This is a genomic window from Bradyrhizobium yuanmingense, assembly GCF_029167105.1.
Lineage (GTDB): Bacteria > Pseudomonadota > Alphaproteobacteria > Rhizobiales > Xanthobacteraceae > Bradyrhizobium > Bradyrhizobium yuanmingense_A.
This window is the reverse complement of record NZ_JARFML010000015.1, coordinates 54,264-165,893: the sequence shown is the minus strand read 5'-3', so window position 1 is coordinate 165,893 and position 111,630 is coordinate 54,264. Positions and strand designations below refer to the sequence as shown.

Below are 111,630 nucleotides of genomic sequence, written 5' to 3'. Positions count from 1 at the left end.
GCATGAACAGGCCGACATAGTAGAGCACTGCGGGAATGATCGCGGCGACCGCGACGTCGGCGTAGCTGACGTTGAGGAATTGCGCGATGACGAAGGCGGTCGCGCCCATCACCGGTGGCGCCAGCACCGCGCCGGTCGAGGCGCAGGCCTCGATCGCGGCGGCATAGGACGCGCGGAAGCCGCTCTTTTTCATCACGGGGATGGTCATGGTTCCCGCGGTGAGCACGTTGGAGATGATCGAGCCGGACATCATGCCGAGCAGGCCGCTGGCAAAGATGCAGACTTTTGCCGCGCCGCCGCGGAAGGTGCCGCACAGCGCGAAGGCGAGATTGATGAAGAATTTTCCCGCCCCCGTCATCATCAGCGCGGTGCCGAATACCAAAAAGCCGATCACGGTGTCGGCGAAGGCCTGGATGGGAATGCCGAGCAGGCTCTCGCCCGAGAGCACATGATAGGCGGTGGCCTGCTCCAGCGTCGACTGTGTGCCGCGGAACGGCCCGAGCCAGCCGGCCTCGGCGAACAGCGGATAGACGGTGAAGGGCAGCACGCTGAGGAGCAGGCTCCAGCCGCCGGTGCGGCGCAACGCTTCCATCAGCATCACCCACATCACGAGGCCTGCGGCGATCACCGTGTTGGGCGCGCCGCCGAATTCCCAGCCGGCCTCCGCCGCCTTGCGGACATTCGACATCAGCATGAGGGATGCCGCGAAGGTCGCGACGAACAAGACGAGGTCATACCAGGGAACGCGGTCGAGCGGCGCGCGTCCGGTGCCCGGAAAGATCAGGAACGTGAACGGCAGCATCAATGCGATCAGGAGATAGAAATACTCCGTGTTGAGCTGGGTGTATCCGACGAAGAAGCGCAGCGAGAATTGCTGGTTGATGCAGAGCAGGATCGTCGCGGCGGTCGCAACAATCAGCGTCCAGCGCCACGCGCCGCGCAACGTGCGCACCCGCGTCACCTCCGCCTCCTGCATGTTGCCGGCCGCGCCATGCGGATCGTCGAACACGACCCGCTTGGCCGAGGCGGTGGAGGTGGAAGAAGGCATCATCGATCCCGCGCGTGGGCTGGTAACTAAACTAGGCGAATGGGTGTTGGTTGGCTCGATAGGGCCGCGGGCTCCTTAACCTCTCCCGCTTGCGGGAGAGGTCGCCGCAACGCGGCGGGTGAGGGCTCTCTCCTCTGGGGGACTCCCACTGCAGAGACACCCTCTCCCCAACCCTCTCCCGCAAGTGGGAGAGGGAGCGCCTCTCGTACCTGGTAACGGAAGAGCTCATCCCGCTCTATTCCTCGAACCCGTTCGGCATGCCCGCTTTCGCCAGCGCCGCGGCACGCGCCTTCGTCCAGCCTTCGAGGAACGCCTTGTCGTCCGACGGCGGATTGGACTTGCCGTAATCGGCCCAGGCGGCCGCCAGCACCTCCTGCCGCTTGATCAGCTGGTTGTTGTGTGCCTCCTGAGCGTCGCTCCATTGGCCGGCCTCTTTCAACGCCTTCACCGCGCCGGGATGCACCGGCACCACCCAGTTCTTGGTCTGGCGGTTGGCCGCGAGTCCGCCGGCGCCGGGCGCGGAGTCCTTATAAGCGTCGTAGTTGACGATCATCGCCTTGGTGATCGCATAGACCTGGTCGGCCGGTTGCGAGGCGTAGGCGACGAAGATCGGGTAGGGATAATTGCCGAGCTCGATCGGCTTCTCCGGCGAGATGCCGGCGCCGCAGGTCGCAAGCTGCGGGAAGAAGAACGAGCCGACCTTCTGCATCCGCGCCCAACCCTCCTTGTCCTTGGCGGGCAGCGGCGGCCAGATCAACCCGCGCGGCGAAGCCTCGGCCTCCTTGGCGGGACCGGTGATGGTGGTGCCGAAGGCGGCATCGACGTCGTTGTTGATCAGCCCTTTCCACATCGCGCCGTAGCTGGCGAACTCGACGGCCTTGACGTCCTTTTGCGTCAGCCCGGCGAAGGCGAGCACCGCGAGCGAGTTCTGGTTCAGCGCGGGCGAGCCGACCACGAAGCCGACGCGCTTGCCCTTGAGGTCCTTCAGCTCCTTCACGCCGGTGTCGGCGGCCACCGCAAGCGAGGCGCAATTGCAGTCGACGGTCGAGAGCAGGGTCTGCAGCGGCTGCGGACCCCATTCCTTCGAGCCGAACTCGAACACGCCTTCCTGCGCGAAGTAGGTGCCCGACCCCATTGCCGCGGAAACCGCGCGCTTGGCGCGCAGCGGCGCGAGGCGCGCGACGTCGTTGCCTGCGGGGAGCACGCGCACGTCGGTGCCGTACTTGTCCTTCATCATCTTGCCGACGCCGACCGCGATGTTGAAGCCGGCGGTGCCGGTGTCATAGGCGGTGAACGTCAATGTCGCCGGCAGCTTGATGTCTTCGGCGAACGAATAGCGTGTAGACGCAAAAGAAATGCCCGCCACCAGAGCAGGCGCGAGCACGAGCAGCCCACGAAGCATGTTTCCCTCCAATGATCCTCGCTTTGGCGCGAAGATTTTCATTCTTTGTTTGAAACAACGTTTGTTTGAAACCGATCATGTCACCGCGATGAAGCGATGGCAACGCCGTAACGAGCATGCACGAACGCGGCTGACAGATTGTCGCGGAAAAGACCGGATAAGACGCTCAACTCGCAACGATCGCGATCGCCTGTCCCTCTGCAACGACGTCATCGACCTTCACGAGAAGCGATGTAATCGTGCCGGTTGCGGGCGAGGGCACCGGGATCTCCATCTTCATCGCTTCGACCACCACAACGTCATCGCCATCCGCGACGGTTCCTCCAACTTGCACGGGAGTTGCGCAGATGCGTCCCGCGACCTCCGTGACGATCTTAATTTCTGGCATGCCATCGCCTTTTTGTTGTCGTCGCAAAATGCCTGAGGTAGCGTCGTCTGCAAGTGGAATTTAATTCCGCACAGCGGAACACAACGGTAGGGATCATGGGACGACGTTCGGAGCGGTTGAGCAGGCAAGGTGCGCTCGCTGGCGAAGCCGGTGAGGGTGATGTGATCCAGGTGGTGTCGCGCGCGTTCGACGTGTTGCGATGCTTCGAGGGCCACGAGGCGCGACTCGGCAATCTCGAGATTTCAAATCGCTGCGGTCTGCCGCGCTCGACGGTGTCGCGGCTCACGCATACGCTGACCCGCATGGGCCAGCTCGTGTATCTCCCGCGCGATCAGAAGTATCGCATCGGCCCGAGCGCGGTCGCGATGAGCGCCTCGATGATGAAGGGCGCGCAGCTGCGCAGCATGATTCGCCAACGGCTGCAGGAAGTCGCCGAACAGCTGCCGGGCACCGTCGGGTTCGTCGTCCCCGACCGCTTCCATCTCGTCTATCTCCAGTTCGCGCGCTCGCCGAACGCGCTCGGTTTGCACGAGGGCACCGGCAGCCGCATCTCGATGGCCTCGACCGCTGCGGGTGCGGCCTACACCGCGGCGCTCGCGCCGGAAATCGGAGACGCCTTCGTCGCAGACATGGAGCGCGAAGCCCCCGAGGCTGCGAAGATTCTCAAGCCCCGCATCGAGGCCAACCGGCAGATGCTGCGCGAGCGCGGCTATGTCGTCGCCTGCGGCCTCTGGAGCCCGCACATCAACGGCCTCGCGGTGCCGATCTGGTCGCCGCAGTACCAGACCTTCGTCGTCATCACGATCGGTCTTCTGTCGGCGATGTATGACGAGCAGCGTCTGCACGACGAAGTCGCACCGCGGATGCTCCAGCTTGGCCGCTCGCTCGGAAGCCTGATGGAAGGCGCGGAAGGCGACGCCTTCAACAACCGTATCTCGCGTAAGCCGGTCGCCATGGCCGTGCACAACAATAACAAGCCGATCCATTCGGAGGGAGTGAATGAACTGGAAGCCGGAACTCGACGAGCTCGCCCGGCGCGAAGCCTTCGCGCGGGAGATGGGCGGCGTTGACAAGGTCAAGCGACAGCATGACCAGGGCCGGCTGACTGTTCGGGAGCGTATCGACAAGCTGATCGACAAGGGCAGCTTTCACGAGATCGGTGCCGTCTCCGGCATCGGTGAGTACGATTCCAGCGGCGATCTGAAGAAGCTCACGCCGGCCAATTGCGTGTTCGGCCGCGCGCGCGTCGACGGCCGCACATTGGTCGTGGTCGGTGATGATTTCACCGTGCGCGGCGGCTCGGCGGATGCGTCGATCTCGGCCAAGCCGCTGATGGCGGAGGAGATGGCGCACGATTTCCGGCTGCCCATCGTCCGCATCATCGAAGGCTCCGGCGGCGGCGGCTCGGTCAAGACCATCGAGACCAAGGGCGCGGCCAATCTGCCCGGCGGCATCGGCGGCACGCGCTGGTATCGCTTCACGACGGAGAACCTGTCGCGCGTGCCGGTGGTCGCGCTCGGCCTCGGCTCGGTGGCCGGCCTGGGCGCCGCGCGTCTTGCCGCCAGCCACTATTCCATCATGACGCGGAAGTCCGCGATGTTCGTCGCGGGTCCGCCGGTGGTGAAGGCGCTGGGGCAGGATCTTACCAAGGAGGAGCTTGGCGGCGCCGACATCCAGACCCGCGCCGGGGCGGTCGATCACGCCGTCGACACCGAGGAGGAGGCGTTAGCCTGCGCGCGGCGCTTCCTCTCCTACCTGCCGTCATCGGTCTACGAGCTGCCGCCGACCTTGCCCTGCACGGACAGCCCGGAGCGCAGCGACGAAGCGCTGATGAACGCGGTGCCGCGCAACCGCAAGCAGGTCTACAAGATGCGGCCCATCATCGAGTCCGTCGTCGACAAGGGCTCGTTCTTCGAGGTCGCCAAGAATTTCGGCAAGCCGATCATTGTCGGTCTCGCGCGGCTCGAGGGCAGGGCGGTGCTGCTGCTCGCCAGCGACAGCTTCCACTATGGCGGATCCTGGACCGCGGATGCCTGCCAGAAGGTGGTGCGCTGGGTCGACTTCGCCGAGACCTTCCACCTGCCGGTCGTCTATCTCATGGATTGCCCCGGCTTCATGATCGGCCTCGATGCGGAGAAGGCCGCCACCATCCGCCACGGCGTGCGCGCCATGGCGGCGGTGAACCAGACCACCGTGCCGTGGTGCACGGTGATCCTGCGCAATGCGTTCGGCGTCGCCGGTGTCGTGCACCAGCCGGCCGACCGCTTCTCGATTCGCTATGCCTGGCCCTCGGCCTATTGGGGCTCGCTGCCGCTCGAAGGCGGCATCGAAGCCGCCTACCGCGCCGACATCGACGCGGCGGAAGACAAGGCGGCGAAGCTGAAGGAGATCGAGGAGCGGCTCAACAAGCTCCGCTCGCCGTTCCGCTCGGCCGAAAAGTTCTGGGTCGAGGAGATCATCGATCCCAGGAAGACGCGCTCGCTCCTGTGCGAGTTTGCCCGGCTCGCGGAGCCGCTGCGAAAGCCGGGGCCGCCGGAGAACATGACGATCAGGCCGTAGCATTGTGCCAAGTCATGACGCTCGTGCCCCGGACGCAGCGCAGCGCTGCCGAAGATGCGAAGCATCGTCCGGCGGTGGTGCGCTGCAGAGCGTCCGGGACACTCAAAGCCCTTCCAGCAGAAAACAATAACGCGCTAAGCTCCCCCAACAAGAACAAGAGGAAGCGCCAATCGTGTACGACTTCATCATCGTGGGTGGCGGCTCGGCGGGCTCCGTGCTGGCCCACCGGCTCTCCGCCAGGAGTGCCAACAAGGTCCTGCTGTGCGAAGCCGGTCAGGACACCCCGCCCGGCAACGAGCCGGCCGAGATCAGGGACAGCTATCCCGGCACAGCCTATTTCGATCCGCGCTTTCACTGGACCGAGCTCAAGGTCACGACGCAGGTCGTCAGCCACAACAATCCGAACGAAGCGCGTCCGCCTCTGCGCAAATACGAGCAGGCACGCGTGCTGGGCGGCGGCTCGTCGATCAACGGGCAGATGGCCAACCGCGGCGCCCCAACCGACTACGACGAATGGGAGGCGCGCGGCGCCGAAGGGTGGTCGTGGGCCGACGTGCTGCCGTTCTTCAAGAAGGTGGAGCGCGACCTCGATTTCGACGGACCCTATCACGGCAAGGACGGCCGGATCCCGGTCCGCCGCATCCCGCGTGAGCACTGGACGCGGCATTCGGAGGCGTTCGCGCAGGCCTTCCAGCAGGCCGGCCATCAATTCCTGCCGGACCAGAATGGCGAATTCGTCGACGGCTTTTTCCCGGTGACGCATTCCAACCAGGCCGAGCAGCGCGTCTCGGCCGCGATGGGTTATCTCGATCGCGACACCCGCGCGCGTTCGAACCTTGCGATCTCGACCAACACGGTCGTCCGCGAGCTGCTGTTCGAAGGCACGCGCTGCGTCGGCGTGAAGGCGATGGTCGACGGACGCGAGCAGGAATTCCGCGGACGCGAGATCATCCTCTCCAGCGGCGCCATCCATTCGCCGGCGCATCTGCTCCGCGCCGGCATCGGCCCCATCGGCCACCTCAAGGACCTGGGCATTCCCGTGCTGGCGGCCTTGCCGGGGGTCGGCCAGCGCCTGATGGATCATCCGTCGATCTCGCTGTCGTCCTTTGTCCGCCGCGGCGCGCGCATGAACGAGCACACCAGGCGTCACATGCAGCTCGGCCTGCGTTACTCCTCCGGGCTGCCTGATGTGCCCAAGGGCGACATGTTCGTCGTCGTCATCAGCAAATCGGCATGGCACGCCGTCGGCGCGCAGATCGGCTCGCTCCTGACCTTCGTCAACAAGACCTATTCCGAGACCGGACAGGTCAAGCTCGCCTCGCGCGATCCCTCGGCAGAGCCGATCGTCGAGTTCAACCTGCTGTCCGACCGCCGCGATCTCGATCGCCTGATGAGCGGTTTCCGCAAGATGGCGGCGATCCAGATGAGCGAGGCGGTCAGGAAGGTGACGGACAAGCCGTTTCCGGCCGCCTATACCGATCGCGTCCGCAAGATCGGCGTGGTCAACACCAGGAACAAAATTCTCACCACGATCGCCGCGACCCTGATGGACGGGCCGGCGGCGCTGCGTCACTACATGATCGACAATTTCGTCGTCGAAGGCTTCACCTTCGATCAGGTGATGAACGACGACGAGGCGCTGGAAGCCTTCGTGCGCAAGGCGACGATCGGCGTCTGGCACGCCTCGTGCTCATGCCGAATGGGCCGCACTGAGGATCCAATGACGGTGGTCGACAATCAGGGCCGCGTCAAAGGCGTGCAGGGCCTGCGCGTCGTCGATGCCTCGATCTTCCCGGTGGTGCCATGTGCCAACACCAACTTTCCCGCGTTGATGTCGGCGGAGAAGATCGCGGCCGCGATCATGCAATGAGCGGCAACGAGTTCTGGCGATCCGGGCAGTGCGGGGAGGAGGAGCGCTGATGGATACTTGCCTCGCCGGTCCGACTTGGTTGCATGCCGCGAGCTTGACGCGCTGATCGAGCATTCGAGCGCTGCGAGTTAATCGTCTCAGGCGCTACGTGTAGGCTATGAGACCGTGCAGTCGTGGCGCACGATCGCAGCCATTTTCAGCCGCGCTTTAGGCCCATTTCAGCCAAACTGTTATTGGTCTGTTTGCCCGGGGCAGGGTCTCTCATTTGGAGTCCTGCAATGTTCAAGCGAGTATTTTCTGCGTGCGTCCTCGTTATCCTGGGTTCTATCGCTTCGGAAGCGCGCCCTTATCGCCTTCATCAAGCTCCTGAATGCAACGTCACCATGCCCTGCGACTTCTCGTATTCGCAGACGCGACGCGAGCGGGTTTCCAGGCCCTCACTGGCCTCAAGATCTTCGCTGATCTCCAGGCCCACACTGCAAGCATACCGCTCGACACAACTGACAGTGACTGATGCTGGGAGCACGACAACGCCGGCTGCTGGGAGCACGGCAACGCCGGCGACCGTCTCCGGTGCCCACGGCACTCGCATTGTCGGTGGCCGTCCGGCCGGTTGCCCTTCGTCGTTCTGCGGCTGCGGAGCGGCTCTGCGCGTGTTCGGCCGTATCGTGCCGGAATTGAATCTTGCGTCCAATTGGCTCCGCTTTCCGCGGACGTCACCCGCACCGGGAATGGTTGCCGCGCGACGAGGACACGTTTTTGTCCTTGAGCAGCACCTCGGAGGCGACGTCTGGATGGCCTATGACGCCAACTCGGGTGGGCGCGCGACGCGAATCCACGCGCGTTCGCTGCGAGGGTATACGATTGTCAACCCGCGCGGCGGCTCGGTGGCTTGAGGACAGCGCACTCTAAGAACCGCGGACGGGTCGCAACATCTTTGCGGCCCGCCAACGCTGAATAAATTATTGGCGTCGGCGCCCAGCCGATCACAGCCGGAGCACCTTGCCGGGATTCATGATGTTCTGCGGATCGAGCGCGCGTTTGATGGTGCGCATGATGTCGAGCTCGGTCTTCGAGCGGTAGTGGCTGAGCTCGTCGAGCTTGTCGATGCCGATGCCGTGCTCCGCCGAGATCGAGCCGCCCATCGAGGTGACGAGATCGTTCACGGCGCGCGTGATGGCGGCCGTGTACTGGTTCAGCGTCTGCTGGTCCATGCCCTTCGGCCCCATGAACGAAAAGTGCAGATTGCCGTCGCCGATGTGCCCGAGCGGATAGGGCCGGATGGTCGGGAGAATGTCGAGCACGGCCTTGAGGCCCTTGTCGATGAACTCCGGAATCCCCGAGATCGCCACCGACACGTCGAAGCTGATCCCCGGTCCCTCGGCGCGGGAGGCTTCCGCCATGGCTTCGCGGATGCGCCACATGTTGCGCGATTGACCGAATGTGTGCGCGATCGCCGCATCCAGCACGCGGCCGGCTTCGAGTTGATCGGCGAGAAACTGCTCCATCTTGCCGGACATGCCCTCGGTTCCGTCCTGGCGCGCCCGCGCCGACGACCATTCCAGCAGCAGATACCAGGGCGTGTCCGCCTTCAGCGGATCCTGCGTGCCGGGAATGTGGCGCAGGGAAAGGTCGATTGCCGCCCGGCTGAGCAGCTCGCAGGAGCTGACATTGTCCTCGGACGCCGCGTGCGCCTCGGACAGGATTTCCAGCGCCGCGCGGGGATCGCGGACCGCCAGCCACGCCGTACAGACGTCTTTCGGCGCCGGCCACAGCTTGAGCACGGCCTTGGTGATGATGCCCAGCGTCCCCTCGGCGCCCATGAACAAATGCTTGAGGTCGTAGCCGGTGTTGTCCTTCTTGAGCGCGCGCAATCCGTTCCAGATCTCGCCATTCGGCAGCACGACCTCGAGCCCCAGCACGAGATTGCGCGCATTGCCGTAGCGCAGCACCTGCACGCCGCCGGCGTTGGTGGAGAGATTGCCGCCGATCATGCAGGAGCCCTGGGCACCGAGGCTGAGCGGCAGGAAGCGGTCGTGCTCGCTTGCGGTCTCCTGAAGCGTCTGCAACACGCATCCGGCCTCGACCGTCATCGAATAGCCGACGGGATCGACATCCAGCACGCGGTTCATGCGGCCGAGCGACAGCACGATGCCGGTGTGGGCAGGCCAGGGCGTCGCCCCGCCCATCAGGCCGGTGTTGCCGCCCTGCGGCACGATCGCGACGCCCTGCTCATGGCAGAGCCGGACCACTTTCGAGACCTCCTCGGTGCTCCCAGGGCGAATGACCGCGCCGGCGCTGCCGACCAGCAATCCGCGCCAATCCGTCACGAACGGCTGCTTGCCGTGCTCGTCCTCGATCAGGCCTTTCTCGCCGACGATCGCGCGCAACGCATCGCGCATCTCGGCGGTCACGGGGGCGGTTGGGATGATGGGCGGGGACGATGGGAAGGCAGCCGGCATTGTTTCCTCTGGCGCATCTTGGTGTGCACTGCGCACGATGACGTGCGGAGGGCATTGTCCACGTTTGGCGCGAGGAGTCTAATGGGAATGTGGCCGAGCGCGACTTGCGGATGGTGACGCCGCCGGGTCCGGCGTCACCATTGCGATCGGGTCGTAAGCCGGCTTCAGGCCGCCGCCGGCTGCAGTTTCGGCTGCCGCGACAGCGCCAGCACGATCAAGGCCGCGAACATGCAGAGCGCGCCGGCGATGAAGAAGGCGGGCAGATAGCTCTGGTAGACCGTCCGCGAGAACCCGGCGCCGAACGCCGCGGCACCAGCGCCGAGCTGGTGGCCGGCGAAGATCCAGCCGAACACCAGATTGGCGCGCTCGGGTCCGAACTTTTGCGCGGTGAGCCGTACCGTCGGCGGCACCGTCGCGATCCAGTCGAGGCCATAGAACATCGCGAACAACGAGAGCCCGTAGAACGAGAAATCGCTGAAGGGGAGGAAGATCAGCGAGAGCCCGCGCAAACCGTAGTACCAGAACAGCAGCCAGCGATTGTCGTAGCGGTCCGACAGCCAGCCCGACATGATCGTGCCGAAGAAGTCGAAGATGCCCATCGCCGCGAGCAGGCTCGCCGCCTGCACCTGCGGGATGCCGAAATCCAGGCACATCGGGATCAGGTGCACCTGCACGAGCCCGTTGGTGGAGGCGCCGCAGACGAAGAAGGTCGCGAACAGGATCCAGAACGCCATCGACGTCGAGGCGTCGCGTAGCGTCCCAAGCGCAACGCCCGTGATCGAGCCGTGGCTGACTGGCGGCGCGGGCAGGGGCTCGGTGCCCTCGTCACCGAACGGCCGCAGGCCGACATCGCTCGGCCGGTCGCGCATCGCGAGCAGCACCGCGAGCGACGAAATAACGAGCATGATGCAGACCAGGCCGAGCGCGAGACGCCAGCCGTAGCGTTCGGTGAGGCTCGCCAGCAGCGGCAGGAACACGAGCTGCCCGGTGGCAACGCTTGCGGTCATGATGCCGACGACGAGGCCGCGCCTTGCCGCGAACCAGCGCGTGGCGATGGTCGCGCCGAGCACCAAGGCAGTCATGCCGGTTCCGATCCCGATCACCACGCCCCAGAGGGCGATGAGCTGCCAGACCTCCGTCATGCCGAGCGAGAGCACGAGCGCCGAGACCACGATCAGCTGTGCTGCCAGCGTGACGTTGCGCAGGCCATAGCGGTTGAGCAGGGCGGCCGCGAACGGCGCCATCAGCCCGAACAGGATGAAGCGGATCGACAGCGCGGACGAAATCTCCGCCGTGCTCCAGCCAAATTCCTTCTGAAGGGGCACGATGAACACGCCGGGCGCGCCGACCGTGCCGGCGCTGATCAGCGCGGTGAGGAAGGTCACGCCGACCATCACCCAGCCGTAGTGGATGTTGCGGCGGGAGAGTGCTGCCGCGAGCCAGTTCGAGATCATCGGGCCTCAACGTGGATGGGCAGGCCGCAACAGACCTGCGTCAGTGTAGAGAATGACACGGGATGTGTCTGTCGCAAATGACAGAGTTCCCTCGTTTTCGGACGTCTGCGTCAGCGGGCGCGGCGCTCCACCGCAATCGCGGTCGCTTCTCCGCCGCCGATGCAGAGCGACGCAACCCCGCGCTTGAGGTTGTTCGCCTCGAGCGCATGCAGCAGCGTCACGATCAGCCGCGCACCTGTGGCGCCGATGGGATGGCCCAGCGCGCAGGCGCCGCCGTGGATGTTCAGCTTCTCCCTGGGAATGCCGAGATCGCGCTGCGCGGCCATCGCCACCACCGCGAAGGCCTCGTTGATCTCGAACAGGTCGACGTCGGAGGCAGCCCAGCCGACTTTGTCCAGCAGCTTGCGGATCGCCGGGATCGGCGCCGTGGTGAACCATTGCGGCTCCTGGCTGTGGGTGGCGTGGCCCTTGATCTCGGCGAGGATTGGCAATCCGCTCCGATCGGCCAGCGAGCGCTTCGTCAGCACCAGCGCAGCGGCGCCGTCGGCATTGGCGGAGGAGGCCGCGGGCGTGATGGTGCCGTTAGCGCGGAACGCTGGCTTCAATCCGGGAATCTTGGCCGGATCGACTTTCAGCGGATGCTCGTCATTGGCGATGATGCGGGGACCTGCTTTCTCGGTCAGCGTGATCGGCGCGATCTCGGCCTTGAACGCGCCGCCTTCGACCGCCTTGCGCGCGCGACTGAGCGTCTCCATCGCATAGGCGTCCTGGTCCTTGCGGGTGAATTGATAGGCTTCCGCGGTCGCTTCGCCGAAATCGCCCATGGAACGGCCGGTCTCATAGGCGTCCTCCAGCCCGTCCATCATCATGTGGTCGATGATGCGGTCATGGCCGGCGCGATAGCCGCCGCGCGCCTTGGCGAGCAGATAGGGCGCGTTGCTCATGCTCTCCATGCCGCCGGAGACGACGATCTCGGCCGAGCCGGCGCGGATGATGTCGTGCGCCAGCATGGTCGCCTTCATGCCGGAACCGCAGACCTTGTTGACGGTGGTGGCACCGGTCGCATCGGGCAGACCGGCGCTCCGCGCTGCCTGCCGCGCCGGCGCCTGGCCTGCCGGCAGCACGCAGCCCATCAAGACCTCGTCGACCTTCTCGGGCGCGAGCTTGGCGCGCTCCAGCGCCGCCCCGATCACGTGCGAGCCGAGCTTGTGCGCAGCAAGCGGCGACAATTCGCCCATGAAGCGGCCGAGCGGAGTGCGGGCGGCGGAGACGATGACGACGGGATCGGCGGCTTCGGCCATGACGGGACTCCCTGGCGATGGCTTGTAGGATTATGATCATCATATGATGCGGCGCAAAAAATGCAACGGCGGCAGGGATGAGAAAATGTCGTGGGTCGGATGAGATTTGGTCGTGCGATTGGGGGGAGGTTGTGCGGGATGGGATCAAGCGCTGGTCGTTCCACACACACCGTTGTCATCGCCCGGCTTGACCGGGCGATCCAGTATTCCAGAGGCGGCTATGACTGAGCCGAGAGGCTGCGGCGTACTGGATGCCCCGGTCAAGCCGGGGCATGACACCTTTGAAATGGAAAGAGTCTAACCCATCACAGCGCGCCTATCGCTTCCGGTTCACAAACGCGCCCATCAGCCGCGTCGGCTCGTCCGTCAGGAACGACTCGCCGAACACTTTCACGCTGAGGTTCACCGACTCCGTCAGCGGAAGTTCCTCCCATTGCCGCAGCAGTGCCTTCTGCGATCGCAGCGCCTCAGGGCCGCAATCGAGCAGCGCCTTCACTAGATGCTCGACCTCGGCATCCAGCTCGCCGGGCGTGGCGACCTTGTCGACCAGCCCCCACGCCAGCGCCGTGGGGGCGTCGATGTTCTCCGCCGTCATCACCAGCCAGCGCGCGCGGGCCCAGCCGATCAGACGCGGCAGCAGCGCGGCGTGAATCACCGAGGGGATGCCGACGCGTACCTCGGGCATGCCGAAATGGGCATCGTGCGCGGCGATGCGGAAGTCGCAGGCCGCCGCCACTTCGAGCCCGCCGCCGAGGCACCAGCCCGGCATGCGTGCGATGACCGGGGCAGGGAAGGCGCGCACCGCCTCGCAGAGATCGCGCAGGCGGCTGATGAAGGCCTCCGCGGATTTTTGGTCGAGCCCGGCCATCTCCTTGATGTCGGCCCCGCCGATCAGGCTCTTCTCGCTCTGTCCGCGCAGCACCACGACGCGGATGCTGCGGTCGGATGCGAGCTGCTGCAGGCCTTCGCGCACGGCGTCGGTCACGGGCGAGCCGAGAATGTTGAGCGGGCCGGCGTTGCAGATCGCGACGTGAACGACGCCGCGAGCATCCCGCGTCACGCCGCAATGATTGTTGAGCATTTCCATCGTGAGATCTCGAGAGGTTTCGTGGACCTGCGCGAGGCGCGCCGGTCGGGATCACTTCCGGGCCGAAACGCTTTCCTTGTCAAGCGGCCAGGGCAGCGGAGTTGCAAGCGTGAAGTCCGTGGCATAGTATGATATATATCATTTAAAGAGGCTGCCATGACCGATAACGATCAACCCGACCTGTTCTCGCCCATGCAACGGCGCGAGCGCGTGGTGGACTGGCAGGCGCCTGCGCCGGTCGCGCGGGCGGCGATGGGCCTGTCGGGCATGGATGCCATGCTTGGCATCCGCGACGGCCGGCTGCCGCCGCCGCCCTTCGCCAAGCTCATCGGGTTCATCATGGCGGTGGTCGAGCCCGGCCGGATCGTCATGGAACTGGAGCCGCGCGAGGATCTCGAAAACACCATCGGTCTTCTCCACGGCGCGACCGCCGCGGCGCTGCTCGATACGGCCATGGGATGTGCCATCTCGACGCGGCTCGAGGCCGGGCAAGGCGCGGTGACCCTCGATCTGAAGCTGACCTATCTCCGCCCGCTGTCGGTCCGCTCGGGGCTGATCTCGGCCGAGGGCAAGGTGATCAAGCTGGGGCGTCAGACCAGCTACACCGAAGGCTTCGTCCGGGACGGGAAGGGGTCCCTCGCGGTGCACGCAACTGCAACGTTTTCCATGATCGGAAGCAACTTAACATGAATTAATGCACCCATTTCGTCATTTGCGTGTTATGAGATGATCTCCGACATCCAATGAGCTCCGCATGCGCTATTCCCGGGAACACAAGCAGGAAACCCACGATCGCATCGTGAAGAAGGCCTCGGTGCGGCTGCGGGAGAAGGGTGCCCACGGTATCGGCGTCGCCGACCTCATGAAGGAGGCCGGCCTGACCCACGGCGGCTTTTACGCGCATTTCGATTCCCGCGAGGCGCTGGTGATCGAGGCCTTTGCCTACGCCATGGATCGTTCGATGGAACACTGGCGCAAGCTCACCGGCGAGGCCGCTCCCGAAAAACGGCTGGCGCTGATCGCGGAAAGCTATTTGTCCACGCTGCATCGCGACAATCCCGGTCACGGCTGCTCGATTCCCGCGCTGGGAGCCGAGATCGCGCGCGAGAGCCCGAAGACACGCAAGGCCTTTGCCGGCAAGCTGGACGAGATGATCGAGGCCCTGACCGACACCATCCCGAACATGCCGCGCAAGGCGGCACGCAAGCAGGCGATCGCGACGCTGGCGACGATGGCGGGCACCATGCTGCTCGCGCGCATCGCCGGCTCGAGCGAATTGTCCGACGAGATGCTGAAGGCGGGCCGGGACCACGCGCTCGAGGGAGCGAAGCGTGAGCCGAAGGTTGCCGTCGCGAAGAAGGCGAAGAACTAGACGCTAGCGCCCTGCAAACAACGCCCGCTCGCGCTCCACGATCTCGCTGATGTAATCCGCCACGGCCCTGATCCGCGCCAGGTCCTTGCTGTCGGCGTGCATCAGCATCCAGAATGTCCGCGTGATCGAGATCTCGTTGGGCAGCACGGCCACGAGCTGCGGATAGTCGCTCGCCATGAAATGCGGCAGCACCGCGATGCCGAAGCCTGAAAGCGTGGCGTTGAGCTGGGCGATCAGATTGGCGCTGCGGAAGCGCGCCGAGATCCGCGGCGACACCTGCGGCAGATAGTCGAGCTCCGGCGTGAACAGGAGTTCCTCGATGTAGCCGACGAAGCGGTGCTGCGTCAGGTCCTGCCGCGCGGTGATCTCAGGGAAGCGGTCGAGATAGGTGGGGGCTGCGTAGAGCCCGAGGCGGTAGTCGAGCAGCTTGCGGCCGACGATGCGGCCTTCCTTGGGCATGGTCAGGCTGATGGCGATGTCGGCCTCGCGCTTGGAGAGGCTGAACAGCCGCGCGGTGGCCACAAGTTGCAAATCGAGATCGGGATAGCGATCCGCGAACGGCGCCAGCCGCGGCGCCAGGAAGGCGGTACCGAAGCCGTCAGGGGCACCGATCCGCACCGTCCCGGTCAGCCGCGCCACGGAGCCGCCGACCTGCTCCTGATTGGCGACGATGGTCGATTCCATGGTTTCGGCGCTGTCGGCGACGCGCTGGCCGGCCTCGGTGAGGAGGTAGCCGGTCTTGCGCCGGTCGAACAGCTTGGCCGAGAGGTGCTTCTCCAGCCGGTCCACGCGGCGGATCACGGTGGCATGGTCGACCCCCAGCTGTTTTGCCGCAGCCGACACCGAGCCGCCCCGCACGATGGCCAGCACGAAGCGAAAGTCGTCCCAATCGATAGCGCCTTGATCCAGCATTTTCGCACATCTATGGTGCATTATCTCAGACTTGAATCCTATAAAATGCAGGTCAATAGGTTTTGTCAAAGCGACCACGCTCGGCCTGAAGGAGACCATTCCATGCGTTCAATCGGACATTTCATCGGTGGCAAGGAGGTCAAGGGCACCTCTGGCCGCACCGCCGACGTTTTCGAGCCGATGACCGGTGACGTTCAGGCCAAGGTGGCGCTGGCGTCCAAGGCCGAGGTCCGCGCCGCCGTCGAGAACGCGCGCGCCGCACAGCCCGAATGGGCCGCGACCAACCCGCAGCGCCGCGCCCGCGTCATGATGAAATTCTTGGAGCTGATCCAGCGCGATTACGACAAGCTCGCCGAGCTGCTCGCGCGCGAGCACGGCAAGACCGTGCCCGATGCCAAGGGCGACATCCAGCGCGGCCTCGAGGTCGTCGAGTTCGCCTGCGGCATCCCGCATCTGATGAAGGGCGAGTACACCGAAGGCGCCGGCCCCGGCATCGACATCTATTCGATGCGCCAGCCGCTCGGTGTCGTCGCCGGCATCACGCCGTTCAATTTCCCGGCGATGATCCCGATGTGGAAGTTCGCGCCCGCGATCGCCTGCGGCAACGCTTTCATCCTCAAGCCCTCCGAGCGCGATCCCGGCGTGCCGATGAAGCTCGCCGAATTGATGATGGAGGCCGGGCTGCCGGCCGGCATCCTCAACGTCGTCAACGGCGACAAGGAAGCCGTGGACGCCATCCTCGACGATCCCGATATCAAGGCCATCGGTTTCGTCGGCTCGACGCCGATCGCGCAGTACATCTATGAGCGCGCCGCCCAGACCGGCAAGCGCTGCCAGTGCTTCGGCGGCGCCAAGAACCACGCCATCGTCATGCCCGACGCCGACATGGACCAGGCCGTCGACGCGCTGATCGGCGCCGGCTACGGCTCCGCCGGTGAGCGCTGCATGGCCGTCTCCGTCGCGGTCCCCGTCGGCAAGTCCACCGCCGACCGCCTGATGGAAAAGCTGATCCCGCGCGTCGAATCCTTGAAGATCGGCACGTCGATCGATCCGTCCGCCGATTACGGTCCGCTGGTCACGCGCGAGGCCGTCGAGAAGGTCAAGAACTACATCGATATCGGCATCAAGGAAGGTGCGACGCTGGCAGTCGACGGCCGCGGCTTCAAGATGCAGGGCTACGAGAACGGCTTCTATCTCGGCGGTTCGCTGTTCGACAACGTCACCAAGGACATGCGGATCTACAAGGAAGAGATCTTCGGCCCCGTGCTCTCGGTCGTGCGTGCGCACGACTACAAGGAGGCGCTGGCGCTACCGTCCGAGCACGACTACGGCAACGGCGTTGCCATCTTCACCCGCGACGGCGATGCCGCGCGCGACTTCGCGGCCAGGGTCAACGTCGGTATGGTCGGCATCAACGTTCCGATCCCGGTGCCGATCGCTTATTACACCTTCGGCGGCTGGAAGAAGTCGGGCTTCGGCGATCTCAACCAGCACGGCCCCGACTCGATCCGCTTCTACACCAAGACCAAGACGGTGACCTCGCGCTGGCCGTCGGGCGTCAAGGAAGGCGCGGAGTTCTCGATCCCGCTGATGAAGTAAGGCTGTAGCCCAGCCCGTCCTTGCGAGCGCAGCGAAGCAATCCAGACTTTCTCCGGACATACTGGATTGCTTCGTCGCTTCGCTCCTCGCAATGACGAGAACAGTGAGCAGCCGGCATGCAGTTCGCTCTGAACGAGGATCAGGTCGTCCTTCGCGATATGGCGCTGGCGTTTGCGGCGGAAAAGATCGCGCCGCACGCGCTGCGCTGGGACGAGGAGAAGCATTTCCCCGTCGACGTCATGCGCGAAGCCGCAGCGCTCGGCATGGGCGGCATCTACATTCGCGAGGATGTTGGCGGCTCCGCCATGACGCGGTTCGACGCGGCGCTGATCTTCGAGGCGCTGGCGACGGGCTGCCCGACGACCTCGGCCTTCATCTCGATCCACAACATGGCGAGCTGGATGATCGATGCCTTCGGCAGCGACACCCAGCGCCACCAATGGCTGCCGAAGCTCTGCACCATGGAGCTGATCGCGAGCTACTGCCTGACCGAGCCGGGTGCCGGCTCGGATGCGGCAGCGCTCCGCACCCGCGCGGTGCGCGACGGCGATCATTATGTGCTCAACGGCCAGAAGCAGTTCATCTCCGGCGCCGGCGGCACCGACGTTCTGGTCGCGATGGTGCGTACCGGTGGCGACGGGCCGAGCGGCATCTCGACCCTTGTCATCGACGGCAAGACACCCGGCGTCTCCTTTGGCGCCAATGAGCGCAAGATGGGCTGGAACGCACAGCCGACCCGCGCTGTGATGTTCGAGAACGCCCGCGTGCCTGTGGCCAATCGCCTGAGCGAGGAGGGCACAGGCTTCAAGATCGCGATGGCGGGTCTCGACGGCGGCCGCCTCAACATCACGGCATGCTCGCTCGGCGGTGCTCAGACCGCGCTCGACAAGGCGCGCGCCTACATGAAGGAGCGCAAGGCGTTCGGCAAACGTCTCGACGAATTCCAGGCCCTGCAATTCCGCCTCGCCGACATGGCGATCGAGCTCGAGGCCGCGCGCACCTTCCTGTGGCGTGCCGCGGCAGCGCTGGACCGCAAGGACCCCGACGCCACCATGCTGTGCGCGATGGCCAAGCGTTTCGGCACCGATGTCGGCTTCGAGGTCGCCAACCACGCGCTGCAGCTTCACGGCGGCTACGGTTACCTCAGTGAATATGGCATCGAGAAGATCGTGCGCGACTTGCGCGTGCATCAGATCCTCGAAGGCACCAATGAAATCATGCGGCTCATCGTGGCGCGCAAACTGATCGAGGGCGCACGATGAGCGGAGTGGAAGCGGGCGATCTCGTCGCCCGTGTCGAGGGCGCGGCCGGCATCATCAGGCTCAATCGTCCCAAGGCGATCAATGCGGTGACGCTCGAGATGTTTCGCGACATCGAGAAGGCGCTCGACCGGTTCGAGGCCGATCCCGCCGTCGCCGTGATCCTGCTCGAAGGCGCCGGCGAGCGCGGCCTCTGCGCCGGTGGCGACATCCGCACGCTCTGGGAAAGCTCGAAGGTCAAGGGCGACCTCGGCAAGATCCTGTGGCGCGAGGAATATATCCTCAATGCCCGGATCAAGAAGTTTCCAAAACCCTATGTGGCCTTCATGGACGGCATCGTGATGGGCGGCGGCGTCGGTTTGTCGGCCCATGCCAGCCATCGTGTCGTCACGGATCGCACCAAGCTTGCGATGCCCGAAGTCGGCCTCGGCTTCTTCCCCGATGTCGGCGGCACCTATCTGCTATCGCATTCACCTGGCGAGATCGGCACCTATTTCGGGCTGACCGGCCAGACCATGAACGGGCCGGATGCGATCCATGCGAAGTTTGCCGATTGGGTCGTGCCGTCGGCAAGATTGCCGGAGCTGCGCGAGGCGCTGATGAAGGTGCGCTCGGGTGCGACCGCTGCCGATGTCAGCAAGCTCATCGAAGGCTTCGCCACCGGCGAGACTGCGGGGCCGGTCGCCGCCAGGGAACCCGTCATCGACGTGTTGTTCGGCTTCGACCGCATGGAGGACATCTTCGCTGCGCTGAAGCGCGATGGTTCCGAGTTCGCGCTGGCCACGCTGAAGACGCTGAACGAAAAATCGCCGCGCGGCATGGTGGTGACGCTCAAGCTGCTGCGGCTGGCGCGCGGATCGAGCCTGGAAGAGTGCCTGGTGCGCGAATACCGCGCCGCGCTGGAAGTGTTTCGCAGCGACGATTTCCGCGAGGGCGTGCGCGCCGCCGTGATCGACAAGGACCGCAACCCCACCTGGTCGCCGCCGCGGATCGAGGATGTGACGCCGAACATGCTTGCGCCGTATCTCGCCGAGATCGGCGCGGACGAGCTGAAGTTCAACTAACAACGCGACAGCGGAGGAAACGACAATGGCCACGATCGCATTCATCGGTCTCGGCAACATGGGCGGCCCGATGGCTGCCAACCTCGTCAAGGCCGGCCACAAGGTGGTGGCGTTCGATCTCGTCGAAGCCTCGCGCAATCAGGCCAAGGCCGATGGCGCCAGCATCGCCGACAGCGCCCCCGCCGCGGTGAAGGGCGCCGATGTCGTCGTCACCATGCTGCCCGCAGGCAAGCATGTGCTCGGCGTCTGGAACGAGGTCGTGCCCGCCATGACCAAGGGTGCGCTGATCATCGACAGCTCCACCATCGACGTTGAAAGCGCGCGGGCCGCGCACGCGCTCGCCGCCAAGCACGGTGTGCTCTCGGTCGATGCGCCGGTCTCCGGCGGCACGGGCGGTGCCAAGGGCGCGACGCTCACCTTCATGTGCGGCGGCGAGGAAAAGGCATTTGCCGCGGCAAAGCCCGTGCTCGAGAACATGGGCAAGAAGATCGTGCATTGCGGCGGCGGCGGAGCGGGCCAGGCCGCAAAGATCTGCAACAACATGATCCTCGGCATTTCCATGATCGCGGTGAGCGAAGCCTTCGCGCTCGGTGAGAAGCTCGGGCTCTCGCATCAGGCGCTGTTCGATGTCGCTTCGACCTCGTCCGGCCAGTGCTGGTCGCTCACGACCTATTGCCCGGTGCCGGGCCCGGTGCCGACCTCGCCGGCCAACAACGATTACAAGCCGGGCTTTGCCTCGGCGCTGATGGTGAAGGACCTCACCCTGGCGCAGGATGCGGCCAAGGCCGCGGGGGCGGCGACGCCGCTCGGCAAGCATGCGCAGGAGATCTATCAGTCTTTCGACGCAGCCGGCCAGGGCGGGGTGGATTTTTCCGGAATTATCCAGCACGTTAGGAGTTTAGCCGGGAAAGCTTGATGACCACATTCCAGGAAGCACGCGCGTTCCTTCTGCAACACCGTACGGACTACGAGGCAGCGGTCAAAGGTTTCCGCTGGCCGGATCCGGTTCATTTCAACTGGGCGCTCGACTGGTTCGACGCCGAGCTCGCGGCCGATGCGGACAGCAAGGATCGGCCCGCGCTCTGGATCGTCGATGCCGCGCAGGACAAGCAGACGAAGCTGTCCTTCGCGGCGCTGTCGCGCCGCTCCAACCAGGTCGCGAACTTCCTCCGCGCGCAGGGCCTCCGGCGCGGCGATCATCTCCTGCTGCTGCTCGGCAATGTGGTTCCGCTGTGGGAGACGATGCTTGCGGCGATGAAGCTCGGCGTGGTCGTCATTCCCGCCACGACGCTGCTCACCGCCGACGAGTTGCGCGACCGGCTCGAGCGCGGCAAGGCGAGGGCGGTGGTCGCCGCGCAGGACCAGGTCGCGAAATTCACGAGCCTAGGCGCCGAGAATGTCGTTCGCATCGTCGTCGGCGCGGGCTCCGACGGTTGGCTTGCATATGACGAAGCAGCAAAAGCTTCCGAAAGCTTCGCGCCCGACGGTCCGACCAATGCCGACGATCCGATGCTGCTGTATTTTACCTCGGGCACCACGGCAAAACCAAAGCTCGTTCGGCACAGCCAGCGCAGCTATCCGGTCGGCCATCTCTCGACGATGTACTGGATCGGGCTGAAGCCCGGCGACGTCCATCTCAACATCTCCTCGCCCGGCTGGGCCAAGCACGCCTGGAGCTGCTTCTTCGCGCCGTGGAATGCCGGTGCGACCGTGTTCGTGGTGAACCAGCCGCGCTTCGACGCCAAGGCGCTGCTCGCCACCATCGGCCGCTGCGGCGTCACTACGCTGTGCGCGCCGCCAACGGTGTGGCGGCTGTTCATCCAGGAGAACCTGGCCTCCTTCAAGGTGGCGCTTCGCGAGGTCTGCGGCGCCGGCGAGCCGCTCAATCCCGAAGTGATCGACCAGGTGCAGGCCGCCTGGGGCATCACCATCCGCGACGGCTACGGCCAGACCGAAACCACTGCGCTCGCCGGCAATTCGCCGGGGCAGCCGATCAAGATCGGCTCGATGGGCCGGCCACTGCCGGGCTATCGCGTGCAGATCAGCGATGCCGACGGCCATCCCGCAAAGGAGGGCGAGGTGACGCTGGTGCTCGGCGCCGACCGCCCCGCGGGCCTGATGCAGGGCTATCAGGGCGACGACGGCAAATTGTCCGGCGCCGCAGGCGCGCTCTATCGCAGTGGCGACGTCGTTTTCGCGGACGAGGACGGCTACTTGACCTTCGTCGGCCGCTCCGACGACGTCTTCAAATCCTCCGACTATCGCATCAGCCCGTTCGAGCTGGAGAGCGTGTTGCTCGAGCACGAGCTCGTCGCGGAAGCTGCGGTGGTGCCGAGCCCGGATCCAATCCGGCTCGCGATCCCCAAGGCGTTCGTGCTGCTGACCGCGGGTGCAGAACGCTCGCCGGAAACCGCGCTGTCAATCTTCAGGCACCTGCACGCGCGCCTGGCGCCGTTCAAGCGCATCCGCCGCCTCGAAATCGTCACCGAGCTGCCGAAGACCATCTCTGGCAAGATCCGCCGCGTCCAGCTACGACGGCTCGAACGCGACGATGATCGGGGCGATCCCTTGCGCGGCCGGGAATTCCGCGAGGAGGATTTTCCGGAGCTGGCGAAGACACGGAGTGAGACCTAAGTGAACGAAGTCTGGAAGAAGCCGCCTGTTACGCTCGAGGCCTATCAGGCCATGGTCGGCAAGGAGATCGGCGTATCGTCGTGGCATCTGATCGACCAGCCGCGGATCGACAGCTATGCCGACGTGATCGAGGATCACCAGTTCATCCACGTCGATCCGGACCGCGCGAAGAAGGAGACCGCCTTCGGCACCACCATCGCGCACGGTTTTCTCACGATGTCGCTGCTGTCGATCATGTCCTACGAGGTGATGCCCGTGATCGCGGGCACCACGATGGGCGTGAATTACGGCTTCGACAGGCTGCGCTTCATCTCGCCGGTGCGCTCAGGCAAGCGCGTGCGCGGCCGCTTCGTGCTGGCGGAAGCCAAGCTCCGCAAGCCGAACGAATTGCAGTCCCGCACCAACGTCACGGTCGAGATCGAGGGCGAGGACAAGCCGGCGCTGGTCGCCGACTGGCTTGGGTTGATCTATTTCGCTTGATCTGAGGCGTCGTTGCCGGGCTTGACCCGGCAACCCATCGCTGCTCAAAAGCCTGACGAATTTACGCGAATATCACCCTCTCCCCCTGTGGGAGAGGGTGGCCTCGCGGAACGCGAAGCCGGGTGAGGGGTCTCTCTCCGCGGACTCGCCTGCCGAAGCAACCCCTCATCCGGCGCTTCGCGCCACCTTCTCCCACAAGGGGAGAAGGAAGGAAGAACAAGGACTTTACTCATGGCAATCAGGTTCGACGGACGCGTCGCCATCGTCACCGGCGCGGGCAATGGTCTCGGCAAGGCGCATGCGCTGGGGCTGGCGAGCCGCGGCGCCAAGGTCGTGGTCAACGATTTCGGCGGCGCGCGCGACGGCAGCGGCGGCTCGCTGTCGCCGGCCGAGGCCGTGGTCGAGGAGATCCGCAAAGCCGGCGGCACCGCGATGGCCGACGGCGCCGACGTCTCCAATTTCGAGCAGGTTACCGCCATGGTCGAGCGCGCCACCAAGGAGTGGGGCAGCGTCGACCTCTTGTGCGCCAATGCCGGCATCCTGCGCGACAAGTCGTTCGGCAAGATGGAGGTGGCCGATTTCCAGAAGGTGCTCGACGTGCATCTCGTCGGCACCTTCTATTGCTGCAAGGCAGCCTGGGCCGGCATGCGCGACCGCAATTACGGCCGCATCGTGCTGACGACGTCGTCCTCCGGTCTCTACGGCAATTTCGGCCAGGCCAATTACGGCGCCGCGAAATCCGGCATGGTCGGCCTGATGAACGTGCTCGCCGAGGAGGGCCGCAAGAACGACATCCGCGTCAACATCATCTCACCGACCGCGGCGACGCGCATGACCGAGGAGCTGCTGCCGCCGCAGGCGCTGCAACTGATGAAGCCGAACGCGATCACGCCCGCGGTCGAGTACATGCTGAGCGAGGATGCGCCGACCCGCACCATCATGGGCGCCGGCGCCGGCTCGTTTGCGGTGATCAAGATCCTGGAGAGCGAAGGCATCAACTTGCCGGAGAGCGAGTGGACGCCGGATGCGATCGCCGCCCATTTCGCCGAGATCAGCGACATGTCGAAGGCCAGGGCGCTGGCGGGCGCATTCGAGCAGACGCAGAAATACGTCGCGCAGGCCGCGGCGCGGGCGGGGATCAAGCTCTGACCGACGTCGCCGTCATCGGTGCCGGCCCCGCCGGGCTGATGGCGGCGGAGGTGCTGGCGCAAGGCGGCGCCCGCGTCACCGTCTACGATGCGATGCCGTCCGCGGGACGCAAATTCCTGATGGCCGGCCGAGGCGGGCTCAATCTCACCCACAGCGAGCCGCTGCCGCAGTTCATGACGCGATACCGCGAGGCCGCACCGAAGCTGCAAGCGGCGGTCGAGGCATTTTCGCCGGATGCGCTGCGCGCCTGGAGCGAGGCGCTGGGCGAGCCGACCTTTGTCGGCAGCAGCGGACGCGTGTTTCCCAAGGCGTTCAAGGCCTCGCCCTTGTTGCGCGCCTGGCTGCGGCGGCTCGACGCCGCCGGCGTCCGCTTTGCGTTTCGCCATCGCTGGATCGGCTGGGATGGCGAAGGCCGGCTGGTCTTTCGGACGCCGGAAGGTGTCTCCGCGATCGAAGCGAACTCCACTCTGCTCGCCCTCGGCGGCGCGAGCTGGCCGCGGCTCGGCTCGGACGGACGCTGGGTCGACATTCTCGCCGCAAAGGGCATTGCCATCTCGAAGCTGCGGCCGGCCAATTCCGGCTTCACGGCCGCTTGGTCCAAACTGTTCCGCGACCGTTTCGAAGGCCAGCCGCTGAAGGGCGTGGCGCTGACGATTGGCGCGCACACGGTGCGCGGAGAGGCGATGATCACCCGCAGCGGCATCGAAGGCGGCGCGATCTACGCGTTGTCGGCGGAACTGCGCGAGGCCGTGCTGAATCTCGGGCAGGCGACGCTGATGATCGCGTTGCGGCCCGATCTCGACGCCGCTGCGCTGACCACGCGGCTGTCAGGCGTGCGCGGCAAGCAATCGCTGGCGAACTTCCTGCGCAAGGCGGCGCAATTGTCGCCGGTCGGCATCGGCCTGATGCAGGAAGCCGCCATTGCCGCCGGCCGCCCGCTGGCCGCGTTCTCGCCGGCGGAGCTCGCAGATCTGGTCAACGCCGTTCCGGTTCAGCTCACCGGCGTAGCGCCGATCGATCGCGCGATCTCGACGGCAGGCGGAATCTCGTTCGACGAGCTCGACGAGCACTTCATGCTGCGCAAGCTGCCGGGCGTGTTTGTCGCCGGCGAGATGCTGGATTGGGAGGCGCCAACCGGCGGCTATCTCTTGCAGGCGTCGTTCGCGACCGGGGCTGCGGCGGGCAGAGGCGTGCTGGAGTGGGTCAAACGCTAAACCCTCGTCATTGCGAGCGCAGCGAAGCAATCCAGAAACCCTCCTCGGAGCTCGTCTGGATTGCTTCGTCGCAAGAGCTCCTCGCAAAGACGGCCGTGGGAACGGCGCGCGAACCGCCTACCGCAGCTTGCCCCGCGCCGCCACCGGCAGCGTGCCGATGATCTCCTCGCCGCGCACCATCACCACCTCGTCCATCATGTTGACGACGACGCAGACATGGTTCGGCACGATGCGGACGACGTCGCCGACATTGGGCCTTGTGTTGCTGCGGGAGAGATCGAGGAAGCCGTGCTCCTCAGCGAACTTCGCGATCCTCGCCTCGGGATGCTCCAGGATCAGGCCGTGGCCGTCGAGCCCGCCGGTGTCGGTGGTCAGCGTCTTCGAGCCGGCGTCCAGAATGCCGCGCTCGGGCGCGGCGCGGCTCACCACCGTCGAATAGATGTGCAGTGCGCAATCATCCCAGGTCGCCGAACCTGCGGCGACCTGCATGCGATCGTTGTAGATGTAGGTGCCGAAGCGGTGCTCGGTACCGCCCTTAAGCTTGCCGATGTTGACGAGGTTCGGCGTGCCGCCGGTCGAGACGATCTTGGCGTCGAGCCCGTGCGCGCGCACGCCGGCCAGCGCCTCGTCGTAGAATTTCTGCGCCTCAGCCCAGCCGGTCTCGGTCGGATACAGCATGAAGCCGGCGAACGCGAGTCCCTTGGAGGCCGCGATCTCGCGCGCCAGCGCAATGGCCTCGGCCGGGGTCTCGACGCCTGCGCGCTTGCGCCCGGTATCGCACTCGACCACGACCGAGAGCGGGCGGCCTGACGCCGCAGCCGCCTTGGGCAGGCCGGCGACGACGGTTGAATTGTCGGCAGCCACCGTCATGTTGGCCTTCGCCTGCAACGCGCCGAGGCGCGCCATCTTCTCGTCGCCCAGCAGATTGTAGCTGATCAGGATGTCGTCGATGCCGGCATTGGCCATGATCTCGGCTTCGCCCAGTTTCTGGCAGGTGATGCCCTTGGCGCCGGCCGCGACCTGCATCTTGGCGATGGTCGGGTTCTTGTGCGTCTTGATGTGGGGGCGATTGGCGATCCCGGCATCGTCGCAGGCCTTCTGGATCCGCGCGATGTTGCGCTCGACCCTGTCCATGTCGATGACGGCACAGGGCGTGCCGTATTCGCGGGCGATTTTGGCGGCGAGGGGAGTAGTCATGTGATCTCTCTATTTTCGGTCCTGTAGGATGGGTAGAGCGAAGCGAAACCCATCAGAACCATTTCTCGTTACGCGATGGGTTTCGCTGCGCTCTACCCATCCTACAAGTCAAGCCTGTTCAATTTCTTCACGGAGCATTTCGAGTTCGAGCCAGCGCTCTTCGGCGGCAGACAGTTCTTCGTGCGCCCTGGCGATCGCGGCCGACGTGTCGTCGAACTTTTTGCGATCTTTCGCATAGAGATTGGGATCGTCGAGCACGCGCTGCAATCTTGCAATATCGGCGTGGAGCGTTTCCATTTTCTTCGGCAGCGTTTCCAGCGCGTGCTTCTCGTTGAAGCTCAGCTTCCGCTTGGGCGCGGAGGAGGGAGCGGCGGCGCGCTCCTCTTTCTTCTCCACGGGAGCTTGCGCCTTCGCCGCCTCGCGCTTGAGGTCCGCACCGCGCTGGCTCAGCATGTCGCTGTAGCCGCCGGCATATTCGATCCACTTGCCGCTCCCCTCCGGCGCAATCACCGAGGTGACGACGCGGTCGAGGAAGTCGCGGTCGTGGCTGATGAGGATCACCGTGCCTTCGTAGTCGCCGAGCATCTCCTCGAGCACGTCGAGCGTCTCGAGATCGAGGTCGTTGGTCGGCTCGTCCAGCACCAGGAGGTTCGACGGCTTTGCCAGCGCGCGCGCCAGCATCAGCCGGCCGCGCTCGCCACCCGAGAGCACTTCCACCGGGGTGCCGCGCTGCTCCTGCGCGAACAGGAAGTCCTTCATGTAACCGACGACGTGCTTCGGCTTGCCGCCGACCATGATCTGGTCGCCGCGGCCGCCGGTGAGTGCTTCGGCCAGCGTCGATTTAGGATCGAGGCTTTCGCGGTGCTGATCGAGCGTCGCTATCTCCAAATTGGCCCCGAGGCGCACCGTTCCGGAATCCGGCTCTGCGCCGCCGGTTAGAAGATTGACCAGCGTGGTCTTGCCGGCGCCGTTGGGCCCGATGATGCCAAGCCGGTCGCTGCGCTGAATGCGGGTCGAGAAATTCTCAACGATCTTGCGCTCGCCGAAGGCCTTGGTGATGCCCTTGGCCTCGATCACCAGCTTGCCGGACTGCTCGGCTTCGCTGGCTGCGAGGTTGGCGCTGCCGGCCGTGCCGCGATAGTTGCGGCGCTGGGCGCGCAGCGCATGTAGATTGGCGAGCCGCTTGACGTTGCGCTTGCGGCGGCCGGAGACGCCGTGGCGCAGCCAGTGCTCCTCGTCGACGATCTTGCGGTCGAGCTTGTGCTGGTCGCGCTCCTCTTCCGCGAGCACCTCGTCGCGCCAGGCCTCGAACGAGGCAAAGCCGCGGTCGATCTGCTTGATCCGGCCGCGGTCGAGCCAGGCGGTGGAGCGCGACAGATTGGTGAGGAAGCGGCGGTCATGGCTGATGATGACGAGCGCGCTGCGGCGGCCGTCGAGCTCCTGCTCGAGCCACTCGATGGTGGCGAGATCGAGATGGTTGGTCGGCTCGTCCAGCAGCAGAATGTCGGGCGAGGGCGCCAGCACGAAGGCCAGCGCGGCGCGGCGCGCCTCGCCACCGGAGAGGTCGTGCGGGTTCTCCTCGCCGGTGAGGCTGAGCTGCTCCAGGAGATAGCGCGCCTGGTGCTGGTCGTCCCCCGGCGCGAGCCCGGACTCGACATAGGCCAGCGTGGTCTTGTGCGCGCCGAAATCCGGCTCCTGCGGCAGGTAGCGCACCGTTGCGCCCGGCTGCACGAACCGCGTGCCGGAGTCCGGCTCGACAATGCCGGCCGCGATCTTCAGCAGCGTCGACTTGCCGGAGCCGTTGCGGCCGATCAGGCAGACCCGTTCGGATGGCGCGACGTTGAGCTCGACGCCCGACAGCAGCGGCGTGCCGCCGAAGGTCAGCCTGATATCTTTGAGTTGGATCAGCGGCGGGGCCATGGCTAACCTTGGCCCGTTGCGGCCTGATCTGCGCGGCGGCGCTGGATCCGGCGCAGCGTCTGGTCGAGCGCCGAGAGGAACGCGGAGCGGTCTCGCGGCGAGAACGAGCGCGGGCCGCCGGTGACTTCGCCCGCCGAACGCAGATCCGTCATCAGATTGCGCACCGCCAGCGTCATGCCGATCGACTCCTCGGTGAAAGGCTTGCCGTTCGGGGCGATCACGTCGGCGCCCGCCTTGACGCAGCGGCTGGCCAGCGGAATGTCCGACGTCACGACGACGTCGCCGGGCCTGACGCGCTCCACGATCCAGTCGTCCGCGGCGTCCATGCCGGCGCCTGCGGCGATGCGCTCGATCAAGGGGTCCTGCGGGACGCGAATGAAATTGCCGGCAACGACGCTCACGGGCACACCGTGCCGGAGCGCGACACGGTAGATCTCGTCCTTCACCGGACAGGCGTCGGCATCGACATAGATGCGGGTGGGAGTGTCGGTCATTCGCCGCGTGGTACCCCATTCGGGCCGCAAAGGCGAGGGGATTGACCCCAGTTCCTCAGGCCCTACGATCGCTCCTGAAACAATAAGAATATGGGAAGCCAAGCCATGCCGAACCGGCTCGAAACCTACCGCGTCGAGGCCTACAACACCGCCAAGCAATCCGAAAACAAGATGCACGATGACAATGTGGCGCGCCGCTTCGGCTTTTCCGGCGGGCTGGTCCCCGGCGTCGACGTCTTCGCCTACATGATGCACGTGCCGATCGCGCGCTGGGGCCGTGATTTCCTGTCTCGCGGGCTGGTCGAGGCCCGCTTCATCAAGCCGGTCTATGACGGCGAGACCGCCGATGTCGATGCGACCGAGCACGAGGGCCTGCTGACCATCGAGGTGTTCAGTCGCACCGAGCTGTGCGCCACCGGGACGGCTTCGCTGCCGGCGGCAGCGCCCGCGGTGTCGTTGAGCGACTATGTCGAGGTCCCCGCGATTGCCGAGCGAAAGCCGGTCAGCCCGGCGACGTTCGAGACCGGAAAATGGCTGGGCACGACGCCGCGCCGCTGGGCGGGTCAGGATGCGGCCGATTATCTCACTGACGTCAGGGAGACCGATCCGATTTTTGCGCGCGAGGGGCTCGGCCATCCCGGCCTGATCCAGCGCGTCATGAACCGCGTGCTGGTCGACAACACCATCCTGGGTCCCTGGATCCACGTCGGCAGCCGCATGCAGCTGCTATCCGCCGCCCGGGCCGGCGACGAGATCACCGCGCGCGCAAAAGTCGCTGCGAACTACGAGAAGAAGGGCCACCGCTTCGTCGAGCTCGATGCGCTTGTTGTCGCCAACGGCACGACGCCGCTCGCGCATTGCCAGCACACCGCGATCTACCAGCCGCGCGAGCAGGCGGCGGCGTAGGTCGCGGGCAAGCCTGTCACCACAAACGCGGTGTCATGCCCCGGCTTGACCGGGGCATCCAGTACGCCGCGGCCCATCCATGAATCACGACTGCCTCGGAGTACTGGATCGCCCGATCAAGTCGGGCGATGACAGCTGTGCGTGTGGACGCGGCGAACAACCGTCTGCGGAAGAGCCCCCCTTACGCCGCCTTGGCCTTCGCATCCTGGATCGCGCGCCACACCCGCTCGGGGGTCAGCGGCATGTCGATGTGCTTGATGCCGTACTCCGACAGCGCGTCGAGCACCGCGTTCACCACCGTCGACAGGCTGCCGGCGCAGCCGGCTTCGCCGCAGCCCTTGCTGCCGAGGGGATTGGTGGTGGCGGGCACCGGGTGATCGCCGACCGTCATGTTGGGAACGTCCTCCGCACGAGGCAGGGCGTAGTCCATCAGCGAGCCCGTGATCGGCTGGCCGCTCTCGTCGTAGCGGATATGCTCCATCAGCGCCTGGCCGATGCCCTGGACCACGCCGCCATGGAGCTGGCCCGCGACCAGCATCGGGTTGATCACCGTGCCGAAATCGTTGACCGCGCTGTAGCGCACGATCTGCACCACACCGGTGTCCGGGTCGATCTCGACCTCGGCGACGTGGCAGCCGTTCGGGAACGCCGAGGCGACTGGATCGCTGGTGTGGTCGACATCGAGGCTGTCAGGCACGCCCTCCGGCACCTTGCCGTCATGCAGGCGCTTGGCGAGCTCCATGATGTCGATGCTGCGATCGGTGCCGGCGATCGTAAAGCTGCCGTCGGCAAACTCGATATCGGCCTCGGATGCTTCCAGCATATGTGCAGCGGCGCGCTTGCCTTTCTCGATGACGAGCTTTGCGGCCCCCACAATGGCCTGGCCGCTCGCGGTGATCGAGCGCGAGCCGCCGGTGCCGTTGCCGGTATGGACGATGTCGCTGTCGCCCTGCACGAGCTTCACGCTCTCGAAGGGGACGCCGAGCTGCTCGCACAGCACCTGCGCGAACGGCGTGGCATGGCCCTGGCCGTAGTCGAGCGTGCCGGTGATGAGCTGCACGGTGCCGTCAGGGTCGAACACGATCTTGCCGAGCTCGGGGCTCGGCGGCGCGGTGACCTCGAGATAGGAGCCGACCGCGATGCCGCGCAGCTTGCCGGCCTTCTTGCTCTCCTTCTTGCGCTTGGCGAAGTTCTCGTGGTCGGAGATTTCGAGCGCCTTGTTGAACACGGCCTGGAAGTCGCCGCTATCATAGGTGACGCCGGAGGACGCCGCGAACGGGATCTGGTTCGGCTTGATGAAGTTGCGCTTGCGCAAGGTCAGCCGGTTGATGCCCATCTCGTCGGCGGCGCGGTCGATCAGGCGCTCCATGTAATAGTTTGCCTCGGGCCGGCCGGCGCCGCGATAGGCCCCCATCAGCGTGGTGTTGGTGAGCACCACCTTGATGTCGACCGCCATCAGCGGCGTGCGGTAGACGCTGGAGAAGTTCTTGCCGGTGTTGAGCGAAAGCGGCCCAGGCGCGACGCCGGTGATGTAGGCGCCGAGATTGCCGTAGCCGGACAGCTTTGCCGCGAGGAAGTGCCCCTCGGCATCGAGCGCGAGCTCGGCGTGGATCTTCTGTGCGCGGCCGTGGCTGTCGGAGAGGAAGCTGGTCGAGCGCTCGTCCAGCCACTTCACCGGGCGTCCCAATGCCTTCGCCGCATACAGAATGCACATGTACTCTGGATAGTTGATGTTCTTCATGCCGAAGGAGCCGCCGACATTGGCGGTGAGGATGCGCACCTTCTCGTTCGGCACCTTCAGGTTCTTCGCGAGATTGGCGCGATTGCCGGCGACGCCCTGCGTCGGCACCTGAAGCGTGTAGCGCTCGGTCTTCTTGTCGTAGGAGGCAAGCCCCACGCGCGGCTCCATCGAGACCACGGCGACACGGGTGTTCTCGATGTCGAGCTTGGTGACATGGGCGGCGTTGGCGAAGGCCGCGTTCACCTTGTCCATGTCTCCGTAATGGTAGTCGAGCGCGACATTGTTCGGGATGTGGTCATAGAGCTGCGGCGCGCCGGGCTTGGCGGCTGCCTCGGGGTCGGTCACCGCCGGCAGCGGTTCGATGTCGAGCTCGACCGCCTCGGCCGCGTCGCGCGCCTGGGCCAGCGTTTCCGCCACCACGAACGCGACGGGATCGCCGACGAAGCGGACCTTGTCGGTCGCCAGCGGCTGGCGGTTGGTCTGGAGCAGGGGCGAGCCATCGCGGCTCTTCAGCGGCAGGCCGCAGGTGAAGGGGCCGTAGCCGGCGGCATCGAGATCCTTCCCGGTCCACGCCCCCACCACGCCCGGCATCGCCTTGGCGGCATCGAGGCCGATGCCGCGGATGATGCCATGGGCATGGGTCGAGCGGACGACCACGGCATAGGCCTGGTTCGGCAGGTTGAAATCGTCGGTGTAGCGGCCCTTGCCGCGCACCAGCGTGTCGTCCTCCTTGCGGCGGACCGGTTGCCCGACGCCATACTTTTGCAGTGCAATAGCGTTCTCAAGCGTCGACGATTTGGTGTGTTCTTGCATGGGAATTGACCTGAAAAGCCGGTATTTGCGCATTTTCGCGGCAGCGGAGCACCGGACTCCCTCAGATAACCCACCACCCCCGTTCACGACAACGCACGATTGGACATGGTCCCATGTGATGCGTTGTTGCGCAGGCCTGCCGCGCTGCTAATGTTTCAGGCGAATAATCAATTCCAGACCGGCCCGACCGGCCGCGGAAAGACAGTTTGTATGAATGACCACACGCGGCTCCGCGACGGCCATGCGCCGCATAGCGAGCTCGAGGGGTCGATGGCGGCGGTGGCGTTGGCCACCGATCCGGCCGTCGGCGCGCAGGCGCCGGGAACCGGCGTCTATGCGGCGCTGGACCTCGGCACCAACAATTGCAGGCTGCTGATCGCCTGTCCGACCCAGGACGGCTTTCGCGTGGTCGATTCCTTCTCGCGCATCATCCGGCTCGGTGAGGGCGTCTCGGCCACGGGCTGCATCAGCGAAGCCGCGATCGAGCGCGCCATCGCCGCGCTCAGCATCTGCCGCGACAAGATCAATTTGCGGAAGGCGCGGCGGCTGCGGCTGATCGCGACCGAAGCCTGCCGCGCGGCTTCGAACGCGGAAGGTTTCCGCAGCCGCGTTGCGGCCGAGACCGGCATCGAGCTCGAGGTGATCGACCGCGAGACCGAGGCCGCACTCGCCGTGCTCGGCTGCTCGCCGCTGGTCGATCCCAGGGGACGCGGCGCGATCCTGTTCGACATCGGCGGCGGCTCCACCGAGCTGGTGCGCATCGAGCGCGACCCGGAAAACCCGGACCCGCGTATAAGAGCCTGGATGTCGATCCCCTATGGTGTGGTCACGCTCGCCGAGCAGTTCGGCGGGCGTGACGTCACGCCGGAGATCTATGCGGCGATGGAGCAGGAGGTCGCAAACCACGTCGCGCCGTTCGCCGAGGAGCACGGCCGCGATCTCGCCGACATGCACCTGCTCGGCACGTCGGGCACGGTGACGACGCTGGCCGGCATCCATCTCAATCTGGCGCGCTACGACCGCCGCCGCATCGACAGCATCTGGATGAACGATGCCGACATAACCGCGACCATCAACAAGCTGCTCGGCATGAGCTACGAGGAGCGTGCCGCCAACAGCTGCATCAGCGTCGAGCGTGCCGATCTCGTGCTGGCAGGCTGCGCCATCCTCGACGCTATCCGCCGCGCCTTTCCGCTGCCGCGCCTGCGCGTCGCCGACCGCGGCTTGCGCGAGGGCATGCTGGTCGAGATGATGCGCGAGGACGGCGCGCTCAGGAGCTGGTGAGTATGGCCAAGGACACCACCGGCCGCTTGCACGTCCAAGTCAAGACCAAGGTCAAGACCGGCGGCAAGCGCAAATTGTCGTCGAAGCTGTGGCTGGAGCGGCAGCTCAACGATCCCTATGTCGCCAAGGCCAAGGCGGCGGGCTATCGCTCGCGCGCCGCGTTCAAGCTGCTGGAGATGGACGACAAGTTCCGGCTTCTCAAGCCCGGCATGGCCGTGGTCGATCTCGGCGCGGCGCCCGGCGGCTGGAGCCAGATCGCCGCCAAGCGCGTCGGCTCCACGGAAGGCAAGGGCAAGGTCGTCGCGATCGACTTGCTGGAGATGCCGGAGATTCCCGGCGTCGATTTCGCGCAGCTCGACTTCATGGACAACGACGCGCCGGAGAAGCTGACCGCGATGCTCGGCGGCAAGGCCGACGTCGTGATGTCCGATATGGCCGCCAACACCACCGGCCATCGCAAGACCGACCAGCTCCGCATTGTCGGCCTGGTCGAGACCGCGGCCGCGTTCGCCTGCGACGTGCTCAAACCCGGCGGCAGTTTCCTGGCAAAGACGTTCCAGAGCGGCGCCGACGCCGAGCTGCTGGCCCAGCTCAAGCGCGATTTTGCCACCGTGCGTCACGTCAAGCCGGCGGCGAGCCGGCAGGATTCCTCGGAGCGCTACGTGCTCGCGACGGGATTTCGCGGCGGAGAAACGGCGTAGCCGCCGTCATTGCGAGGAGCGAAGCGACGAAGCAATCCAGAATCCCTCCGCGGAAACGGTCTGGATTGCTTCGCTGCGCTCGCAATGACGAGACCGATACTACCCCAGCCGTTGATCCCGCACGTCCTGCGTATCCTCGGACGCCGCCTTGACCGCGGCCTTCTCTGCGCCCTTGCCGGCACCCTTGCGGCTCGCGATCTCCACCGCCTTGCGTCCCGAAATCTCGTGGCCGGCGTCCGCGGGCATCTGCCAGAAGAACCAGCTCGATGCCGCCGAGGTCAGCGCCACCACGACGAAGGCGGGCGCGAACACGGTGGCGTTGAGCTCGCTGACATGGCTGAACCACATCGTGGTCTCGACGCAGGCCGCGCCGACGGCGACGCCGGCCGAGATCGCGAGCTGCTGGTTGACGCTGACGAGGGTGGTGGCGCGGCTCATCTGCGCGGTCTCGACGTCGGCATAGGCGACCGTGTTGATCGCGGTAAACTCCAGCGAGCGGAAGAAGCCGCCGACCACCAGGATGACCATGATGATGAGCAGCGGCGTCGTCACCGTGAACAGCGCGCAGACGCCGAGGAAGAACGCGCTGATGATCGCGTTCACCGTCATCAAATTGCGGAAGCCGAACGTGCGGATGATCCGCGCAGCCAGCGTCTTCATGCCCATCGCCCCGAGCGAGGAGGCGAAGGTCACGAGGCCGGAATGGAACGGCGACAGGCCGAAGCCGATCTGCATCAGGAGCGGCAGCAGGAACGGCAGTGCGCCGATGCCGAGCCGGAACAGGAAGCCGCCGAACACGGCTGCGCGCAGCGTCGGCAGCTTCAGGAGTGAGAAGTCCAGCACCGGCGATCCGGTTCGCCGCGCGTGGATGACGTAGAGCGTCATCGAGATCGCTCCGCCCACGACCAGCGCTGCCACCGTGCTCCATGGCAGCAGATTGAGCCCGGCGACGGAAAGGCCGAAGGCGATGCCTGCGAGCCCCAGCCCAGAGAGCACCATGCCATAGAGATCGAACGGCTCCCGCGTCTCGCTCTTGATGGGATCGATGAAGCGCAGCGCCATGAAGATGCCGAGCAGCCCGATCGGGATGTTGATCAGGAAGATCCAGTGCCAGGACGCATAGGTCGTGATGAAGCCGCCAAGCGGCGGGCCGATCACCGGGCCGATCAGGGCAGGGACCGTCACCCAGGCCATGGCATTGACCAGCGCTCTCTTGTCGACCGAGCGCAGCAGCACGAGGCGCCCGACCGGCGTCATCATCGCGCCGCCCATGCCTTGCAGGATGCGCGCGAACACGAAATCGGTGACCGAGGTCGAGAGCGCGCAGCCGACCGAGCCGACCATGAACACACCGACCGCGATCGCGAACACCATCCGCGCGCCGAACCGGTCGGCGGTCCAGCCGCTCGCGGGAATGAATACCGCGAGCGACAGCAGATAGGAGGTGATCGCGAGCTTCAGCGTCAGCGGGCTGGTGCCGATGTCGGCCGCGATCGCCGGCAGCGAGGTGGCGATCACGGTCGAATCCATGTTCTCCATGAACAGAGCCGTGGCCACGATCAGCGGAATGACGCGTTGCTTGTCGACCATAAGGATAATGAAATCGGAAGGAGGGGTGGAGTTGCGGCTTATCACCGCCGTCCGCCGCCGACCATTGCGGATCCACGCATGGCACCCAAATCCCGCGTAACAACGGTGTGACCGTCTTCCGTCATTCCGGGGGCGTCCCTTCTCCCTCCGCCGTCATTCCGGCGCGCGCCCCTTGGCGCGAGCCCGGAATCCATTGGGCCGCAGCGCTGCTGCGAGATGGATTCCGGGTTCGCGACTTCGTCGCGCCCCGGAATGACGGGTCGGGGTTGGGCTGGCGCATGGGGCTGTCCCCGCCTGGAGGCCCAAAAACCCCTGTGCATGGCTGGCCAGCGGCCCGAATTGCTTTGATTCGTCACGCGGCCGTGCTATCGACCCGCGTCAACCCCACCGATGGGCTCCGATTCTCAAGGCGTTGCCGCAAGGGACGCCGAGGGCGGCGCTCATCCATTAGCATTTGCGGCAAGGCCGCAGGAAGGAGTTGGCAGATGGCCACGGTGCAACTTCAGGGCATCCGCGAAGCCTTTACGTTCGATGACGTGCTGTTGAAGCCGGGCCTGTCCGACGTCATGCCCGGCGAGGTCGACATCCGCTCCCGGGTCACCCGCGCCATTCCGCTCAACATCCCGATCATGGCCTCGGCCATGGACACCGTCACCGAGGCCCGCATGGCGATCGCCATGGCGCAGGCCGGCGGCCTCGGCGTCATCCACCGCAATTTCGATCCCGAAGGGCAGGCCGCCCAGGTGCGGCAGGTCAAGCGTTACGAGTCCGGCATGGTGGTGAACCCGCTCACCATCAGCCCCGACGCCACGCTCGACGACGCGCTCAAGCTGATGAGCGATCACGGCATCTCCGGCATTCCCGTCGTCACCGGCGCCGGCAAGAACACGCCCGGCAAGCTGGTCGGCATCCTCACCAACCGCGACGTGCGCTTTGCCACCGACCGCCGGCAAAAAGTCTCCGAGCTGATGACCCGCGAAGGGCTCGTCACGGTCCGTGAGAACGTCAACCAGGACGAGGCGCGGCGGATGCTGCACCAGCACCGCATCGAGAAGCTGCTGGTCGTCGACGATCAATATCGCTGCGTCGGGCTCATCACCGTGAAGGACATGGAGAAGGCGGTTGCCCATCCGCTCGCCTGCAAGGACGGGCAGGGGCGTCTTCGCGTCGCTGCCGCCACCACGGTCGGCGATACCGGCTTCGAGCGCACCGAGCGGCTGATCGATGCCGGCGTCGACCTCGTCGTCGTCGACACCGCGCACGGTCATTCCCGTCACGTGCTGCAGGCGGTGAACCGCATCAAGCGCCTGTCCAATTCGGTGCAGGTGGTCGCCGGCAACGTCGCGACCACGGAAGGCGCGCAGGCGCTGATAGACGCGGGCGCGGATTGCATCAAGGTCGGCATCGGCCCGGGCTCGATCTGCACCACGCGCATCGTCGCCGGCGTCGGTGTGCCCCAGCTCACCGCGATCATGGATGCGGTCGACGCGGCGAAGAAGGCCGACATCCCCGTCATCGCTGACGGTGGCATCAAATATTCCGGCGACCTTGCGAAAGCGCTCGCGGCCGGCGCCGACATTGCCATGGTCGGCTCGCTGCTCGCCGGCACCGACGAGACACCCGGCGAAGTATTCCTGTGGCAGGGCCGTTCCTACAAGGCCTATCGCGGCATGGGCTCGGTCGGCGCGATGGCGCGTGGATCGGCCGATCGTTACTTCCAGCAGGACATCAAGGACACGCTCAAGCTCGTGCCTGAAGGCATCGAGGGCCAGGTGCCCTACAAGGGCCCGGTCGGCAACGTCATGCACCAGCTCGCCGGCGGCTTGCGCGCCGCGATGGGCTATGTCGGCGCACGCGACATGAAGGAGCTGCACGACAAGGCCCAGTTCGTCCGCATCACCGGCGCGGGCCTGCGCGAAAGCCACGTCCACGACGTCACCATCACGCGCGAGAGCCCGAACTATCCGGGCGGGGGCTAGGCGCTTCGGTCGCGCGCGCGTTTTGCGCGCGATAAGATATTGCCGTGCTTGGTTCGACCGGAGCGGCCCGCGACCGGATTTCGGATAAGCTTGTCGTCGCGGTCGCTCAGGTGGGGTTGAGATGCAATCCTACTCGGCGAATGGCGCTGCATCCACCAGATCAACCACCGAAGGCGCCCTGTATCCTTCGACAAAGCGCTCGCCGAAATCTCGGATGAAATTGTCGTAGCTTGTTTCCGGCCTGGTGCTTGCGATATGGCAGAAGCAGCGGCGAAATTGCCGTTTGATCTGCATTCGTGGGAATTCGGCGACGATCCGCGACACTTCGGCGGCGGGAATGACGTCGTATTGCAGCCCGATCACGTCGAAGCAGATGCCGGCTGTGGCGAGTGCAACCTCGCTCTCCTTGTAGAGAGCGATCGACGGGGTCGAGTTCAGCGCGACGCTGTCCCAGATCAGCTGGGCGCGGCGTTGGTCGAAGCCGCGCTCGGCGGCAAAGTGCCGCGCCAGGTCCGCGCCTTCGACTTCGAACCGGCGCGGTCCGGCGAAGCTTTCATTCAGCGTGATGTCGTGCAGCAGGGTGCCGACCGCGAGCACCTCCTCATCGTGCGCCACGTTCTGCAATTGTCCGAGCCTTGCCGCGAACAGCCACGAGCGGACGACGTGGTTGAACAGATACGGCGCGCAGTGCTGCCGCGCATGTTCGATTGCGGCATCAACTATGGGAGTGTCGGGAACGACGACGCCCGCGAGGGTGCGGTGGGCAGGTTTGTCCATGCTGCTGTCTTTCTCGCTTAGATCTGCGATTCAGGTGAACGAGATCGCTAGCTCCGGATGAATCTCAGCAGCTCGGCGTTGATCTGATCCTGATGGGTGGCGGTCAGGCCGTGCGGGGCCCCCGGGTAGTAGACGTCCTTGGCGCCCTTGATCAGCTTCGCCGATTTGCGCGCGGAGTCCTTGACCGGCACGATCTGGTCGTCTTCGCCGTGCAGCACCAGGGTCGGCACGTCGAACTTCTTCAGGTCCTCGGTGAAATCGGTTGCCGAAAAAGCTTTGACACATTCATAGGCGTTCTTGGCACCTGCCTGCATGCTCCACAGCCAGAACTGGTCAAGCGTGCCCTGCGAGATTTTTGCACCCGGCCGGTTTGCGCCGTAGAAGGCAATCGCCAGATCCTTGTAGTATTGCGAACGGTCGCCCGCGACGCCTGCACGAATGGCATCGAACACCTCGATCGGAAGGCCCTCCGGGTTGGCTTCGGTCTTCAGCATGATCGGCGGCACCGCCGCGATCAGCACCGCCCTGGCGACGCGACCGGTACCATGGCGGCCGATATAGCGCGCGACCTCGCCACCGCCGGTGGAATGGCCGATCAGCGTGGCGTCCCGTAAATCAAGCGCTTCGATCACCGCGGCGAGATCGTCCGCATAGCCGTTCATGTCGTTGTGCTCCGAGGCCTGGCTGGAGCGGCCATGACCGCGCCGGTCGTGCGCGACGACGCGAAAGCCGTGCTGGGCAAGGAACAGCATCTGGCCGTCCCAAGCGTCTGCATTCAGCGGCCAGCCGTGCGAGAAGGTCACGACGGGGCCTTGGCCCCAGTCCTTGTAATAGATCTCGGTGCCGTCCTTGGTGGTGATCGTGCTCATCGTTTTGCGTCCTTTGGGGTGAGGAGAGAGTTGTGGAGCCAGTCGGCGAGCCGGGTCTGCCCGAGCTGCGGCTCGTCGCCCGGCGTCAGTGACTGATCGTTCAGGATCAGGCCGAAATAGTCGGCATGGATATCGGGGATCACTCGGCGCGTGTCGCCCCTGGCGGCCAGAACCTGCTGCGCGAAGTCATCGAGGCCGCGCCTTTCGGGTCCGGCGATCTCGACTATGCGGTTGCGGGGCGGACCGAGCGCCAATTCGGTCAGTGCGGCCGCGACGTCGTCGGCAGCGACCGGCTGGAGATGCGCGGGCGACAGCCGGATCACATCGCTCTCGGTGCCGCCCGCGATGATCGCGTCGATGAATTCGAAGAACTGCGTCGCGCGCAGGATGGTGTATGGAAGGCTTGATGCTTGGACGAGCTCTTCCTGTACGAGCTTTGCGCGAAAATAGCCGCTCGTCGGCAGTCGGTCGGTGCCCACCACCGACAGCGCGAGATGATGCTTCACCCCGGCGGCGGTTTCGGCCGCCAGCAGGTTGCGGCCGGAGGTCCGGAAAAAATCCATCGCGGTCTTGTCGTCGAAGGCCGGCGAGTTCGCTACGTCAATCACGACTTGTGCGCCGTCGACTGCTTCGGCGAGGCCCTCGCGGGTCAGCGTGTTGACGCCGGAGGAGGGCGAGGCCGCGACCACCTCGTGGCCTTTGGCCTGAAGCCTGCGCACCACATTGCTACCGATCAGGCCGCTGCCGCCGATCACCACGATCTTCATTGTGCCCTCGCGTCTCGTTCGCTGCAGAGGCGGCAGGATGCGCCAGAATCCGGCCCAAGACCTTGGTATGGACGTGCAGCGCCCTTGGTTTTCGCTTGAAATCTGCTTGCAGTTTCGTCCAAACAGGGCGCAGCAGCCTCGGCTGGGGTGCGCCGAGAGCGGGATGCCGCTCGGGTTTCAATCAGGGTCTTTGTGGTGCAGTTCACCTTCGAAGCCTATGTCCTCGATGAGGACCGGCGGGAGTTGCGGCGGGACTCCGGGGCGGTCAGCCTCACGCCGCAGGCTTTCGATCTGCTGCTGTATCTGGTGCGCAACCGCGACCACGTCGTCAGCAAGAACGATCTGTTCGACACGGTCTGGGGCGGGCGGATCGTCTCGGAATCGACGCTGGCCAGCCACATCAACGCTGTGCGCAAAGCGCTGGAAGACAGTGGAGAGGGGCAGCGGCTGATTCGAACCGTTCCGCGCAAGGGGTTCCGCTTTGTCGGCGAGGTGCACGTAGCGGTCGATCAGCGCATCGCGATCGTGCCGTCGGCGGAGAAGCCGGTTGCTGCGCTCGATCTACCCGACCGGCCCTCGATCGCAGTGCTGCCGTTTCTGAACCTGAGCGGGGACCCCGCTCAGGACTATTTCGCTGACGGGGTCGTCGAGGACATCATCTTCGGTCTGTCGCGAATCCGTTGGCTGTTTGTGATCGCCCGCAATTCCAGCTTCACGTACAAGGGCCGCGCGGTCGATGTGAAGCAAATCGGCCGCGAACTGGGCGTGCGCTACGTGCTGGAAGGCAGCGTGCGCCGCTCCGCTGGCCGTGTGCGCATCACCGGGCAATTGATCGACGCATCCACCGGCGCTCATCTGTGGGCTGAGCGATTCGAGAGCGCGATGGACGACATCTTCGAGCTGCAGGACCAGATCACCGCCAGCGTCGTCGGCGCGATTGCGCCGCAGCTCGAGCTCGCCGAAATCGAACGCGCCAAGCGCAAACCGACCGAAAGCCTCGATGCCTACGACTATTATCTCCGCGGGCTGGCGCAATTCCACACCGCGACCCGCGACGGAATCGATGCGGCGTTGCCGCTGTTCTACGGGGCGATCGATCGCGATCCGGACTTTGCTGCGGCCTATGGCATGGCGGCGTGGTGCTTCTACTGGCGCAAGATGAATCGCTGGCTCGCAGACCGCGCCGCCGATGGCGCCGAGGCGGCGCGGTTGTGCCAGCGCGCGGTGACGCTGAACAAGAACGACGCAGTTGCATTGTGCCGTGGCGGCCACGCATGGCCCCATTTCGGCGGCGATCTGGACACCTGCGTCGCCCATGTAGACCGCGCGCTGGTGCTCAATCCGAATTCGTCGACGATCTGGTATCTCGGCGGGTATCAACGAATCTCGATGGGCGAACACGACAGCGCGATCGACTATTTCAGTCGAGCCATGCGGCTCAGCCCGCTCGACCCCGAGATATTTCAGATGCAGACCGGGATCGCGATGGGACATCTGTATTGCCGCCGCTTCGACGAGGCGGTGGCGTCACTGCAGCGGGCGTCGCGGCAGATGCCGAACGTCCTGCGGGTGGCCGCCTTCATGGCGGCGAGCCACGCGCTGGCCGGGCGGATGGACGACGCCCGTGAAGCGATGGCCCACGTCCGCAGGCTGGATCGGACTTTACGGGTCGGCGTTTTGGAGGATTGGCTGCTTGTCCGCCGTCCGCAGGATTTCGCGCTCGCCTCGGAGGGCATGCGGATGGCCGGGCTACCCGAATGAAGGGAGCCGTGTCGGACAAAATGCTGGAAACGGCAACAACGGATCTGAACAAGCTTGATCGGCGATAGGCCTTGATTGGACGCCGACGCGCCCTCGGCGCCGAGGAGCCAACCGCTCCACCGCTTTTGTGTTGACGCAGCTACCTGCCTCCGCTTCCGTCCATATCGAACGACAAAAGGAGGAAGCCATGGCCCAAGGTCAACATAGCGCCAAACGCATCGTTCTCGCCGCGCGTCCCGTCGGCGAACCCAAGCCGTCTGATTTTCGCCTGGAGGAATTCGCCGTTCCGACGCCAGGGCAGGGCGAAGTCCTGCTGCGCACGATCTGGCTGTCGCTCGATCCCTATATGCGCGGGCGCATGAGCGAAGGGCCGTCCTACGCAGCTCCGGTGCCGGTCGGCGGCGTGATGGAAGGCGAGGCGGTCAGCGAGGTCGCGGCCTCAAACAATCCCGATTTCGCGGTCGGCGAGATCGTGCGCATCCGCTCGGGCTGGCAGACCCATGCGATCTCGAACGGCAAGGGCCTGATCAAGGTCGATCCCAAGCTCGGGCCGATCTCGACCTCGATCGGTGTGCTCGGCATGCCCGGCATGACCGCCTATACGGGCCTGCTCGACATCGGCAAGCCGCAACCGGGCGAGACGGTCGTCGTTGCCGGTGCGTCCGGCGCGGTCGGTTCGGCAGTGGGGCAGATCGCCAAGATCAAGGGCGCCCGCGCGGTCGGCATCGCCGGCGGCAAGGACAAGTGCGACTACGTTGTGAAGGAGCTCGGCTTCGATGCCTGCATCGATCACCGCGATCCCGATCTCGGCGCCAGGTTGAAGGGCGCCTGCCCTGGGGGTATCGACGTCTATTTCGAGAATGTGGGCGGTGCGGTGTTCGAGGCGGTATTCCCGCTGCTTAACCCGTTTGCACGCGTGCCGGTTTGCGGCCTGATCGCCCATTACAACGACACCGAGGCCAAGCCGCCGAAATGGGCGGCCAGCCTGATGCGCGCGACGCTGACCAAGCGGCTGACCTTCCGCGGCTTCATCGTCTCAGACTTCGCAGCCCGCCACGGCGACTTCCTGCGCGACATGTCCACTTGGGTTCGCGACGGCAAGGTCAAGTACAAGGAGTTCGTCACCGAGGGCCTGGAAAGCGCCCCCGGCGCCTTCATGGGCCTGCTGAAGGGGGCCAATTTCGGCAAGCAGCTGGTCCGGGTCGGGCCGGACAAGGCCTAGGTATGATCCGGAAAAGTGCGAAGCGGTTTTCCGGAAAGATCATGCCCAAACGACGACCTAAAGCGCGATAGCATTCATCGCGCTTTAGGCGACAGGGAATGGGACTCACGTGGCCCCGCGGCCACACGCCGCGTGGAGATAGTTAAGAAAGAGTCACCAAATGGTCACACCTGCCCGCAAAAGCCGCGGGTGTGACCGCCTGTTCATTGACGGCCGGACGAAGGCATTGAATCATCGCGCATATTTTAGGTGCTGCGATGTTAGAGATTGGTATTTTCTGCGTCATCCTCCTGGCCGTCGGCTATTGGGCGACCATGTTCATCATGGGCCGTCGCGACGACGTCATCCATGGCAAGTTCGTTCACGCCGAGGACGAGGGCGAATTCGCCCCGGCCGCAATGCCTGCGCCACCGCCATTCCCGAAGCGTCCCGTGAAAGCTGCGCAGCGCCCCGCTGCTCAGCCAGCCGGCACCGAGGCCAAGCCGGTGAACAGCGCTGCGCTGCAATCGCTGCTCGCGGCCATCCAGCAGGATCTCAAGAGCGTCGCGTAAGCCGCAACGCTCAGACGCTGCCGCGCTCGACCAGGAACAGATCGACCGCGAGCCGCTGCTCGGCGCGCGGCGTGCCCGAGAGCCGCCCCAAAAGCAGTTCGCCCGCGATACGTCCCACGGCCGCCGCATCGAACGAGATGGTCGTGAGGCCGGGCGTGATCTGATCGGCGACGTCGTTGTCACCGAAGCCGAGCACGGCCAGATCGTGCGGCACCGACAGGCCGCGGGCGCGAGCCTCGATCAGCGCACCGGTCGCGAGCAGGTCGTTGGCGCAGAACACGGCATCGATGTTGCCGCCGCGCGCGAGCAGGGCGGTGAAGGCGGCACGGCCGTCGACCAGCCCCGTCACCTCTCCAACGAGGATTTCGTGAACGATCGTGAGGCCGAGCTCTGCGGCCGCCGCGCGAAAGCCGTCGCGGCGGAGCGCGCCGCGGCCGCTGCTGCGGCCGATGAAGGCGACGCGGCGATGTCCCGCCTGCGCCAGCCGGCGAGCGGCCGTCGCGCCGGCGTCCGCATTGGGCAGGCCGACCAGCATGTCGATGGGATCGCGCGGAAACGCCCAGGTCTCGATCACGGGAATACCGAGTTCGGCCAGCGCCGTGCGGTTCTCCTCGAGCTCGATGACGCCGGTGAACATCACCGCCGCGGGGCGGATGCCGCGCAGCGACTGGATCATCGCGACCTCCTTGGCATAGGAGTAGGAGGTCTGGCCGACCAGCACCTCAAAACCTTCCGGCTCGAGCGTCGCGGCAAAGCTGCGCACCGCAAGGCCAAACTGCTGGCTGAGGATGTTGGAGACGAAGGCCACGACCACGTTGGACCGGCCCGAGCGCAGCGCGCGGGCGTGCGGGTTGGAAGCATAGCCCGTCGCCTCGATCACCTCGAGGATGCGCTCGCGGGTCTTGCGATTGACTTTCTCGGGATGGCGCAGCACCCGCGACACCGTGATCGGTGCCACGCCGGCGCGTTCTGCGACTTCCTCGATGCGCGGCGGCCGCCCGGTCGCGTTGCTGCGGCCGGGCGGCGCCGGAATGCGCACGACATCGTCATAGCTCGGCTTGGCCGGATCGGTCATCGATTCCCGAGGGTAGTCGAAGTCGCGTCCGCTCCAAAGCTCACCGTCCCAGCACCTCGTCCCGCTCCAACGCGCGGCCGACCTGCACCAGGCAGTCGCCGCTCTGGCTGTCGGTGTGCAGGCGCTGCGAGATCACGATCCCGTCGGCGGGAAAGCGCAGCACCTCTTCGGCAAGCTCCGGGCGCTCGAAGTCGTGATACCAGCCGGCGATATCGCCCGCCTTGACCCGCGCACCCACGGTGACAGCGGGCTCGAACCAGCCGCGGCGCGTGGCGAACACCGCCTGGGCATGGCTCTGCAACGCCAACAGCTCGGTGGCACGCTCGACCGGCGCATGCGGCCCAAGCACGGGCGCCTGGACGAGGCCGAGAGCGAGCAGCAATCGGTCGACGGCACGCGCGGTGAACGCCATCGTCTGCGGCGTCACCGTGCCGCCGCCGCCGAATTCGCCGGAGAGTCCGATCGCGCCGGCGCGCGCGGCCGCCGCCATCGAGGTCGGCGCCGTGGCGCCGTTCTCGGCGACGAAGGCGAAGGGCATGCCCAGCCCTTCCATCAGGCGCAACGCGTGGCCGAACATCTCGGGCGGTCCCTGCCGCTCTATCAACGCGCAAGGCACGTGCGCCATCGACGTGCCGCCGGAATGGATGTCGAAGACGACGTCGTGGCGCGGAAACAGCTCGTGCTCGAGAAAATGCGCCAGGCGGAATGTCGGCGTCCCCGCGGCATCGCCCGGGAACGCGCGATTGAGATTGCCTTCATCGAGCGGCGAGCGGCGGCGCGCCGCCATCACGGCCGGCCAATTGGCGAAGGGCAGGATGGTGATCTCGCCCTTGATGTCCTTCGCAACCAACCGGCGATACAGCCGCGTCAGCGTGATTTCGCCCTCATATTCGTCGCCGTGATTGCCGGCCATCAGCAGCAGCTTCGGCCCGGCGCCGTTCTTGATCCGGAAGATCGGGATCTTGAGCTGGTAGTAGGGCGAGCGATCGATCGAGAACGGAATGCCGAGATGGCCGGACCATTTCTGGTCCTTCTCGAAATCGATCTCGTGGAAAAGTCCGGTATGCATGGCTTGCCTCGAGGCCGCGTCGTCGCCGACGCCGGCCGAAGTTTGAAGAAAGGCGTCGTTACAGCAAGGCGACCGCGGTCATCTCGACGCGCAGATCGGGATCGGCGAGACGGGCTTCGACGCAGGCGCGCGCCGGCGGATTGGCTGGATCGATCCAGGCATCATAAACCGAGTTCATGGTGTCGAAGTCGGTGATGTGCGGCAGGAAGACGTTGACCGCGATCAGCTTGGAGCGGTCGGAGCCGGCCTCCTTGAGCAGCGCGTCGATCTTGGCGAGCACCTGCTCCGTCTGCGACACGATGCCGGCCTTGCGGTCATCGGCGACCTGGCCGGCGATGTGCACCATGCCGCCGGCGGCGACGGCCTGGCTCATGCGCGATCCCACGACGTAACGTTTGATCATCTCAATTCTCCTCGGGAAGGTCGGCTCCCGCATGACGCGGGAGCCGCGGCTGAATTCACAGCGTCGGCAATGACTGCTCTTCCTTGAACCATTTCAGCTGAAGTGCGGCGAGCTTGCCGTTGAGCTTATTGAAGAAGATGTCGGTGTTGATCCAGTTGAGCAGGTTCTGCTCGCCCTGACGAACTCCGACATGGGCCGGCGACTGGCGGATCAGAAACTTCAGCTCGACCTCCTTGGTCGGGTTCTGGTCCTGCACCTTCAGCGCGATGGCGCTGTTCTCCGCGAACGTGTCGGCCTGTCCGGCGAGATAGGCCGCAATCGCGGCCGGCGTGTCCTCGAAGCGCACCAGCTTCACCTTCGGCGCATTGTCGGTGAGCCAGACGTCGAGCGTCGAGCCCTTGGCCACCGCAACGCTGCGGCCGTCGAGATTGTCCGGCTTCTTGCCGGCGGCGGAGGGCAGCGACTTTGCGCCGTAGACGCCGAGATTCACCACCGCATAGGGCTGCGAGAACATCACCTGTTGGGCGCGCTCGGGCGTGGCGCCGAGCCCTGCGATCAAGATGTCGATCTTGTCCGAGAGCAGGCTCGGGATGCGCGCGGCTCCCGTCACCGGGACGAGCTCCAGCTTCACGCCCATGTCGGCGGCGATCAGCTTGGCAAGGTCGGCGTCGAGGCCGGCGATCTCGCCCTTGTCGTCCTTGAAGCCCCACGGCGCGGCATCGGTGAGAATGCCGACGCGAATCTTGCCGGCGCCGAGCACGTCCTGGAGCTTGTCGGCCTTGGCCAGGCTCGGTGCGGCGAGGACGGCGAGGGCCGCCGCCGCAATGGTGAAGAGGGACTTCAACGTTCTCATGACTCTCTCCTTGAAGGGGAAGGTTCTCACTTGGAAGGTTCTCACTTGGAAGGTTTCACTTGGAAGGTTTCATTTGGCAGATGCGATGAAGCTTGCGAGCTCGGGGGTTTCAGGGTTGGCGAACAGTTTTGCCGGTGGGCCCTGTTCCCAGACGCGGCCCTGATGCATGAAGACGATGCGGTCGGCGACGTTACGGGCGAACCCCATTTCGTGGGTGACCAGGATCATGGTCATGCCCTGTTCTGCCATGGCTTCCATCACCTTCAGGACTTCGCCGACGAGCTCGGGGTCGAGCGCCGAGGTCACCTCGTCGAACAGCATCAGGTGAGGCGCCATGGCGAGGCAGCGGGCGATGGCGACGCGCTGCTGCTGGCCGCCGGAGAGCTGCTCGGGCCAGGCGTCGATCTTGTCGGCGAGCCCGACGCGGGTCAGCACGTCCGCGGCTAGCGCGCGCGCTTTGGCTTTTTCGATCCTGCCGGTGAGCAGCGGAGCGAGCGTGATGTTGCGCTCGACCTTCAAATGCGGAAACAAATTGAAGGCCTGGAACACGATGCCGACGCGCTGACGGAATTTCTTCAGGTCAGCCATTCTGGTGTGGACCTTCTGGCCCTCGACCCGGATCTCGCCGGAATCGACGCTCTCCAGCGCGTTGATGCAGCGGAGCAGCGTCGACTTGCCCGAGCCGGAGCGGCCGATGATGGTGACGATCTCGCCTTCCTCGACGTCGAGCGAGACGCCCTTGAGCACCTCGACCTTGCCGAATGTCTTGCGCACGTCGCGGATTTCAACGAGAGCCATCGAGGCGGGCCTCCAGGGAGCGGGACCAGAGCGTGAGCGGCAGGCACAGCGCGAAATAGATCGCGGCCACCAGCGAGTAGGTAAGCAGCGGCTGGAACGTCGCCGCGCTCACCACTTGGCCGGCGCGGGCGAGCTCGACGAAGCCGAGGATCGAGGCGAGCGATGTGCCCTTGATGAGCTGCACCAGGAAGCCGACGGTCGGCGGCAGCGACAGCCGCAGCGCCTGCGGCGCGATGATGTGGCGGAACTGCTGCCAAGCAGAGAGGCCGAGGCAGGCGCCGGCCTCCCATTGCGCCTGCTTTACGGCCTCTAAGCCACCTCGCCAGATCTCGCCGAGGAAGGCGGCGGTGTAGAGCGTGTAGGCGACGGTCACGGCGACGAGCGCCGGCACCTGGATGCCGAGGAAAACCGGCATGCCGAAATAGAAGAAGAACAACAGCCCGAGCAGCGGCACGCTCTGGATCACCTGGATGCACGCCGCCATGGCCCAGCGCAGCCCTGCGAACCGGCTGATGCGCCCCAGCGCGAGCCCGAGCGCCAGCGGCGCACCGAAGAGAAGCGCGAGCACGACGAGGGCGACGGTCCAGCGCAGCGCCGCGAACAGCGAGACGAAGTCGATGAGGGAGAAGGATCGCATCGCTTGTCCCTCAGCGCCGCCGCGGCCAGCGGAAGGCCGCCAGGGCGATCACGGCGAACAGCGCCTTGAACGACATCGCCATCGCGAAATAGACCGCGCAGATCACGGCATAGACCTCGAAGCTGCGATAGGTCCGGCTCTCGATGAAGCCGGCAACGTGAAACAGCTCGTCGGCGGCGACCTGCGAGGCGAGCGAGGTGCCGAGCAGCAAAAGCACGAACTGGCTGGTCACGGCCGGATAGGCGTTGCGCAGCGCCGGCGGTAGAATGATGTGGCGAAATACCTGCCAGCCCGACAACCCCAGGCACTGGCCGGCCTCAACCTGGCTGCGCGGAATGGAATCGAGACCGGCGCGGATGATCTCGACGGAATAAGCGCCGAAATAGAGCGACAGCGCGACGGCGGCGGCCTCGAAGGCGGGCAGCTTCAGGCCGAAGTTCGGCAGCACGAAGAAGACGATGAAGATCTGGATCAGCGAGGGCGTGTTGCGGAATAGCTCGATGTAACCGCGCACCAGCCAGCGTAGCGGCGTGATGCGTCCCTTCAGCGCGACCGCACCGGCAATGCCGATCACCAGCCCGGCCAGCGCCGAGATCACCGTCAGCTCCAGCGTGACGATGGCGCCATCGATGAGCTGGTTCTGGTAGCGCCAGAGCGGCAGGAAGTTCATCGCCGCTCTCAGCCGAACTGGGTGGGGAGGGCGCGCGTCACGATCCCGTCGGCATCGAGACCGAAGATGACGCGCCAGCGGTCGAGGCAGGTGCAGGGATGCGAGATGCCGAAGGCGATGATGTCGCCGACCGCGAGCGCAGCCTCGGGCCCGACCGAGAGGAACGCATGCTGGTCGTTGAGGCGGGTCACTGTGAGCGCTGTGGCAAGGCCTTGCTGCTCGACGCCGTCGCGGACCACGCGCAACGGCACGGGCAGTCCCTGGTCGAAGGAGGCATCGCGCATGCCGAAGCCTGCGATCGCAAGTCCGTCTTCGGGCCGCGACAGCACCTCGGCCCAGAGCGTCAGCGCCGGGCGAAAGCTCTGCACGGCGGAGTGGTGCAGGCCGTCGATGACGAGGCCGCCACGCCGGTCAATTTCAGCGAATGCGCGGGCATAGACGCCGTGATCGGCGAAGAACAGCGCGCCCGAGCGCAGGATCACGCTCGCATTGCCGTCGGCCTGAGCCGCGGGCGCAAATGCGCGCGCGACGATATCGAAATAGGCCGAGCCGCCGGCACTCATGATCAACGGCCGCTTCGGGGCGGCGGCGCGCACCAGCGTAAATGTCTCGATGGTGCGCTCCAGCAGCGCCCCGATCGCGCGCATCGTCTCGTTGGTATCGGACGTTGCGGCGGCGCCTTCGTAAGTGGCGACGCCGCCGAGCGCGAGCCGGTCGGCGGCGAGCACGGCTGCGATCGTTGCCTCGACCGCGGCGCGGTCGCGCGCGCCGGCGCGGCCGGCGCCGAACTCGACCAGCACCGACAAATCCCGGCGGCTGGCGATCCGCACGGCCTCGGCGAGAGCTGCCACCGCAGCCGGTGAATCCGCGAAGGCGTGAAATTCGACGTCGGGATAGGCGCTCAGGAGCGCGCCGAGCCGCCGGCCGGCGGCGAGCCCGCCGATCTCGTTGGCCAGCAGCAGGCGCCGCTCGCCGCTCGCGAGCAGCACGGCGGCCTGCTGGACGTTGGCAACCGTCGTGCCCCAGGCGCCGGCGGCGCGCAGCGAGCGGGCGAGCTCGGGCGACATCGGCGTCTTGGCGTGGGGCGCGACTGCAACGCCAGCGCTCGCGCACCATTTCAGGAAGAGGTCACGGTTGGCCGCGAAGGCGGCTTCATCCAGGGTGAGGGCGGGTAGGGCGAGATCGCCGCGCGCAGGTGACCAGCGCTGGCTGCCGATGTCTTCGATGGTCGCGCCCTCGACCAGGGGAATGCCCCTTATCGTCGTCGAAAGGCGTTGGCGATCCCACCGGGACAAGAACTGCATCATCGCTCCCTCAGCGGCTCTCGACCGCGGCCAGAAAACGATACGTTCTAATGACAACGTTGTCATTAGTGGATTTTAGCCATTCTGAGGCCGAATTCGATGCAACGAGGTATCAAGGTAAAGTTATTTGCCCGTGGCGTAGGCTAATGTCTGTCGCCGATCTGGATGAGCAGCTCCTCGATGTCGACATCGACCTGGCCGGCCGCCCTGATGTGGCGGACCTCGAGACTGTCGGGCTGGAAGCGGTATTCGACCAGGCCGACTTCCTTGATCGCGATCCGGTCCTGGCGCTGATCGTTGATGACGAAGCCCGCTGACGGCGCCCAGACGTGGCGGGTGTGGCGGAAGGTGAAGTCGCGGCGCTGGTGCACGTGCCCGCTGGCGACGAGACGCAGGTCGACCTTGCCGAACATCTCGATCAGCCGCGCCCGCGCCGGCTGCGGCACGTAGCGGATCGACGTCTCAGGCGTCTCGGCGTCGTCGGGCAGATTGAGGAACAGCGGCTTGTGCAGGAACAGCGCGACCGGCCTGCCGTTCACGCGCGAGATTTCCTGAGACAACCAGTCGAACTGCTCGGCCTCGAAGGCGAGGCCCGAATTCATCACCAGCGAATTGAGGCCGATGAAGCGCCAGCCCACGGCGTCAAACGCCCAATGATCTTCGCCGATGATGTCGCAGAACTGCCGGCGGTGCGTCTCGCTGACCGGCGGCTTTGGCGCCGGCCCGATCGCGGTCGGATTGTCCCCGACATCGTGATTGCCGGGGAGATAGCGGCAGGTGACGGGCAGCGCATCGTGCAGGCTCTTCGCGAATTCGACGTCGTCGCTGCTGGTCGGCCCGTCGAACGAGACGTCGCCAGTGTTGACGACGAGGTCGGGCCTGCCGGCGTCGATGTGCTCGCTGACGCGGTGGAAGTTGGCGATCAGGCCGGGAAAGCGCCGGCCGAGATGGGTATCGGAAATCTGCGTGAGACGAAATTCGGACATGCGATCATCCTACCCGTCGCCGCGCGTCGGAACGATGACGGGGCGGGCATGGATCACAGCGAACAAAGTTTAAAGCACGCGGTAGCGGATGGTGTAGCCGTCCTGCGGGGCGACGGCACCGGCGAGCGGAGCGGCAATGCGGTCGGCGAGGTGCCAGGGGCCGAACTGGGTGGAGCGATGCGGCTCGGCCGGCAGGCGGAGGCGGAACTCGAAGACGCCCTTGCCTGAGAGGTTCACGACCAGCACGCGATCGGCCGTGCGGTGGTTGAGCACCACTGCGCCGCGCAGCACGGCCCGGCCGTCCGAGAGGTCGCGCACGCCGTCTACCAGCGCCAATGTCTGGTTGCGGTCGGTGTGCAGCTCGATCTGGCTGTCGCTCACCGCCGTCAGCATCTCCCGGGGCATGCGGATCTCGAACTCGACGGCGGGCTTGGAGGGATTGAGGCCGAGATAGGCGAGCGCCGCGTGGCGCATGTCGTAGGCCGCAAAGGCGAACAGCGCGAGCGCGGCCAAGGCGGCCAGGCCATGCCGGGCGACGTCGCGCCAGGTCCTGTAACTCAGGCGGAAGTAGACCGTCATGGCCAGCGCGACCGCGAGCGCTGCCGCGATCCCAGACAGCGCCGACATCAGGAGGCCGAGTTGGCCCGCGGCGGCTTCGCTGAACAAGCTGGACAAGGAATTCATGGCTGGCTCGCCTCGGCGCCCAAGGGGGCGAAATCGCTTTAACAATCTGGGGTTGGTCGCCAGAGCGGGAACACCGGTTCAAGTCGTTCATTGTCAGCGCCAAAGGTCGCGGCTAATGACGTCGGCGGCATTTCGCCTTTACGGGAAAGTTCCGATGTCCGTTCAAATGGTCCTGCTGCCGGTCTTCGTGCAGGTCGCTCTCACCTTCGCGCTGCTGATCGGCATGGTCCTGGCGCGCCGCAAGACCCTGGTCTCGGGCGAGACCAAGATCCGCGACATTGCGCTCGGCGAGCCGAACTGGCCGAAGGGCGCCACACAAATCGCCAATTGCTACCGCAACCAGTTCGAGCTGCCGGTGCTGTTCTACGTCCTGATCGCGCTGGCATTGCCCTTGCGCCGGGCCGATCTCTTCATCGTGCTGATGTCCTGGGTGTTCGTGGTGACGCGCTTTGCCCATGCCGGCGTGTTCGTCTCCTCCAACGATCTCGGCCGCCGCTCCACGGTCTGGCTCGCCGGCGTGCTGGTGCTGCTCGCGATGTGGATCTACTTCGCACTGAAGCTCTTGCTGCTGATCTAGGCGCTGCGCACCACTTGAAAGAACGCGAATGACCCCTGCTGCCCGGCTGTCCGCAGCCATCGAACTGATCGACACCATCGAGAGGGACCGCGTGCCCGCGGCGAAGGCGCTGAAGGAGTGGGGCACCGCGCACCGCTTCGCCGGTTCCGGCGACCGCGCCGCCATCGCCGGCCTCGTCTGGGATGTGCTGCGCCGCTACGCCTCGAGCGCCTGGCTGATGGATTCCGATACCGCGCGGGCCCGGCTGATCGGCATGCTCCGCCTCGAGCGCAACATGGACACGGCGACCATGGGCGCCTTGTTCGACGGCAGCCGCTTTGCGCCGTCGCCGCTGACTGAGGCCGAGCAGGCTGCGCTCGCCTCGCGCTCCCTCCAGGACGCCCCGGCGGCCGTCGCCGGCGATTACCCGGAGTGGCTCGACCCGCACCTTGCAAAAGTGTTCGGGGAGGACCGCGCCGCGGAGGCGGCCGCGATGGCCAGCCGGGCGCCGCTGGACCTGCGCGTCAACACGCTAAAATCCAACCGCGACAAGGTGCTGAAGGCGATTTCTCATCTTCATGCAAAACCGACGCCCTGGTCCGCAACCGGCCTCCGCATCGAGCTTTCGGCCGATGCGCGCAACCCCGGCATCCAGGCGGAAGAGGATTTCATCAAGGGCGCAATTGAAGTGCAGGATGAGGGATCGCAGCTTGCGGCCCAGTTCACCGCGGCAAAACCCGGCGAGCAGGTGATCGATCTCTGCGCCGGCGCCGGCGGCAAGACGCTGGCGCTGGCAGCCCTGATGCAGGGCAAGGGCCGGCTGATCGCGACCGACAGCGACAAGCGCCAGCTCGCGCCGATCCACGAGCGGCTATCGCGCGCCGGCGTCCACAATACCGAAATCCGCACGCCCAAGGGCGAGGCCGATCCGCTTGCCGACATCCGCAGCACCGCCGATCTCGTCGTGATCGACGCGCCCTGCACCGGAACCGGCACCTGGCGCCGCAACCCCGATGCCAAATGGCGCATGCGGCCCGGTGCGCTGGAGATCCGTCTGCGTGACCAGGCCGAGGTGCTGGAGCGCGCAGTTCCCCTGGTCAAGCCGGGCGGCCGCATCGCCTACATCACCTGCTCGGTGCTGGCGGAGGAGAACGGCGAGCAGGTGAGGGCGTTCGTCGGCCGACATGGCGAGTTCTCGGTCGTCCCGCCTGAGCAGACCGCAAGCGTGCTCTGGGACAAGGCGGAAGCCTTTGGCGAGGCCGCGCTGCAATCCGCCGAGGGCTGGCTGCTGACGCCGCGGCGGACCGGGACGGATGGGTTTTTCGTGTCGGTGCTGATGAAGAAGCCGTAGCTCTCGTAAGGTGGATTAGCCGGCGGCTGCGTCAATGATCGACGTTGTCATTCCGCCCGAAAACAAAAGCCCCGCAGACCGATCCCGGTCGCGGGGCTTTCGAGTTCCAACGTTCTGCCGGTACGTCCGCGGTCAGAACGGTGCGAGGGCGTTAGCCGACGCGGAGATTGTCAGCCGACGACTTGCCGCTGCGGCGGTCGGCGACGATGTCGAACGAGACCTTCTGACCCTCGTTGAGGGAGGAGAGGCCAGCGCGCTCGACAGCGCTGATGTGAACGAACACGTCCTTCTGGCCGTCATCCGGCTGGATGAAACCATAACCCTTTTGGGTGTTGAACCACTTCACGGTGCCCATAGCCATGGGAATTTCCTTGTTTAGTTAGAGAGGTACGCACGCAGACCGGTACGCAGCATTGCGCCCATAGTCCCTGATGAGTCGATGTTTGGAGAATTCATCTGAAGCGTGCGCGCCCGTCAGCAACGAAGCGAAGCGGCCCAGTCGTTCGGCCAAGTATCGATGATCACAATATAGCGAGAATTTGGGGCCACTTCAAGGCACCACCCGTGGCCCGAAACGTCGCGCCACTTTGCTATTTTGCGGTGCAAATCAACCGTCGGGCGCGCCTTAGTCGACGATGAAGAGCGTGGCGCCCTTCGTCGTCGAGGACCGGTGCGCGGCGTCGCCGAAGTCCGATACCTGGTAGCTCATCCCCGCCGTGAGCTTGAATTTGCGCCCGTCGCGCAGCTCGGAGTCGAGCTCGCCCTTCAGCACGTAGAGCACGTGGCCGCGATCGCACCAATGATCGGCGAGATAGCCCGGCGAGTACTCCACCATCCGCACGCGGAGTTCGCCGATGTTGAGCGTGCGCCATGTGGCCTCGCCGCTCTCGCCGGGATGCTTGGTCGGCTCAACCTTGCTCCAGTCGGTGACAGTGAAGGGGGAGGTGGGGAGTTTCATGCGGAGTGTTCCTGTCTCGGAGCCGGCGGGCGCAGTGTTAGCGCACGCGGTTGCCCCAGTCTCCGTCATTGCGAGCGTAGCGAAGCAATCCAGAAATGTATCCGCGGAGGCAGCCGGGATTGCTTCGCAACGCTTGCAATGACGCTTGGGGCGCTCGCGGGGAATCACAGCGGTAGGAGCCGCATTCTCCCTGATCGGCACCAGATTTAAGCAATGGCACAATAAGTCAATATTACTTACCTATATCGCTTTGTCCATGCCCAAAGAAGCATGTGGGCGCTCCACCACCGCGGTTGCGGCCCGCGCTCGGCCAGCGTATTGGCTGGCCATGACAGCAGCACAGAACGACCGCTCCGCGTCGACGCCCTCGGTGGCCTCGGCGCACGACAAGATTCTCATCGTCGACTTCGGCAGCCAGGTGACGCAGCTGATCGCGCGTCGCGTGCGCGAGGACGGCGTCTATTGCGAGATCGTGCCGTTCAACAAGGCCGAACAAGCCTTCAACGAGATGAAGCCGAAGGCGGTGATCCTGTCCGGCGGCCCGGAATCGGTGCATGAGGCCGGCTCGCCCCGCGCCCCGCAATTGATCTTCGATTCCGGTGTGCCGGTGATGGGCATCTGCTACGGCCAGATGACCATGGCGGCCCAACTCGGGGGCGAGGTCGAGGGCGGCCATCACCGCGAATTCGGCCGCGCCGATGTCGAGGTGAAGGCCGAGAGCCAGCTGTTCGCGGACGTCTGGTCGTCAGGCAGCAAGAACCAGGTCTGGATGAGCCATGGCGATCGCATCACCAAAATGCCGCCCGGCTTCTCCGTCGCCGGCACCTCGCCGAACGCGCCGTTTGCGATCATCCAGGACGAGACGCGTAAATATTACGGCCTGATGTTCCACCCCGAAGTGGTGCACACGCCCGACGGCGCCAAGCTCATCCGCAATTTCGTGCGCAAGATCGCCGGCCTCACCGGCGACTGGACCATGCGCGCTTTCCGCGAGGAGGAGATCGCCAAGATCCGCGCGCAGGTCGGCAAGGGCAGGGTGATCTGCGGCCTCTCCGGCGGCGTCGATTCGGCCGTCGCGGCCGTCCTGATCCACGAGGCCATCGGCGATCAGCTCACCTGCGTGTTCGTCGATCACGGCCTGATGCGCCTCAACGAGGCCGAGCAGGTCGTCGACCTCTTCCGCCACCACTACAACATCCCGCTCGTGCACGTGGATGCCTCCAAGCAATTTCTCGGCGAGCTGGAGGGCGTCACCGATCCCGAAGCCAAGCGCAAGACCATCGGCCGCCTCTTCATCGAGGTGTTCGAGGCCGAGGCCAAGAAGATCGGCGGCGCCGACTTCCTGGCGCAGGGCACGCTCTATCCCGACGTGATCGAGAGCGTCTCCTTCACCGGCGGCCCCTCCGTCACCATCAAGTCGCACCACAATGTCGGCGGCCTGCCCGAGCGCATGAACATGAAGCTCGTCGAGCCCCTGCGCGAGCTGTTCAAGGACGAGGTGCGCAAGCTAGGTCGCGAGCTCGGCCTGCCCGAAATCTTCGTCGGCCGCCACCCGTTCCCGGGCCCGGGCCTCGCCATCCGCTGCCCCGGCGACATCACCAGGGATAAGCTCGACATCCTGCGCAAAGCCGACGCCGTCTACATCGACCAGATCAGGAAGCACGGCCTCTATGACGAGATCTGGCAAGCCTTTGCCGTGCTGCTCCCGGTGAAGACCGTCGGCGTCATGGGCGACGGCCGCACGTATGACTATGTGGTCGGCCTCCGCGCCGTCACCTCCACCGACGGCATGACTGCCGACTTTTACCAGTTCGACATGAAGTTTCTGGGCGAGACCGCGACGCGCATCATCAACGAGGTGAAGGGCGTGAACCGGGTGGTGTATGACGTGACGAGCAAGCCGCCCGGGACGATTGAGTGGGAGTAGGGGGATCGGCTGTTCGATCTCTAGCGTTTCGGAGAGGCGGCGCCGCTTAAGTCATGGGATTCGGGGTATTCATCCATCGATCGGACTCGATCTACGATGACAGCCCCGCTGAACGGTATCAATTTCCCAGTCAATACCTTCGTCGCGTTGAGGCGTGCGTTGGTGATTGGATAATCTACTACGAACCGACCAAAGTGGCCGATACGCGTGGCTACTTTGCGATTGCTCGGGTTCAGCAAGTTATTCCAGACCCCGGTACTTCAGGAATGTATCTGGCCCTGATTGAGCCCGGAAGTTATCTCGACTTCGCCAATCCGGTCCCTTTCAACGGGCCGACTGGTCTCCTAGAGCGCGGCGTCCTGAATGAGCAGGGACGTGTTTCAGGACGTGCTCAGTCTGCAGTCCGCCCAATCTCTCCCGACGACTTCAAGAGGATATGTAACGTTGGTTTGGCGGAGAATGGGCCGCTGCTGCCGCGCCGCGATGATGACGTCCGGCTGCTCGATCTTAGCGAGGAGCAGGTGTCGTTCAGCTTCGAGCAGCGGCGCGACCGCGTTCGCCTGACGGTCTCGAGAGTCTTGCGCGATCGGGTTTTCCGCCGCATCGTGCTCCGAGCCTATGATGAGCGTTGCGCCATCACCGGGCTGAAGCTCATCAACGGAATGGGACGTGCGGAAGTCGCAGCCGCTCACATACGACCAGTCGAGGCACATGGGCCAGACATCATTAGCAATGGCATCGCTCTTTCTGGTACCGCGCATTGGATGTTCGACCGCGGCCTCATTAGCCTAGGGGACGATTTGGAGATAATGATCTCGCGCCACACTAACGATCGGGACGGAGTGCGATCGATCATCAATAAGACGGGCCGCGCGCTTGCGCCGCGCCGTATATCGGATCGCCCACATCCGCATTTTCTAAGGTGGCACCGCGAGCATTGCTTCAAACAATAGCAGCCGGTCGGATGGGTCGTGCCATCCCGCTCATTCGCGCACCGGATTGAAGACCTTGATCCCGGCAAAATCCTTTTCGTTATCCGTCACCACCACACACTCATTCACAGCGGCGATCGCTGCGATAATCATGTCGAGCGCGCTGCGCGGTTTGCCCGCCGCTTTGCCTTCGGCCATCAGTCGCGCCCAGACGAGTCCCGCGTTGTCGTCGAAAAACAGGATGCGGCCCGCAAACAGCGCCTGCGGTCCTTCAGACCCGGAAAACCAATTGTCGAGGATATCGCGCTTCTTGCCGCGCGGCTTCTCCAAAATGCCGCGGCGGATTTCTGCAATGGTCAAGGAGGCGATGAACAGGTCCTCGTCGTGCTGCATCGACATCCATGACAGCAGCGATTCCGATGGTCGAGGTTTGACGACGTTGCTGATGATGTTGGTGTCGAGGAGATAGCGCGTCACAGGTTGACCTTGCGTCCCTTTTCGCGAGGCCGCGACAGCTCGAGATCGGCCCCTACGAGCGGTGAACGACGCAAGGCGGCGAGAATCCCGCCCGGCTGAGGCGGCTCGCCTGCGATCGACTTGCTAACGGCAGCGCGAAGCTCCGACGCCTCGGGCGTATCCTCCGACAGGCGTTTGGCGAACGAACGAATGAGATCGCGATCGGCATCGCGGCCGAGCACCTCGAAACGTGCCAAGCCGCGCTTGCCGAGGCGCGATCGATACTTCTGGATGGCGCGCTTCTGTGAATTTCCCATGCCGCCTCGGCTATTTCCAGTAATATAGCCGGAAATAGCTCGCTTTACAACTGCCGTGAGCCGGCGCTGCCGTCGCAATCGGCGCGCAGCACCCCAGCACAAACGCGAGATGTTCCTTGCGACATCGCATGATACGACATCCGGGTACTTGTTCCGGAGCCACCGTTCATGTCCGTCTCGACTGCCACTCAGCCCGCCACCACCACCGACCCCGAAACCCTCGGCTATATGCGCGGCTTCCCGCCGTCGCCCGATCGCACCATCACCTTCCAGGACGGCTCCTTCCGCAGCTTCCCCGAACTGCGCTGGGCCTGGAGCAACATCCGCCAACTCGTGCCGACCGTAAACGTCTGGCGCGGGGCGGGGCCGGCGTCGCCTCTGCCGCGTACGGAGCAGGACATCGGCGCGGTGGCCTCGACCACGATGGACGGGCGGCCGATGACCTTCGCAAAAATGCTGGAGGAGACCTACACCGACGGCATCGCGGTGCTGCATCGGGGCAGGCTGATCTGTGAGCGCTACTTCGGCGCGTTGAAGCCGCACAAGCCGCATATTGCGATGTCGGTGACGAAGTCGTTCACCGGCGTGCTCGCAGGGATTCTGGTCGGCGAGGGCAAGATCGATCCGCAGGCGCCCGTCACGGACTATGTGCCGGAGCTGAAGCCAAGCGCGTTCGGCGATGCGCGTGTGCACGAGGTCATGGATATGACCACGGCGCTGCTCTACACAGAGGTCTATACCGACAAGAATTCGGACGTGTGGGGCCTGCGGCGCGCCAACGGCATGGCGCCGATCCCTCCGGGCTATGACGGCCCCACCACCATCTTCGATTTCCTCATCGCGCAGAAGAAGCAGGGCGAGCACGGCAAGGCCTTTGCCTACAAGACCGTCAACACCGACGTGCTTGCGTGGATCTGTCGGCGTGCCAGCGGCCTGACGCTGTCCGACCTCCTGTCCGAGCGGATCTGGCAGCCGATGGGCGCGGAGGAGGATGCGCATTATCACGTCGACCGCGTCGGCACCGAGAGCGGCGGCGGCGGTCTCTCCACGACCTTGCGCGATCTCGCCCGCTTCGGCGAGACCATGCGCAATCACGGCCGCTTCAACGGCCGCCAGATCGTGGCGTCGCAGGTGGTCGAGGACATCGCGCGCGGCGGCGATCCCGAAAAATTCAAGCCGGCCGGCTACACCACGCTGCCGGGCGCCTCCTACCGCAATCAATGGTGGGTCACGCACAACGAGCACGGCGCCTACATGGCGCGGGGCGTCTACGGCCAGGGCATCTACATCGATCCCAAGGCCGAGATGGTGATCGCGCGCTACGCCTCGCATCCCATGGCAGGCAACGCCGCCAACGATCCCGTGACGCTGCCGGCCTACATGGCGCTGGCGAAGGCGCTGATGGCGGGCGGGTAGCTGTCAGCGGCTCAGTGGAGCCGTCACCGCTCCTGCCAATGCGGATAGGTGACGTAGGCGGTGACGGCGCCTTGCTCGTGCGAGCGGATCGTGACCGTCTCGCCCTTCGGCATATGGACGATCTCGCCGGGCCCCGCGGTCACGGTGCTGCCGTCGCTCGTGACCGACAGCTTCCCTTCGAGGACGATCATGACATCGTCGACCTTCATCGTCTCCTCGAGAATCTGGTTCGGCGCGTAGCGGCCGAAGCCGATCGTGATAGGTCCGCCGTGGCGCTGGTCGACCATGTTGGCGACGAAGATATCGCCGTCCTGTCCGGGTGAACGCTCGAGCGAGGCGTCGGCGATGGCGAATTTGCGAACTTTCATGAGTTCCTTCCGTTCTGGCGGCTTGGTGGGAAGAGGCACCGATAGACGCCGTGGCCGTTGTTTGGTTCCGCCTCGCGGGGCGGTTTGACGCAGCGGGAACGTCGCGAAATATAAGTATTGACTTATATTAGTGACGATCAATATTTGTCGGCGGATGAACGACAGGGAGAACCGAAAATGCAGATCGACGTCGCCAGGGTCTTGGGGCTTGTGACGCGCTCGGTGAGGAGCTTCGAGAGAGACGGCAAGCCGGCGAGCGCGGTGACGCTGACGCGGCTCTACGACACCGGCGTCGACGATCTCTGGGATGCCGTGACCAGCAGGGACCGCATTCAGCGCTGGTTTGCGCCGGTCGAGGGGGACCTCCGGCTCGGTGGGCGCTACCAGGTCAAGGGCAATGCGGGCGGCACCATCACGGCCTGCACGCCGCCGACCCATTTCGCCGCAACCTGGGAGTTCGGCGGCGCCACGAGCTGGATCGACGTCAGCCTGACAACCGAGCGAAGCCAGGCGCGCTTGACGCTTGAGCACACCGCGATCATCGAGGATCATTGGAATCAGTTCGGTCCGGGCGCGGTCGGCATCGGCTGGGACCTCGCGCTAGCGGGACTGGAGCGATATCTTGCGACCGGGGCATCGGTCGATCATGAAACGGCCGAGGCCTGGATGGTCTCGCCCGAGGGCAAGGAGTTCATGACGACGAGCGGCGAGCATTGGCGTGCGGCGCATGTCGCAAGCGGGGTCGATCCTGACGAGGCGAAGCAGCGCTCTGACCGCACCATCGCGTTCTACCGCGGCGAGATGCCACCCGACATCGTTCATCCCGGCACCGGAAGCTGATGCACGCCTTCGAAGTCCTCGCCGATCCCGTCCGCCGCCGCATCCTCGAGCTGCTGGCGCCCGGTGAGTTGGCATCCGGCGAGGTCGTCGAAGTCATCGGTGCCGAGTTCGGCATCACCCAGGCGGCGGTCTCGCAGCACCTCAAGGTGCTGCGTGAGAGCGGCTTTGCGCGCGTCCGGGCCGAGGCGCAAAGGCGCCTCTATTCGGTCGACGCCGCCGGGCTGCAAGCGGTCGATGCCTGGGTCGGCCAGTTCAGGATTTTCTGGGAGCCGAAGCTGGACGCGCTCGCCACCGAGATCGCGCGCGGCAAGCGAGAGCGTCGCAATGCGCCGATCACCAAGCGGGGTGGGAAGAGGGCTTGAGTGCGTGGATGAGATGCGTAGGGTGGATTAGCCGGCGGCTGCGCAAAGCGCAGTCGGCGGCGTAATCCACCACTCGCTAGGCCGTGCTCAGATTGGTGGATTACGCTTCGCTAATCCACCCTACGAGTTCCGCGACATCTTCTCATACTTCTTCACCAGTCGCTCCCGCTTCAGCCGGGACAATCGCTGAATCCAGAACATGCCGTCGAGCTGGTCGATCTCGTGCTGATGGCACACTGCGCGCAAGGCCTCCGATTCCTCGGTGTGCATGCTGCCGTCGAGATCCCGGTAGCTGATCCGGACCCGCGCGTGTCGCTGCACCTCGTCATTTACCCCCGGCATCGAGACGCTGCCTTCGCGATGCATGATCATCTCGGGGGAAGCCCATGTGATCTCCGGATTGACGTAGGTCTGCGGGCCGTTCTTGGCGTCGAGCTCCAGCACCACGACGCGCAAGGGCACGCCGATATGCGGCGCGGTGATGCCGATGCCGGGCGCGGCGCGCATCGTGTCGAGCAGATCCTGCGCGAGCTGGCGTAAGCCATCGTCGAACGCGGTGACGGGGCGGGCAGGGCTCGCGAGCCGGCGGTCGGGGTAGCGGACGATCGGCCGAATGGTCATGCAGGCTCCTACCACTCACTCACGGATCATTGAAGTATCCCCGCTTGACCACCTACCTACTGGAAGGTAGCTAGGCGTCATGAGCAACGCTTCCTCGACCGCCGACGACATTCTTGCCTGTGCGCGCTCGCTGATCATCGCCGGCGGCTACAACGGCTTCAGTTACGCCGACATCGCCGATGTCGTCGGCATCCGCAAGCCGAGCATCCACCACCATTTCGCCAGCAAGGTCGATCTGGTCCGCACCCTCGTGGCGCGCTACCGCGAGGAGGCCCAGGCGGGACTGGCGGCGCTCGAGCGCAATGTGGCCGACCCCGCCGAGCAGCTCAAAAGCTACATCGCCTATTGGGAGGCGTGCATCAAGGATGCGACGGCTCCCTTCTGCGTCTGCGCGCTCCTTGCCAGCGAGCTTCCGATCCTGCCCGAGGAGGTGGCGCTCGAAGTCCGCGCGCACTTCCGCTCCGTGTCGTCGTGGCTGGCTTCGGTGATGGAGCGCGGCAGGCGGCAAGGCCGGCTCCATCTCTCCGGCACGGCGCGGACCGAGGCGGAGGGATTCCTGGCGACCGTTCACGGCGCGATGCTGTCGGCGCGCGCTTATGGCGATCCAAAAATCTTCGGGACCATCACCCGGCCGCTGCTGGACCGGCTTTCCACCAGGCACTGACGAGATCGGCACAGACCCCGGCAGGGCGGTGCTTCGGCGTCACATGGAAACTACCAACTAGTAGGTAAGGAACAGACAATGAGAAACAACGAGATGGCCTTGGGCGCGGACCAGGCGCAATGGCTAAAACAGTACTACTTCGTGCGTGCCGCGTTTTCCGTCGCTTGGGTCATTGCGGCCTTCGCGATTGCGCCGTCGTCGTCGGCGATCGCAGCGACGTTGCTCGTTGCCTATCCGGCCTGGGACGCTGCCGCCAATTATCTCGACGCGCTCAGGAGTGGCGGCTTGAACCAGAACCGCACGCAGGGCCTGAACGTACTGGTCAGCCTCGCCACCACCATTGCGGTCATCCTGGCCTTGCAGGTCAGCATGAACTGGGTGCTCGGAATCTTCGGAGCCTGGGCGATCCTGTCCGGACTGCTCCAGCTCGGCACGGCCGTGCGGCGTTGGAAGCGTTTCGGCGCGCAATGGGCCATGGTGCTCAGCGGTGGCCAATCGGCCTTGGCGGGCGGCTTCTTCATCTTCCAGGCCGCGACGCCTGCGGTGCCGTCGATTGCGAATGTCGCGGGCTATGCTGCCGTCGGCGCGATCTACTTCCTGGTCTCGGCGGTCTGGCTCACCGTCGGCACCTGGCGCCGCAGCGCGGCCCTGTGAGCCGCGACGTCACTTACGGATAGGGCGTGCCGTCCTTGTGCAGGAAGCGGCCGTCCGATGCGGGGCTCATCATGTCGATGTCGGAGCAGGTGATGAGGTCGGCTGGCGAGCGCGAGCCGACTTCGAGATAGACCGCCGTCACGCGCGACCTGTTGATCACGTGATGGCCGTTGCCGCTCGCCTTGGGGAAGGCTGCGCAATCGCCCGCGCGCAGCACGGTTTCGCCGCCGTCTTCGATCAGCGTCACCTCGCCTTCGAGAATGTAGACGAACTCGTCCTCGTGCGAATGCCAGTGCCGCTGGCTCGACCCTCCTGGTAGGTAAGTCATTGATCCCGCTAGCGCCGGCTACTGTGCATGGGGTTGTTTTTCGAGTTCTGCTGGCAGGTCACGAAAGCGTGCGGCAAAAATGACGTCGGTCTGTCGGCCGGCGCAGTTCCCATTCGTCTTCCACGCGAGACAGACCTGACGGGAGACTGAAATGACTTCGTCCAACTATCGCTGGGTGATCGTCGCCGCCGGCGGCGTGCTTGGCTGCGTCGCGATCGGCGGCATGTTTTCGCTGCCGGTGTTCCTGCAGCCGATCACCAAGGACACCGGCTGGTCGGTGACCGGCATCTCCAGCGCGATGACGATCGGCTTTCTGGCGATGGCCTTCACCAGCATGGCCTGGGGCACGCTGACGGACCGGTTCGGGCCGCTGCCGGTGGTGTTGACCGGATCGATCGTGCTCACGCTCAGCCTGTTCGCGGCGAGCCACGCCACCTCGCTTCTGGTGTTCCAGATCGTGTTCGGCCTGTTGGTCGGCGCGGCCTGCGCGGCGATCTTCGCGCCGATGATGGCGACCGTCACCGGCTGGTTCGACACCAATCGCGGCCTTGCGGTGTCGCTGGTCTCGGCCGGCATGGGCATGGCGCCGATGACGATGTCTCCGCTGGCGGCCTGGCTCGTCTCCGGCCACGACTGGCGCACCTCGATGCAGATCATCGCACTCGTGGTCGGCGCCATCATGATCCCGGTCTCGTTCCTGGTGCGCCGTCCGCCGGCGCTCGCGCAAGGTCCGGCCGCGCCCGCCGGCGGAGACGCCGGACAAAACGAGATGTCGATGGGCGAGGCGCTGCGCTCGCCGCAATTCCTGATCCTGCTCGCCACCAACTTCTTCTGCTGCGCGACGCATTCCGGCCCAATCATTCACACTGTCAGCTATGCGGTGAGCTGCGGCATCCCGCTGGTCGCGGCGGTGACGATCTACAGCATCGAGGGGTTTGCCGGCCTCGGCGGGCGCATCGCCTTCGGCCTGATGGGCGACCGCTTCGGCGCCAAGCGCGTGCTGGTCTCGGGACTGCTGCTGCAGGCCTTCGGCGCGCTCGCCTATGTCTTCGCGCAACAGTTGACGACGTTCTATGCGGTCGGCGCGATCTTCGGCTTCATCTATGCCGGCACCATGCCGCTCTACGCCGTTCTGATCCGCGAGAACTTCCCGCTCAAGATGATGGGCACGGTGATCGGCGGCACGGCGATGGCCGGCAGCCTCGGCATGGCGACCGGCCCGCTCGCCGGCGGCCTGATCTACGACGCCTTCTCCAGCTATGCCTGGCTCTACATTGCATCCTGGGCGATGGGCCTCGGTGCCTTCCTGATGGCGATGACGTTCCGGCCTTTTGCGAAGCCGCAAGGAGAGGTGGCGCCGGCGGCGGCGTGAATTCGAGATCGAGGCGCGGCGTCAAAGCTGCGCCTCGATCGCGACCTTGTCGATCACCGACCAGACCTGCCGGATCTTGCCGTCTTGAAATTCGTAGAATGCGTTTTCGCAGAAGGACACGCGCCGCCCGTTGACGGCAAGACCGAGGAATGTCCCGGCTGGCGTGCAGTCAAACTTCAACCGGGCGGCGATGCGGGGAGGATCGCAGATCAGCATCTCGATCTGGAACTGCAGATCGGGGATCTCCCGAACATCCTGTTCCAGCATCGCGCGATAGCCCTCAAGCCCGAGCGGCCGCGCGTTGTGGGCGGCATCATCATGCACGAATTGTCCGAGCGCCGGCCAATCCCGCCCATTCAGGCAGGTGATGTAGGCGCGGTAGATGTCGGCGAGGTCGTCTCTTGTCATATCGAAGCTCCCACGGCTTCGACCTAACGCGCGAGCATCGCGAACCGGTCCGGCATCAGAGCCGCTTTTCGAAAAAGAGGTCCGGATAGGGATCGTCGTTGAAGCGCGGGATCTCGCGCCAGCCCGTGCTGCGATAAAGCCGACCGGCTTCAGGCAGTGCGCTGTTGGTGTCGAGCCGCAACAGGGCGATACCCAGCTCGCGCGCGGCGCTCTCGGCGCCATCCATCAGGCGTCGGCCGAGCTGCAACCCGCGCGCGGCGGGAGCGACCCACAGCCGCTTGATCTCGGCATAGCCGTGATCGGTACCCTTCAAGCCGACGCAGCCGATCGGCAGCGTGTCCGACATCGCAACGAGGAATGTGCCGCGGGGGCGGCGCATGTCCTTGGCGTCGGGGCCGCGCGACAGCGAGACGTCGAAGCCCTGGCTGAAGCGGCGGCCGAGCTCGGCATAGTACTCGCCGAGGCAGTAGCGCGCTTGTTCGCAGCGCGGATCCATCTCCTCCAGCGTGACGCGCTCGCGTGTCAGCGCGGAGGCGATCAGGTCCATCGCAGCCAGCAACGCCTCGCGTTGCGAATGTTGCGCGAGGAGGCCTTCGGCCTGCGCGTTGGACAGCGCCTCGTAGGCTGTGAACTCGCGCCGGCCCGCCCGTGTGAGCGTTGCCATGCGCCGACGCGCATCGTCCTCGCGTGCGGTGGTCTCGATCAGCCCTTCGTCCTCGAGACTGCGGAGCAGCCGGCTCATCAGCCCGGAATCGAGACCGAGATAGTCCCGGATCTCCGCCACGTCCGAGCGCCCGTGCCCGATCGCATTGAGCACGCGCGCCGCCCCGAGCGGCCGGCCGCGACCAAGGAACGAGCTATCGAGTGCTCCGACCGCAGAGGTGACGGCGCGGTTGAAGCGGCGGACGCGGGAGGCGGGATCGAGCATGATGTCTGACTTTAGTCAGGTATCGCGGCTTGTCAATCGAGCGAGAGCTGATCGAGTTGCAGTTGCGCGCCTCTTTGTGAGTTGTTCCCGTGTCGCGAGCCGTTACCATGCGGCCGCTCGGGGAGTCTGGGTTCACAACGAGCGGAGGCGGCATTGGGCGGGATGGAACGCAAAGCGAAGGGATCGGACCTGTTCGTCGCGGCGCTGGAGAATGAAGGTGTCGACCGCATCTTCGGCATTCCCGGCGAAGAGAATCTCGATCTTGTCGAATCGCTGCGCGCTTCCAGGATCGAGCTGGTCCTGACCCGTCACGAGCAGGCCGCCGCCTTCATGGCCGCCACGCATGGGCGGCTGACGGGCAAGCCCGGTGTTTGCCTGTCGACGCTCGGCCCCGGTGCTCTCAACCTGTCGACGGGCGCCGCCTATGCGCATCTCGGTGCTATGCCGATGATCCTGATCACCGGCCAGAAGCCGATCATGAGCAGCCGGCAGGCCCGCTTCCAGATCGTGGACGTGGTCGCGACCATGAAGCCGCTGACGAAGCTGTCGCGACAGATCGTCAGCGCCTCCAGCATTCCGACCGTGGTGCGCGACGCCTTTCGCGTCGCGATGGAGGAGCGGCCCGGGCCGGTGCATCTCGAGCTGCCCGAAGACGTTGCCGGCGACGAGGTGCCTGATGTCCCGGTGATCCCCGTTCACCCGATCGAAATCCCGATTGCTCATCGCGCCGCGCTCGACCGCGCCGCCGAGATGATCATGGCCGCAAGGCGTCCGCTGGTGATGATGGGCGCGGCGACCAGCCGGCCGCGGTCGACACACGGCATCGCAAGCTTCGTGCGGCGGACCGGCATTCCGTTCTTCACGACGCAGATGGGCAAGGGCACCGTGCCCGGTGGCACCAATCTCTATATGGGCACTGCCGCCTTGTCCGAGCGCGACTATGTGCACGACGCCATTGACGCTGCCGACCTGATCGTTGCGATCGGCCACGACCCCATCGAGAAACCGCCTTTCATCATGGGGCCCTCAGGGCCAAAGGTCATTCACGTCAGCTACACGCCGGCAAGCGTCGAACAGGTTTATTTCCCCGACGCCGAGGTCGTAGGCGACGTCGGCCCGAGCCTGGAGCTGCTGGCGGATCGGCTCGAAAGCAAGTTGCCGCAGGCCGCGGCATTGCTGCCGCTGCGCGAACAGATCCTCAAGCACATCGCCGACCGCGCGAGCGAGGCACGCTGGCCGCCGACGCCGCAACGCATCGTGCACGACATCCGCCAGGTCATGCCGGAGAACGGCATCGTCGCGCTCGACAACGGCATGTACAAGATCTGGTTTGCGCGCAACTACCGCACCCGCCTCGCCAACACGCTGCTGCTTGACAACGCGCTGGCGACCATGGGCGCCGGCCTGCCGTCGGCGATGATGGCGGCGATGCTCTATCCCGACCGCCGCGTGCTTGCGGTTGCCGGCGACGGTGGCTTCATGATGAACAGCCAGGAGATGGAGACGGCGGTCCGCCTCAAGCTCAACCTGGTCGTGCTGGTTCTGGAGGACAACGCCTACGGCATGATCCGCTGGAAGCAAGCCGTCGACCACTTTGCCGATTACGGCATGACGTTTGGCAATCCGGATTTTGCGCTGTACGCCAAGGCTTATGGCGCCAACGGTCATCGCATCGAGAGCATCGACAGTTTTGCTCCGACGCTCGACGCCGCCTTCAAGGAAGGCGGCGTGCATCTGATCTCGATCCCGATCGACTATTCCGAGAACGTGCGCGTACTAGTCGACGAGCTCCGGGCGCATGAGAAGGCGAAGGGGTGAGTTTGTTCGACGCTCTCATCGTTCGTCATTGCGAGGAGCCCTTGCGACGAAGCAATCCAGACTGTCTCCGCGGAAAGATCCTGGATTGCTTCGCTGCGCTCGCAATGACGGAGCCTGTGGCGGACGCCTCGTTCCAATTGACAACCGCACTTGTGTCGCGCTCTCCGATCGCCGACACTCCGAACCGCTCGATCAACTTACAGGAATGAAAATATGACCCGCGTTCGTTGTGTCACCGAGATGGGCATGGGCGTCGACGTCCACGGCCGGGACGCTACCAAGGCGGCCAAGCGCGCGGTCTCAGATGCCATCAGGCATTCCAGCCTCGGCTTCTTCCGGATGATCGGTAAGACCGCGAACGACATGTTCGTCGACGTCACGATCGGCGTGCCCAACCCCGAAGCGGTGGACAAGGAAGCCGTCGCCAAGGAGCTGCCTTACGGCACCGTGACCGTCACCGCGGTCAAGGGCGGGCTGGAGATCCCATCGGCCACGGAAGTGGCCAACGATCCCATCCTCATCGCCAATGCCGCCGTCATCGTCAGCTTCGACAAGGATTAGGCCGATGTCCGCGAGCGATGAGGCGCTGCTGGATCGTCCGATCTGGAGCGCGTTGACGACGAGCCAGAAGCATCTCGCCGAGGGCGGCCCGCGGGCTCTGCGCTATCCCGTGGACATGACGCCGTTTGCCGACATGGCCGACATGTCCGCGGCAAGTTTTGCGGCGCTCGGCGATCTCATGTCGGGATCGCAAGTCGCGGTGCTGTTCACGCCCGAGCCGGTCGAAATTCCCGCCGGCTTCAAGGTGCTGCTCGCGGAGCCCGGCGAGCAGTTGATCGGCTCGCCCGCCGACACGTCGCTGCGCGATGCCGAGATCGTCCGCCTGGGCGCGACTGACGTTCCTGCCATGATGGCGCTGACCGAGCTGACCAAGCCCGGGCCGTTCGCGGCGCGGACGCACGAGCTCGGCACCTTCCTCGGCATCCGTGCCCGCGGCGAGCTGGTCGCCATGGCCGGCGAGCGGATGAAGCCGGGCAATTTCACCGAGATGACGGCAGTCTGCGTACATCCCGATCATCGCGGTCGCGGCTATGCTCAGGCGTTGCTCGCCGCCATCGCGCGGCAGATCGAGGCGCGCGGGGAGGTTCCGTTCCTGCACGTGTTCTCAAGCAATACGTCTGCCATCGCGCTGTACCAGCGGCAGGGCATGCGGATTCGGCGCCGGCTGCAGGTCACCGTGCTGACGAAGCAGGGATGAGCTGCACCGTGGGCTTCATATCCCGAGAAATCGCGCTATATCGATTCCAACCACAATTGGGGGGAGCACATGGACGCCAGAACGCCTGATTTTTCCGCCGTACGGACGGCGATGCAGCGCTACGTCGATCAGGAGATCATTCCCGGCGTATCCTGGGCCGTGCTGCGCGGCCGCGAGGTGGTCGATCAGCAATGCGTCGGCTTTGCCGACCGCGAGGCCAACACTGCGCTGCGGCCCGACCACATCTTCCGCGCGTTCTCCAACACCAAGATCTTCGTCACCTGCGCGATCATGCTGCTGGTTGAGCAAGGCCGCATCGGCCTCGATGACGCAGTCGAAAAATTCCTGCCGCAGCTCGGCAATCGCAAGGTGCTGAAGCAGGGCGCTTCGAGCCTTGCCGATGTCGAGCCGGCGAAGAGCCCGATCACGATCCGCCAGCTGCTGACCCACACCTCCGGCCTCAGCTACGGCATCTTCGATCCCGGCACGGTGCTGTTCAAGGGTTACAACGAGGCGCGCGTGCTCAATCCGCTGACGCCGCTCAGCGACATGATCGACAAGCTCGCCGACCTGCCGCTGTCCTATCACCCTGGCACGGCCTGGGAATATTCCGTGGCGACCGACGTGCTCGGCCGTGTGGTCGAGGTCGTCTCGGGCCAGCCGCTCGATGCCTTCCTGAACGCGAGCATCTTCGATTCCCTCGGGATGACCGACACCGGCTTCCATGTCCCCGAGGCCCAGCAGGGCAGGCTGGTCGCGCTCTACAACGGCGCCGACGTGCTCGACCCCATGAAGCCCGGCCTCACGCGGGCCGACCATCTGCCTTACCCGCAAGCCTATCGGCGGCCGCTGCCGCGGCTCTCGGGCGGCGGCGGTCTGGTTTCGACCTTGCCGGACATGCTCGCACTGCTGCGTGCGCTGCTGCCCGGGTCAGATGCGCTGCTGAAGCCGGAGACGCTGCGGCAGATGATGACGAACCAGCTGCCCGCAGGCCAGACCATCCGATTCGCCAATCTCGGGCCGATTCCCGGCAAGGGCTTTGGCCTCGGCGGCGCCGTCACCTTCGCGCCGACACCGTTCGATCCGCCGAACTCGACCGGCGAATTCCAATGGGGCGGCCTGGCTGGGACCCATTGGTGGATCTGTCCGGAAGCCAATACGGCGGGCGTCCTGATGGCCCAGCGCTATATGGGCTTCTGGAATCCGTTCTTCTTCGAGTTCAAGCGCCTAGGCTATCAGGCGGTCGGAGCCTGATCGCAAAAAATCTTCCGTCAGCGCGAATCCTTCCTGGCCGTCGCGTCCTCTTGTTGGTCGAGGCAATCGGTCTCGGCCCATATCGGAGGATGTGATGGGATTCTATAGGAAGAACATCGGCGGACTGCATCAGGTGGTGCGGGTCGTCCTGGGGATTGCGGTCGCGGCTGCGGCGTTCGTCTATCTTGTCGGCGCGACGGCATGGCTGGTCGCGCTCGGTGGCGCCGGTTTCGCACTGACCGGTCTCGTCGGTTATTGCCCGATGTGCGCGATGGCGGGCATCGGCAAGGGAGGGGCGTCGTGAGCGCGGCGGCGATCTCGCCAATTCTTTTCGAGGCCGCGCGGCTCGGCGATGCCGAGGCGATTGCGCGTCTGCTCGAGACGACACAGCCGGATATCCGCCGCTATGCGCGCGCGACCTGCCGCAGCTCTGCGGACGCCGAGGATGCGACGCAGGAGGCCCTATGGATCCTGTTCCGCCACGTCGGCACGATCCGTTCGCTGCTGGCATTGTCGGCTTGGTTGTTCAGCGTGGTCCGGCGCGAATGCCTGCGGCTCGCGCGCCGGGCCGGCCTTGTGCCGGCTGTCGATGGCGGCGAGGCGGAGGCCGCGCTGCTGTTGCGCCCCGAGGCCGATCTGCGGCTCGACGTCGCCGCGGCGTTCGAGGCCCTGCCGCCGCACTATCGCGATGTCGCGCTGATGCGCGACGTCAAGGAGATGACGATCCATGAGATTGCCGCCGCGCTCGGCGCGAGCAGGCAGACCGTCAAGGCGCGGCTGCATCGCGCCCGCGCCTTGATGCGCGAATATCTGACGAGATGAGAGACGATCGGATTCAAAGGAAAAGAATGGAGTGGCGTGGGCGGGAGACATCGCCTCCCGCCCACGCCTTCGCTTTAGTCCTTCCACGGATCGAACTCGCCTTCGCCGGCCATGGCGACGGCGAACGGCCGTAGCGTGTGCAGCACCCGCACGGTGCCGGCATGCTGTGCCAGCACGTCCGGCAGGCGGCGATAGGCCATCGGGCTCTCGTCGAGGTCGGCACCGATCAAGGTGACGCCGCGCTCGTTCAGCCAGCTGTCCATCTCCTCGCGCGAGAAGCGCCGCTTCGCCTCACGCCGTCCGAACAGGCGGCCGGCGCCGTGCACGGTCGAGTAGAGCGAGGCCTTGGCTTCCGGGCTGTCGACGCCTTCGAGAATGACGGCGTCGTCGCCCATCGAGCCGCCGACGAACCCCTTCTGGCCGGGAAACGCCGGCGTCGCGCCCTTGCGCACCACCCACAAATCCTTGCCGTCGTGGGTCTCACGCCAGGCATAATTGTGGTGGTTGTGCACGCTCTCGGTCACGCTGCCGCCGATGATCCGGCGGACGCGCTCGACCACCCACTCGCGGCCAGCATAGGCGTAACGCCCGGCGAGCTGCATCGCAGCGATGTAGCGGCGGCCGAGCTCGCTGTCCTCGTCGACCACGGCGGGCGGGACGTTCATGCCGTCCTTGCCGCCGGCGGCCTTGAGGTAGCGCGTCGCGGAGGTGTGTCCCAGGCCGCGGCTTCCGAAGTGGACGCCGATCCAGACGAAGCCTTCCTCGTCGCGCATGAGGTCGACATAGTGGTTGCCCGATCCGACCGTGCCGAGCTGCTTCACCGCCTTCTGACGGTAGTCCTCCATGTCGCTTTCGCGCCAGGCGTCGCCGTCGTCGAACAGGTCGTGCTCGGCCCGTTCCGCGTTGGCACGGCCGACGCCGAACGAGATCACCTTGGCGACGTCGCGGATGATCGTGGGAGCGATTCCCGCGATGTCGTCGAAGCGCGTGTCGAGCCGAGCCGCCATGTTGCCGCAGCCGATGTCGAAGCCGACGCCGGAGATGCTGATCTGCTTCTCATAGGCGATGACCCCGCCGACCGGCTGCGCATAGCCGAGATGGCCGTCGGCGCAGATCACGCCGGAGACGACGTTGCCGATGGCCATGCAGTTGCGCATCTGCGCGATCGTGGCGTCCTCGTGCGGGCCGAACACCTTCAGCGGCGCATTCTGGAAACGGGCGTCCTGCGTCCGGAATTCGGCGATCGAGCTCGCGGTCGCATTGGCCTCGCGGGCAAGATGCTCCTTGCGCGCGGCGTCCTTGTACAGGCACCAAGCCGGCTGGCCGCGTCCTTCGCCGACGCGCGAGTCGGGATCGACACCGGCGGCGAGGCAGAGCTCGCGGGCGCGTTCCATGTAGGGATCGGGTCGTCGCATTGTCGCAGGTCCTTGCCATTTCCGCGCGCACCATAACGGGGCGGGCGGATCATTTCAGAGATTTCGGAAGGCCCCGGGCGCAGCTCGCGTCCGGGGCCGTTGTCGTTGCGCATCAGTTCAACGCCGTCTCCGACGCCGCGATCCACGCGACCACGGCCTCGGAGAAGCCGTTGACGCGGGTCCAGGCGCCGTGACCGACACCGTGCTGATACGAGGCCACGTTGACCATGGTGCCGCGCGCCTTCGGCTCGGGCACCTGGTCGTGGCTCTGCTCGTCGGTGAAGACGATCAGGCGATCGCCTTTGCGATCGATCTCAGTCACGGCCTTGCCGAGATAGGTTCCGCCATGCGGCTGCGAGTTGATGATCGCATCCCTCAGCGCGAAGCCGCGGCGGGGCGGGACCTTCACGACTTCATTGCTGAAGGTGAAGATCTCGACCTCGTCGCAGATCTCGCGCGCGAGAATGGCAAGGCCACACGCCGCCTCCGCGCGCGTCATTTCAGACTGCGCGGAGAGGGTCGCGAACATCGAGCCCGACACGTCGATCAGGAGCCGGGTGCGGCCGGGAAGCCGCACATGGTCCTTGACCGACTTGAGCATCGCAGCCTCGAGCTCGGGCTCGAAGTCCGGCGCATAGCGCGCCGCCGTGATGAAGCGGTAGGGAAGGATACGATCCGTCCGCATTGCCTCGATCGCGCCTGCGATGGTCTCGCGCGGGACCTGCGCAGCCTGCATCAGGCGCAGATTGCGCAGCAGCGCCAGGCCGCCGAGCTTTCGCTCGGCAATCAGCCGCTCGAAGGTCTCGCGCTTGTTCTTGCCGGCCGAGAGCGAAACCTCCCAGGTGTCGGGGGAGGCGAGCTCGCCATCGACGAGCTGCTTCCACACCTTCGCCTGCTCGGCGTTTTTCGGCTTGGCGTGCACAAGGAACAAGACGTCCCTGATCCGCACCGCGCCGTCGCGGTCCCACTTCGCGAGCTGATAGGCGTCGAACTTGGTCAGCGCGCGGGCAAGACCCTTCTTCACCTGTGCCGAGACCGGCTGGCGCTTGCGCTGCTGCATCGGCCCCAGCGCATCCGCCCAGTAGATCGCGAGCAGCTCCGTCATCTCGTCGGGGCGCTGGATTACCTGAGCGAGCGTGTCAGCGACGAGGGCGCGGTGCTTCTCGTTCCGGGCCATCTCGCGGATGACGAGCAGCGGTGCGTGCCGCAGCTTCATTACCTCGCGGGCTTCGATCGCGAGCTGCGCAACGCGCTTCGGCGCGACCTTGGGCACGAGGGCCTTGATGCGGTCGGCGATCGCAATGCCGTCCTCATAGAACTGGTCCTCCCACAGGAGGCAGTTCATCAGCGCGCGCTTCAGCTCCATCTCAGGGGTGAAGCGGATGGCGCGGGCACCCTCACGCGTGAAGGCGCGAACGATCTTGTTGAGCCTGACCATGACGGCCTCCTCTGTGGTGATTGGGGGAATGGAAACGGTGCCGGGGAACAGGCGAGGCTGTACTGCCCACGAGGGGCTCCACATGCTCTACCGCTGAGCTACGGACTTTCGTCCGGAAGGAGTCGAACCTTCGACAGTGTGATCACGAAGTAACAGCACTCTTCACCACCGGCGGTGGCTAAAGGGGACACGATCCGGGAACGGGCGATTGCTGTACCCGGCGAGCCGAAGCTTGCCGGAAAGCGCTCTATCCTCTGAGCTACCGGTGCATGGAACACCGGGCGGGATTCGAACCCGCGACCTCTCGCGTTGCAGGCGAAGTAACAGAAATCTTCACCACGGATCGTGATGGGTTGGCGGGGAACGGTCGATGCTGTTGCTGCCCTTGCGGGCGATCCGCCTTTCGGCGCGCAGGAGTCGAACCTGCTCGGCGCTTTCGCGCCTTTACCATGAAGTAACAGAGACCTTCACCACCGCCGGGCCGATGCTTTCGCACCGGCCGTTGAGGGATACGCTGGGGAACGGGCGATATCGGCTTCAGTGACGACAACGCAGGACCGTCCTTGCGGATGGACCTGCGCCGGGCCGCGTGCGTACCTTTTCCGAGGCCGCATCCCGGTGCGTGGGTCAAAGGCGGGAGGCATACCCGCTTTGCCGTGTGGGGAAGTATCCGACATCTTCACCACCAGCGTCGGTTGATCTTAAGAAAATTCTATCGCGGCGCTGTCGACGCGCCGCATGTTGCGAACCCTTCGGGTTCGCTCTGCCATCGGTGTCCGGCTCATCGCCTCGTTCCCTCCGGCAGGCCCCGCGCGCTTGGGCACGCGCCTTCTCAGCGCGAGCCCCGGGATCCGGGTCTCCCGTTCCGGCCGATGCCGGGTTGTTCTGTAGGGCCGCGCGGCGGGCAACAAAAAACCCTCCGGAGCGGCAGGCTCGGGAGGGTCCGTGAGAAGCGGACTGTCGATCTTTGCGGTCAGGCAAGATCGCTCCCATGAGCCGGGCATGCGCAATCGAATAGCTTGGGGCTATTCGGCATGCGGACAATTCTTTCGTAGCGGTGCGACATCGCTAGGTTCATGGTGTCTGTCGCAAACGGAAGTGCTTGCGAGGGCGCGGGACATACGCCCGCAACTTGCGGATGTCAAGTGAGACGCGCGCGGAAACTGAAATTGACGGACGCATGACTTGCAAAAACTATTTGGGGCTCGACGGATTTCGCTTTGGCTGGGTCGCAGCGTGGATCGATGAGCGCGGCGATCAAGGCTTCGATTATTCGCCTGGCTTGACGCGTCTGCTCGCAATGCCGCACGCCCGCGCGATGATCGACATGCCGATCGGACTAAACGCGAGCGGCTACCGCGCCTGTGATTTGCGCGCACGCGAGCTGATCGGCCCTGCCGTGTTTCTCGGCGCACGCCGCGACCTCTGGAGATTTCCTGACATGGCGGCGGCCAATCGCCATTACTGGACGCACGAAGGCGAGGGCAGGGGCGTATCGGCGCAACTCTGGAATATCAGGGACAAGATGAGGCAGGTCGACGAGGCCATGACGCCGGCGCGGCAGGCGACGATCGGCGAAGCGCATCCGGAATTGATCTTCTGGAATCTGGCAGGGCGCGTGCGGCTCGAACCGAAGACCTCGCCGCGCGGGCGAGAGCAGCGTATCGCGCTTTTGAGAGACCGCGGCTTCACTGCGGTCGAGAGATGGCTCACGCTGCGCCACGGCACAGGGATCGGCCGCGATGATCTCATCGACGCCTGCGCCTGCGCCGTCGCAGCGCGCGACAGCACGCAATCCGTTGGTGACGGCACGGCCGATACGCGCGGACTACGGATGGAGATCAACTTCTGAAGGCGATCAGCCTTGCCGCTCGCCTTTACCTTCCAGCTGGCGGCGACTCTTGCGGCTTGGCGTCGAGCGGACGTCTTCGTCCAGTCTTGTTGCTCGCGCTTCGTACTCGTCGGCCATCGCCCGCAACCGCTGCGCGGCTTTGCTGTGCGTGAGATCGTTCGCGACGCGGCGACAGCGTTCGGCGTGGTCGAGCAGGGCGCGTTTCTCGATGTTCATCGAGCGACAACGCGCGAGGCGGCCATTGGTCCCGTTGGGAGCCGCCGGAACAGAGCGATGCCGTCGCAGCGAGATCGGGAAAAAATAGCAATATTTTGTTGCCGCCTGGAACGTGGCGCCTGAGCCGACGTTCTACGCCCGAGGCTGTCGAGGGATATTAAATACCATGTACGACGTGTGCCAATTGGCGACCGCGATGCTCGCGATTGCCTTTACGGCCCTGCTGCTGATCACGGGTCAACGGTTCATCGAGTCTCGGCTGCAGTATGAAGCAATGCCCCCGTTCGTGGCGATGGCGACACTGCCGCCTTAGCACAGCCGGAAGTGACTTGCGCGGTGCGGTATCTTGCCTAGATTGAGCACGCCTCAGTCCATGCACCCAAGGTCCCGATGTCCGATCTGACCGCCACTCCTGTCCCCAACTGGGACCGTCTGTCAGTCTTTCCGATCACCCGGCGCTGGCCAGCCAAGCACCCGGAATTACTCCAGCTCTATTCCTTGCCGACGCCGAACGGCGTCAAGGTTTCGATCATGCTGGAGGAGATCGGGCTTCCGTACGAACCGCATCTCGTCGACTTCGGCAAGGACGACCAGAAGACGCCGGAGTTTCTCTCGCTCAATCCCAACGGCAAGATTCCGGCAATCCTCGATCCCAACGGCCCCCGCGACAGGAAGCCATTGGCGCTGTTTGAGTCCGGGGCGATCCTGCAATATCTCGCGGAGAAGACCGGCAAGCTGCTGCCACAGGATGCCGCGCGGCGTTATCAGACGCTGCAATGGTTGCACTTCCAGATGGGCGGCGTCGGGCCGATGTTCGGCCAGGTCGGCTTCTTCCACAAATTCGCCGGCAAGGACTACGAGGACAAGCGGCCGCTCGAACGCTACGTCAACGAGTCCAGGCGCCTGCTCGGCGTGATGGATGCGCATCTCGCCGGCCGGCAATGGTTCATGGACGAGGACTACACCATCGCCGACATCTCCATGCTCGGCTGGGTGCGCAATCTCATCGGCTTCTACGGCGCCGGCGATCTTGTCGGGTTCACCCAGTTCAAGTCGGTCGGCGCCTGGCTCGAGCGCGGGCTTGCGCGCCCGGCGGTGCAGCGCGGATTGACCATTCCGCAGCGGCCGTAAGCCATCCCTAGAACAGCCGTCCGCCGTTCGGCACCGGCTTGCTCGGCTGCACCAGCACGACCTTGCCGTCGGCATCGGGAAAGCCGAGCGTCAGCACTTCGGAGACGGCCGGGCCGATCTGGCGCGGCGGGAAATTGACGACGGCCGCGACCTGTTGGCCCACGAGACTTTCGAGCGGGTGGTTTTCGGTGATCTGGGCCGAGCTCTTGCGCACGCCGATGGCGGGGCCGAAATCGATCCACAGCCGCCAGGCCGGCTTGCGCGCCTCCGGAAACGGTTTGGCGTCGACGATGGTGCCGACCCGGACATCGACCGCGAGGAAAGTGTCGAAGTCGATGGTCGGTGCGGCCGCCGCTGCGGGATCGTGGGTGACGTGCATGGGATGTCCGTTCGGTGGGGTGACGCGTCTCGCGACATTGTCGCGCGACGCGGAGTTTCGTACAACGCCACGCACATCACCGCTACGCCATGCGCGAGGACCGTCTTGCCCACCATCATCTACGGCATCAAGAACTGCGACACCATGAAGAAGGCCCGCGCCTGGCTCGATGGCCATGGCGTGGCTTACGCGTTTCACGACTACAAGGCGGCGGGTGTCGAGAAGGACAGGCTGAAGCAGTGGAGCGACAAGGTCGGTTGGGAGACCCTGCTCAATCGCGCCGGGACGACCTTCAAGAAGCTGCCCGACTCCGACAAGGAAGGCCTCACCGAGAAGAAGGCGCTGGCCTTGATGCTAGCGCAACCATCGATGATCAAGCGGCCGGTGCTCGAAATCGGCGGCAAGCTGTTGGTCGGCTTCAAGCCGGATATCTATGCCAAGGAGGTCGGCGGCAAAGCGCGCTGACGGCTAGTTCAGCTCAATGATCTCGTTGGAGATGGCGGGGCCCGGCTGGTCCGAGAACTCGACCGGGTCGGCGGGTGCGATGCGGCCGGGGGCGCGATGAAACAGCTCGCGATCGATCACGGCCCGCAGCTTCGGGCGCGGCAGCGCGTCATTTCCGCGCATCAGATTCTTGATCTCGAAGCCGCCGTCCTCGCAGAAGGTCTTTACTGACGCGATGACGTGGCTGACCTTGCCGTCGGTCAGGAACGGCAGCAGCAGCCGCTCATACGCGACGATGCGGCCATAGGTGTCGTCGACGTGGGCAACGCTGTAGACCGGAAGGCCGCGCGCGACGCATTCATGATAGATCGGCACCACGTGCGGTGCGAGCCGCGGCCCGACGTAATCATCGAGCGAAACGCCCTTGCCGGTATGCCCATAGGCGCGCGAGATGCGCGTGCCCTCGCTCTGGATGACCAGACGCGGCGTCGGCGTCGAAAGCTCCACCGTATAATAGATGAGATCCGACAGCTCCTCCTCGAGCCGCGCGGGCTGATACTCCCAGATCGCCGGAGCGATCTGCTGGCGCGCATAAAGTCGCAGCCACGTGTTGAGGAGATCACGCTGCCGGATCGACTTGACGACGGAGGGAGCCGCGCTTGCAAAATCCAAGACAATATTCTCCGCGCGTGAAAACCCCGGGATGATCGGGCTTGCGGGAAAATTTTCGATGAAGGCTGGCGCGGGAGACGAAAGACCGTTAACGACAGCTTGATGGCCGGTGCCTTGCGAACCGGAAAGGCCGGGCAGGCACGACATCGACCTCTGCGACTAAGGGAGCATTTGGACCCCGGCCGGAGGCCTGACCTGCTCAGCTTTCCGCCTTGCCTAACCCCCGTCACCTCCGGCATATTCCGCGCCCGGAGGCGGCGCCCCGGTGGGCTGCAAGTCCTCCGGACAGCCGAAGCAACAAGGACAGCCACGCGCCGCGCGGGCAGGGGGAAAACTGTTTGGCCGATGAGTTCATTCTCGAAACGGAAGGCTTGACCAAGGAGTTCGCGGGCTTCTTCGCCGTCCGCGACGTTGCGCTCAAGGTTCGCCGTGGGAGCATTCATGCGTTGATCGGCCCGAACGGGGCCGGCAAGACGACCTGCTTCAATCTCCTGACCAAGTTCCTCAAGCCATCGGCCGGGAAAATCCTGTACAAGGGGCAGGACATCACCGCGATGGCGCCGGCGGATGTGGCCCGCATGGGGCTGGTCCGTTCGTTCCAGATTTCGGCGGTGTTTCCCCATCTCACTGCGCTCGAGAACGTCCGTGTCGCGCTGCAGCGCCAGCATGGCTCCTCGTTCGATTTCTGGCGCTCCAAGACCGTGCTCAACCGCTTCAACGATCGCGCCCGCGAGCTTTTGAGCGACGTCGGCCTCAGCGAGTTCGCCAACACGCCCGCGGTCGAGATGCCCTATGGGCGCAAGCGCGCGCTCGAGATCGCGACCACGCTGGCGCTCGACCCGGAGATGATGCTGCTCGACGAGCCGATGGCCGGCATGGGCCACGAGGACATCGACAAGATCGCGGCGCTGATCAAGCGTATCTCCGCGAAATACACCATCCTGATGGTCGAGCATAACTTAAGCGTCGTGGCCAACCTCTCCGACATCATCACCGTGCTGACGCGCGGGCAGGTGCTCGCGCAGGGCCATTACTCCGAGCTCACCAAGGACGAGCGCGTCAAGGAAGCTTACCTGGGAGCCGGTCATGCCTGATCCAGCGATCGCCGAGGCTCCGGCCAGGGCTGCGACCGGCGGGAACATCCTGCAAGTCCGCAACTTGGAAGCCTGGTACGGCGAGTCCCACATCCTGCACGGGATCAACTTCGACGTGAACGCGGGCGAGGTCGTCACCCTGCTCGGGCGCAACGGCGCCGGCAAGACGACGACGCTGAAGTCGATCATGGGCATCATCGGCAAGCGCACCGGCTCGGTGAAGTTCAACAACCAGGAGATCATCCGCGCGACCTCCGACAGAATCGCGCGCATGGGCGTCGCCTTCTGTCCGGAAGAGCGGGGCATATTCTCCAGCCTCGACGTCCGCGAGAATTTGATGCTGCCGCCGGTTGTCCGCGAAGGCGGTTTGCCGCTCGACCAGATCTTCGAGCTGTTCCCGAACCTGAAGGAGCGGCTGAACAGCCAGGGCACCAAGCTGTCGGGCGGCGAGCAGCAGATGCTGGCGATCGCGCGCATCCTGCGCACCGGTGCGAGCTTCCTGATGCTGGACGAGCCGACCGAGGGTCTTGCACCCGTCATCATCCAGCAGATCGGCCATACCATTACGCGGCTCAAGAAGGAGGGCTTCACCATCCTCCTGGTCGAGCAGAACTTCCGCTTCGCCTCCACCGTCGCCGACCGCTACTACGTGGTCGAGCACGGCAAGATCATTGACGGGTTTTCCAATTCGGAGCTTGCCGCCAACATGGACAAGCTCCACACCTATCTCGGCGTCTGAGCGCCGGGTGGGCGAATTTTACTGATGAGCATAACGAGAGAGTATTGGGAGCGATCATGAGACGGATCATTTCGACGATGTTGCTCGGCACCGCCATCGCACTGGCGGGTGCGAGCGCGGCGATGGCGCAAGACAAGACCATCAAGATCGGCGTGCTCACCGACAATTCCGGCCTCTATGCCGATCTCGGCGGGCCGGGCTCGACATTGGCAGCGCAGATGGCCATCGAGGATTCCGGCCTGACCGCGAAGGGGTGGAAGGTCGACCTGGTTTCGGCCGACCACCAGAACAAGCCGGATATCGGGACTGCGATTGCGCGGCAATGGATCGATGTCGAGAAGGTCGACGTCTTCATGGACGTGCTGAACTCGGGCGTGGCGCTCGCGGTCAACAATGTCGTCAAGGAGAAGAATTCGATTCTGATCGACACGGGCGCGGCGACGTCCGACCTGACCAATGCGCAGTGTTCGCCGAACACGATCCACTGGGTCTACGACACCTACATGCTGGCCAACAGCACGGGACAGGCGCTGGTGAAGGCCGGCGGCGACACCTGGTACTTTCTGACCGCGGACTACGCCTTTGGCCACGCGCTCGAGCGTGACACCACCGCCGTGGTCCTGAAATCGGGCGGCAAGGTGATCGGCACGGTCAAGCATCCGCTCAACACGGCGGATTTCTCCTCCTTCCTGCTCCAGGCGCAAGCGTCGAAGGCCAAGATCGTGGGCATGGCGAATGCCGGCGGCGACACCACCAACACGATCAAGCAGGCGGCGGAGTTCGGCATCGTCTCGGGCGGCCAGAAGCTCGCGGGTCTGCTGCTGTTCATCACCGACGTCCATGCGCTCGGATTGAAGGTCGCCCAGGGGCTGAACTTCACCGAGACCTTCTACTGGGACCTGAATGACGGCACGCGCGCCTTTTCCAAGCGCTTTTCCGAGCGCATGAAGAACAAGGCGATGCCTTCGATGGTGCAGGCCGGCGTCTATTCGGGCCTGCTGCACTATTTCAAGGCGCTGGAGGCGATGGGCGGCAACCCGCATGACGGGGCCAAGGTGGTCGCCAAGATGAAGGAGATGCCGACCGACGATGCGCTGTTCGGCAAGGGAACGATCCGCGCCGACGGCCGCAAGCTGCATCCGGCCTATCTGTTCGAGGTCAAGAAGCCCGAGGAATCCAAGGGGCCCTGGGACTATTACAAGCTGATCGGCACGACGGCCGCGGATCAGGCGTTCCGACCGCTGTCCGAGAGCGTCTGTCCGCTCGTGAAGAAGTAAGTGTGACGATGCGAGCCGGCGCAACGGCGCCGGCTTGCTTTTGGGGAACGACGAGAAGGGACCGGGTGCGGGATCGATGCAGGCTCTTTACGCTCAGCTACTGGTGGGACTGATCAACGGCTCGTTCTACGCGCTGCTCAGTCTCGGGCTTGCCGTCATCTTCGGCATGCTCAACATCATCAATTTCGCCCATGGCGCGCTCTACATGATGGGCGCCTTCGTCGCCTATTTCCTGTTGAACCTCGGCGGCATCAACTATTGGTGGGCGCTGCTGCTGGCGCCGATCATCGTCGGCATCTTCGGCATGATCCTGGAACGGACCATGCTGCAATGGCTGACCGGGCTCGATCATCTCTACGGCCTGCTCCTGACCTTCGGCATCGCGCTGATCGTGCAGGGCGTGTTCCAGAACTATTTCGGCTCCTCGGGTCTGCCTTATGCCATTCCCGACCAGCTCAGGGGCGGCATGAATCTCGGCTTCATGTTCCTGCCGATCTACCGCGGCTGGGTCGTCGTGTTCTCGCTGGCGGTGTGCCTTGCGACCTGGTTTTTGATCGAGAAGACGCAGCTCGGCGCCTACCTGCGCGCCGCCACCGAAAATCCGACGCTGGTGCGTGCCTTCGGCATCAACGTGCCGCGCATGATCACGCTCACTTACGGTCTCGGCGTCGGCCTTGCCGCGCTCGCCGGCGTGCTGTCGGCGCCGATCAACCAGGTGCGGCCGCTGATGGGCGCCGACCTCATCATCGTCGTGTTCGCGGTGGTGGTGATCGGCGGCATGGGCTCGATCATGGGCTCCATCATCACCGGCTTTGCGCTCGGCGTGATCGAGGGCCTGACCAAGTATTTCTACCCCGAGGCGTCCAACACCGTCGTGTTCGTGCTGATGGTGCTGGTGCTGCTGGTGAAGCCGACGGGATTGACGGGAAGGGCGGCCTGAGATGACAACCCTGACGGACGACACGCTTCCTGTGACCCCGCGTGCCATGCGCGACGAGATGATTGTATTCGCAGTGATGGCGCTGCTGCTCGCAGCGGTGCCGTTCACGGGCGTCTACCCCTTCTTCGTAATGCAGGCGCTGTGCTTTGCGCTGCTCGCCTGCGCCTTCAATCTGCTGGTCGGCTATGGCGGCTTGCTGTCGTTCGGCCACGCGATGTTCTTAGGCACGGCCGGCTATTGCAGCGCGCATGCGCTGAAGGTCTGGGCACTGCCGCCCGAGCTCGGCATTCTCGTCGGCGTCGCCGCGGCGTTCGTGCTGTCGATCGTCACCGGCTACATCTCGATCCGCCGCCAGGGCATCTATTTCTCGATGATCACGCTGGCGCTGTCGCAGCTCCTGTACTTCATCTATCTCCAGGCCCCGTTCACCCATGGTGAGGACGGCATCCAGGGCATCCCGCAGGGACGCATGTTCGGCGTGCTCGATCTGTCCAAGCCGACGGTGCTGTATTATGTCGTGCTGGTCGGCTTCCTCGCCGGCTTCCTCCTGATCTTCCGCATCATCAACTCGCCGTTCGGCGAGGTGCTGAAGTCGATCCGCGAGAACGAGCAGCGCGCGATCTCGCTCGGCTACCGCACCGACCAATACAAGTTCCTGGCCTTCGTGCTGTCGGGGACGCTCGCCGGCTTTGCCGGTGCGCTGAAGGTATTCGTGGCGCAAAACGCCTCGCTCACCGACGTGCACTGGACGATGTCGGGCGAGGTCGTGCTGATGACGCTGGTCGGCGGGCTCGGCACCGTTTTCGGTCCCGTGGTCGGCGCCTTCGTGATCATCGCCATGCAGCAATATCTGGCGGGCTTCGGCCAATGGGTGACGGTGATCCAGGGCGCGATCTTCGTGGTCTGCGTGCTCACCTTCCGCCGCGGCGTCGTCGGCGAAATCGCGCATTACTTCCGTCGCTCGCTCTAAGTGACTGATATTGCATCAATTTCATTGATGCATGAAAGCGGTGGATGACCGGGGTCCGCGGGCGTGAGGCGACACGCGCGCGGATCGAAAATGGTCTATGACAGTTTTATGACAGCCCTCACGGGCCTGACCATTTTCCAACCGGTAGCCTACCCCCATGATGCGATGGTTTCGTGCGTTCCTGCCCAGGGAAGAGCGGTTCTTCGACCTGTTCGACCGGCATGCCCAGACCGTGATCCAGGGCGCGCTCGCGCTCCAGGGCATGCTCAACGGGGGCGAGGAGACGCCGGTCTATTGCCAGCGCGTCAACCAGTTCGAGAACGACGCCGACAACGTCACCCGCGAGGTGCTGACGGCGGTACGCCGCACCTTCATCACCCCGTTCGACCGCGGCGACATCAAGAACCTGATCACGTCGCTGGACGATGCCATCGACCAGATGCAGCAGACGGCCAAGGCCGTGATGCTGTTCGAGGTGCGCAGCTTCGAGCCGCCGATGCGCGAGATCGGCGGACTCTTGATCGAATGCGCCAATCTGGTCGGCCGTGCGCTGCCGCTGATGCAGGAGATCGGCAAGAACGTCGCCATGCTGACCGCGATCACCGAGGAGCTTGGCAAGCTCGAGGGCCGGGTCGACGATCTCCACGATATCGGCCTGAAGGAGCTGTTCCTCAAGCATCGCGACGGCAATGCGATGGATTTCATCGTCGGGGTCGAGATCTACGACCATCTCGAGAAGGTGGCCGACCGTTTCGATGACGTTGCGAACGAAATCAACAGCATCGTCATTGAGCAAGTTTAGCGCATGATCCGGAAAAGTGTGCAGCGGTTTTCCTTCGCGACAAACGCGGAACGCGTTTGCGCGGCGATCATGCGCAAAGCGTAGGGGCCTCGCCGTGGATGCCGCATTGGGTCTTCCCGTCCTGGTCGGCTTGATCGCTGTCGCGCTGCTGTTCGATTTCCTGAACGGCCTGCACGACGCCGCCAATTCGATCGCGACCATCGTCTCCACCCGCGTGCTGCGGCCGCAATTCGCGGTGTTCTGGGCCGCGTTCTTCAATTTCATCGCCTTCCTGGTGTTCGGGCTGCACGTCGCCCAGACCATCGGCACCGGTATCATCGATCCCGCGGTCGTCGACGCCCAGGTGATCTTCGCAGCCCTCGTCGGCGCCATCGTCTGGAACCTCGTGACCTGGGCGCTCGGCATTCCATCGTCGTCGTCGCACGCGCTGATCGGCGGGCTCGTCGGCGGCGGCTTGGCCAAGGCCGGTATTTCGGCCACGGTGTGGAGCGGCCTGTCCAAGACAGTGCTGGCGATCGTGCTGTCGCCGCTGGTTGGCTTCCTGCTCGCAATGGCGCTGGTTGCGATCGTGTCCTGGGCCTCGGTGCGCTCGACGCCGTTCGCGGTCGACCGCGCCTTCCGCATCCTGCAATTCGTCTCCGCGTCGCTCTATTCGCTCGGCCATGGCGGCAACGACGCGCAGAAAACCATGGGCATCATCGCGGTGTTGCTCTATTCGCAGGGCCATCTCGGCAGCGAGTTCTCGGTGCCGTTCTGGGTGGTGCTGTCCTGCCAGGCGGCGATGGCGCTGGGTACGCTGATGGGCGGCTGGCGCATCGTCCGCACCATGGGCCTGCGGATCACGAAATTGACCCCGATGCAGGGCTTTTGCGCCGAGACGGGAGGCGCGGTGACCCTGTTCATGGCGACCTATCTCGGGGTTCCCGTCTCGACCACCCACACCATCACCGGCGCTATCGTCGGCGTCGGTGCCGCCCGCCGCGTCTCGGCCGTGCGCTGGAACGTCGCCAGCTCGATCGTCTATGCCTGGGTGATCACGATCCCGGCGTCAGCCATCGTGGCCGCGCTGACCTGGTGGGTGGTCCAGCTCGTCAATTGACGAGCTTCAGTCCGATGATGCCGGCGACGATCAGGCCGATGCTGGCGAGGCGGAAGGCCGTCGCCGGCTCGCCGAACAGGATGATGCCGAGCGTCGCGGTGCCGACCGCGCCGATGCCGGTCCAGACCGCATAGGCGGTTCCCACGGGCAGGGATTTGAGCGCAAATCCGAGCAGGATGACGCTGCCGGCCATGGCCGCGAGCGTGACCGCGGACGGAACAAGCCTGGTAAAACCCTCGGTGTATTTCAGGCCGATCGCCCAGGTGATCTCGAGAAGACCGGCGACGAACAGGATGCTCCAGGCCATGACGACCCCCCCATTCAAGGCAGGGTCGTCCCCGCGGCTGAGGTGCTGATGGGCAGGGGAGGCCGTCCTCCCCCAAGTCTGATTTATCCAAGTCTGATATATCCAAGTCTGATATATCCAGGACTGATATATCCAAGCGCCGATATGGGGCTGGCCGGAAGTCTCCGCAATCACCAAATGAGGCTTGATCAGGCCCGTTTTCCCTGCCACACGCTCCCGCCATGTCCGACATCGCCACCACCACAGCCGAATCGCCGGCCCGTTCCCCGCTTGCCGCCGAGGTGGCGCGGCGGCGGACCTTCGCGATCATCTCCCACCCCGACGCCGGCAAGACCACGCTGACCGAAAAGCTGCTGCTGTTCGGCGGCGCCATCAACCTCGCCGGCCAGGTCAAGGCCAAGGGCGAGCGTCGCAACACCCGATCTGACTGGATGAAGATCGAGCGCGAACGCGGCATCTCGGTGGTGACCTCGGTGATGACCTTCGAGTTCGAGGGCCTCGTCTTCAACCTCTTGGACACGCCGGGCCACGAGGACTTTTCGGAAGACACCTATCGCACGCTGACGGCGGTCGATTCCGCCGTGATGGTGATCGACGCGGCCAAGGGTATCGAGGCGCGCACCCGAAAGTTGTTCGAGGTGTGCCGCCTGCGCGACATCCCGATCATCACCTTCATCAACAAGATGGACCGCGAGAGCCGCGACGTGTTCGAGCTGCTCGACGAAATCGAGAAGACGCTGGCGCTCGACACCACGCCGATGACCTGGCCGGTCGGCCGCGGCCGCGACTTCCTCGGCACCTATGACGTCGTCGATGGCGGCGTGCGCCTGCTCGAAGGCGGCGGCGCCAAGACCGGCGCGGCGCAACAGATCGCGATCGAGGAGCTCGCCAAACTCAACGCCAATCTCGACGTCTCCGCCGTGAAGGACGAGCTCGAGCTCGTCACCGAGGCGTCGAAGCCGTTCGAGCTGGACGCGTTTCGCGAAGGCCATCTGACGCCGGTCTATTTCGGCAGCGCGCTGCGCAATTTCGGCGTCGGCGACCTCCTGGAGGGTCTCGGCAAGTTCGCGCCCGAGCCGCGCGCGCAGGACAGCGACCAGCGCAAGGTCGAGGCCACCGATCCCAGGATGAGCGCCTTCGTGTTCAAGATCCAGGCCAACATGGATCCCAACCACCGCGACCGCATCGCGTTTGCGCGCCTGTGCTCGGGCAAGCTCAGCCGCGGCATGAAAGCCAAGCTCGTGCGCACCGGCAAGAGCATGCCGCTGTCGAGCCCGCAATTCTTCTTCGCGCAGGACCGCTCGGTCGCGGACGAAGCCTTCGCCGGCGACGTCGTCGGCATTCCCAACCACGGCACGCTGCGCATCGGCGACACGCTGACGGAAGGGGAGGATTTCAACTTCGTCGGCGTGCCGAGCTTTGCGCCGGAAATCGTCCGCCGCGTCCGCCTCACCGACGCGATGAAGGCGAAGAAGCTGAAGGAAGCGCTGCAGCAGATGTCGGAAGAGGGCGTGGTGCAGGTGTTCCGCCCCCGCGACGGCGCCCCGGCGCTGGTCGGCGTGGTCGGCGCGCTGCAGCTCGATGTGCTCAAGGCGCGGCTCGAGGCGGAATACTCGCTGCCGGTCGAGTTCGAGGTCAGCGAGTTCCAGCTGGCGCGCTGGGTCTCCTCGGAGGACCGCAAGAAGCTCGACAGCTTCATCGCCGCCAATAATTCGAGCATTGCCGACGATGTCGACGGCGATCCCGTCTATCTCGCCCGGAACGAGTTCTACCTCGGCTACACCCGGGAGCGCGCCGAGGGCATCGAGTTCAGCAACGTCAAGGACGTCAAGAAGAAGGGGTAATGTTTCCCGGACGTTCTCCGTGATGCAGGACGGCAACGCATAGCGAGGTCGACGGTCATGAGGCGGCGCGAATTCATCATGCTCGCTGCAGGCGCGGCGGCATACCCGTGTGGCGCATCCGCGCAAGGTCATGTGCGGCGAATCTGTGCGCTGGCGGGAGGTCGGGCCAGCGATTCGGAGAGCCAGGCGGGCTACCAGAAGCTGAGACAGCGTCTCGGTGAACTCGGTTGGGAGCAGGGACGCAATATCCATATCGAATATCGCTGGTGGGCCGGCGATCCGAATCTGGCGGATACTCTGGCGGCCGAGCTGGTGGAGATGCGGCCGGACGTGCTTCTGGCAATCGGCACTCCGTCCGTGGAAGCCTTGAGGCGACGCGCACCGACCTTGCCGATTGTATTCTCGGTCGTGGCCGATCCAGTGGGTGCCGGTTTCGTTCAAAGCCTGGGCAAGCCGGGCGGAAACATTACAGGCTTCACGACTTTCGAGCCTGAAATGGCCGGCAAGTGGCTGCAATTGCTCAAGCAGGCGGCACCGACGATACGAAGGGTCGCCGCGGTCTTCAATCCGCGAACAGCACCCATGATCTTGATGCCGTCCGTGGAGGCGGCCATTCCGGCGGTCCAGCTCCAGCTCGTTCCGGCACCCGCGCACAATGCCGCCGAGCTCGAACAGGCGATCTCCCGCTTTGCAGAGCAGCCAGACGGCGGGCTGCTGATATTTCCCGACGCATTTCCACTCGTTCACCGTCGATTGATTCTCGACTTGGCGGCCGCGCGCCGTCTGCCGGCAATGTATCCATTTTCCTTCTTCGTCACGGACGGCGGGCTGATGTCCTATGGAGTCTCGGTTTCGCAGCTGGTCGGTCGATCGGCGGACTATGTCGACCGCGTCTTGAGAGGAGCTCGGCCCGCCGATTTGCCAGTCCAGCAGCCGAATGAATTCCAGTTCCTGCTCAATCTCAAGACAGCCAATGCGCTGGGACTGAGTGTACCGCCCACGCTGGTGGCGCAAGCGGATCAGATTGTCGAGTGAAGCGAATTTGCGGTCTCGACGGGCCTGCTCCGTCTCGAAAGGGGGTTTTGGCTCAGGAGTATCTTCCGGCAGGGCCGTCGTCGCATCGCGGCCAGCCTTGAACCTTTCATAGCCATCGCCACCTGTTGCAAATGCCATTGCGGTCCCGGTACATGTGGCGCTGCATTCTTGTTCTTGCCTTGCTGGCAATGACCTCGATCGCCGCCGACGCGCAGCGACGCCAGATCAATCCGATTCCGTTCGCGCACGAGCCATGCAGCGTGCTCGACGGCGAGCCCTGCACGCCGTCCTATTGCAGTCCGCTCGAGCCCGGCCCCTGCATTCCCGAGATCGACTATCCTTACGGTCAGAACCTCCAGCTCACGATCGAGAGCGCGCCTGCCGAGGCCGACCGCGCCAAATACCGGAAGCCCGATCACGATCTCGACACGATCGGCGACCTCTTCGCCGCGCTGCGCAGCTGCTGGTCGCCGCCATCGGACCATGCGCGGGCGGGCATGCAGATGTCGGTGCGTTTCAGCTTCAACAAGAACGGCAGCCTGATCGGTCCGCCGCGCCTCACATACGCGACTGCGGGTGTGCCGGCGGACACCCGGACGACCTATCTGAACGCCATCAATGCATCGCTGAAGGCCTGTCTGCCGTTGAAGTTTACCAGCGGTCTCGGCGGGGCGTTGGCCGGTCGACCCATCGCAATCCGTTATGTCGACAATCGGGAGCCCGGCAAATAGCGCGCGAGTTGCGACCATCGGCCAATCGATGATACCTCAGTGATGGGGGCTGCTTTGTGGGGAGGATGTCGTGGGTCTGCTGGTCATGATCCTGGGGCTGGTGCTGTTTTTTGCGTCCCATATTTTCACAACCAAACGAGAGGCGCGCGCGCAGGCGATCGCGAGACTGGGCGAGGGGACCTACAAGATCATCTATTCGCTGGTCTCGCTGGCGGGGCTGGCGCTGATCATCTGGGGCTATGCCCATTACCGCAGCTCCGGCTGGATCGACGTCTGGTATCCGCCGAAGGCGATGAAGCACATCACGTTGGCCTTGATGCTGCCTGCAGTCATCCTCGTGGTGGCGTCCTACATGCGTGGCCGCATCTATGCGACGCTGAAGCATCCGATGCTGGCCGGCATCAAGCTGTGGGCGGCGGCGCATCTGCTCGCCAATGGCGATCTCGGCTCCATCATCCTGTTCGGCTCGTTCCTCGCCTGGGCGGTCTTTGACCGCATCTCGCTGAAAGCTCGCACCGACGCCGGTGCCCCGCCGATTCCGGTCGGCGGCCCGACCAACGATCTGATCGCCGTCGCGGTCGGCGTGGTCGCCTATCTGGCCCTGGCCTTCGCGTTCCATCCGGTGGTGATCGGCGTGCCCGTGATCGGGGTCTAGCCGGTCAGCACAAGACGAAACCCGCATGTCCATGCGGGGAAGATAACAAGAGCAACAAGCCGAGGGCATCCCCATGGACTGGTCGCGAGCTCAGATCCCGCCGATGCGGCTCGAGGCGCGGTTTGGCGATCGGGTTGTGCCGGCATTTCTTGATCGGCCATCGAGCCTCTGGGCGATGATCGCGGAGGCATGCGGCCGCAATGCCGATGGCGAAGCGTTGATTTGCGGCAATGTCCGCCTGAGCTGGCGGCAAACAATGGAGCAAGCCGCGCGGATCGCTGCCGGATTTCGCAAGCTGGGATTGCAGCGTGGCGATCGCGTTGCCATCCTGCTCGGCAATCGCATCGAATTTCCGCTGCTGCTGTTTGCCGCCGCGCATGAAGGGCTCGTCACCGTGCTGCTCAGCACGCGCCAGCAGAAGCCGGAGATCGCCTATGTGCTCGCGGATTGCGGTGCCAAGATCCTGATCCACGAAGCCGCGCTCGCCGAGCGGCTGCCCGATGCGCATGATGTGCCCGACGTGATCCACCGCATCGCAGTCGCCGATGATCCGGCTCTGTCGCGTTTCGCAGTGCTCGCCGACAACCCGCCGGCATCGGCGCCGATCGAGGTGAGCGAAGAGGACACCGCGATGATCCTCTACACCTCCGGCACCACGGGCAAGCCGAAGGGCGCGATGCTGGCCCATTGCAACATCGTCCATTCCTCGATGGTGTTCGTGTCCTGCCTGCAATTGACGCAAACCGATCGCTCGATCGCAGCGGTGCCGCTCGGCCATGTCACGGGCGTCGTCGCCAACATCACCACCATGATCCGCTGCGGCGGCGCGCTGATCATCATGCCGGAGTTCAAGGCCGCCGATTACCTCAAGCTCGCCGCGCGCGAGCGCGTCACCTACACGGTGATGGTGCCGGCGATGTACAATCTCTGCCTGCTCCAGCCCGATTTCGACGGCTATGATCTCTCGAGCTGGCGCATCGGCGGCTTCGGCGGCGCGCCGATGCCGGTCGCCACCATCGAGAAGCTCAAGGCGAAGATTCCCGGCCTGAAGCTGATGAACTGCTACGGCGCGACCGAGACGACCTCGCCCTCGACCATCATGCCGGGCGAGCTGACCGAGAGCCACATCGACAGCGTCGGTCTGCCGTGTCCCGGCGCGCGCATCGCTGTGATGGGCCCGGACGGGCGCGAGCTGCCTCCCGGCGAGATCGGCGAGCTCTGGATCCAGGGCGCCTCCGTGATCAAGGGCTACTGGAATAACCCGAAGGCCACCGCCGAAAGCTTTACGGGCGGATTCTGGCATTCCGGCGATCTCGGCTCGGTCGATGCGGAAGGATTCGTTCGCGTGTTCGACCGGCAGAAGGACATGATCAATCGCGGAGGCCTGAAGATCTATTCGGCCGAGGTCGAATCCGTGCTGGCCGGCCATCCCGCCGTGGTCGAGAGCGCGATCATTGCCAGGCCTTGCCCGGTGCTGGGCGAGCGCGTCCATGCCGTGGTGGTGACGCGACAGCCGGTGACCGATACGGACCTGCGCGCCTGGTGCGCCGAGCGCCTGTCCGACTACAAGGTTCCCGAAACCATGGCGATCACGGCAGACCCGCTGCCGCGCAACGCCAACGGCAAGGTGCTGAAGCGCCAGCTGCGGGAGCTGCTGGGAGCTTGAGCCGGGCAGGGGCATCCGGGGATGTCCCGGGTGGTTAACGCCTTGATCGGGCTCGCTTTGCCTTGCCACCGCCATATCGTTAGGCTACCTCGCCGCCACACGGGGACGGGATTCCTGACGCGAACGCTTTGGCGCGCGCACCCGGATGGGCATGGGATTGGCATAAGTGTCTGAATTATTTGACGAAGTAAACGAGGAAGTACGTCGCGAACAGTTCAAGAAGCTGTGGGACAAGTATTCGATCTACTTCATCGCGTTGATGGTGCTGATCGTCGCCGGCGCAGGTGGCTGGCAGGGTTATAGGTACCTGGAGGCCAAGAAGGCCGCCGAGGCGGGCGCCGCTTTCGAGAAGGCCGCCGAGCTGTCCGAGCAGGGCAAGCACGAGGACGCCGAGAAGGCCTTCACCGAGCTCGCCGCCAAGGCGCCGTCCGGCTATCGCACCCTGGCGCGGCTGCGTGCTGCGGCCGAGGCCGCGAGCCGCGATCCCAAGGCGGCCGCGAAGATGTATGACGACATCGCCGCCGACCGCAGCATTGGCGGCGAGTGGCAGGATCTGGCCAAGATCCGCGCCGCGGGGCTCCTGCTCGACAGCGCCGGCTATGCCGACATCCAGCAGCGGCTGGAAGCTTCCGCCGCGCCGAAATCGACCTTCCGCCACACCGCCCGCGAGATGCTGGCGCTGTCGGCCTGGCGTAACAACGACATGACTGCAGCCCGCAAATGGCTCGAGGCGATTGACGGAGACGGCGAAACACCGCCCGGCCTGCGCTCTCGCGCCGAGGCGCTTCAGGCTTTGTTGCCACCCGTCGCCAAAAGCTGACGACGGTTCTCTGACGTAACGAGACACCAAGATGCGCCGCACGCCACGCTTGATCGCAGCCGCCGTCCTGATCGCCTTCACCGGCGTCCTGGGCGGCTGCTCCAGCTTCGATCCGAGCGATCTGCTCGACTTCCTCGACACCAAGAAGAAGCTGCCGGGCGACCGCAAGCCGGTCTTCCCCGAGGGCGTGCCGGGGCTCGAGCAGGGCGTGCCGAGGGACCTGTACAAAGGCGCACAGCAGCAGCAGCCCGATCCCAACGCACCTGCCGTCGCGGCATTGCCTGCCGAGCCCGAGCCGGCCAAGCCGGCGAAGGGGGCCAAGGCAAAGCAGACCAGGCAGCCCGCCACGGCCGCCGCGCCGGGCGAAGCACCCGCCGGTGAGGTCGATGGCGAGGCGCAGCCGGAGGCAGCGCCCGCGACGTCCGCTCCGCCGCCCAAGCACAAGATCGTCCGCAGGCGCACCACCGCGCCGCCGCCGGATCAGCCGGCCCAGCAGGCGCAGCCGACCCAGCAGGCGCAGCCGACCAAGCCCCCCCAGCAGCAATCGCAGAGCGCCTTCCCGGCACCGCTGCCGAGCGGCAGCTTCTCGCGCTGATATTTCCCGTTGCATTGACAGGCGCAGCCCCGGCAGCGCACGAATGACCGATGTCCTTCACGATCGCCATCATCGGCCGGCCCAATGTCGGCAAGTCGACGCTGTTCAACCGCCTGGTTGGGCAGAAGCTCGCGCTGGTCGATGATCTGCCGGGCGTCACCCGCGACCGCCGCGAAGGCGAGGCCAGGCTGGGTGACCTCCGCTTCACCATCATCGACACCGCCGGCCTCGACGAGGGCGCCAGGGGCTCGCTGACCGCGCGCATGCAGGAGCAGACCGAGACCGCGATCGCGCAGGCCGACGCGCTGTTCTTTGTCATCGACGCCCGCATCGGCCTGACACCGACCGATCGCGCCTTCGCCGATTTCGCCCGCAAGGCCGACAAGCCGGTGCTGCTGGTCGCCAACAAGAGCGAAGGCAAGCATGGCGATGCCGGCGCGATGGAATCCTTTGCGCTCGGCCTCGGCGATCCCATCCAGATCTCGGCCGAGCACGGCGAGGGCATGGGCGAGCTCTACGATGCCCTGGCCAAGCTGATGCCCGAACCCGTCGAGGAAGATGACGATGAGGACGACGCGCCGATCTCGGAGGAAGAGGCGGCGACGCGCCCGATCCGGGTCGCGATCGTCGGCCGGCCCAATGCCGGCAAGTCGACCCTGATCAACCATCTGCTCGGCGAGGAGCGCCTGCTGACGAGCCCGGAGGCCGGCACCACGCGCGATTCCATAGCGGTCGAGATCAACTGGAAGGGCCGCGATTTCCGCGTCTTCGACACCGCGGGCCTGCGCCGGCGCTCGCGCATCGAGGAGAAGCTGGAAAAGCTGTCGGTTGCGGACGCACTGCGCGCGGTGCGCTTTGCCGAGGTCGTCGTGCTGATGATGGATTCGCAGAACCGCTTCGAGGAGCAGGACCTGCGCATTGCCGACCTGATCGAGCGCGAGGGACGGGCGGTCGTGCTCGCCGTCAACAAATGGGATCTGATGGAGACCAAGGGCGGCGGCGCGATCTCGGGCCTGCGCCGCGATGCCGATCATTGGCTGCCGCAGCTCAAGGGCGTGCCCATCGTCGCCGTCTCGGGTCTGATGGGCGAGGGCATCGATCGCCTGATGCAGGCGATCCAGGATGCCTATGCGATCTGGAACAGGCGCGTGCCGACCTCGGCGCTCAATCGCTGGTTCGAGCAGGCGATCCAGGCCAACCCGCCGCCCGCTGTCTCCGGCCGCAGGCTGAAGCTGAACTACATCACCCAGACCAAGGCGCGCCCGCCGAGCTTCGTGCTGTTCTGCTCGCGCGCGGACGCCGTGCCGCAATCCTACTTGCGCTATCTCACCAATTCCATGCGCGAGACCTTCGAGCTGCCGGGTACGCCGGTGCGCATCACGCTGCGCGAGAAGGCCAATCCGTTCGCGCACAAGCGCAAGCGGCCGTCGTGAGCGACGGCGAGGCGGTGGTGCAGCACGCAGCGCCGGCCCGCCGTGGCGCGGTCGTCTTCATCTTCGTCACCATCCTGCTCGACATGGTCGCGCTCGGCGTGATCATGCCGGTCCTGCCGAAGCTGATCGAGAGCTTCGTCGACAACGACACCGCACGTGCGGCGCGGATCTTCGGCCTGTTCGGCACCGCCTGGGCCTTGATGCAGTTCGTGTTCTCGCCGGTGCTTGGTGCGCTGTCCGACCGTTTCGGACGGCGGCCAGTGGTGCTGCTGTCGAATTTCGGGCTCGCGGCCGATTACGTCTTGATGGCGCTGGCGCCGTCGCTTGCGTGGCTGTTCATCGGCCGCGTGGTCTCCGGCATCACCTCGGCGAGCATCTCGACCGCCTTCGCCTATATCGCCGACATCACGCCGCCGGAACGGCGTGCGGCGGTCTTCGGCCGGATCGGTGCGGCCTTCGGCGCCGGCTTCATCTTGGGGCCGGCGCTCGGCGGCCTGCTCGGCGATATCGATCCGCGCCTGCCGTTCTGGGCCGCGGCGGCCCTGAGCTTCGCCAACGCGCTCTATGGCCTGTTCGTGCTGCCGGAGTCGCTTGCGCCCGACAAGCGCGCGGCGCTGCGCTGGCGCAGCGCCAATCCGCTCGGCGCGCTGCATCTGCTGCGCTCCAACGCGGTGCTGGCCGCGTTGTCGATCGTCAATTTCATCGCGCAGGTCGCGCACGTCGTGCTGCCCTCGACCTTTGTGCTCTACGCGACCTATCGCTACGGCTGGGATGCCAAGACGGTGGGCCTGACGCTCGCCATGGTCGGCATCTGCGCCATGGTGGTGCAGGGCTTTGCGATCGGCCCCATCGTGCGCGCGCTTGGCGAGCGCAACGCGCTCCTGCTCGGCCTCTGCTGTGGCGCGGTCGGCTTCGTGGTCCTCGGCGCCGCGCCGACCGGACCGCTATCCTGGCTCGGGATTCCCATTCTGGCTCTGTGGGGCATCTCCGGTGCCGCCTCGCAAGCGCTGATGACGCGGCTCGTCGCGCCGGATCAGCAGGGCCAGCTGCAGGGCGCGACCGCGAGCGTGCAGAGCGTGTCGCAGCTCGTCGGCCCGTTCCTGTTCACGCTGACATTTTCCTATTTCATCGGCGCCAGCGCGCCGCTGCATCTGCCCGGCGCACCGTTCCTGCTCGCCGCGGTGCTGATGGTGGTGTGCGTGGCGATCGCGGTGCGGTCGCTGGGTGCGACCAGGAATACGTGATTGTTCGTCATGGCCGGGCTTGTCCCGGCCATCCACGTTCTTTCTCGTTGGCCAAACGTGGATGCCCGGGACAAGCCCGGGCATGACGTCGTCAACACTATTTGTACGACCGCTACGCGGTCACTTCTTCACCAGCGGGCAGTCGCTGTCCTTGAGCGGCTTGGCCGCATCTTCCGGCGCGATGGTGGCGACCAGCTTGTAATAATCCCACGGTCCCTTCGACTCCTCGGGCTTCTTCACCTCGAACAGATAGGCGGGGATGAGGCGGCGTCCGTCCTGGCGCAGCGGGCCCTTGCCGAACAGCGGATCGTCGGTCGGCAGCTCCTTCATCTTGGCGACGACCTTGGCGCCGTCACGCGGATTGCTGCCGAGCGCTTCCATCGCCTTCAGGTAATGCAGGATCTCGGCGTAGAGGCCCGCAACCGTCATCGAGGGCATCGAGCCCTTGGGCGAGACCTTCTGGAAACGCTTCGACCATTCGCGGGTCTGGTCGTTGAGGTCCCAGTAGAACGACTCGGTGAAGGTCAGGCCCTGCGCGGTCTTCAGGCCGAGCGAGTGCACGTCGTTGATGAACAGCAGCAGCGCGGCGAGCTTCTGGCCGCCCTGGACGATGCCGAACTCGGCGGCCTGCTTGATCGCGTTGGTGGTGTCGCCGCCCGCATTGGCAAGGCCGATGATCTTGGCCTTGGAGGACTGCGCCTGCAGCAGGAACGAGGAGAAGTCCGCCGTGTTGAGCGGGTGCTTGACGCCGCCGAGCACCTTGCCGCCGGTCGCGGTGACGACCGCGCCGGTGTCACGCTCCAGCGCATGGCCGAAGGCATAATCCGCGGTGAGGAAGAACCAGCTGTCGCCGCCCGCCTTGGTCAGCGCCTTGCCGGTGCCGTTGGCGAGCATGTAGGTGTCGTAGGTGAAGGACACGGTGTTGGGCGTGCAGGCCTTGCCGGTGAGGTCGGCGGTCGCGGCGCCCGAATTGAGCAGCACCGCGTTCTTTTCCTTGACGAGGTTGCTGACCGCGAGCGCGACGCCGGAGCTCGGCGTGTCGGCGATGGCGTCGACCTTGTCGGAATCGATCCATTGCCGGGCGATGTTGACGCCGATGTCGGGCTTGTTCTGGTGATCGCCGGAGAGCACCTCGATGGTCCAGCCCTTGGCCTTCAGGCCGGAATCCTCGACCGCCATCTTCACTGCCGCCACCGAGTTGGGGCCGCCGATGTCGGCATAGAGGCTCGACATGTCGTTGAGCACGCCGATCTTGATGGTCTTGTCTTGCGCGAATGCGGATGTGGCAAAGCCGAAAGCGGCACAGGCCAGAAGAGCCGCGGCGCGGCGTGCGGGCATCGTCATAAAGGCTTCCTCCATTGTCAAATATGCGGACGGCTCTCTTCGGGAGCCTTGTTCCAATTGACGCTCTACCGTGTCCCATGGCCGACGGCAATGCACCTAAAGCCGGATGACGCTGCGTCGTAGCGTCATCCATCGGTTAACTTTTGGGCAAAATGCGTTGAGACGCTATTTTCAGTGCGTTCGATGTCGGCTTGAATTTCTAAATGCGCTTTCCGGTATCGAGCTCGGCGGTACGGTCATTACCGCCGGCATGACGTCCAAGGCGTCGGAGGGCAATCAGGCCGGCGCGCGGAAGCTCATCAGGGTGCGGGTCTTGTAATCGTAGAATTTGCCGGTCTCGGTCCAGTCGGGCGTGCACAGCGGCACGATGAATTCTGCGACCTGCTCGGGCGTGTCGAGCGTCGCCGGATCCTCGCCGGGCATCAGGGTGGCGCGCATGCGGGTGCGCACCGGGCCCGGATTGAACAGATTGACGCGCAGCTTGGTGTTCGCGGTTTCCTGCGCCCAGGCACGCGCCAGCGTCTCCAGTGCGGCCTTGGACGCGGCGTAGGGGCTGACGTAAGCGGTGGCCTTGTTGGCGGCACCCGAGGTGATGAACACGGCGCGGCCGGCATCGGATTGCCTGAGCAGCGGTTCCATGCAGCGGATCAGCTGGAAGTTCGCGGAGACGTTCACCGCCATCACGTCGTTGAAGGTCTTCAGCTCAATATGGCCGATCGGCGAGGAGGGGCCGAGCACGCCGGCATTGCCGACCAGGATGTCGAGCTTGCCATAGCGCTCGTGCAGGCCGGCGCCGAGACGCGCGATGCCATCGGAATCGGTGAGGTTGAGCGGCACCAGGGTGGCGCTGCCGCCGTCTTTGCGGATCTCGTCGTCGAGCTCTTCCAGCCCTCCTTGCGTACGCGCCGTCGCCACGATATGCGCGCCGGCCTTGGCCAGCGCGATTGCGGTGGCATAGCCGATGCCGCGCGAGGCGCCGGTGACGAGAGCGATGCGGTTGGCGAGAGGTTTGATCATCGTCGATACTTCCGTCATGCCCGGGGCTCGTCCCGGGCATCCACGTTCTTTGCGGCGGGTATTACAGACGAAGATGGCCGGGACAAGCCCGGCCGTGACGAAAAGAAGTCTCCGATGAGCCCTCGGGGACGATCCTTGGTCAGCTCGCCTCCGCCAGCAGCGACAATTGCCGCGGCTGCGGCTCGGTTTGGGTCTGGTCAGTGAGGTGGGTCGGATAGACGCCGGTGAAGCAGTGATCCGCAAACTTCGGATTGGCGGGGTCGCGGCCTGGCTCCCCCATGGCGCGGTACATGCCGTCGATCGACAGGAAGGCGAGCGAGTCGGCGCCGATGAGCTCGCGCATCTCCTCCAGCGAATGCGTCGCCGCCAGGAGGCCGCCACGGTCGGGCAGGTCGATGCCGTAATAATCGGGATAGAGGATCGGGGGCGAAGCGAGGCGGAAGTGCACTTCCTTGGCACCGGCATCGCGCATCATGCGCACGATCTTCTTGGAGGTGGTGCCGCGCACCAGGGAGTCGTCGATCAGGATGATGCGCTTGCCTTCGATCGCGGCGCGGTTGGCCGAGTGCTTCATGCGCACGCCGGATTCGCGGATCGCCTGCGTCGGCTGGATGAAGGTGCGGCCGACATAATGGTTACGGATGATTCCGAGCTCGAACGGCACTCCGGAATACTGGCTGTAGCCGACCGCGGCGGGCACGCCGGAATCCGGCACCGGCACCACGACGTCGACCGGCACGTGGCTCTCGCGCGCTAGCTGCGCGCCGAAATTCTTGCGCACCTCGTAGACCGAGCGGCCGTGCACGATGGAATCCGGCCGCGAGAAGTAGATGTATTCGAAGATGCAGGGGCGCGGCGCCATCGGCGGGAACGGCTTGTGGATGTCCTGGCCGTTCTCGTCGAACACGATGACTTCGCCGGGCTCGATGTCGCGCACGAAGCGGGCGCCGATGATGTCAAGCGCGCAGGTCTCGGAAGTCAGGATCGGACAGCCGTCGAGCTCGCCGAGCACCAGCGGGCGGATGCCGCGCGGATCGCGCGCGCCGACCAGCTTCTTGTTGGTCAGCGAAACCAGCGCATAGGCGCCCTCGATCTCGCGCAGCGCGTCGATGTAGCGCTCGATAAAGCGGACGCGCTTGGAGCGGGCCACCAGGTGCAGGATCACCTCGGTGTCGGAGGTCGATTGCATCATGGCGCCGTTCTTGACGAGCTCGCGGCGCAACGTCAGGCCGTTGGAGAGGTTGCCGTTGTGAGCGACCGCGAGACCGCCGGCATTGAGCTCGGCGAACAGCGGCTGCACGTTGCGCAGGATGGTGGCGCCGGTCGTGGCGTAGCGGACATGGCCAACCGCCACACTGCCGGGCAGGCGGTCGATCACCTCGCGGCGGGAGAAGGTGTCGCCGACGAGGCCGAGGCGGCGTTCGGAGTGGAAGCGGCTGCCGTCATAGGAGACGATGCCGGCGGCCTCCTGGCCGCGGTGCTGGAGCGCGTGAAGGCCGAGCGCGGTGATGGCGGCTGCATCAGGGTGGCCGTAGATGCCGAAGACGCCGCATTCCTCGCGAAGCGTATCGCCTTCCAGATCGTCCTGGAGCTCGAGCGCGGCCGGACCTGGACCGGCGTTTGGATCGAGATCAAGCAGGGCGTCCTGGTCAGGGTGTCGCATCTCGTTCTCGCCTCTCTTTTGGGGCCTATCAACGCGCCGCAGGTTTCTCGATCAGCTTTTTCATGCCGTCACGAGCCGACTTACTGTACCCGTCGCCACTGCCCGAAGGCTGCTGCTCGGATTCAGCTTGATCATCATCTGGTTTGTTTTTCTTGAATCTCTTCAAGATGGTGTTCTCGGGGTCGTCAGGCAAGAGGGCCATCAGCCAATCCCCGGTTCCCTGCAGCACCACGCGGGACTTGGCCCCGCTGACCCAATCCGGACGCTGCTTGTCCGGCACCAGCCAGGTGAAGAACAGGAACGCGACCACGACGATCAAAAGCCCGCGAGCCAGCCCAAACAGGAAGCCGAGGGTCCGATCCAGCGCGCCGATCCGCGAATCCAGGATCATGTCGGAGATCCGGACCGTGATGACGGAGACCACGACCAAGGTGCCGATGAACACGCCGGCCACCACGACGACGCTCGCGACCGTGTCGTTGTTGAAATAGGTCTTGGCGGTCGGCAGCAGCTTCGAGAACGAGTACAGCGTCACGATCGCCGCGGCGCCCCAGGCCGCGATCGACAGGATTTCGCGCATGAAGCCGCGAACCATCGCGAGCAGGCCCGAGATCAGCATCACACCGAGCAGGATCAGGTCGAGGATGGTTACTGGCATCGGCTGGTCTGGTCCGCTCGTACTTCAAAGGTGCTCTAGCGAATCGGTGCTTGGCCGCTGCCCTAAAAGAAGGGCAGACGGCGTTCCCGGCAAGGCCGCAACCACGCAATCCCATGCTGCTTTTGTGACGGCTGTATAGCGGCGGAGGCCTCCGGCGTCACCTCCACCTAACCCTCTCCACGGCGGAATCTGGCCGGTGTGGCATTTTTCTCTGGCTGTGCACTGGATTCGCCCCGACGGGAGCCCCTGGCTGCGATCTCGGCCACCAATGTCGTCAGGCTGTTCACCGCGTTCAGGGACAGTCCGGCATCGCCGCCGGCATCGCCGCGCGCCGATTCGGGCAGCACGGCGCGCTGGAAGCCGAGCTTTGCCGCCTCCTTGAGCCGGGCCGGGGTCTGCGCCACCGGCCGCACCACGCCCGACAACGAGATTTCGCCGAAATAGACGGCATCGGTGGGTAACTGCGCATTAACCAGCGATGACACCAAGGCTGCGGCGGCGGCGAGGTCCGCCGCCGGCTCGTGGATGCGCAGGCCGCCGGCAACGTTCAGATAGACGTCGTGGCCGGACAGCTTGACCCCGCAATGGGCCTCCAGCACCGCCAGCACCATTGAGAGCCGGCTCGGATCCCAGCCGACCACGGCCCGGCGCGGGGTGCCGAGCGAGGTCGGGGCCACCAGTGCCTGCAATTCGACCAGCACGGGCCTCGTGCCCTCGATGCCGGCAAAGACCGCAGTGCCGGGCGTGCCGAGATCGCGCTCCGACAGGAACAGCTCGGAGGGGTTGGTGACCTCGCGCAGGCCGAGGCCCGTCATCTCGAACACGCCGATCTCGTCGGTCGGCCCGAAGCGGTTCTTCACGGCGCGCAGGATGCGGAATTGCTGCGAGCCTTCGCCCTCGAACGACATCACCGCGTCGACCATATGCTCGACCACGCGGGGGCCGGCGATCTGGCCGTCCTTGGTGACGTGGCCGACCAGGATAATGGCGGCCCCGGTCTTCTTGGCGAAGCGGATCAGCGCCTGCGCCGAGGCGCGCACCTGCGTCACCGTGCCGGGCGCCGATTCCACCGTGTCGGTCCACATGGTCTGGATCGAGTCGATCACGATCAGCCGGGGCACCGCGCCCTCCGACAGCGTCGAGACGATGTCCTCGACCGAGGTTTCGGCCGCGAGCTGCACCGGCGCGTCCGACAGCCCGAGCCGCTCGGCGCGCAGGCGCACCTGGGCGACCGCCTCTTCGCCGGAGATGTAGACGACGCGGTGGCCGGCGCGCGCGAGCAGGCTGGTCGCCTGCGTCAGCAGCGTCGACTTGCCGATGCCGGGATCGCCGCCGACCAGCAGCACCGAGCCGCGCACGAAGCCGCCGCCAGTGACGCGGTCGAGCTCGGTCATCCCCGAGGACAGGCGCGGCGCATCCGGGCTCCTGCCCGCAAGACTCTCCAGCGCGAACGTCCTTCCCTTGCGCTTGGAGCGGATCGACACCGGCACGCTGCCGCTGGTGTCCTCTTCGGCGAGCGTATTCCACTCGCCGCAGGACTCGCACTTGCCCTGCCAGCGGTTATACGCCGCGCCGCAGTTCTGGCAGACGAAGGAGAGGGTTGATTTTGCCATCGAATGTCGAGTCGTTGCTCCGTTCGGGATGCTTAGCACGATCACAGATGGGGGTGCGAAGTGTTCCGCGCTACCGCGCTCTCGGCAGTTCATCCTTGTGCTTGCAGAATACGTATGGCTTCCCGTCGATCCTGATCGTGCCGTTCGCGCCGGGGGCCAGTTTGATCGTCGTCTTTTGGCCGTTCACGCCCTTGTTGTAGTCGTCCCAGAACTCGAAGCAGGTGGCGGACAGCACAAGGCCATCGCCGGCCGGCGTCTTGCGGTCGATGCGGCAATGGTTCTCGTAGCGGTCGACCAGCGGGGCCGGCTTGCCCTTGATGACGTTGTCGAGGTCGATCATCGTTTTGCTGTCGGGGCCGTCCTTGTCGCGGCAATCCTTCTTCGTCGAGGCCCACAGGCCGTCGAACGGCTGCGCGGCGAATGCCGGCTGCGTGGCCAGGAGCGCGATGCCGGCGGCGGCGATCAGGGAAACGGTGCGCATGCATTGGACCTTTTGCTCGGCGGTATGTCTCTTCGAGGTCAGAATGCGTTCAACAACATCGTCAAGCCTGCCGCCAGCATGATGCCGTCCATCAGCAGCCGAAACTGCTCCGGCCTCAGGTGCAGCACGAAGCGCTTGGCGATGAAGGCGCCAAGCATCAGCGATGAGCCCGCGATCAGGCCCTTGATGAAGACCTCTCCGGTCAGCGCGCCGAACCGCTCGAAGGTCACCGACTTCGCGAAATAGAGCCCGAGCGAGGAGGCCGCCTCGGTGGCGAGGAAGGCGCCCCTGGACAAGCCGTAGAACAGGAACAGCGGCACGCTGAGCGGGCCGGTCGAGACCACGATGCCGGTGAGGTACCCGATGATGGCGCCGCCGGCGGCGAGGTGCCAGAGATCGGCCTTCAGGTCATGCCGCGCCAACCAGTGCCGCGCCGGCACCATCGCGATCAGGAACAGGCCGATGGTGAGATCGACGGCATGCGCGGGCAGCGCCAGTAAGGTCCGCGCGCCGAGCGCCGCCGCCGGAATGCCCGTCGCCGAATAGGCCGCACAGGCCCGCCAATCGACCTCGCGCCACCAGGCCAGGATCCGGGAGAAGTTCGCCATCACGGAGGCCACCGCCATGATCGGCACGGCCTCTTTCGGCCCATAGGCATAGACCAGCACCGGCATCAGCATGATCGATGAGCCGGTGCCGACGATGCCGGAAATGGTGCCGGCGATCAGGCCGACAATGAGGACGAAGAGAAAGGCCAAAACAGCCTCCAGGAATCGGGAGAGTTTAGCCGCGGGCAGCGATGCGGGCGATCAGTCCTACGCGAGGGAGCCCATCGCGCTGCGCATGGGCATGCCGGTCTGGGCGCCGGCCTCGAGGCATTTCAAAGCCGCCGCTTCGCAACTCACTTCGAGCGCGCGTTGCAGCGACATTCCTTCGCTGATCATCGCCGCAAAGGCGCCGACGAAGGTGTCGCCGGCGCCGGTCGTGTCCACCGGCGTGATGCGCGGGGCGGGCGCCCGCAGGCGGGTGCCTTCCGCCGTCACGGCGAGCGCGCCTTGTGCGCCGGCGGTGACAATGCAGGTGAGGTTGCCGGACTTCGCGAGTCCGGCGCTTGCGGCTTCGTGGTCGGCGGACGCCAGGCCGATGGCGGTGGCGGTGTCGCGCGCCTCGTGCTCGTTGACGAGGAGATAGTCGGTGACGGCGAGAAGCTCCGTGACCATCTCACGCGTCATCTGCTCCGGAACGGGTGCAAGGTTCCAGATGACGGTGCCGGAGGCTGCGGCGGTTCTTCGGGCAGCTTCCAGCGCGTGCGCAAAGGGCACCTCCATCTGAAGCACTAGCACGGTGTTGAAATTGAACAGCTCGCTCGCAAGATCGCCGGCACGCGCCGTCATGTTGGCGCCGCTCGCCACCGTGATTGCGTTCTCGCCGGCCTGATCGACGGTGATGAAGGCACATCCGGTCGGCTCGTCGGCTCTGATGACGCGGTCGGCGTCGACGCCGTTGGCTCTGAGGTTCTCGATCGCGCTGTCGCCAAATCCGTCCCGGCCGACGCGGCCGGCCATGCTCACGCGTCCAGGCCCGGCGATCCGCGCGGCGGCAACGGCCTGATTGGCACCCTTGCCGCCGAAATGCGTCCGGTAGGACGGCGCCAGCACCGTTCGGCCGGGACCTGGAATCACCGGGACCTGCGCGACCAGATCGATGTTGAGCGATCCGAACACCAGGATCATGGCGGAGGGCCCTCAGCCTTCCTCGTCCATGACGCGCAGCTTCTCGACGCGGCGGCGGAAATCCTCGTCGGTGGAGAATTCGGCGGACAGGTACGACGACACGAGATCGACAGCGAGCCAGGCGCCGACGATCTGCGCGCCGATGCACATGACGTTGACGTCGTCATGCTCGACGCTCTGATGCGCGGAGTGGACGTCGTGGCAGACCGCGGCGCGGATGCCCTTCATCTTGTTGGCGGCGATCGAGGCGCCGACGCCGGTGCCGCACACCATGATGCCGCGCGCGGCTTCGCCCGACGTCACCTTCGCCGCCACGGCGCGGGCGATGTCGGGGAAATCCACCGGCTTGTCGTCATAGGAGCCGACGTCGATGACCTCGTGGCCGAGCTTGCGGATGTGGTCGATGACGGTCTGTTTGAGCGGCCAGCCGGCGTGGTCGGATCCGATGACGAGACGCATTCTTTGTCCTTCTTGATCTTTGCATTGACCGTGACAGCCGCGCGCGGCTGTCACGATGTCTTTCCCCGTGGTTCAGCTGCGCATGTCCGCCGGCAAATCAACCCCGTGGAACTTCTTGTAGATGGCATTGAGCTTGCCGTTCTTGACGTTCTCGGTGATCCAGGCGTTGAGCTTGTCCATCAAAGGCTGCTCGCCCTTCTTTAAGCCGATCGCGAGGTCGAAGGTCGCCAGCGGAATCCGCGACTCGAACACGCGCGAGGGATTCTTCACGCCGATCTGGTTGATGATTGTCGCGGACGAGCCGACGCAGTCGACCTGGCCCGACACCGCCGCCGTCACCATGGTGGCATCGTCGTCATAGCGCGCGATCTTGAGGTCCTTGTCCTTCATGTTGGACAAGGTTGTGTCCTGCGTGGTGCCGCGCGAGACGCCGATCGACTTGTCCTTCAGGTCCGGCCAGTCCTTCACGGTCGACGATTTCAGGCAGCCGACGTCGGATTGCAGCGTCGCATAGCGCTTGGTGAAGTCGATCACCTTGGCACGCTCGGCCGTCACCGACAGGGTCGAGATGATGATGTCGGCCTTGCCGGTCAGGACGTTCGGGATGCGGGTCGCACCGGTGGTCTGGATGAATTCCAGCTCGAGGCCCCAATCCTTGGCGAGCATCTGCGCCACTTCGACATCGGATCCCGTCGGCTTCATGGTGGAATCCATCATGCCCGAGGGCGGGATGGCGAGGTCGGTCGATATGCGGATCTTCTTCGCCTTCATGATGTCGTCGAGCAGATCGGCCGACGCGGGCGTTGCCGCCATCATGATGAGGCCGCACAACGCGGCGGCAGTCCCCAGCACCATTCTGTTGGTCATCCCTTGGTTCTCCTCTCCCTGTTATGATTTTAGGTTCCCCGTCCCCACGAATTGCGTGAGTTCGGGCGTGGTCGGCGACGTCAGGATCGAGGCAGGTCCGGTCTCGTGGACCTTGCCTCGATGCATGAACACGATCCGGTCGGCGATGCCCTTTGCGAAGCCCATTTCGTGGGTAACCATCACCATGGTCATGCCGTCAGCCGCGAGCTGTTCGATCACCTTCAGCACTTCGCCGGTGAGCTCGGGATCGAGCGCGGAGGTGACCTCGTCGAACAGCATCACCTTCGGCTGCATGGCGAGCGAGCGGGCGATTGCGGCGCGCTGCTGCTGGCCGCCCGAGAGCTGCTCGGGATAGGCGTGCAGCTTCTCCTCCAGCCCGACCTGCACCAGAACTTTTCGTGCGAGATCCTTGGCCTGCGACGTCGCCATGCCCTTCACCGCGCAGGGCGCGAGCGTGATGTTCTGCTCGATGGTGAGGTGCGGAAACAGATTGTAGCTCTGGAACACGATGCCGACGTCCTGGCGTAGCGCACGCAAGTTCACGTCGGGACGGTCGACGCGATGTCCGCAGACCACGATCTCGCCGCCGTCGACCTTCTCGAAGCGGTCGATGCAGCGCAGCGCCGTGCTCTTGCCGGAGCCGGAGCGGCCGATCAGGGCGAGCACCTCGCCACGTGCAACGGCAAAGGAGACGCCGTCGAGCACGCGGAGCGCGCCAAAGCTCTTCTGCACGTTGTGGAGCGACACGATCGGTTCGGAGGAGGAGGAGTTCTGCTGCATGTCAGGCTGGCGCGAGGTTGGACCGGCCACGCCCCATCCGCCGTTCCAGCCTCTGGCTGAACAGCGACAGCGGATAGCACATGGCGAAGTAGGTGGCGGCGATGATGGCGTAGATGGCGAACGGTTCGAACAGCGAGTTGTTGACGATCTGGCCCGAGCGCATCAGCTCGACGAAGCCGACCACGGACGCGAGCGAGGTGTTCTTGATGATCTGCACCATGAAGCCGACGGTCGGCGGCGTCGCGATGCGGACCGCCTGCGGCAGGATCACCTTGACCATGCGCTGGGTGCGGCTCAGCGCCAGGCCTTCGGCGGCTTCCCATTGCGGCTTCGGCACAGACTCGATGCAGCCGCGCCAGATCTCACCGAGATAGGCCGCGACGTAGAGCGTCAGCGAGGCGCCGGCCGCGACCAGCGGCGAGACCTTCAGGCCGATCGCGGCAAGACCGAAATAGCCGAGGAACAGGATGACGAGCAGCGGCGTGCCCTGGATCAACTGGACATAGATCGCGCCGGCGAGCCGCACCGATTTCAGCGGCGAGATGCGCGCCAGTGCGATCACGAAGCCGACGATGCCGCCGCCGATCAGCGCGATCAGCGACAGACCAATGGTCCACAGCGCGCCCTGGCCGAGGAACATCAGGTGATTGATGTTGAGATGTCCGCCCATGGTCATCTCACAACGGCGTGCCGAGCCGGCGCCGGCGCGGAAACAGGAGGAGGCCGAGGCCCCAGAAGCCTGCACGCATCACCAGCGACAGGATGACGTAGAGCACGGCGACGATGATGTAGGTCTCGAACGCGCGATAGGTGTCCGACTGGATGTAGTTGGCGACCGCGGTGAGCTCCTCGGCCGAGATTTGCGAGCAGACCGAGGAGGCCAGCATCAGGAGCACGAACTGGCTGGTGAGCGCCGGATAGACCTTCTCGACCGCCGGCAGCAGGATGATGTGCCAGTAGATCTGGAAGCGCGACAGCGCCAGCCCCTCGGCGGCCTCGATCTGCCCGCGCGGGATCGCCTCGAAGCCGGCCCGCATGATCTCAGCGGTATAGGCGCCGACATTGATGGTCAGCGCCGCCACCGCCACCGTGAAGGCGGAGTATTTCAGGCCGAGGCTGGCGAGGCCGAAATAGACCAGGAAGATCTGCACCAGCAGGGGGGTGTTACGGATGGTCTCGACATAGACTTTGCAGGCACCTGCGATCAGCGAATTGTGCGTGCCGCGTCCGACCGCCGCGAGCGTGCCGAGCAAAGCGCCCAGCACGGTCGCGAAGAATGCCAACTCAAGCGTGAGGACGGCGCCGGCCAGAAAGCTCGGCCAACGCTCCAGCACTGCGGGAAAGTCGAGTTGGAGGCTCATCGTTCCAGGGTCAGCCGGTGGTCTGGTTGGTCATGCGGTCATAGACGCGGAACAGCGCCTGGTTGCCGTTGCTGCCTTCGCCATGGGCGCGCGCATCGACATATTGGCTGGTGACGAGCGCGGTGCCGGGCAGGGGCACGTTCAGGGCCTGTGCGTGCTCCTGCACCAGGCGAAGGTCTTTGAGCTGCAGATCGATCCGGAAGCCCGCGGAGACGTCGCCGGCGATCATCGCGGGGCCGAGCTTGTCCAGCATCCAGGAAGCGGCGGAGCCGCCGAGCAGCACCCGGCGCAGCAGGTTGAGATCGAGGCCCGAAGCGCGGCCGAGCGCGAGCGCCTCGCAGATCGCCTGGATGTTGATGCCGCAGATCAGCTGATTGCAGAGCTTGACGGTCTGGCCGGCGCCGGATGCGCCGACATGGGTGATGGTCGTGCCCATCGCGCGGAAGAACGGCTCGGCCTTGGCGAACGTGTCCGCATCGCCGCCGGCCATGATCGAGAGCGCGGCGTTCCTGGCGCCCACCGGCCCGCCGGAGACCGGCGCGTCGATGAAGCCGACGCCTGTCTTCTGCAGGTCCGAATGGATGCGGCGGACGGCAACCGGCGAGATCGTGCTCATGTCGACGATCAGCTTGCCCGGCGGCGGGGAAGTCAGCAGGCCCTGCTCGCCGTAGATCGTCGCCTCGACATGGGGCGTGTCGGGCAGCATGGTGATGACGATATCGGTCCCTTGCGCGGCATCGGCAGGACTTTTGGCACGTGTCGCGCCTTCCTTGACGCTGTCGGCCAGCGCGGCTTCGTTCAGATCGAAGACGCGGACCGCGTGGCCCGCCGCCTGCAGGTTGCGCACCATCTCCCGGCCCATCGTGCCGATGCCGATGAAGCCGACCTTGCCCTTGTCGTTCCGTCCCATGTCGTCAGTCCGTTTCTTGTTTAATTGGCGTCTTGATTGAAGGGCTGTGCGCGATCAGCCCGAGGCACTGGTCTTGTCGATGTCGCCGACGACGGCGCGTCTGCGGTATTCGTCGCCGATGGCGAAATGCTTGCGCAGCGTCGCATCCGCGCGCTCGGGATCGCGCGCAATGAGGGCTTCGAAGATGCGGCGGTGATCGTCGACAAGGTAGGTCTTCATCGACGGGAAGGCCTGCACCAGCTCGCGGCGGCTGCGATGCGAATGTGTCAACAGGCCCGCCATGGAGGCGTGCAGCACGCTCAGCGTCTCCGAATGCGAGGCGACGACGATCGCGCGGTGGAAGTCGAAATCGGCCATGCCGCCGGCATCGGCTTCGTCGATGGTCTCGCCGATCTTCGTCAGCGCGCGCTGCAGCCGTTCGAAATCGGCGATGTTGGCGCGCTCGCAGGCGAGCCGGATCGCCTGGCATTCGATCGCGACGCGCGCCTGCATGACGTCCTCGAGCATGTCGGCCTGCTGGGCGAGGGCGAAGGTGAAGAAGTCGTTCAGCACCGAGACATCTGGCCGCGTCACGACGGTGCCGATGCGGTCGCGGATCTCGACGATCCCAAGGACGGTGAGGGCGCGCAGCGCCTCGCGGACGATTGGCCGGCTGACGCCGAGAAGGGTGGCGAGCTCGCGCTCCGAAATCAGGCGGTCGCCCGGCCTGAGCGAGCCCGTAAGCAGGCGCTCGCGCAGGAAGGCAAACACCTTCTCGAACCCCTTTTCGCCGTCGGCGGCTCGCTTGAACTCCATCCCCGTCTCTTTGGTCTGATCGTGGTCAGACCAGTATGCTTACCAGGGCGCGGAGGTCAAGAGGCTTCCCTCCGAGGGATCAGCGGGTCGAGCTCTATCGCGGGGCATTGCAATGATGAGGCTTCATGGCGTCGCCGCCGGCTCGGTTGCCATCTTTCGTCTGAGACGGCTCAGCCTTGAACGTTCCGACCGGCTCTCCTCGCGTGCTCCTGATGTTCGACGGACGCAAGGAGCTCCAGCTGGCTCGCCAGAGCGAGATAGGCGTTGGAAACGCTCAGAAGCACATTGGCGAGGCGCTTCGCCGATGTGGCATCATTCGCGCGCGCTCGATATTGCTCCGCAAGCTTGCGACAATCCTCGGGTTTGAGCATTCAGCCCCCAAAGAGAGCTGAACACCGCGTCGCGGTCCGGGTTCCTAATCGCGAGGCCCACTCTAGCTAGACGTCGTCGGTTGCGGCACACGCTCCGAGTTGCCATCATCCGTGCAAACCGCGATCATGATGCCGTGACCCTCACGTCTCTCAGAAGCAACGTCCGCCTCCTTTACGAGGGCGCAACGCCGGACGGCGTGCGCTTCCGTTATGCGCTGCTCATCTTCGATATCGTGACGGTGCTGTTCATCATTGCGACCTCGTTCCTGCCGCCCAGTGACATCGTCGAGACGCTCGACGTCCTGTTCGGCGTTATTCTGCTCGCCGACTTCTCCGCCCGGCTCCTGGTCGATCAGCATCCGTTTCAAAAATTCACCCAGCTCGCGACGTGGGCTGACATGGTCGCGATCGTATCCTTCCTGGCGCCGCTTGCCGGCGAGGCGGGCGGCTTTCTCCGGATTCTACGGACGTTGGGCCTGCTTCGCGACTACCAGATGCTGGTGAGGCTCCGCATCGATTCCCCGTTCTTTCGTCGCAACGAAGAGGTCATCTTCGCCGTCACGAACCTCGCCGTTTTCATCTTCGTCATGACCGGGATCGTCTACGAGACCCAGAAGTTTCGCAACGACGAGATCCGAAACTATGCCGATGCCCTATATTTCACCGTCACGGCGCTGACGACGACCGGCTTTGGCGACATCACCCTGGCGGGTACGTTCGGTCGTCTGATCACCGTCGTGATCATGATTTTCGGCGTGACGCTGTTCTTCAATCTCGCCCGCGCGCTCCTCAGCCCCCACAAGGTGCGATTTCAATGCCCGGCTTGCGGGCTCCAGAGGCACGATGCCGACGCCGTGCATTGCAA

General features: G+C 65.1%; 110 protein-coding genes and 3 pseudogenes (2 of these 113 running past the window's edge). 57 read left to right on the top strand and 56 right to left on the bottom strand.

Going from position 1 to position 111,630, the window contains the following annotated elements:
• The 3 genes from P0R31_RS21190 to P0R31_RS21180 form a co-directional block, all read right to left on the bottom strand.
• Positions 1-1,051, bottom strand: the 5' portion of a protein-coding gene (locus P0R31_RS21190) for a TRAP transporter permease (protein ID WP_275516045.1). The gene continues 1,016 nt to the left of window position 1, outside the view; only the first 1,051 of its 2,067 coding nucleotides appear in the window; the start codon lies at positions 1,049-1,051; the stop codon falls past the left edge of the window.
• 232 nt (positions 1,052-1,283) lie between these two features.
• Entirely contained in the window at positions 1,284-2,450 is a 1,167-nt protein-coding gene (locus P0R31_RS21185; RefSeq protein WP_036001123.1) for a TAXI family TRAP transporter solute-binding subunit, read from the bottom strand.
• Positions 2,451-2,616: 166 nt separating this feature from the next.
• Entirely contained in the window at positions 2,617-2,838 is a 222-nt protein-coding gene (locus tag P0R31_RS21180; RefSeq protein ID WP_275516041.1) for a biotin/lipoyl-containing protein, read from the bottom strand.
• Between the two features lie 95 nt (positions 2,839-2,933).
• Here P0R31_RS21180 and P0R31_RS21175 point away from each other — a divergent pair, with 95 nt between their 5' ends.
• The 3 genes from P0R31_RS21175 to P0R31_RS21165 all read left to right on the top strand — a co-directional run bounded on the left by P0R31_RS21175 (position 2,934) and on the right by P0R31_RS21165 (position 7,267).
• On the top strand, positions 2,934-3,908 hold the full coding sequence (locus P0R31_RS21175) for an IclR family transcriptional regulator (protein WP_275516038.1): 975 nt from the start codon (positions 2,934-2,936) through the stop codon (positions 3,906-3,908).
• Positions 3,838-5,397, top strand: a complete 1,560-nt coding sequence (locus P0R31_RS21170) for an acyl-CoA carboxylase subunit beta (protein ID WP_275516037.1) — start codon at positions 3,838-3,840, stop codon at positions 5,395-5,397. Before P0R31_RS21175 ends, P0R31_RS21170 begins: the two co-directional genes overlap by 71 nt.
• A gap of 172 nt (positions 5,398-5,569) precedes the next feature.
• Positions 5,570-7,267, top strand: a complete 1,698-nt coding sequence (locus P0R31_RS21165; RefSeq protein ID WP_275516036.1) for a GMC family oxidoreductase — start codon at positions 5,570-5,572, stop codon at positions 7,265-7,267.
• Between the two features lie 986 nt (positions 7,268-8,253).
• Here P0R31_RS21165 and P0R31_RS21160 read toward each other — a convergent pair.
• The 4 genes from P0R31_RS21160 to P0R31_RS21145 form a co-directional block, all read right to left on the bottom strand.
• Positions 8,254-9,729, bottom strand: a complete 1,476-nt coding sequence (locus P0R31_RS21160) for an FAD-binding oxidoreductase (protein ID WP_275516035.1) — start codon at positions 9,727-9,729, stop codon at positions 8,254-8,256.
• Between the two features lie 164 nt (positions 9,730-9,893).
• Positions 9,894-11,183 (bottom strand): MFS transporter, encoded by a 1,290-nt coding sequence (locus P0R31_RS21155; protein ID WP_275516034.1) that lies wholly within the window; start codon positions 11,181-11,183, stop codon positions 9,894-9,896.
• Positions 11,184-11,293: 110 nt separating this feature from the next.
• On the bottom strand, positions 11,294-12,484 hold the full coding sequence (locus P0R31_RS21150; protein WP_275516031.1) for an acetyl-CoA C-acyltransferase: 1,191 nt from the start codon (positions 12,482-12,484) through the stop codon (positions 11,294-11,296).
• Between the two features lie 316 nt (positions 12,485-12,800).
• Positions 12,801-13,571, bottom strand: a complete 771-nt coding sequence (locus P0R31_RS21145; RefSeq protein ID WP_275516029.1) for an enoyl-CoA hydratase — start codon at positions 13,569-13,571, stop codon at positions 12,801-12,803.
• 156 nt (positions 13,572-13,727) lie between these two features.
• On the opposite strand from P0R31_RS21145, the gene P0R31_RS21140 reads away from it, so the two are divergent.
• Both P0R31_RS21140 and P0R31_RS21135 read left to right on the top strand, forming a co-directional pair.
• Complete coding sequence (locus P0R31_RS21140) at positions 13,728-14,261, top strand: PaaI family thioesterase (protein WP_275516027.1); 534 nt, start codon at positions 13,728-13,730, stop codon at positions 14,259-14,261.
• 64 nt (positions 14,262-14,325) lie between these two features.
• Positions 14,326-14,943, top strand: a complete 618-nt coding sequence (locus P0R31_RS21135) for a TetR/AcrR family transcriptional regulator (protein WP_275516024.1) — start codon at positions 14,326-14,328, stop codon at positions 14,941-14,943.
• A gap of 3 nt (positions 14,944-14,946) precedes the next feature.
• Here the strand turns inward: P0R31_RS21135 and P0R31_RS21130 are convergent, their stop codons facing one another.
• Positions 14,947-15,855, bottom strand: coding sequence for a LysR family transcriptional regulator (locus P0R31_RS21130; protein WP_275516022.1), 909 nt, complete (start codon positions 15,853-15,855; stop codon positions 14,947-14,949).
• Positions 15,856-15,957: 102 nt separating this feature from the next.
• On the opposite strand from P0R31_RS21130, the gene P0R31_RS21125 reads away from it, so the two are divergent.
• The 8 genes and pseudogenes from P0R31_RS21125 to P0R31_RS21090 all read left to right on the top strand — a co-directional run bounded on the left by P0R31_RS21125 (position 15,958) and on the right by P0R31_RS21090 (position 25,254).
• Positions 15,958-17,454 carry a CoA-acylating methylmalonate-semialdehyde dehydrogenase gene (locus P0R31_RS21125; protein ID WP_275516021.1) on the top strand — a complete coding sequence of 499 codons (1,497 nt, stop codon included), beginning with the start codon at positions 15,958-15,960 and terminating at the stop codon, positions 17,452-17,454.
• A 116-nt stretch (positions 17,455-17,570) separates the two neighbouring features.
• Positions 17,571-18,716: an isobutyryl-CoA dehydrogenase gene (locus P0R31_RS21120; RefSeq protein ID WP_275516020.1), complete on the top strand. Its 1,146-nt coding sequence runs from the start codon at positions 17,571-17,573 to the stop codon at positions 18,714-18,716.
• The gene (locus P0R31_RS21115) at positions 18,713-19,777 is read left to right on the top strand and encodes an enoyl-CoA hydratase/isomerase family protein (protein WP_275516019.1); all 1,065 of its coding nucleotides are present in this window, start codon (positions 18,713-18,715) and stop codon (positions 19,775-19,777) included. The genes P0R31_RS21120 and P0R31_RS21115 overlap by 4 nt, the downstream gene beginning before the upstream one ends.
• Positions 19,778-19,790: 13 nt before the next feature.
• Positions 19,791-20,693 (top strand): annotated as a pseudogene (gene mmsB, locus P0R31_RS21110) (3-hydroxyisobutyrate dehydrogenase); the annotation flags it as partial.
• Positions 20,693-22,411, top strand: a complete 1,719-nt coding sequence (locus tag P0R31_RS21105) for an AMP-binding protein (RefSeq protein WP_275516018.1) — start codon at positions 20,693-20,695, stop codon at positions 22,409-22,411. The pseudogene mmsB and the gene P0R31_RS21105, both read left to right, overlap by 1 nt.
• Complete coding sequence (locus P0R31_RS21100; protein ID WP_275516017.1) at positions 22,412-22,891, top strand: MaoC family dehydratase; 480 nt, start codon at positions 22,412-22,414, stop codon at positions 22,889-22,891.
• A 231-nt stretch (positions 22,892-23,122) separates the two neighbouring features.
• A complete protein-coding gene (locus tag P0R31_RS21095) occupies positions 23,123-24,040 on the top strand; it encodes an SDR family NAD(P)-dependent oxidoreductase (protein WP_275516015.1) in 918 nt (305 codons plus the stop codon).
• On the top strand, positions 24,037-25,254 hold the full coding sequence (locus tag P0R31_RS21090) for an NAD(P)/FAD-dependent oxidoreductase (RefSeq protein WP_275516089.1): 1,218 nt from the start codon (positions 24,037-24,039) through the stop codon (positions 25,252-25,254). The genes P0R31_RS21095 and P0R31_RS21090 overlap by 4 nt, the downstream gene beginning before the upstream one ends.
• Positions 25,255-25,371: 117 nt before the next feature.
• Here the strand turns inward: P0R31_RS21090 and P0R31_RS21085 are convergent, their stop codons facing one another.
• The 3 genes from P0R31_RS21085 to P0R31_RS21075 all read right to left on the bottom strand — a co-directional run bounded on the left by P0R31_RS21085 (position 25,372) and on the right by P0R31_RS21075 (position 28,865).
• Complete coding sequence (locus P0R31_RS21085; protein WP_275516013.1) at positions 25,372-26,451, bottom strand: D-TA family PLP-dependent enzyme; 1,080 nt, start codon at positions 26,449-26,451, stop codon at positions 25,372-25,374.
• Between the two features lie 108 nt (positions 26,452-26,559).
• The gene (locus P0R31_RS21080) at positions 26,560-28,371 is read right to left on the bottom strand and encodes an ABC-F family ATP-binding cassette domain-containing protein (protein ID WP_275516012.1); all 1,812 of its coding nucleotides are present in this window, start codon (positions 28,369-28,371) and stop codon (positions 26,560-26,562) included.
• 2 nt (positions 28,372-28,373) lie between these two features.
• The gene (locus P0R31_RS21075; protein WP_275516011.1) at positions 28,374-28,865 is read right to left on the bottom strand and encodes a YaiI/YqxD family protein; all 492 of its coding nucleotides are present in this window, start codon (positions 28,863-28,865) and stop codon (positions 28,374-28,376) included.
• A 105-nt stretch (positions 28,866-28,970) separates the two neighbouring features.
• On the opposite strand from P0R31_RS21075, the gene P0R31_RS21070 reads away from it, so the two are divergent.
• The gene (locus P0R31_RS21070) at positions 28,971-29,771 is read left to right on the top strand and encodes a hypothetical protein (protein WP_275516010.1); all 801 of its coding nucleotides are present in this window, start codon (positions 28,971-28,973) and stop codon (positions 29,769-29,771) included.
• Between the two features lie 181 nt (positions 29,772-29,952).
• Here the strand turns inward: P0R31_RS21070 and P0R31_RS21065 are convergent, their stop codons facing one another.
• The gene (locus tag P0R31_RS21065) at positions 29,953-32,325 is read right to left on the bottom strand and encodes a xanthine dehydrogenase family protein molybdopterin-binding subunit (protein WP_275516009.1); all 2,373 of its coding nucleotides are present in this window, start codon (positions 32,323-32,325) and stop codon (positions 29,953-29,955) included.
• Positions 32,326-32,535: 210 nt separating this feature from the next.
• Here P0R31_RS21065 and P0R31_RS21060 point away from each other — a divergent pair, with 210 nt between their 5' ends.
• Both P0R31_RS21060 and P0R31_RS21055 read left to right on the top strand, forming a co-directional pair.
• Positions 32,536-33,609, top strand: a complete 1,074-nt coding sequence (locus tag P0R31_RS21060; protein ID WP_275516008.1) for a Ppx/GppA phosphatase family protein — start codon at positions 32,536-32,538, stop codon at positions 33,607-33,609.
• 2 nt (positions 33,610-33,611) lie between these two features.
• On the top strand, positions 33,612-34,310 hold the full coding sequence (locus tag P0R31_RS21055) for an RlmE family RNA methyltransferase (protein ID WP_275516007.1): 699 nt from the start codon (positions 33,612-33,614) through the stop codon (positions 34,308-34,310).
• Between the two features lie 99 nt (positions 34,311-34,409).
• On the opposite strand, the gene P0R31_RS21050 is transcribed toward P0R31_RS21055, so the two are convergent.
• Positions 34,410-35,900, bottom strand: coding sequence for an MFS transporter (locus P0R31_RS21050; protein ID WP_275516006.1), 1,491 nt, complete (start codon positions 35,898-35,900; stop codon positions 34,410-34,412).
• Positions 35,901-36,385: 485 nt separating this feature from the next.
• On the opposite strand from P0R31_RS21050, the gene guaB reads away from it, so the two are divergent.
• The gene (gene guaB, locus P0R31_RS21045) at positions 36,386-37,879 is read left to right on the top strand and encodes an IMP dehydrogenase (RefSeq protein ID WP_275516005.1); all 1,494 of its coding nucleotides are present in this window, start codon (positions 36,386-36,388) and stop codon (positions 37,877-37,879) included.
• A gap of 129 nt (positions 37,880-38,008) precedes the next feature.
• On the opposite strand, the gene P0R31_RS21040 is transcribed toward guaB, so the two are convergent.
• From P0R31_RS21040 to P0R31_RS21030, 3 genes are read right to left on the bottom strand one after another with little or no spacing between them, the layout of a single operon-like run.
• Positions 38,009-38,656: a hypothetical protein gene (locus P0R31_RS21040; protein ID WP_275516004.1), complete on the bottom strand. Its 648-nt coding sequence runs from the start codon at positions 38,654-38,656 to the stop codon at positions 38,009-38,011.
• A gap of 47 nt (positions 38,657-38,703) precedes the next feature.
• A complete protein-coding gene (locus tag P0R31_RS21035; RefSeq protein WP_275516003.1) occupies positions 38,704-39,525 on the bottom strand; it encodes an alpha/beta fold hydrolase in 822 nt (273 codons plus the stop codon).
• Positions 39,522-40,292: an SDR family oxidoreductase gene (locus P0R31_RS21030; protein ID WP_275516002.1), complete on the bottom strand. Its 771-nt coding sequence runs from the start codon at positions 40,290-40,292 to the stop codon at positions 39,522-39,524. The genes P0R31_RS21035 and P0R31_RS21030 overlap by 4 nt, the downstream gene beginning before the upstream one ends.
• A 195-nt stretch (positions 40,293-40,487) precedes the next feature.
• Between P0R31_RS21030 and P0R31_RS21025 the strand changes: the two genes are divergently transcribed.
• From P0R31_RS21025 to P0R31_RS21015, 3 genes are all read left to right on the top strand, one after another.
• The gene (locus tag P0R31_RS21025; protein WP_275516001.1) at positions 40,488-42,053 is read left to right on the top strand and encodes a winged helix-turn-helix domain-containing protein; all 1,566 of its coding nucleotides are present in this window, start codon (positions 40,488-40,490) and stop codon (positions 42,051-42,053) included.
• A 187-nt stretch (positions 42,054-42,240) separates the two neighbouring features.
• Entirely contained in the window at positions 42,241-43,275 is a 1,035-nt protein-coding gene (locus tag P0R31_RS21020; RefSeq protein ID WP_275516000.1) for an NADP-dependent oxidoreductase, read from the top strand.
• A 257-nt stretch (positions 43,276-43,532) separates the two neighbouring features.
• Positions 43,533-43,826 carry a hypothetical protein gene (locus P0R31_RS21015; protein WP_057028917.1) on the top strand — a complete coding sequence of 98 codons (294 nt, stop codon included), beginning with the start codon at positions 43,533-43,535 and terminating at the stop codon, positions 43,824-43,826.
• A gap of 10 nt (positions 43,827-43,836) precedes the next feature.
• Here the strand turns inward: P0R31_RS21015 and P0R31_RS21010 are convergent, their stop codons facing one another.
• The 10 genes from P0R31_RS21010 to P0R31_RS20965 form a co-directional block, all read right to left on the bottom strand.
• Entirely contained in the window at positions 43,837-44,901 is a 1,065-nt protein-coding gene (locus tag P0R31_RS21010) for a LacI family DNA-binding transcriptional regulator (protein WP_275515999.1), read from the bottom strand.
• A 40-nt stretch (positions 44,902-44,941) separates the two neighbouring features.
• Positions 44,942-45,970 carry a succinylglutamate desuccinylase/aspartoacylase family protein gene (locus tag P0R31_RS21005; protein WP_275515996.1) on the bottom strand — a complete coding sequence of 343 codons (1,029 nt, stop codon included), beginning with the start codon at positions 45,968-45,970 and terminating at the stop codon, positions 44,942-44,944.
• 58 nt (positions 45,971-46,028) lie between these two features.
• Positions 46,029-46,373 (bottom strand): RidA family protein, encoded by a 345-nt coding sequence (locus tag P0R31_RS21000; protein ID WP_183247468.1) that lies wholly within the window; start codon positions 46,371-46,373, stop codon positions 46,029-46,031.
• A 55-nt stretch (positions 46,374-46,428) separates the two neighbouring features.
• Positions 46,429-47,226 carry a transporter substrate-binding domain-containing protein gene (locus P0R31_RS20995; RefSeq protein ID WP_275515994.1) on the bottom strand — a complete coding sequence of 266 codons (798 nt, stop codon included), beginning with the start codon at positions 47,224-47,226 and terminating at the stop codon, positions 46,429-46,431.
• A gap of 69 nt (positions 47,227-47,295) precedes the next feature.
• Positions 47,296-48,024 (bottom strand): amino acid ABC transporter ATP-binding protein, encoded by a 729-nt coding sequence (locus tag P0R31_RS20990; RefSeq protein ID WP_275515993.1) that lies wholly within the window; start codon positions 48,022-48,024, stop codon positions 47,296-47,298.
• Positions 48,011-48,661, bottom strand: coding sequence for an amino acid ABC transporter permease (locus P0R31_RS20985; RefSeq protein WP_275515992.1), 651 nt, complete (start codon positions 48,659-48,661; stop codon positions 48,011-48,013). Before P0R31_RS20985 ends, P0R31_RS20990 begins: the two co-directional genes overlap by 14 nt.
• Before the next feature lie 10 nt (positions 48,662-48,671).
• Positions 48,672-49,331, bottom strand: a complete 660-nt coding sequence (locus tag P0R31_RS20980; RefSeq protein WP_275515991.1) for an amino acid ABC transporter permease — start codon at positions 49,329-49,331, stop codon at positions 48,672-48,674.
• A gap of 8 nt (positions 49,332-49,339) precedes the next feature.
• A complete protein-coding gene (locus P0R31_RS20975; protein WP_430516850.1) occupies positions 49,340-50,635 on the bottom strand; it encodes an alanine racemase in 1,296 nt (431 codons plus the stop codon).
• 143 nt (positions 50,636-50,778) lie between these two features.
• A complete protein-coding gene (locus P0R31_RS20970; RefSeq protein ID WP_275515988.1) occupies positions 50,779-51,621 on the bottom strand; it encodes a metallophosphoesterase family protein in 843 nt (280 codons plus the stop codon).
• Between the two features lie 69 nt (positions 51,622-51,690).
• The gene (locus P0R31_RS20965) at positions 51,691-52,305 is read right to left on the bottom strand and encodes an acriflavin resistance protein (RefSeq protein ID WP_275515986.1); all 615 of its coding nucleotides are present in this window, start codon (positions 52,303-52,305) and stop codon (positions 51,691-51,693) included.
• Positions 52,306-52,459: 154 nt separating this feature from the next.
• On the opposite strand from P0R31_RS20965, the gene P0R31_RS20960 reads away from it, so the two are divergent.
• Both P0R31_RS20960 and P0R31_RS20955 read left to right on the top strand, forming a co-directional pair.
• Positions 52,460-52,882 carry an MAPEG family protein gene (locus tag P0R31_RS20960; RefSeq protein WP_036000992.1) on the top strand — a complete coding sequence of 141 codons (423 nt, stop codon included), beginning with the start codon at positions 52,460-52,462 and terminating at the stop codon, positions 52,880-52,882.
• 28 nt (positions 52,883-52,910) lie between these two features.
• On the top strand, positions 52,911-54,212 hold the full coding sequence (locus P0R31_RS20955) for an RsmB/NOP family class I SAM-dependent RNA methyltransferase (protein ID WP_275515983.1): 1,302 nt from the start codon (positions 52,911-52,913) through the stop codon (positions 54,210-54,212).
• A 151-nt stretch (positions 54,213-54,363) separates the two neighbouring features.
• On the opposite strand, the gene P0R31_RS20950 is transcribed toward P0R31_RS20955, so the two are convergent.
• Together P0R31_RS20950 and P0R31_RS20945 are read right to left on the bottom strand one after the other, a co-directional pair.
• Positions 54,364-54,573: a cold-shock protein gene (locus tag P0R31_RS20950; protein WP_008141931.1), complete on the bottom strand. Its 210-nt coding sequence runs from the start codon at positions 54,571-54,573 to the stop codon at positions 54,364-54,366.
• A 264-nt stretch (positions 54,574-54,837) separates the two neighbouring features.
• On the bottom strand, positions 54,838-55,170 hold the full coding sequence (locus P0R31_RS20945; protein WP_275515980.1) for a DHCW motif cupin fold protein: 333 nt from the start codon (positions 55,168-55,170) through the stop codon (positions 54,838-54,840).
• A gap of 328 nt (positions 55,171-55,498) precedes the next feature.
• On the opposite strand from P0R31_RS20945, the gene guaA reads away from it, so the two are divergent.
• Both guaA and P0R31_RS20935 read left to right on the top strand, forming a co-directional pair.
• Positions 55,499-57,097, top strand: a complete 1,599-nt coding sequence (guaA, locus tag P0R31_RS20940) for a glutamine-hydrolyzing GMP synthase (RefSeq protein WP_275515978.1) — start codon at positions 55,499-55,501, stop codon at positions 57,095-57,097.
• Positions 57,098-57,150: 53 nt separating this feature from the next.
• Positions 57,151-58,050, top strand: coding sequence for an HNH endonuclease (locus tag P0R31_RS20935; protein ID WP_275515977.1), 900 nt, complete (start codon positions 57,151-57,153; stop codon positions 58,048-58,050).
• A 30-nt stretch (positions 58,051-58,080) separates the two neighbouring features.
• Here P0R31_RS20935 and P0R31_RS20930 read toward each other — a convergent pair whose 3' ends face one another.
• Both P0R31_RS20930 and P0R31_RS20925 read right to left on the bottom strand, forming a co-directional pair.
• On the bottom strand, positions 58,081-58,506 hold the full coding sequence (locus tag P0R31_RS20930; RefSeq protein ID WP_275515976.1) for a type II toxin-antitoxin system VapC family toxin: 426 nt from the start codon (positions 58,504-58,506) through the stop codon (positions 58,081-58,083).
• Positions 58,503-58,802, bottom strand: a complete 300-nt coding sequence (locus P0R31_RS20925; RefSeq protein ID WP_275515974.1) for a hypothetical protein — start codon at positions 58,800-58,802, stop codon at positions 58,503-58,505. The genes P0R31_RS20930 and P0R31_RS20925 overlap by 4 nt, the downstream gene beginning before the upstream one ends.
• 168 nt (positions 58,803-58,970) lie before the next feature.
• On the opposite strand from P0R31_RS20925, the gene P0R31_RS20920 reads away from it, so the two are divergent.
• Entirely contained in the window at positions 58,971-60,218 is a 1,248-nt protein-coding gene (locus P0R31_RS20920; protein WP_275515972.1) for a serine hydrolase domain-containing protein, read from the top strand.
• Positions 60,219-60,241: 23 nt separating this feature from the next.
• Here the strand turns inward: P0R31_RS20920 and P0R31_RS20915 are convergent, their stop codons facing one another.
• Positions 60,242-60,586, bottom strand: coding sequence for a cupin domain-containing protein (locus P0R31_RS20915; RefSeq protein ID WP_275515970.1), 345 nt, complete (start codon positions 60,584-60,586; stop codon positions 60,242-60,244).
• A gap of 177 nt (positions 60,587-60,763) precedes the next feature.
• On the opposite strand from P0R31_RS20915, the gene P0R31_RS20910 reads away from it, so the two are divergent.
• Positions 60,764-61,426, top strand: a complete 663-nt coding sequence (locus P0R31_RS20910) for an SRPBCC family protein (RefSeq protein WP_275515969.1) — start codon at positions 60,764-60,766, stop codon at positions 61,424-61,426.
• Complete coding sequence (locus P0R31_RS20905) at positions 61,426-61,788, top strand: ArsR/SmtB family transcription factor (RefSeq protein ID WP_275515967.1); 363 nt, start codon at positions 61,426-61,428, stop codon at positions 61,786-61,788. Before P0R31_RS20910 ends, P0R31_RS20905 begins: the two co-directional genes overlap by 1 nt.
• A gap of 120 nt (positions 61,789-61,908) precedes the next feature.
• Here the strand turns inward: P0R31_RS20905 and P0R31_RS20900 are convergent, their stop codons facing one another.
• Positions 61,909-62,409 carry a peptide deformylase gene (locus P0R31_RS20900; RefSeq protein ID WP_275515966.1) on the bottom strand — a complete coding sequence of 167 codons (501 nt, stop codon included), beginning with the start codon at positions 62,407-62,409 and terminating at the stop codon, positions 61,909-61,911.
• Positions 62,410-62,488: 79 nt separating this feature from the next.
• Here P0R31_RS20900 and P0R31_RS20895 point away from each other — a divergent pair, with 79 nt between their 5' ends.
• Together P0R31_RS20895 and P0R31_RS20890 are read left to right on the top strand one after the other, a co-directional pair.
• Positions 62,489-63,073: a TetR/AcrR family transcriptional regulator gene (locus P0R31_RS20895; protein WP_275515965.1), complete on the top strand. Its 585-nt coding sequence runs from the start codon at positions 62,489-62,491 to the stop codon at positions 63,071-63,073.
• A gap of 78 nt (positions 63,074-63,151) precedes the next feature.
• Positions 63,152-63,727: a DUF308 domain-containing protein gene (locus P0R31_RS20890; protein WP_275515962.1), complete on the top strand. Its 576-nt coding sequence runs from the start codon at positions 63,152-63,154 to the stop codon at positions 63,725-63,727.
• A 13-nt stretch (positions 63,728-63,740) separates the two neighbouring features.
• Here P0R31_RS20890 and P0R31_RS20885 read toward each other — a convergent pair.
• A pseudogene (locus P0R31_RS20885) lies at positions 63,741-64,046 on the bottom strand (cupin domain-containing protein); the annotation flags it as partial.
• 160 nt (positions 64,047-64,206) lie between these two features.
• On the opposite strand from P0R31_RS20885, the gene P0R31_RS20880 reads away from it, so the two are divergent.
• Positions 64,207-65,427: an MFS transporter gene (locus P0R31_RS20880; RefSeq protein ID WP_275515961.1), complete on the top strand. Its 1,221-nt coding sequence runs from the start codon at positions 64,207-64,209 to the stop codon at positions 65,425-65,427.
• Between the two features lie 21 nt (positions 65,428-65,448).
• On the opposite strand, the gene P0R31_RS20875 is transcribed toward P0R31_RS20880, so the two are convergent.
• A complete protein-coding gene (locus P0R31_RS20875; RefSeq protein ID WP_275515960.1) occupies positions 65,449-65,835 on the bottom strand; it encodes an ester cyclase in 387 nt (128 codons plus the stop codon).
• Positions 65,836-65,890: 55 nt separating this feature from the next.
• A complete protein-coding gene (locus P0R31_RS20870; RefSeq protein ID WP_275515959.1) occupies positions 65,891-66,763 on the bottom strand; it encodes a bifunctional helix-turn-helix transcriptional regulator/GNAT family N-acetyltransferase in 873 nt (290 codons plus the stop codon).
• A gap of 162 nt (positions 66,764-66,925) precedes the next feature.
• On the opposite strand from P0R31_RS20870, the gene P0R31_RS20865 reads away from it, so the two are divergent.
• The 6 genes from P0R31_RS20865 to P0R31_RS20840 all read left to right on the top strand — a co-directional run bounded on the left by P0R31_RS20865 (position 66,926) and on the right by P0R31_RS20840 (position 71,915).
• The gene (locus P0R31_RS20865; protein ID WP_275515958.1) at positions 66,926-68,581 is read left to right on the top strand and encodes an acetolactate synthase large subunit; all 1,656 of its coding nucleotides are present in this window, start codon (positions 66,926-66,928) and stop codon (positions 68,579-68,581) included.
• 213 nt (positions 68,582-68,794) lie between these two features.
• Positions 68,795-69,142 (top strand): Lin0512 family protein, encoded by a 348-nt coding sequence (locus tag P0R31_RS20860; protein WP_018646107.1) that lies wholly within the window; start codon positions 68,795-68,797, stop codon positions 69,140-69,142.
• A 4-nt stretch (positions 69,143-69,146) separates the two neighbouring features.
• On the top strand, positions 69,147-69,839 hold the full coding sequence (locus P0R31_RS20855; RefSeq protein ID WP_275515956.1) for a GNAT family N-acetyltransferase: 693 nt from the start codon (positions 69,147-69,149) through the stop codon (positions 69,837-69,839).
• A 69-nt stretch (positions 69,840-69,908) separates the two neighbouring features.
• On the top strand, positions 69,909-71,093 hold the full coding sequence (locus P0R31_RS20850) for a serine hydrolase domain-containing protein (RefSeq protein WP_275515954.1): 1,185 nt from the start codon (positions 69,909-69,911) through the stop codon (positions 71,091-71,093).
• A gap of 94 nt (positions 71,094-71,187) precedes the next feature.
• Positions 71,188-71,397, top strand: a complete 210-nt coding sequence (locus tag P0R31_RS20845; RefSeq protein WP_275515953.1) for a YgaP family membrane protein — start codon at positions 71,188-71,190, stop codon at positions 71,395-71,397.
• Positions 71,394-71,915 carry an RNA polymerase sigma factor gene (locus P0R31_RS20840; RefSeq protein ID WP_275515951.1) on the top strand — a complete coding sequence of 174 codons (522 nt, stop codon included), beginning with the start codon at positions 71,394-71,396 and terminating at the stop codon, positions 71,913-71,915. Before P0R31_RS20845 ends, P0R31_RS20840 begins: the two co-directional genes overlap by 4 nt.
• Before the next feature lie 74 nt (positions 71,916-71,989).
• Here P0R31_RS20840 and P0R31_RS20835 read toward each other — a convergent pair whose 3' ends face one another.
• Together P0R31_RS20835 and P0R31_RS20830 are read right to left on the bottom strand one after the other, a co-directional pair.
• Entirely contained in the window at positions 71,990-73,330 is a 1,341-nt protein-coding gene (locus tag P0R31_RS20835; RefSeq protein WP_275515949.1) for an RtcB family protein, read from the bottom strand.
• Between the two features lie 112 nt (positions 73,331-73,442).
• Positions 73,443-74,768, bottom strand: a complete 1,326-nt coding sequence (locus tag P0R31_RS20830) for a TROVE domain-containing protein (RefSeq protein ID WP_275515948.1) — start codon at positions 74,766-74,768, stop codon at positions 73,443-73,445.
• 1,180 nt (positions 74,769-75,948) lie between these two features.
• On the opposite strand from P0R31_RS20830, the gene P0R31_RS20825 reads away from it, so the two are divergent.
• Entirely contained in the window at positions 75,949-76,620 is a 672-nt protein-coding gene (locus tag P0R31_RS20825) for a DUF429 domain-containing protein (RefSeq protein ID WP_275515947.1), read from the top strand.
• A gap of 6 nt (positions 76,621-76,626) precedes the next feature.
• Here P0R31_RS20825 and P0R31_RS20820 read toward each other — a convergent pair whose 3' ends face one another.
• Positions 76,627-76,836, bottom strand: a complete 210-nt coding sequence (locus P0R31_RS20820; protein WP_275515945.1) for a hypothetical protein — start codon at positions 76,834-76,836, stop codon at positions 76,627-76,629.
• A gap of 166 nt (positions 76,837-77,002) precedes the next feature.
• On the opposite strand from P0R31_RS20820, the gene P0R31_RS20815 reads away from it, so the two are divergent.
• The gene (locus P0R31_RS20815; RefSeq protein ID WP_275515944.1) at positions 77,003-77,149 is read left to right on the top strand and encodes a hypothetical protein; all 147 of its coding nucleotides are present in this window, start codon (positions 77,003-77,005) and stop codon (positions 77,147-77,149) included.
• Positions 77,150-77,226: 77 nt separating this feature from the next.
• Entirely contained in the window at positions 77,227-77,967 is a 741-nt protein-coding gene (locus P0R31_RS20810; protein WP_275515943.1) for a glutathione S-transferase family protein, read from the top strand.
• Between the two features lie 7 nt (positions 77,968-77,974).
• Here P0R31_RS20810 and P0R31_RS20805 read toward each other — a convergent pair whose 3' ends face one another.
• A complete protein-coding gene (locus tag P0R31_RS20805; RefSeq protein WP_275515942.1) occupies positions 77,975-78,346 on the bottom strand; it encodes a tRNA-binding protein in 372 nt (123 codons plus the stop codon).
• A 105-nt stretch (positions 78,347-78,451) separates the two neighbouring features.
• On the opposite strand from P0R31_RS20805, the gene P0R31_RS20800 reads away from it, so the two are divergent.
• Positions 78,452-78,811 carry an ArsC family reductase gene (locus tag P0R31_RS20800; protein WP_036000881.1) on the top strand — a complete coding sequence of 120 codons (360 nt, stop codon included), beginning with the start codon at positions 78,452-78,454 and terminating at the stop codon, positions 78,809-78,811.
• A 3-nt stretch (positions 78,812-78,814) separates the two neighbouring features.
• Here the strand turns inward: P0R31_RS20800 and P0R31_RS20795 are convergent, their stop codons facing one another.
• Entirely contained in the window at positions 78,815-79,462 is a 648-nt protein-coding gene (locus P0R31_RS20795) for a hypothetical protein (protein ID WP_275515941.1), read from the bottom strand.
• Positions 79,463-79,800: 338 nt separating this feature from the next.
• On the opposite strand from P0R31_RS20795, the gene P0R31_RS20790 reads away from it, so the two are divergent.
• From P0R31_RS20790 to P0R31_RS20760, 7 genes are all read left to right on the top strand, one after another.
• Entirely contained in the window at positions 79,801-80,556 is a 756-nt protein-coding gene (locus P0R31_RS20790; protein ID WP_157284546.1) for an ABC transporter ATP-binding protein, read from the top strand.
• Positions 80,549-81,295, top strand: a complete 747-nt coding sequence (locus tag P0R31_RS20785; protein WP_275515939.1) for an ABC transporter ATP-binding protein — start codon at positions 80,549-80,551, stop codon at positions 81,293-81,295. The genes P0R31_RS20790 and P0R31_RS20785 overlap by 8 nt, the downstream gene beginning before the upstream one ends.
• Positions 81,296-81,351: 56 nt before the next feature.
• Positions 81,352-82,572: an ABC transporter substrate-binding protein gene (locus P0R31_RS20780; RefSeq protein ID WP_275515938.1), complete on the top strand. Its 1,221-nt coding sequence runs from the start codon at positions 81,352-81,354 to the stop codon at positions 82,570-82,572.
• Positions 82,573-82,648: 76 nt separating this feature from the next.
• A complete protein-coding gene (locus P0R31_RS20775; RefSeq protein WP_036000843.1) occupies positions 82,649-83,512 on the top strand; it encodes a branched-chain amino acid ABC transporter permease in 864 nt (287 codons plus the stop codon).
• Position 83,513: 1 nt separating this feature from the next.
• On the top strand, positions 83,514-84,482 hold the full coding sequence (locus tag P0R31_RS20770; protein WP_275515936.1) for a branched-chain amino acid ABC transporter permease: 969 nt from the start codon (positions 83,514-83,516) through the stop codon (positions 84,480-84,482).
• 157 nt (positions 84,483-84,639) lie between these two features.
• On the top strand, positions 84,640-85,284 hold the full coding sequence (locus P0R31_RS20765) for a DUF47 domain-containing protein (RefSeq protein WP_275515935.1): 645 nt from the start codon (positions 84,640-84,642) through the stop codon (positions 85,282-85,284).
• 94 nt (positions 85,285-85,378) lie between these two features.
• Positions 85,379-86,383 carry an inorganic phosphate transporter gene (locus tag P0R31_RS20760; RefSeq protein WP_275515934.1) on the top strand — a complete coding sequence of 335 codons (1,005 nt, stop codon included), beginning with the start codon at positions 85,379-85,381 and terminating at the stop codon, positions 86,381-86,383.
• Here the strand turns inward: P0R31_RS20760 and sugE are convergent.
• Positions 86,376-86,690 carry a quaternary ammonium compound efflux SMR transporter SugE gene (gene sugE / locus P0R31_RS20755; protein ID WP_275515933.1) on the bottom strand — a complete coding sequence of 105 codons (315 nt, stop codon included), beginning with the start codon at positions 86,688-86,690 and terminating at the stop codon, positions 86,376-86,378. The two genes, P0R31_RS20760 and sugE, sit on opposite strands and share 8 nt — an antisense overlap.
• A gap of 221 nt (positions 86,691-86,911) precedes the next feature.
• Between sugE and P0R31_RS20750 the strand changes: the two genes are divergently transcribed.
• From P0R31_RS20750 to P0R31_RS20710, 9 genes are all read left to right on the top strand, one after another.
• A complete protein-coding gene (locus tag P0R31_RS20750) occupies positions 86,912-88,534 on the top strand; it encodes a peptide chain release factor 3 (protein WP_275515932.1) in 1,623 nt (540 codons plus the stop codon).
• A gap of 57 nt (positions 88,535-88,591) precedes the next feature.
• A complete protein-coding gene (locus P0R31_RS20745; RefSeq protein ID WP_275515930.1) occupies positions 88,592-89,569 on the top strand; it encodes an ABC transporter substrate-binding protein in 978 nt (325 codons plus the stop codon).
• Between the two features lie 152 nt (positions 89,570-89,721).
• Positions 89,722-90,300 (top strand): hypothetical protein, encoded by a 579-nt coding sequence (locus tag P0R31_RS20740; protein ID WP_275515929.1) that lies wholly within the window; start codon positions 89,722-89,724, stop codon positions 90,298-90,300.
• A 70-nt stretch (positions 90,301-90,370) separates the two neighbouring features.
• Entirely contained in the window at positions 90,371-90,955 is a 585-nt protein-coding gene (locus P0R31_RS20735) for an NnrU family protein (protein WP_275515928.1), read from the top strand.
• A 73-nt stretch (positions 90,956-91,028) separates the two neighbouring features.
• Positions 91,029-92,621, top strand: a complete 1,593-nt coding sequence (locus P0R31_RS20730; protein ID WP_275515927.1) for a class I adenylate-forming enzyme family protein — start codon at positions 91,029-91,031, stop codon at positions 92,619-92,621.
• A gap of 166 nt (positions 92,622-92,787) precedes the next feature.
• The gene (locus P0R31_RS20725) at positions 92,788-93,441 is read left to right on the top strand and encodes a tetratricopeptide repeat protein (RefSeq protein WP_225149491.1); all 654 of its coding nucleotides are present in this window, start codon (positions 92,788-92,790) and stop codon (positions 93,439-93,441) included.
• 31 nt (positions 93,442-93,472) lie between these two features.
• A complete protein-coding gene (locus tag P0R31_RS20720) occupies positions 93,473-94,036 on the top strand; it encodes a hypothetical protein (RefSeq protein WP_275515926.1) in 564 nt (187 codons plus the stop codon).
• A 50-nt stretch (positions 94,037-94,086) separates the two neighbouring features.
• Entirely contained in the window at positions 94,087-95,469 is a 1,383-nt protein-coding gene (gene der, locus P0R31_RS20715) for a ribosome biogenesis GTPase Der (RefSeq protein ID WP_275515924.1), read from the top strand.
• Positions 95,466-96,713 (top strand): TCR/Tet family MFS transporter, encoded by a 1,248-nt coding sequence (locus P0R31_RS20710; RefSeq protein ID WP_275515922.1) that lies wholly within the window; start codon positions 95,466-95,468, stop codon positions 96,711-96,713. Before der ends, P0R31_RS20710 begins: the two co-directional genes overlap by 4 nt.
• A gap of 120 nt (positions 96,714-96,833) precedes the next feature.
• Here P0R31_RS20710 and P0R31_RS20705 read toward each other — a convergent pair whose 3' ends face one another.
• From P0R31_RS20705 to P0R31_RS20635, 15 genes and pseudogenes are all read right to left on the bottom strand, one after another.
• Entirely contained in the window at positions 96,834-98,057 is a 1,224-nt protein-coding gene (locus tag P0R31_RS20705; RefSeq protein ID WP_157284558.1) for an ABC transporter substrate-binding protein, read from the bottom strand.
• Positions 98,058-98,333: 276 nt separating this feature from the next.
• Positions 98,334-99,074 (bottom strand): SDR family NAD(P)-dependent oxidoreductase, encoded by a 741-nt coding sequence (locus P0R31_RS20700; RefSeq protein ID WP_275515919.1) that lies wholly within the window; start codon positions 99,072-99,074, stop codon positions 98,334-98,336.
• Between the two features lie 139 nt (positions 99,075-99,213).
• Positions 99,214-100,737 carry an amidophosphoribosyltransferase gene (gene purF, locus P0R31_RS20695; RefSeq protein ID WP_157284560.1) on the bottom strand — a complete coding sequence of 508 codons (1,524 nt, stop codon included), beginning with the start codon at positions 100,735-100,737 and terminating at the stop codon, positions 99,214-99,216.
• Positions 100,738-100,765: 28 nt separating this feature from the next.
• Positions 100,766-101,395 carry a CvpA family protein gene (locus P0R31_RS20690; protein ID WP_036000794.1) on the bottom strand — a complete coding sequence of 210 codons (630 nt, stop codon included), beginning with the start codon at positions 101,393-101,395 and terminating at the stop codon, positions 100,766-100,768.
• A 167-nt stretch (positions 101,396-101,562) separates the two neighbouring features.
• Entirely contained in the window at positions 101,563-103,008 is a 1,446-nt protein-coding gene (gene radA / locus P0R31_RS20685) for a DNA repair protein RadA (RefSeq protein WP_157284561.1), read from the bottom strand.
• Between the two features lie 70 nt (positions 103,009-103,078).
• The gene (locus tag P0R31_RS20680) at positions 103,079-103,489 is read right to left on the bottom strand and encodes a hypothetical protein (RefSeq protein ID WP_275515918.1); all 411 of its coding nucleotides are present in this window, start codon (positions 103,487-103,489) and stop codon (positions 103,079-103,081) included.
• A gap of 38 nt (positions 103,490-103,527) precedes the next feature.
• Positions 103,528-104,247 (bottom strand): sulfite exporter TauE/SafE family protein, encoded by a 720-nt coding sequence (locus tag P0R31_RS20675; RefSeq protein WP_275515916.1) that lies wholly within the window; start codon positions 104,245-104,247, stop codon positions 103,528-103,530.
• Positions 104,248-104,304: 57 nt separating this feature from the next.
• Positions 104,305-105,222 (bottom strand): ribokinase, encoded by a 918-nt coding sequence (locus P0R31_RS20670; protein ID WP_275515915.1) that lies wholly within the window; start codon positions 105,220-105,222, stop codon positions 104,305-104,307.
• Positions 105,223-105,234: 12 nt separating this feature from the next.
• Positions 105,235-105,681, bottom strand: coding sequence for a ribose 5-phosphate isomerase B (gene rpiB / locus P0R31_RS20665; RefSeq protein ID WP_036022692.1), 447 nt, complete (start codon positions 105,679-105,681; stop codon positions 105,235-105,237).
• Positions 105,682-105,753: 72 nt separating this feature from the next.
• Complete coding sequence (locus P0R31_RS20660) at positions 105,754-106,548, bottom strand: transporter substrate-binding domain-containing protein (RefSeq protein ID WP_036034068.1); 795 nt, start codon at positions 106,546-106,548, stop codon at positions 105,754-105,756.
• Positions 106,549-106,569: 21 nt separating this feature from the next.
• Positions 106,570-107,328 carry an amino acid ABC transporter ATP-binding protein gene (locus P0R31_RS20655; RefSeq protein ID WP_275516088.1) on the bottom strand — a complete coding sequence of 253 codons (759 nt, stop codon included), beginning with the start codon at positions 107,326-107,328 and terminating at the stop codon, positions 106,570-106,572.
• A 1-nt stretch (position 107,329) separates the two neighbouring features.
• On the bottom strand, positions 107,330-107,998 hold the full coding sequence (locus tag P0R31_RS20650) for an amino acid ABC transporter permease (RefSeq protein ID WP_275515913.1): 669 nt from the start codon (positions 107,996-107,998) through the stop codon (positions 107,330-107,332).
• Positions 107,999-108,005: 7 nt separating this feature from the next.
• Entirely contained in the window at positions 108,006-108,689 is a 684-nt protein-coding gene (locus P0R31_RS20645; RefSeq protein ID WP_036000766.1) for an amino acid ABC transporter permease, read from the bottom strand.
• Between the two features lie 10 nt (positions 108,690-108,699).
• Positions 108,700-109,602: pseudogene (locus tag P0R31_RS20640) on the bottom strand (NAD(P)-dependent oxidoreductase); the annotation flags it as partial.
• A 51-nt stretch (positions 109,603-109,653) separates the two neighbouring features.
• Positions 109,654-110,394 (bottom strand): FadR/GntR family transcriptional regulator, encoded by a 741-nt coding sequence (locus tag P0R31_RS20635; RefSeq protein ID WP_036000760.1) that lies wholly within the window; start codon positions 110,392-110,394, stop codon positions 109,654-109,656.
• 505 nt (positions 110,395-110,899) lie between these two features.
• Between P0R31_RS20635 and P0R31_RS20630 the strand changes: the two genes are divergently transcribed.
• Positions 110,900-111,630: the 5' portion of an ion channel gene (locus P0R31_RS20630; RefSeq protein WP_275515910.1), read on the top strand. It continues 46 nt past the right edge of the window; the window shows 731 of its 777 coding nt (coding positions 1-731); it begins with the start codon at positions 110,900-110,902; its stop codon lies beyond the right edge, outside the window.

Coding starts and splice junctions, on each gene's coding strand:
- P0R31_RS20820 (WP_275515945.1), bottom strand. CDS start 76,836: ATGAACATCGAGAAACGCGCCCTGCTCGACCACGCCGAACGCTGTCGC.
- radA (WP_157284561.1), bottom strand. CDS start 103,008: ATGGCAAAATCAACCCTCTCCTTCGTCTGCCAGAACTGCGGCGCGGCG.
- P0R31_RS20655 (WP_275516088.1), bottom strand. CDS start 107,328: ATGCAGCAGAACTCCTCCTCCTCCGAACCGATCGTGTCGCTCCACAAC.
- P0R31_RS21170 (WP_275516037.1), top strand. CDS start 3,838: ATGAACTGGAAGCCGGAACTCGACGAGCTCGCCCGGCGCGAAGCCTTC.
- P0R31_RS20825 (WP_275515947.1), top strand. CDS start 75,949: ATGACTTGCAAAAACTATTTGGGGCTCGACGGATTTCGCTTTGGCTGG.
- P0R31_RS20890 (WP_275515962.1), top strand. CDS start 63,152: ATGAGAAACAACGAGATGGCCTTGGGCGCGGACCAGGCGCAATGGCTA.
- P0R31_RS20980 (WP_275515991.1), bottom strand. CDS start 49,331: ATGAACTTCCTGCCGCTCTGGCGCTACCAGAACCAGCTCATCGATGGC.
- sugE (WP_275515933.1), bottom strand. CDS start 86,690: ATGGCCTGGAGCATCCTGTTCGTCGCCGGTCTTCTCGAGATCACCTGG.
- der (WP_275515924.1), top strand. CDS start 94,087: ATGTCCTTCACGATCGCCATCATCGGCCGGCCCAATGTCGGCAAGTCG.
- P0R31_RS21050 (WP_275516006.1), bottom strand. CDS start 35,900: ATGGTCGACAAGCAACGCGTCATTCCGCTGATCGTGGCCACGGCTCTG.
- P0R31_RS20765 (WP_275515935.1), top strand. CDS start 84,640: ATGATGCGATGGTTTCGTGCGTTCCTGCCCAGGGAAGAGCGGTTCTTC.
- P0R31_RS21000 (WP_183247468.1), bottom strand. CDS start 46,373: ATGATCAAACGTTACGTCGTGGGATCGCGCATGAGCCAGGCCGTCGCC.
- P0R31_RS20740 (WP_275515929.1), top strand. CDS start 89,722: ATGTGGCGCTGCATTCTTGTTCTTGCCTTGCTGGCAATGACCTCGATC.
- P0R31_RS20965 (WP_275515986.1), bottom strand. CDS start 52,305: ATGAATTCCTTGTCCAGCTTGTTCAGCGAAGCCGCCGCGGGCCAACTC.
- P0R31_RS20865 (WP_275515958.1), top strand. CDS start 66,926: ATGGAACGCAAAGCGAAGGGATCGGACCTGTTCGTCGCGGCGCTGGAG.
- P0R31_RS20650 (WP_275515913.1), bottom strand. CDS start 107,998: ATGGGCGGACATCTCAACATCAATCACCTGATGTTCCTCGGCCAGGGC.
- P0R31_RS20690 (WP_036000794.1), bottom strand. CDS start 101,395: ATGCCAGTAACCATCCTCGACCTGATCCTGCTCGGTGTGATGCTGATC.
- P0R31_RS20810 (WP_275515943.1), top strand. CDS start 77,227: ATGTCCGATCTGACCGCCACTCCTGTCCCCAACTGGGACCGTCTGTCA.
- P0R31_RS21020 (WP_275516000.1), top strand. CDS start 42,241: ATGGCCCAAGGTCAACATAGCGCCAAACGCATCGTTCTCGCCGCGCGT.
- P0R31_RS21185 (WP_036001123.1), bottom strand. CDS start 2,450: ATGCTTCGTGGGCTGCTCGTGCTCGCGCCTGCTCTGGTGGCGGGCATT.
- P0R31_RS21070 (WP_275516010.1), top strand. CDS start 28,971: ATGCCGAACCGGCTCGAAACCTACCGCGTCGAGGCCTACAACACCGCC.
- P0R31_RS21095 (WP_275516015.1), top strand. CDS start 23,123: ATGGCAATCAGGTTCGACGGACGCGTCGCCATCGTCACCGGCGCGGGC.
- P0R31_RS20835 (WP_275515949.1), bottom strand. CDS start 73,330: ATGCGACGACCCGATCCCTACATGGAACGCGCCCGCGAGCTCTGCCTC.
- P0R31_RS21130 (WP_275516022.1), bottom strand. CDS start 15,855: ATGCTGGATCAAGGCGCTATCGATTGGGACGACTTTCGCTTCGTGCTG.
- P0R31_RS20785 (WP_275515939.1), top strand. CDS start 80,549: ATGCCTGATCCAGCGATCGCCGAGGCTCCGGCCAGGGCTGCGACCGGC.
- P0R31_RS20660 (WP_036034068.1), bottom strand. CDS start 106,548: ATGACCAACAGAATGGTGCTGGGGACTGCCGCCGCGTTGTGCGGCCTC.
- P0R31_RS20985 (WP_275515992.1), bottom strand. CDS start 48,661: ATGCGATCCTTCTCCCTCATCGACTTCGTCTCGCTGTTCGCGGCGCTG.
- P0R31_RS20750 (WP_275515932.1), top strand. CDS start 86,912: ATGTCCGACATCGCCACCACCACAGCCGAATCGCCGGCCCGTTCCCCG.
- P0R31_RS21150 (WP_275516031.1), bottom strand. CDS start 12,484: ATGGCCGAAGCCGCCGATCCCGTCGTCATCGTCTCCGCCGCCCGCACT.
- P0R31_RS20875 (WP_275515960.1), bottom strand. CDS start 65,835: ATGACAAGAGACGACCTCGCCGACATCTACCGCGCCTACATCACCTGC.
- P0R31_RS20670 (WP_275515915.1), bottom strand. CDS start 105,222: ATGATCCTGGTGTTCGGATCGCTCAACATCGATCTGGTCGCGCAGGTC.
- P0R31_RS20995 (WP_275515994.1), bottom strand. CDS start 47,226: ATGAGAACGTTGAAGTCCCTCTTCACCATTGCGGCGGCGGCCCTCGCC.
- guaA (WP_275515978.1), top strand. CDS start 55,499: ATGACAGCAGCACAGAACGACCGCTCCGCGTCGACGCCCTCGGTGGCC.
- P0R31_RS20745 (WP_275515930.1), top strand. CDS start 88,592: ATGAGGCGGCGCGAATTCATCATGCTCGCTGCAGGCGCGGCGGCATAC.
- P0R31_RS21010 (WP_275515999.1), bottom strand. CDS start 44,901: ATGACCGATCCGGCCAAGCCGAGCTATGACGATGTCGTGCGCATTCCG.
- P0R31_RS20990 (WP_275515993.1), bottom strand. CDS start 48,024: ATGGCTCTCGTTGAAATCCGCGACGTGCGCAAGACATTCGGCAAGGTC.
- P0R31_RS20905 (WP_275515967.1), top strand. CDS start 61,426: ATGCACGCCTTCGAAGTCCTCGCCGATCCCGTCCGCCGCCGCATCCTC.
- P0R31_RS20780 (WP_275515938.1), top strand. CDS start 81,352: ATGAGACGGATCATTTCGACGATGTTGCTCGGCACCGCCATCGCACTG.
- P0R31_RS21175 (WP_275516038.1), top strand. CDS start 2,934: ATGGGACGACGTTCGGAGCGGTTGAGCAGGCAAGGTGCGCTCGCTGGC.
- P0R31_RS20705 (WP_157284558.1), bottom strand. CDS start 98,057: ATGACGATGCCCGCACGCCGCGCCGCGGCTCTTCTGGCCTGTGCCGCT.
- P0R31_RS20700 (WP_275515919.1), bottom strand. CDS start 99,074: ATGATCAAACCTCTCGCCAACCGCATCGCTCTCGTCACCGGCGCCTCG.
- P0R31_RS21015 (WP_057028917.1), top strand. CDS start 43,533: ATGTTAGAGATTGGTATTTTCTGCGTCATCCTCCTGGCCGTCGGCTAT.
- P0R31_RS20925 (WP_275515974.1), bottom strand. CDS start 58,802: ATGGGAAATTCACAGAAGCGCGCCATCCAGAAGTATCGATCGCGCCTC.
- P0R31_RS21080 (WP_275516012.1), bottom strand. CDS start 28,371: ATGGCCCCGCCGCTGATCCAACTCAAAGATATCAGGCTGACCTTCGGC.
- P0R31_RS21060 (WP_275516008.1), top strand. CDS start 32,536: ATGAATGACCACACGCGGCTCCGCGACGGCCATGCGCCGCATAGCGAG.
- P0R31_RS20975 (WP_430516850.1), bottom strand. CDS start 50,635: ATGCAGTTCTTGTCCCGGTGGGATCGCCAACGCCTTTCGACGACGATA.
- P0R31_RS21145 (WP_275516029.1), bottom strand. CDS start 13,571: ATGGAAATGCTCAACAATCATTGCGGCGTGACGCGGGATGCTCGCGGC.
- P0R31_RS21040 (WP_275516004.1), bottom strand. CDS start 38,656: ATGGACAAACCTGCCCACCGCACCCTCGCGGGCGTCGTCGTTCCCGAC.
- P0R31_RS20815 (WP_275515944.1), top strand. CDS start 77,003: ATGTACGACGTGTGCCAATTGGCGACCGCGATGCTCGCGATTGCCTTT.
- P0R31_RS20960 (WP_036000992.1), top strand. CDS start 52,460: ATGTCCGTTCAAATGGTCCTGCTGCCGGTCTTCGTGCAGGTCGCTCTC.
- P0R31_RS21155 (WP_275516034.1), bottom strand. CDS start 11,183: ATGATCTCGAACTGGCTCGCGGCAGCACTCTCCCGCCGCAACATCCAC.
- P0R31_RS20635 (WP_036000760.1), bottom strand. CDS start 110,394: ATGGAGTTCAAGCGAGCCGCCGACGGCGAAAAGGGGTTCGAGAAGGTG.
- P0R31_RS20855 (WP_275515956.1), top strand. CDS start 69,147: ATGTCCGCGAGCGATGAGGCGCTGCTGGATCGTCCGATCTGGAGCGCG.
- P0R31_RS21005 (WP_275515996.1), bottom strand. CDS start 45,970: ATGCATACCGGACTTTTCCACGAGATCGATTTCGAGAAGGACCAGAAA.
- P0R31_RS21055 (WP_275516007.1), top strand. CDS start 33,612: ATGGCCAAGGACACCACCGGCCGCTTGCACGTCCAAGTCAAGACCAAG.
- P0R31_RS21030 (WP_275516002.1), bottom strand. CDS start 40,292: ATGAAGATCGTGGTGATCGGCGGCAGCGGCCTGATCGGTAGCAATGTG.
- P0R31_RS21140 (WP_275516027.1), top strand. CDS start 13,728: ATGACCGATAACGATCAACCCGACCTGTTCTCGCCCATGCAACGGCGC.
- P0R31_RS20870 (WP_275515959.1), bottom strand. CDS start 66,763: ATGCTCGATCCCGCCTCCCGCGTCCGCCGCTTCAACCGCGCCGTCACC.
- rpiB (WP_036022692.1), bottom strand. CDS start 105,681: ATGCGTCTCGTCATCGGATCCGACCACGCCGGCTGGCCGCTCAAACAG.
- P0R31_RS20910 (WP_275515969.1), top strand. CDS start 60,764: ATGCAGATCGACGTCGCCAGGGTCTTGGGGCTTGTGACGCGCTCGGTG.
- P0R31_RS20845 (WP_275515953.1), top strand. CDS start 71,188: ATGGGATTCTATAGGAAGAACATCGGCGGACTGCATCAGGTGGTGCGG.
- P0R31_RS20830 (WP_275515948.1), bottom strand. CDS start 74,768: ATGGTCAGGCTCAACAAGATCGTTCGCGCCTTCACGCGTGAGGGTGCC.
- P0R31_RS20970 (WP_275515988.1), bottom strand. CDS start 51,621: ATGTCCGAATTTCGTCTCACGCAGATTTCCGATACCCATCTCGGCCGG.
- P0R31_RS20850 (WP_275515954.1), top strand. CDS start 69,909: ATGGACGCCAGAACGCCTGATTTTTCCGCCGTACGGACGGCGATGCAG.
- P0R31_RS20880 (WP_275515961.1), top strand. CDS start 64,207: ATGACTTCGTCCAACTATCGCTGGGTGATCGTCGCCGCCGGCGGCGTG.
- P0R31_RS20645 (WP_036000766.1), bottom strand. CDS start 108,689: ATGAGCCTCCAACTCGACTTTCCCGCAGTGCTGGAGCGTTGGCCGAGC.
- P0R31_RS20805 (WP_275515942.1), bottom strand. CDS start 78,346: ATGCACGTCACCCACGATCCCGCAGCGGCGGCCGCACCGACCATCGAC.
- P0R31_RS20915 (WP_275515970.1), bottom strand. CDS start 60,586: ATGAAAGTTCGCAAATTCGCCATCGCCGACGCCTCGCTCGAGCGTTCA.
- P0R31_RS21120 (WP_275516020.1), top strand. CDS start 17,571: ATGCAGTTCGCTCTGAACGAGGATCAGGTCGTCCTTCGCGATATGGCG.
- P0R31_RS20730 (WP_275515927.1), top strand. CDS start 91,029: ATGGACTGGTCGCGAGCTCAGATCCCGCCGATGCGGCTCGAGGCGCGG.
- P0R31_RS21105 (WP_275516018.1), top strand. CDS start 20,693: ATGACCACATTCCAGGAAGCACGCGCGTTCCTTCTGCAACACCGTACG.
- P0R31_RS20720 (WP_275515926.1), top strand. CDS start 93,473: ATGCGCCGCACGCCACGCTTGATCGCAGCCGCCGTCCTGATCGCCTTC.
- P0R31_RS21160 (WP_275516035.1), bottom strand. CDS start 9,729: ATGCCGGCTGCCTTCCCATCGTCCCCGCCCATCATCCCAACCGCCCCC.
- P0R31_RS20775 (WP_036000843.1), top strand. CDS start 82,649: ATGCAGGCTCTTTACGCTCAGCTACTGGTGGGACTGATCAACGGCTCG.
- P0R31_RS20770 (WP_275515936.1), top strand. CDS start 83,514: ATGACAACCCTGACGGACGACACGCTTCCTGTGACCCCGCGTGCCATG.
- P0R31_RS21035 (WP_275516003.1), bottom strand. CDS start 39,525: ATGAGCACGATCACCACCAAGGACGGCACCGAGATCTATTACAAGGAC.
- P0R31_RS21115 (WP_275516019.1), top strand. CDS start 18,713: ATGAGCGGAGTGGAAGCGGGCGATCTCGTCGCCCGTGTCGAGGGCGCG.
- P0R31_RS20955 (WP_275515983.1), top strand. CDS start 52,911: ATGACCCCTGCTGCCCGGCTGTCCGCAGCCATCGAACTGATCGACACC.
- P0R31_RS21075 (WP_275516011.1), bottom strand. CDS start 28,865: ATGACCGACACTCCCACCCGCATCTATGTCGATGCCGACGCCTGTCCG.
- P0R31_RS21180 (WP_275516041.1), bottom strand. CDS start 2,838: ATGCCAGAAATTAAGATCGTCACGGAGGTCGCGGGACGCATCTGCGCA.
- P0R31_RS20680 (WP_275515918.1), bottom strand. CDS start 103,489: ATGCGCACCGTTTCCCTGATCGCCGCCGCCGGCATCGCGCTCCTGGCC.
- P0R31_RS21085 (WP_275516013.1), bottom strand. CDS start 26,451: ATGACTACTCCCCTCGCCGCCAAAATCGCCCGCGAATACGGCACGCCC.
- P0R31_RS21135 (WP_275516024.1), top strand. CDS start 14,326: ATGCGCTATTCCCGGGAACACAAGCAGGAAACCCACGATCGCATCGTG.
- P0R31_RS20945 (WP_275515980.1), bottom strand. CDS start 55,170: ATGAAACTCCCCACCTCCCCCTTCACTGTCACCGACTGGAGCAAGGTT.
- guaB (WP_275516005.1), top strand. CDS start 36,386: ATGGCCACGGTGCAACTTCAGGGCATCCGCGAAGCCTTTACGTTCGAT.
- purF (WP_157284560.1), bottom strand. CDS start 100,737: ATGCGACACCCTGACCAGGACGCCCTGCTTGATCTCGATCCAAACGCC.
- P0R31_RS20895 (WP_275515965.1), top strand. CDS start 62,489: ATGAGCAACGCTTCCTCGACCGCCGACGACATTCTTGCCTGTGCGCGC.
- P0R31_RS20900 (WP_275515966.1), bottom strand. CDS start 62,409: ATGACCATTCGGCCGATCGTCCGCTACCCCGACCGCCGGCTCGCGAGC.
- P0R31_RS20860 (WP_018646107.1), top strand. CDS start 68,795: ATGACCCGCGTTCGTTGTGTCACCGAGATGGGCATGGGCGTCGACGTC.
- P0R31_RS20920 (WP_275515972.1), top strand. CDS start 58,971: ATGTCCGTCTCGACTGCCACTCAGCCCGCCACCACCACCGACCCCGAA.
- P0R31_RS20950 (WP_008141931.1), bottom strand. CDS start 54,573: ATGGCTATGGGCACCGTGAAGTGGTTCAACACCCAAAAGGGTTATGGT.
- P0R31_RS21125 (WP_275516021.1), top strand. CDS start 15,958: ATGCGTTCAATCGGACATTTCATCGGTGGCAAGGAGGTCAAGGGCACC.
- P0R31_RS21065 (WP_275516009.1), bottom strand. CDS start 32,325: ATGCAAGAACACACCAAATCGTCGACGCTTGAGAACGCTATTGCACTG.
- P0R31_RS20935 (WP_275515977.1), top strand. CDS start 57,151: ATGGGATTCGGGGTATTCATCCATCGATCGGACTCGATCTACGATGAC.